We start from the raw sequence: 115343 nt of genomic DNA on the forward strand, positions 1-115343 counted from the left end.
ATTGCGGGTCGGCTTCGTCACCGAGCAGATCGCGCTGCCACAGTGCGTAGTCGGCGAACTGCACGGCGGGCGGTGCCCAGCCGGGCGCGGTGTCGGCGAGGCGAGCGGTGTAGGCCCGCATCAGGTCGGCGACGAAGGGCGCGATGGAGGAACCGTCTGCCGCGATGTGGTGCAGGACGGCGGCGAGCACGAATTCGGTGTCGGACACCTCGAACAGGCGCATACGCACCGGGATCTCGGCGGTGACATCGAAGGTGGTCTCGGCCAGTTCGCGAATCGCGGCGGGAAGTGCGGATTCGCTGGTCACCACCGGCGCGAGCGTCGGCATCGCCTCGGCGGCGCCCATGATCGACTGCACGGGCGTGCCGTCGACGTCCGGGTACACGGTGCGCAGCGATTCGTGGCGGGCGACCACGTCGGCCATCGCGGCCCGCAGCGCGTCGACGTCGAGCGCACCGCTCAGGCGCAGCGCGAACGGGATGTTGTAGGCCACCGAGGCGCGGTCGAACCGGTTGAGGAACCACATGCGCTGCTGGGCCGGGGACAGCGGAAGGAGTTCGGGGCGGGCCCGGCCGACGAGCGCGGGCCGGTCGACCTGGGACTGGGCGTCGACCGCGGCGGCCAACTCGGTGACGCGCGGTGCCTCGAACAGGGTCCGCACACCGACGCGCCGGTCAAGGGCCGCGCCGATGCGAGCGACGGCCTTGGCTGCCAGCAGCGAGCTGCCGCCGAGTGCGAAGAAGTCGTCGTCGGCACCGATCGGCTGCTCGTCGGTACGGCCGAGGACCTCGGTGTAGACGTCGGCGATGATCTGCTCGGTGATCGTGACGGGCCGGCGATAGGACGTGGTCTCGAAGACGGGTGCGGGCAGGGCGGCGCGGTCGAGCTTGCCGTTGACCGTCAGCGGGATGCGGTCGACCAGCACGACGGCTGCCGGGAGCATGTGCTCGGGCAGGGTGTGCGCCAATTCCTTGCGCAGGGCGGCGGTATCGAGCTCGGCGGACTCCGCGACCAGATACGCCACGATCCGCGGCTCGTCGACGAGATCGGTACGGACCAGCACCGCGACCTCGCGCGGGGAGACCGAACTGCGCAGCAGCGCAGCCTCGACCTCGCCGAGCTCTACGCGGAAGCCACGGAGATTGACCTGTTGGTCGGCGCGACCCAGGTATTCGAGATCGACGCGAGTAGCGCGAGCCTCGAGCGATCCCTGATCGAGCGCAGGCAGACCCGGGAGTTCCGCGTCGGCGCGGGCCGAGGCGGGCAGCTCGGCGACGTCGTCGGATACCACTGTCCAGCGAGCGAGGTCGCCCGAACGGTAGGCGAGAGATCCCGCAGGGCCGTAGGGATCGGCGACGAAGCGGCTCGCGGTCAGGTCGGGGCGGCTCAGGTATCCGCGCGCCAATTGTGGTCCGGAGACGTAGATCTCGCCTGGAACGCCGAGCGGGACGGGGCGCAGACGCGAATCCAGCACGCGCAGTGTGAGTCCCGCGATTGCGCCACCGATCACGCTGGCGGAGCCGGTGTTCGGCGTGATCTCGCGGTAGGAGGAATGGACGGTGGTCTCGGTGATGCCGTACATGTTCACCATGCGCGGCGAATCCGGGTAGCGGGCAAACCAGCCGGCGAGGCGTTGAGGTTCGAGCGCCTCGCCACCGAAGATCACTGTGCGCAAGGCGTATTCGGTAGGCGTGGGCGCGGCCAGGTCCGCGGCGATGAGCTGGTAGAACGCGGACGGCGTCTGGTTGAGGACGGTGACGCGTTCGGTGCGGAGCAGTTCGCGGAACTGATCGGGCGAGCGGGAGGTGAAATAGTCGACCAGGACGATCGACCCGCCGTGGAGCAGCGCGCCCCACAGTTCCCACACCGAGAAGTCGAAGGCGTAGGAGTGGAACATCGTCCACACATCCGACGGGCCGAAATCGAACCGGTTCGCGGTGTTGTCCAGCAGGGCACCGACATTCGCGTGCGGGACGACAACACCCTTGGGACGCCCGGTCGAGCCGGAGGTGTAGATCACGTAGGCGGTATTCGAGGCAACCAGCGGCGACCGCCGGTCCGCGTCGGTCATGGATTCGGCGGCGAAATCGGACAGGTTGCCGGCGGCCGGGGCGATGACCGGGCCACCGAACCAGTCACGTGGCAGGCCCGTGTCGCCGTTCGTGACGGCGCAGTGGGGACGGGCGTCGTCCAGGATGTACTCGATGCGGTCGGCGGGGTAGTTCGGGTCGATCGGCAGGTAGCCGCCGCCCGCCTTCAGCACGGCGAGTAGCGCGACAGGCAGTTCCACCGAACGCGGCAGTGCCACCGCGACCAGCGATTCCGGTCCGACGCCCGCGGCGACGAGACGCCGGGCGAGCCGGTTGGACCAGGCGTCGAGCTCGCCGTAGGTGAGGGTGGCGTCACCCGCCTTCACGGCGATGGCGTTCGGGTCGCGGCCGGCGACGCGGGCGAACCGGTCCACGATGGTATCGGCGGCAGCCACCGAAGCTCCGGTGGCGGACCAATCGTGCAGCGTGCGCTGCTGTTCCTCGGCACTGAGTAGCTGGATGTCACCCACCACGACGGTCGGGTCGGCGACGACAGCTGCGAGTACCTGGGTGAAGCGCCGGGCCAGCACCGCGACACTGCCCGCATCGAACAGCTCGGTGGCGTAGGCGATTTCGATGGACAACCCGTTCGCGCGCCCGTCGATATCGTCGGACTCCCCGATGGTGAACTGCAGATCGAACTTCGCGACCGCGGCGTCGAAATCGACGGGTTCGACGCGCAGCCCCGCGGCCTCCAATGCGGGAACGGTGAAGTTCTGCAGCACCAGTGCCACCTGGAACAGGGGGTGGCGATTGCGGGCTCGCGCCGGAGCCACGGCATCGACGACCTGCTCGAACGGGATGTCGGCGTGCGAGAGGGCATCGAGGTCGCCCGCGCGGACGGCGTCGAGGGTGGTTTCGAATTCGGCGCGCGGGTCGATCTGGGTCCGCAGGACCAGGGTGTTGACGAACATGCCGATCAGGCCGTCGAGGGCGGCCTCCCCGCGACCCGCGACCGGGGTGCCGATGGCGATGTCACTGCCGCCGGACAGGCGGGCCAGCAGCACGGCGAGTGCGGCGTGCACGGTGCTGAACAGGGTGGCCTCGTGTTTGCGGGCCAGTTCGCGCAGTTCACTGTGCAGATCGGAGTCGATTTGGAAGCGATGGACGGCGCCACGGTAGGTGGACTCGGCGGGGCGGAGACGGTCGGTCGGCAGGTCGAGCTGCTCGGGGAGGCCGGCGAGGCCGTGGCGCCAGAAGTCGAGTTGGGTGTGCGCGCGAGACGTGGGATCGAGTGCGTCGCCGAGGTTTTCGTGCTGCCAGAGGGTGTAGTCGGCGTACTGGATCGGCAGCGGGGACCAGCGGGGACCGGTGCCGTCGCGGCGGGCGGCGTAGGCGGTCATCAGGTCGGCCGCGAGCGGGCCGAGGGAGAAGCCGTCGGCGGCGATGTGGTGCAGCACGAGGACCAGCACATGATCGGCGTCAACCGTGAACAGGGTTGCGCGAAACGGGATTTCGGTGGTGAGGTCGAAGCGGACCGCGGCGCAGGCCAACAGGCGCGTCGGCAGCTCGGCTTCCGCGATAGCTTCGGCCCGAAGTGGGATGTCGATCGAGTCGGCGATCAGCTGGATCGGGGTCGCCCACGCGGCATTCGCCGACCCGGCGGTCGAATTCCGGCCCGCTGTATCGCGGCGCTCGGAATCATCTGCGCCCGCTGCGACTTCGGGGTAACTCGTGCGCAGAGTTTCGTGCCTGGCGATCACGTCGGCGATCGCCGCTTTCAGGGCATTGACGTCGAGGTCGCCGGTCAGGCGCAGCGCGATGGGGATGTTGTCGACAGCGTCGCCGATACCGTCGACGTCGGCGAGGTAGCGGTTGAGGAACCACATGCGCCGCTGAGCGGCGGACAGCGGAATACGCTGTGGCCGTTCCCGAGTGGTGAGTTCGAGGCGGCCACCGGTGCCGCGCAGGGCGGTGCATCGGTCAGCCAGCTCGGCCACCGTCGGCGCGTCGAACAGCAGCCGAACCGGGATCTGGGTGTCGAGGGCGGCACCGAGGCGGGCGGCGACCTGGGTGGCGTTGAGGGAGTTGCCGCCGAGGGCGAAGAAGTCGTCGTCGAGACCGACTTCGCGATCGGCGGGGAATCCGAGCACCGCGGCGAAGGTGGCCGCGATGACGCGCGCCACTTCGGTGGACGGCGCGCGGAAGACCGCCGCCTCGAAACGCGGTGCGGGGAGCGACTTTCGGTCGAGCTTGCCGGAGGCGTTGAGCGGGAACTCGTCGAGGACGACAAAGGCCGCGGGGACCATGTAGGTGGGCAGGGAACGCAAGAGCGTGGACTTCACCGCCGAGACATCGACATGCTGTGCCGCGACGAGATACGCGACCAGGATGTCGTCGCGCACGATGACGGCGGCCTGGGTGATCTCGGGCAGCGCGGACAGTGCGGCCTCGATCTCGCCGAGTTCGATCCGCAAACCACGAAGCTTCACCTGGAAGTCGGTACGGCCCGAGTACTCCAGTTCACCACCCCGCGTCCAGGTGACGAGGTCGCCGGTGCGGTACATCCGCTCGCCCGTAGCGAAGGGGTCGGCGACGAAGCGGTCCGCGGTCAGATCGACGCGACCCGCGTAGCCGCGCGCGAGTTGCGCTCCCGCCAGATACAGCTCGCCGGGGACGCCGACGGGGACCGGGCGGAGCCGGCTGTCGAGGACATACACCCGGGTGTTGTGCACTGGTGCGCCGATGGGCACCGTGACGGTGTCGGCGTCGCTCACCTCGTGGAAGGTCACGTCGACCGCGGCCTCGGTGGGCCCGTACAGGTTGTGCACAGCCGTACCGGTGAGCCGGCGCAGCAGTTGCGCGGGCGCGGGCGGCAATGCCTCGCCCGAGGCGAACACCATGCGCAGCGATGCGCACTCGCCGCGCGAATCAGCGTCGTCGAGGGCGGCGACGAAGACCGCGAGCATCGACGGGACGAAGTGGGCGACGGTGATCTGCTCGGTGTCGATCAGCTGGGCCAGGTAGGCGGGGTCGCGGTGGCCGTCGGGGCGGGCCAGGACGAGGCGGGCACCGATCTGCAAGGGCCAGAAGAACTCCCAGACCGAGACGTCGAAGGTCGCGGGGGTCTTCTGCAAGACGACATCGCCGGGGGTGAGGCGGTAGGCGTCCTGCATCCACACCAGCCGGTTGACGATGGCGCCATGGGTGATCACGACACCCTTGGGCCGGCCGGTGGAGCCGGAGGTGAAGATCAGATAGGCGGCGTTGCCGGGGGTCAAGGTGGCGAGGCGGTCGGCATCGGTGATCGGCTCGGGCGAGTAATCCGCGGTGTCGAGTTGCTCGAGGTCGAGAATCACGCGACGGTGCGTGCTGTCGGCGGCCACGGCGGTGACGTCGAGGTCGTCGATCGCGCGGGTCAGCACGCAGACCGGGTCGGCGGCGGCGAGAACCTGGGCGATGCGCTCGGCCGGGTGGTCCGGGTCGAGCGGCACGTAGGCACCACCCGCGGCGAGGATCGCGTATATGGCGACGACCAGGTCGGTCGAGCGCCGCATGCCGAGAGCCACCGTGCGGTCGGGACCGACACCGATCGAGATCAGCAGGCGAGCGAGCCGATTCACCTCGGCGGCGAACTCGGAATACGACAGCGTCACACCGTGACTCGATGCCGGGTGGTCCTCGGACGACTCGCCGTCGAAAGTCACCGCGATCGCGTCCGGGGTCCGCGTGGCCTGCGCGCTGAACAGCGAAGCCAGCGTCATGCGCTCGTCGACCGGGTACGCCGTGGCGTTCCAGGTGTCGAGCAGGCGGGTGCGCTCCGCGGTGTCGAGGAGGTCGATGTCGCCGATCACGACGTTGGGATCGGCGGTCACCGTATCCAGCAGCCGCAGCAAGCGCGTGCCGAAATCTGTGATGGTCTGCGCGTCGAACAGGTCGGTTGCGTATTCGAAGCGGGCGAGCAGGCCGTCCCCGGTCTCACGCACGGTGAGGTGTAGGTCGAATTTGGCTGTCCGGGTGTCGATCTCGATCTCGGAAGCGGTCAAACCCGCGAGTTCGAGTTCGGTTCGGGAGGTGTTCTGGAAGTCGAGCATCACCTGGAACAGCGGGTGCCGCGCGGTCGAGCGCTCGGGGTTGAGCGCTTCGACGAGGCGGTCGAAGGTGACGTCGGCATTGGCGAGGGCGCGCAGGTCACGGTCGCGGACCGTGCCGAGGAGTTCGGCGAAGGTGGCGTCGGGGCGGATCCGGGTGCGCAGCACAAGCGTGTTGACGAACATGCCGACGAGGTCGTCGAGCGCCTGGTCGCCGCGGCCTGCGACCGGAGTTCCGATCGAGATGTCGTGCTGGCCGGACAGTTCGGCGAGGGTGATGGCGAATGCGGTGTGCAGCACCATGAACAGCGAGGCACTGGCATCCGCACCGATTGCGCGCAGCCGTTCGGTGATCGCGTCGGGAACTGTGAACGCTTGGCGCGCACCATGTCCCGAGGCGACGGCGGGACGGGGGCGATCACTCGGCAGGGCCAGCAGGTCGGGAAGGTCCGCCAGTTCCGCGGTCCAGAAGTCGACCTGCTGGGACACGCTGGAATCGGCGTCGTCCTCGGCGCCGAGTGCCGCGCGCTGCCAGAGGGCGAAGTCGGCGTACTGCACCGGCAGCGGGGTCCACTCGGGTGCGGTGCCTGCCAGGTGGGCAGCGTAGGCGACCATCACGTCGCGGGTCAGCGGGGCGACCGACCAGCCGTCGGCGGCGATGTGATGCAGCACGAGGACAAGGACGTGCTCGTCGGTGGCGGTGTGCAGCAGGTGCAGGCGGACCGGGGGCTCCCGGTCGACCGCGAACGGGACGGCGGCCACTGCGCGGATCCGGTTGTCGAGGTCGACCGGGGCGATCGCGTGTGGTTCGAGGGTGATCGTCAACTGGTCGGCGGCGAGTACCTGCTGGAACGGGATACCGTCGACAGCGGGATAGCGGGTGCGCAGGGCCTCGTGCCTGGCGAACACCGAGGCCACGGCCGCGTTCATGGCGGCGTAGTCGATGGCGCCGGTCAGGCGGATGGCGGCGGCGATATTGTCGGCGACCGATTCGGCGTCGAACTGGTTCAGGAACCACATGCGCTGCTGCGCGTAGGACAACGGAATCTGGTGCGGGCGTTCACCTGCCACCAGTGGCGGCCTCGGCGCGACCGCTTGCGCCGACCCGAGCAGGGCTGCGAGCGCGGTGACGGTCGGTGCTTCGAACAGCGCCTTCAGCGACACCGTGCGACCGAGCGCGGCCCCGAGCCGCGACACCACCTGGGTGGCGACGAGCGAGTTGCCACCCAGTGCGAAGAAGTCGTCGTCGGCCCCGATCTGCTCGATCCCGAGAATCTCACCGAACACCCGAGCCACCGCGGACTCGATGCCGTCGGCCGGCGCGCGGAAAGACCGCGCGGCGAACACCGGATCCGGCAGCGCTTTCCGGTCCAGCTTGCCGTTCGGGGTGAGCGGCAGCTCGTCGAGCACCACGAATGCGGACGGAACCATGTGCGCGGCGAGGGCGCCGCGCAGGGCGGCGGCGATCAGCTCGACGTCCAGGTCGGCTCGCACGCCTTCGGCCGTGTCCCGCTGCGCATCCGCAGTGGTGGCCCCGCGCCCAGCGGCGGACTCCCGCGGAACGAGGTACGCGACCAGTTGGTCGCCGCGGTGGGCGTCGGGGCGGACCAGGACGACGGCCTGGCGCACCGGCGAGTGAGCGAGCAGCGCGGACTCGACTTCGCCGAGTTCGATGCGAAAACCCCGGAGTTTGACCTGGTCATCGTTGCGACCCAAGTATTCGAGGGTACCTTCGGTGCTCCAGCGGACCAGGTCGCCGGTGCGGTACATGCGCTCGGACGGTGACCACGGGCAGGCGACGAAACGGGCTGCGGTGAGTGCCGCGCGGGAGCGGTACCCGCGGGCCACCTGGGCGCCCGCGACATATAGTTCGCCAGCCACCCCGGTGGGGACCGGACGCAATCGAGAGTCGAGTACCCACTGGGTGATTCCGCGCAGTGGCGTACCGAGGGTCAGCGGCGAATCGGCGGTGAGAGGGGCGCTGATGTTGGTGGCGATCGTGGTCTCGGAGGGACCGTAGGCGTTCACGAACGCGCGCGGAACGGGGCCGGTGGTCCAGCGGGAGATGAGGTCGGGCGGGCAGGCTTCGCCGCCGACCATCACCATGCGCAGGGTGTCGAGCGGGGCGGGGTCGAGCACAGCCAGACCGGACGGGGTCAGCAAGGTGTGCGTGACGCGCTGCTCCGAAAGCAGTTGGGCCAGTTCGGCTCCCACGTGGCGTCCCGGTGGGGCGATCACCAGGGTCGCGGCGGAGTTCACGGCGAGCAGGAACTCCATCACCGAGATGTCGAACGACGGGGAGCCGACCTGGAGGACGCGGGCGTCGGCGGTGCCGAACATGCGGGCGGTCTCCTCGGCGGCGAATCCGGCGATCCCCGCCTGGGTGACCAGCACGCCCTTGGGCAGGCCGGTGGAGCCGGAGGTATAGATGACGTAGGCGAGGTGCTTGGCGCGCAGCGGGCGGACCCGGTCGAGGTCGGTGACGGGATCGCCGGAACGCCACGCGCATTCGGCCATCAGCTTCAGCTCGTCGAGGACCAGCCAGTCGATCGGGCCGGGGAGCGCGGCCTGCGACTCGGACACCGTAAGACCGAGTCGCGCACCGGAATCGGTCACCATATGGGTGATCCGATCTCGCGGGTAGCTCGGGTCGACGGGCAGCCAGGCGGCACCGGACTTGGCCACCGCCCACTCCGCGAGGACCGACTCGATGGAGCGCGGGATACCGACGGCGATCACGTCATCGGGGCCGACGCCGCTGTCGATGAGGACCCTGGCCAGCCGCGACGACGCGCGGTCGAGTTCGCGGTAGGTGAGGACGCGGTCGCCGTCGGTGACGGCCTCGCGCTCCGGATCGACCGCGACGGCGTCCGCGAGGAGGTCGGGCAGCAGACCGGTGGCGGTGACCGGGACGCCGCGCATATTGGTGAGGTGGGAGTGTTCGGCGGCCGACAGCAGCGGCAGGTCACCGACCGCGGTGCCGGGTGCGGCGACCGCGGCGGCGAGCAGCCGCACGAAACGCGCACCGAACGTGCGCATCTCGGACTCGTCGAACAGGTCGGTGGCATAGCGGGTGACGCCGTCGATACCCGCCGGTTCGCCTGCGGCACTGCGCCGTTCGGCGAGGGTGAGCTGTAGGTCGAATTTGGTGATGTCGAGTTCGATCTCGCCCACCGTCACCGGCGAACCCGCCAGTTCGAAGGTGGTGTCGAGGACGGCCTGGAAGTTGAGCGCCACCTGGAACAGCGGGTGCCGGGACTGCGAGCGAGCCGGGTTCACGACGTCGACCAGGCGATCGAAGGGGATGGTGGCATGCGCGAAGGCGGCCAGGTCGGTTTCTCTTGTCTGCTCGAGGGCCGCGGTGAAGCTCGCGGCGGGGTCGACCTCGCTGCGCAGGACGAGGGTATTGACGAACATGCCGATCAGGTCGTCGATGGCGCGGTCGCCGCGGCCCGCCACACCGGTGCCGATGGCGATATCGGTGGTGCCGGACAGGCGCGCGAGCAGCACGGCCAGCGCGGTGTGCACAACCATGAACAGCGACGCCCCGGCCCGCTGCGCCAGGTCGGCGAGCTGACGGTGCAGGTCGGCATCGATGGTGAAAGCGGTGCGGGCACCGCGCATGCTGGGTTCGATCGGACGCTGCCGAGCCGAGGGCAGCGCGAGCTGGTCGGGCAGAGCGGCGAGAGTCCGCTGCCAGAAGGTGATTTCACGCGAAGCCAGCGACTGCGGATCCGCTTCGGCACCGAGGAGTTCGCGCTGCCACAGGGCGTAGTCGGCGTACTGGACACTCAGCGGCGACCAATCGGGTTCGACGCCATCGGTGGCGGCGCGGTAGGCCGTGAGCACGTCGCGCACCAGCACCTGGAGCGAAACACCGTCTGCCGCGATGTGATGCAGCACGACGGCGAGTACGCACTCCCCCGCCGACTCCGCGTCGACGAGGAGGATGCGTGCACGGAAGGGTGCCTCGCGCTCGAGATCGAAGCCCGCGCGGGCGAATCGGGTGAGTTCGGCGTCGAGGTCGGCGGCCGACACCGCGACGGGGTCGCCGATTCGGACCCGTCCGGCATCGCGGATGACCTGCTCGGCGACTTCGCCACCAGGGGCGTCGACAGCGGGGAACACGGTGCGCAGGGCTTCGTGGCGGTCGACTACCGCGTGGAGGGCGGCGACCAGGGCGGGCAGGTCAGCGGTGCCGCGCATGCGGATGACGAACGGCATGTTGTAGCCGGGGGCCGAGGGGTCGAAGCGGTTGAGGAACCAGATGCGTTGTTGCGCAGGGGAAAGCGGGATCAGGGCGGGGCGGGAACCTGCGGTGAGCACGGGGAGCCGATCCGAGACCCCGGTGGCGGCACGGTCGGTGATGGCGGCGGCGAGGCGGGCGACGGTGGCCGCGCCGAACAGGTCGCGCACGCCGAGGCGGCAGCCCAGGTCGGCGCCGAGGCGGGCCGCGACCTGGGTGGCGACCAGGCTGTTGCCGCCGAGGGCGAAGAAGTCGTCGTCACGGCCGACCCGATCGAGGCCGAGGACCTCGCCGAAGACCCTGGCTACCGTCTGCTCCACCGGACCGACCGGCTCGGCGTAGGTGACGACGGTGCGGGCGGGAGCGGGCAGTGCCTTGCGATCCAGTTTGCCCGAGGCGTTCACCGGCAGGGCGTCGAGCAGCACGAAGGCGGCAGGCACCATGTAGGCGGGCAGCGCGCGCAGCGCGGTCTCGCGCAGCTCATCGATCGCGACCGCGCCCGTCTCGGCTTCCACCACATAGGCGACCAGCTGCTCGCCCGCGCCCGCGTCGTCGCGGACCACGACCACCGCGCGGGCCGCCGAGTCGACGCTCTCCAGCACCGCCTCGATCTCGCCGAGCTCGATCCGCAGACCACGCACCTTCACCTGAAAGTCGGTGCGCCCCAGGTATTCCAATTCACCATTGGTGGTCCAGCGAACCAGGTCGCCGGTGCGGTACATCCGCTCGCCGGGCGCGGGGACCGCACTGCCCGGCGCGGAATCTGTCGCGGCCGGACCCGGCGCGGCGACGAAACGTCCGGCGGTGAGTTCGGCACGACCCACATAACCCCGGGCGAGCTGTACCCCCGACAGATACAGCTCACCCGGAGCCCCGACCGGTACTGGCCGCAGCCGCGAGTCGAGAACATGGAGCCGGGTGTTGAACACCGGCGCGCCGATCGGCACCGTGACCCGGTCGCCGTCGTCGACCTCGTGGAAGGTGACATCGACAGCGGCTTCGGTCGGGCCGTAGAGATTGTGCAGCCGTGCCCCCGTCAGCAGCCGCAGCCGCTGGGCAGGCGCGGCAGGCAGCGCCTCGCCCGAGGCGAAGACCAGCCGCAGCGAGGTGCGCTCGGCGATGTCCTGTTGGGCGAGAAAGACTTCGAGCATCGACGGCACGAAATGCGCGACAGTGACGCCATATTCGACGATCACCCGCCGCAGGTATGCGGGGTCGCGGTGGCCGTCCGGCTCAGCGAGCAGCAGGGTGGCACCGATCTGCAAGGGCCAGAAGAACTCCCAGACCGAGACGTCGAAGGTCACCGGGGTCTTCTGGAGTACCACGTCGACACCGTGCAGCCGGTAGGTCTGCTGCATCCACACCAGGCGGTTCACGATCGCGGCGTGCCCTACCGCGACGCCCTTGGGCAGACCGGTGGAGCCGGAGGTGAAGATGACGTAGGCGGGGTGCCCGGGGCGCAGCGGCGCGGTGCGGTCGGCGTCGGTCAGCGGGGCGGCGTCGTAGTCGCTCAGGTCGAGGGTGTCCACGGCAAGCACCGGTAGGCCGTCCACCGGCATACCGTCGCGGGTGGTGGTGAGCACGGCGGCCGGAGCGGCGGTGGCGAGGATGTGCGCGATGCGATCGGCCGGGTGATCGGGGTCGATCGGCACATAGGCCGCGCCCGCCGTCAGCACCGCGTACATCGCGACGACGAGCTCGGGCGAACGCCGAATGCTCAGTGCCACCAGCGATTCCGGGCCGATGCCATCCGCCCGCAGGCGCCGGGCCAGCCGATTCACGCGCTGGGCCAGCTCGCGATATGTCAGGTCATCGGCATCCGCGGCGCCGGCATCCCGACTCGCATCCGTGCGCGAAGACGTCGCCATACGGACGGCCACGTCGTCGGGTGTACGCGCGACCTGGGCTTCGAACATCGCCGGCAGCGTCGCCACCGGCACCGAACGTTCGGCCAGCGCGGCGTTCACATCGAACCGGGTGGAATTCCAGATCCGCGTGCTGACCTGCAGTTCCAGCTCGGTCGCCACCTCGATCGCGCTCAGCGCGGTGTCCAGATCGGCGGCGGCGAGGCGCTCGAGGAAGCCGAGGAAGCGGGCGTGGTGCCTGGCCAGGGTGTCGGCGCCGTAGAGGTGCGGGTTGGCCTCGAAGTCGACGTGCACACGGTCGCGGTCGCCGTAGTAGACGTTGAGGCTCAGGTCCTCGATCGGGCCGGTGGACAGCACCCGGTAGCGACCGGTGGTGGTGCCGAGGGTGAGGTCACTGCGGAAGAGCATGAAGTTGGCGAGCGGACCGAACAGCGCGCGCCGGGCGGGGCGGCCGTCGTCCTCGGCGTCGCGGCGGATGTCCTCGGCGCGGTAGCGCTGATGACGCAGCGCGCCGGCGACCTCGACCCGGGCCGCGCGCAGCAGCTCACCCCAGGTGGCGGCCGAACCCGCCGCGCCCGTGGGCAGGCGCAGCGGCACGATATTGGACAGCATGCCCGCCGAACGACGCATGACCGCGGTGGTGCGGGCGGTGACGGGCAGGCTCAGCACCGCGTCGGGGCGGTCGGTGAGGCGGCCGAGGTAGGCGGCGAAGGCGGCGAGCAGCACTGCGGAGATCGTCGAATCATCGCTGGCGGCAATGGTTTCCAGGCGGTCGACCAGCTTTTCCGACAGTCGTCCGCCGGTCACCAGGTTGATCGCCGAACGCGGCGCGGTGCGGGCGTCGAGCGCGGTGGGGCTGTCGAGGCCCGCGATCCGCTGCGCCCAGTGCTCGCGATCGCCGACGAAACGAGTGCTCTCGCGATACCGCTGTTCGCCCTCGACCAGCGCGGACAGCTCGCCCGGCACCACCTCGCGCGGCGCGGTACCGAGTAGCCGCGCGGTGTAGAGCTCGGAAATGCGCTGGGAAAGGGTGAACGCGCCGTACCCGTCGAGCACGATGTGATGGCCGCGCAGGTACCAGAACCAGCGCGCTTCGCCGACGCGCAGCACGGCACCCGCCACCAGCCGATCGGTGAGCAGGTCGATGGGGGCGCCGAACTCCGCGCGCATCCATTCCTGCGCGGCGGCGACAGGATCGTCGTGGTGGCGCAGATCGATCAGCGGCAGTTCCCGCTCGACCGGAACGCCATGGTCGACGTATTGGTGCGGAACACCGTCGGACTCGCCGATACGCACCAGCGGCGAACCGTAAGCGTGCGCCGCCTCGGCCGTAACCTGCTGCAGCACAGCGGGATCCAGTTCACCGTCGATATCGACGTACTGGGCGATGGTGATCGGGACGTCGGGGTCGAGCAGCTGCGCGTACCAGACACCCAGCTGAGCCGGGGTCAGCGGAAACGGCAGACCTTCGACCTGCGCTTCCTGCGGTCGCGCGCTGAACCCACCCAACTCCGTACCGTGCACCAGAGCCTCCTCGTATCGCGAAAGAACAGCAGATCGAACCGTTTTCGGGCAGCACGAATACACCTCGTGAACCGAAGATTCGATGTGAACGCGGTGGGCGTGCGGCCACACTCGCGCAAGATCCCCGACAGATCATGTGGACGAGATCGGCGACCGTGGGGGTCGCCGAGCGACGGACGACGCGTCCGTCGCGGGTGCCTAGCTGTTGATCATTCCTCCAACGGCTGTGTCAGTTACATCACATGGGTACCTGTCCATGCAGTGCCGACAGTAGGCGCAAAATTAATAAAAAGAACCTTTTTCCGCTAAAAAAGTCGGTCGATCGTCCAGTCTGTACCGGCGAGTAGGCATGACCGTGACACGGGTGCGTACTCCAACACTTCGGTCATCCGAATGTGAGCCATCACACCTTCAGACCGGGACACTATGAGCCGAAACGTTGCATCTGCGTTGCATCGGCGCCGATCCGCCGGTCGAGCACCCGGATCTTGGCTTCTATCTGCGCATACAGCGGCGAATCACGATCGACCGTGGCCCGGTACGCGGCCCACGCGGCGGCATCGTCACGCCCCTCCGGGCAGGACGTCCATCGGCGCAGCACGGCGGCATCGGGGGCGGCGAGCACGGCGGTCCGCAAGCGAACCCGGAGCTCGTCGCGGATATCGCAGATGCCGGGAGCGGACGACCGCGGCAGCACCGGACCGGCGTACAAGCGCAATGCGGATGCGGTATCACCGGAGTCGAGCGCGGCCCGGAGCTCCTCCACATCGGTTGCGACATGCACGCGTAGACGGTATGGACGCGAACCGACGACCGAGGCCCCGATCACCGACCGCAGCCGCGACATCGCGGCGCGGATCGTGCCGTTGTCGAGATCGGTGTCGTCGAGCAGCAGCGCGAGATGATCGGCGCCAAGACCCTCGGGATGTTCGGTGAGCAAGAGCAGAATCTCGGCATGCCGTTGCGAGAGCGACACCCGCTCCCCCGCGATGCTCAACTGAGGTTGACCCAGACCCAAGACATCGAGGCCGAGCGTGGCCGGTTCGCCACCGTCGCGGTTCGCCGGAGCCGGTGCGGCGATGCCGTGGCTCGCGCGCATCGCCCGCAGCACGAGGTCCATTTCGGCGGCGGTCGCGGCGGCTTTGACCAAAGCGAGGATTTCCGGCTTGGCCACCCGCATCCCGCCGGCAATCATCAAAACGCCGATCAGACGGCCGTCCGGCTCGTGCACGGGGGCCGCGGCGCCGGTGATCTGGTGCATGCGATGCAGGAAATGTTCGGGTCCGTGAATCCAGGTGGCGCGGCCGGTGCGCACGACGAGGCCGACGGCATTGGTGCCGATCCGGCGCTCGCTGAGATCGTCGCCCTCGCGCAGGCCGATCTCGGCGGCGGCGGCGAGCTGTTCGGGGTGACCGGCCACCGTGAGCACCCGGCCGAATTGGTCGGCCACGGTCACGATCAAGCCGGCCTGCGCCGCGTCCTGGACCAGCAGTTTGTCGATCAGCGGCATGAGCGCGGCGAGGGGATGGGCATCCCGATAACGCTCCAGATCGGCACCGCGCAGCCCGCGACCGTCGATGACGTCCGTCGGGTCGACTCCGCCGCGCACACTGCGCAGCCATGATTCGAGGACGAGCGGACGTAGTAGGCCGGCCAGCTGGGTCAGCTGTTCACCACCGGCACTGAGATATCCATGGGCCTGTGCGGCATAGGCTTCCAGAGCTCCGAGCTGTGCGCCCGACTCCGGTGCCTGCCGTGGGGGCCTCCCACCTGCAAGATTGCTGACCATTTGCCTTTCTTTCCCGCTACAAACTGTACCGGGCAGTTATCGGGCAAAACGGCATAAGTCGGGGTTTGTCCCGCAGGTCACATCATGGTATTTATCGACACTTCGTCACACGACCATATGGTCCGCTATTGCCGCGGCGAGCATCACAGTGGTGGCCTGTGGGCCACGGCGCAACGGGACCGGAACGATCGACAGATCGGCGACTGTCAGGGCTTCGATGCCATGCACGCGGCCGTTTTCGTCGACCACCGCTCGCTCGTCGTGGGCTGGGCCCATGCGGCAGGTACCGGAAAGATGTTGGGAGGTGCCGAGGTTGGCGTGTAGCCAGCGGTCGTCGACGGGGCCGATTCGTCGACCGTAGAGGTCCGCGGTGAGTGCTACTCCGGCGCGCAGACGGGCTCGGTCCTTTTCGCTCCGCAGGTAGCGCTGGTCGATGCGCGCCGGGACGGTGGGATCTGTCGAGACCAATGTCAGCTCGCCGGCCGACTCGGGCCGCATCAGGGCGACCCCGACTCGGCGAAGACCCGGCGTGAACATCGGGGTGTACGGCCGGACTTCCAGGTCGTCGATTTCGAGGACATATTCGAGCGGGACGGCGGGCTCGCCGGGATCGCCTGCGGGGAATTCGACGCCGATCTCGGGGTGATCGGTGCACCAGGCGCCGACCGGAGCGGGCACCACGATCGGCACACCGAGCGAGCGCAGCAGCGGTTCGGGACCGATTCCGGACCGGATCAGCAGTGCGGCCGACTCGATCGCGCCCGCGCACAACACCACCTCATCGGCGTACGCCGTCCCGCGTTCTCGGCCGCGCGCCCACTCCACCCCGATCGCCCGAGTACCTCGCAGCAGCAGCCGGGTCACCATCGTGTCGCCGGTGACGGTCAGATCGGTTCTGTGGAGTGCGGGAAGAAGATGGGTGATCGCGGGCCCCGCGCGGCGATCTCGCGATATCGCCAACGGCACGCGCCCGAATCCGGCATCGGTATCGCCGGTGGGGGTGTTGAGGTCAGGGATTGCGGCGAATCCCGCCGCCGTGCACCGCTGCGCGAATTCGGCACTGAACCCGGTGGGATCACTGGTTCGGGAGATCGGGATCGGTCCGCCGACGCCGTGGCCGGGCTCCTTGCCGAAATCCTCGTCGTCTTCGAGGTCGCAGAAGACGGGCACAACCGCGTCGAACGACCAGCGCGGACCTGCCACCGCACGCCATGCGGCGAAGTCCGCGGCGGGTGGGCGGACGAAGTAGCTGCCGTTGATCGCACCGGAACCACCGATCAGCCTGCCGCGCACCAGGTTTGCCTGGTACCGCCAGATCAGCCGCGACTCGGGACCGACCGGGAGATGGCTCGGGTCGAGCAGTTCGACAGGCAACTCGCCCATCGTCGGGAAGGCCGGCCCGGCTTCGAACACGCGCACCGAACGCCCCGGGTCCGCGCTGAGCCGGGCGGCGAGCACGCAGCCCGCCGACCCGGCTCCGACGATGAGAGTGCTCGTCACGCAGTTGTATTCAGCGAGGTGGCACGCTCGGCTTGAGCGCCTCGAAACTGCGCGCCCGGATGACGCCGAGCCACAGGCCCGTGCCGTAGGCGACGTCGTCGAGTCGCTTGTAGGCCACGTAGCGCACGGGGTCGAGGCCGCCGGAGTCGCGGTGGGTGAACCAGTCGGCGAGGCCGTCGGCCAGTGCCATCGTGATGGCGATCCTGCGGATGCGGCTCGAGGCGATCACCGCTAGGAGCGTCACCGGCCAATAGTCGCGGCACATCGCCGAAGCCAGTCGCCACATGCCGGCGAAGTAGCCGCGGGCCAGGTAGACCGCGGCGATCCTGGTCGGATTGTCGAGTTCGGTGAAGACCCGGCGCAGGCGAACCAGCGCGGTGGCGAGGGTGACGAGGCCACCGAGTAGACCCCATCTGGACAGGGTCGCGAACAGCAGACTGGCCAGCACGGTCCAGGTCGGTACCGACAGCGGCGAGACCAAGCCCGAGTGTCGTTTTCCGAGCGGTGCGGCGCCGGTGCCGTAGAACAGCTTTCGCCCGAACCAGGCGCGGAAGGCCACTCGATGATCGTGGGCGACGTGCGCGGCGGGCTCGTAGCGCAACCGCCAGCCGGCGCGCTCGAGCCGCCAGCACAGGTCGACATCCTCGGCCACCTGCATGGATTCGTCGAATCCGCCCTCGCCGAGCAGCGCCACGCGCCTGGCCAGCAGCGCCGCGCTCGGCACATACGACACGATGCCGCGCGCGTGCACCGCCGACTCGCGGCGGCCGAGGTCGAGCGAGGAGCGGGTGTGTTCGTAGCGGGCGAGCGCGTTGGATTCGGAGTCGAGGGCGACGATGCGCGGCGCGACCAGCGCGACCTGCGGATCACTGAAGTGCCCGAGCATGACCTCGAGCCACCCGCTGCGGGGCACCACGTCGGAGTCGAGGAACGCGACGAAGCCCGTTGTCGCCGCCTGTAATCCGGCATTGCGGGCAGCCGCGGGACCGAGCGGACTCTCGTGCCGGATCACCGATACCTGACCACGACCGGATCGGGGCGGGATGCGGACCGGATCGTCGGAACCGTCGTCGACGACGATCACATTGTGCCCGCGCAGCACCGCCAGCAGACGTAAGAGTCCGTCGGCGTTGTTGTACAGCGGGATGACGACGGTGACGTCGTCGAGGGACGGTTCGAGCCGCGGGCGCGGGTTGGCCACGCCGGAATCGAGCAGTCGGCGCGCGACGATCGCGGACTTGGTGTCGGTCACCTCCAGGTATCCGTCGCCGATCAACTCGGCGGCCTCCGGGGCCAAGCGCAGCATCCGTGCGGGCGATCCTCCGATCAGGATCCGACCCCCGGAAAATGCGCGTACCCGTGGATCGATCCGTACCCCGAAGCCGTCGGGCAGACGATCATGGCGCATTCCTCGCATGCTATTCGCAGTTGGCCCCGCAGACATCATCACCCCACAAAAAAGGACCAAAGTCTGTCCGAAATACCGCTGTGACCGGTTGCCGGACGCGTCAACAAGATCGGCAGCGCACTTCCGGCAACCGGGATCGGTTTATCCGAGCGGACTCTCGTTGCACGCCTTGGCCGGTGGGCGCTTCACCGTCAACGGCAACGACACCCTGGCCCGGCTGCGCACCGGACGCGAGTGGTCGACGGCGGGGCGCGGAATGGTGCGCCCCGGTGCCGTCAGCGCCGCTTCGCCGTAGCCCTGCACGCACTCCGGATCAGGCCCGTTGGCGGGCAGGCCGGTGAAGAACTTGGCCGCCATGCAGCCGCCACGACAGGAGTCGTAGTGCGAGCACTTGGTGCACGCGCCACCGTCGACCGGTTCGCGCAGCTCGGCGAAGAGCGCCGAGTCGGTCCAGACCGCCTCGAAACCACCGTCGGCGACGATGTTTCCGGCCTTGAAGCGGTCGTGGATGGCGAAGGGGCAGGCGTAGACGTCGCCGACCGGGTCGACCAGGCAGACCACCCGACCCGCACCGCACATGTTCAAACCCGGTAGGGCCGAGCCGAATGCGGACAGGTGGAAGAACGAGTCACCGGTCAGGACGCCCTCGCCGTTGGCCACGAGCCAGTCGTAGAGCTCGCGCTGCTGTTCGGGCAGCGGGTGCAGTTCGTCCCACACGTCCGCGCCACGGCCCGAGGGACGAAGGCGGGTGAGTCGCAAGGTGGCGCCGTACTTGTCGGCGATGGCCTTGAACTCGTCGAGCTGGGAGATGTTGTGGCGGGTGGCCACGACCGAGAGCTTCGCGTCCTTGAATCCCGCCGCGGACAGGTTCGACAAGGCCTTGATCGCGGTGTCGTAGGAGCCGGGGCCGCGCACGGCATCGTTGACCGCGGCGTCGGCGCCGTCGAGGGAGATCTGCACGTCGACGTAGTCGCTGGCCGCCAAGCGCGCGGCGACCTCTTCATTGATGCGAACGCCGTTGGTGGAGAACTTGACCCCCACATTGTGCGCGGTGGCGTAGTCGACCAGTTCCCAGAAGTCCGGGCGCACAGTCGGCTCGCCGCCGCCGATATTGACGTAGAAGATCTGCATGCGCTCGAACTCGTCGATCAGCGCCTTGCACTGCTCAGTGCTCAGTTCGTTCGGGTCGCGGCGGCCCGACGAGGACAAGCAGTGCACGCACGACAGGTTGCAGGCGTAGGTGAGTTCCCAGGTGAGGCAGATCGGTGCGGCCAGGCCGGATTCGAAACGGTCGATCAGCCTGCCGCCCTGGGTCGCGTCACCGGCGGCCAAGGCTTGCGGAGCCGTGGTGACCGGGCCGGGCGATGCCACGATCATGTCGGTGTCGGCCAGCTGCGCGAGCGCCGCGACGTGCGCGTCGGAGGCGTCGATGCCCTTGGCACGCAGTGCGTCGCGCACGGAGGAGTGCGCGGGCAGCGACCGGACCACGTCGACGAGGTCGCGGCTCTTGAGGAACGAGAGCTTGCGGGTCCCGAAGTGGTACAGCAGCGCGCCGAAGGACTCCGGGCGCAACGAGACCCGTGGGTGCAGCGTCCAACGGGTGTCGAGATCCAGCATGGTCAGTACACGCCGCACATGCCGTCGATGCTGACCTCTTCGATCAGCGTCTCGGTGACCAGGTTCTCGTCGGATTCGACGGTCGCAGGCGTGGTGTTCTCAGGCATGACTACCTCCATTGTGTTGCCGGTCACCTCGAACCTTAACGTCAGTGACTGCCATAAAGGGCGGAATCGGAAAATCTTTCTCTGTGCACACCCCACCCCCATCGGCTGCGAACCCCTCTAGACTTCCGGAGGCAGGGATGGGAAATGGGCTGATGGCCCGGCGGCAGCAGAGGTGAGGCAGAGGCTTGCGTAACCATGGTGGGGCGGGCGCTAGTTCGACACTGTCCGAGGCAGAGATCGTCGACGCGGCACTCAAGGTGGTGCGCGAGGACGGAGTCGAGAAACTTTCGATGCGGCGGCTCTCGCGCGAGCTCGGGGTGTCACCGATGGCGCCGTACTACTACGTGGCAGACAAGCGTGAACTGCTCGATCTCGTCGCCAGTGCCGCGCTGGTCGGGGTGCGTAAGCCGCCGCGCGAGTCCGGTCCGTGGCAGGAGCGCCTGCGCGATCTGATCGATCAGATAGACGATAAACTGCGCACGCATCCCGGCCTGGGCGACATCCTGCTCGAGCAGATGCTCGGTAAGCAGCTCGACCTGATCGACGCCGTGATGGAGATCCTGTTCGACGCGGGCTTCAACGACCGCAACGTGCTGGCCGCCTACGCGACCATCCACACCTACCTGTTCGGCCGCAGCAGAGTGAACCCGCGCGATCGTTCCGCGCCGGCGGACGTACTGCTGCCCGAGGCGGTGGCCCGAGCCACGAAGTACATGTCCGACCTGCGCGGGAAGTACTCCTACGACTTCGGGATGGAGGTTCTGGTCGCCGGACTCGAGGCGCAGCTTGCCCTGCAGGCGCGTCCCGGCCTAGCATGAAACTGAAACACGTTCTAGTTTTGGCTAGTTCTGCTCGAGAGGAAGACATGACCACAGTCGAGGTTCCGCACGGCTCGCGCTCGGTGGTGCTGCGAGTAGCCGCGGTGATCGCCGAAACGGCCGATACCAACTCCGTGGTCTTCGAGGTGCCCGCCGAACTCCGCGAGCGCTTCGCCTACTCCCCCGGCCAGTTCCTGACGCTGCGCATCCCGAGCGAGCAGACCGGCTCGGTCGCCCGCTGCTACTCGCTCGCCAGCTCGCCGTTCACCGACGATCTGCCGAAGGTGACCGTCAAGCGCACCGTGGACGGGTACGGCTCGAACTGGCTGTGCGACAACATCGCCGCTGGTGACGAGGTCGAGGTGCTGCCGCCGTCGGGTGTGTTCACGCCGAAGAACCTCGACGAGGACATGCTGCTGTTCGGCGCGGGTAGCGGGATCACCCCGGTGATGTCGATTCTGAAGTCGGCGCTGTCGCAGGGCTCGGGCAAGGTCGTGCTGGTCTACGCCAACCGCGACGCGAACTCGGTGATCTTCGCCGACGAACTCCGCGATCTCGTCGGCAAGCATCCCCAGCGGCTCACCGTCATCCACTGGCTCGAACCGCTGCTCGGCCTGCCGACCGCCGACATGCTGGCCACGCTGGTCCGGCCCTACACCGCCTACGAGGCGTTCATGTGCGGGCCGAAGCCGTTCATGGACCTGGTGCACGACGCGCTGGCCGCGCTCGAGGTGCCGCGCAACCGCACCCACGCCGAGGTGTTCAACTCCCTGGCCGGTGATCCGTTCGCCGATCACGCGCCGGTCGAGGTGTCCGAGGCCGAAGCGGCCGACGCCGCGACGGTCGAGGTGGAGCTCGACGGGCAGGTGCACGAGATGTCGTGGCCACGCAAGCAGACGCTGGTCGACATCATGCTCGACAAGGGCCTCGACGTGCCCTACTCCTGCCAGGAGGGCGAGTGCGGGTCGTGTGCCTGCACGGTGCTGGAAGGCAAAGTGGAGATGGCCAATGCGGAGATCCTGGATCCCGAGGACATCGAGAACGGGTACATCCTCGGCTGCCAGGCACGGCCGGTGACCGACCACCTGCGGATTCAGTTCTAGCGCATGGCGCGGTAGGCGGCGCGTTGTTCGGGGTCGAGATGCTCGGTCGCGTAACTCAAAGCGGTGCGGCCCAATTCGGGTGCGTTGGCATTGAGGAAATCGGTGAGCGCGGCCGGGTCGACGCGCTTGCCGACCTCGCGCAGCATCCAGCCGAGCGCCTTCTGGATGAGATCTCGGCGGTCTTCTTTGAGAATTTCGCCGAGCTCGAGGGTGGTGCTCGGGTCGCCCGCCTTGATGAAGGCGAAGGTGGAGAGCAGGGCTACTCTGCGCTCCCAGAGTGAATCCTGTTGGGCCAGTTCGAAAAGCAGGGCACGGTCCCGGTCGAGGAGCCATGGGCCGATGATGTTCTCGGCGGAGGCGTCGACCAGGTCCCAGTTGTTGACCCGGCCGCGTCGGACAGCCGCCAGGTAGAGGTCGACCATCTCCTTGCGGGCCGTGTCGTCGAGTGTGCGCGGTTTCGATGCCGCGGCGAAGCGGGCGTTGAGGATGAACAGGGCGGCCAGGCGTTCCTCGTGGAGGGGGCTGTCGAGGAGTTCGTCGATCTGCGAAAGCGGCAGCGTGGGGAACTGTTTCGCGACTTTCCTGGTGGCGGGGACGCGGATGCCGAGGAAGATGTCGCCCTCGCCGTATTCGCCGGGACCGGTCTTGAAGAAGCGTTGCAGGTGATGCGCGTCAGTGGGGTTCGCCAGGTCGGCGAGGGCCTTGCGCACCTGTGCAGCGGTGGGGATCTCGGACACACGCACCTCCGGGTCGGCGGATTCCCTCCGCATTCAACACTGCCGCGGTGACAGGTAGGCGCAGGCTTTCGCCGCGGCGCCGTCGCGATCGGATCGGACGGCTACGCGCCGATCAAGCCGGACGTGCGCCGAGGAGTCGGCCCGACTCGAATGTCGCTGCGCCGGAGGGTAATTCGCCCGGCCGCCCGCTCGTGTGGACAGCGACGGTGCCGGTCCCGGTGGTGGGTCGGCCGAGTTCGTCCATCTTGCGGACGGTCTGAGCGGCGACGGCTTGGGCGCTGTCGAAAAGGCGCACACCGTCGGGCAGGGCGGCGACGATGGCATCGACGACCAGCGGGTAGTGGGTGCAGCCCAGCACCACGCCCTCGACGTCCGCCGGGGTGCGCGCGGCCGAATCGGCGATCGACTCGCGGATCGCCGCGATGTCACCGCGGTCGATCGCATCTGCCAGCCCATGGCAGGCGACCCCGACGATCTTCGCGTCACCGCCGAACCGGGCGATCAGATCGGCCTGGTAGCGGCTGGCGGTCGTCGCCGCCGTGGCCCACACCGCCACCGAATTACATTGTGCGGCAGCAGGTTTGATCGCGGGAACGGTGCCGATCACCGGCACCGAATCCCCCACCTCGGCCCGCACATGGTCCAACGCGGTGACACTGGCGGTATTGCACGGCAACACGATCACCTCGGCCCCCGCCTCGATCGCCTGCCGCGCCGCACCGACAACCCGCTCGACCACCCACTGCTCGGGCTTGGGCCCCCACGGCGCACCATCGGGGTCCAGCAGCAGCAACAGGTCGACATCGGGCCGCAGCTTGCGCAACCACGAAGCCGTAGGCAACAGGCCGAGGCCGGAATCGATGAGTGCGACGATCACAGCATCCACCGTATTACACGCCCGCAGCGCGACCACCATTAGCGCACACGGTCAGATGATCACCAGGCCATGCGGGATTTTCGCGCCTGGGCGATGCCTCCGTGCAGGCCTGGTGATCCAGCGGTTCGTCAGCTGGTGACGGTGAGGAGATCGGCGACAGGGGTGGGGGTGGCCAGCTTGGCGCGGAGCTTCATCACCTGGCCGGTCAGGCCCGCACCGAGGACGGCGGTGAGGATGCCGTCGCGGGAGTAGTAGGCGAGGAACTTGCGGCCGTCGTCGGTGACCACGGTGACGTCGTCGTCGGGTGAGGGGGTGCCGAGGGCCTGGATCTTGATGTCGTACTGGTCGCTCCAGAAGTACGGGACGCGCGCCATAGTGGGGGGTGCGCCGCCGAGGAGGGCGGTGACCAGGAGTTTCGCCTGCTCGCCCGCGCTGGTCCAGTGTTCTACGCGCTTGCGGACGCCGGTGTCGTGCTGCCAGGCGGCGACGTCGCCGACGGCCCAGACGTGGTCGGCGTTCGTCCGGCCCACCTCGTCGGCGAGCACGCCGCCGCCCGCGGATCGGTCGGCCAGTTCGATGCCGGAGTCGGCCAGCCAATCGGTGACGGGAACCGAGCCGACGCCGACGACGACCAGGTCGGCGTCGATTTCGGTGCCGTCGGTGCAGACCGCGCCGCGCACCCGGCCGGAATCGTCGGCGCGCAGGGTGTCGACGCCGACGCCGCAGCGCACGTCGACGCCTTCATCGCGGTGCATGCGCGCCACCAGGCGCCCGATCTGCTCGCCGAGGACCGAGGCGAGCGGGGTCGGCTGCGGTTCGATGAGGGTCACCTCGACCCCGGCGGCACGGAAGCTGGCGGCGAGTTCACAGCCGATGAAGCCGGCGCCGACGACCAGGGCGCGATTCGCACCGTCGAGTTCGGCGCGCAGGGATTCGGCATCCTCGTGCGCACGCAGCACGTGCACGCCCGACACGGCGGGCAGGCCGGGCAGCCTGCGCGGGCGCAGGCCGGTCGCGATGATCAGCTGGTCGTAGGCGAGCGTGCCGCCGTCGGCCAGGGCGATGGTGCGCGCGGCGGTGTCGACGCCGGTCACCGCGGTCCCGAGGCGCAGCTCGATGTTCTTGTCCGCGAAGAACTCCGGCGGCCGAAGGGTCGTGTCGTCGGTCTCACCGCGCACGAACTGCTTCGACAGCGGCGGACGGTCGTAGGGCGGGCGCGTCTCGTCGCCGAGCAGCACCACCTCGCCCTCGTATCCGGCCCGACGCAGTTCCTCGGCCGTGCGCAGGCCTGCCAGACCCGCTCCGACGATCACGATGGGCGCGCTCATGTTGTGTCCTCTCGGTCTGCCCGGTCACCGACCGCGCAGGCCATGTTCTGCTGTGTCGCGGACCACTACGGCCCCCAGATGTTTGTACCAGTGCGCCGGGTCACCTGTGACACCCACGTCGCAACACAACCGTGCCGGTTCCGGTATCGACCGGGCGGTCAATCAGGAGTAGACCGAGGTCAGAGGTATTTTTCGGCTCAACGAGGAGGCATTTCCCCATGTTCACCAACAGTCGCGCACAGGATTTTCTAGCCGTCGTGCTCGGCGCATTCACCGCACTGTCGCCCCTGTGGCTCGACACCAGCGACAACGCCCGCTGGACTCTCATCGTGCTCGGCGCGCTCATCGCCGCGACCGGTCTGATCCAGATGGCAAGGGACGACCTGATCGTCGCGGACTACGCGATGGGCGTATTCGGCGTGCTGCTGTTCATCTCGCCGTGGGTCATGGACTTCACCGCGTTCAGCGGCGCATCCTGGACCGCATGGGTGGTCGGAGTGGTGACGGCGGTGGTGGCGGTCGCCGCACTGCCCGCGATGAACCAGCGCCTGCACAACATGGCTCCGCATCACTGATGCCGGGCCGACGCGTCGGGCGCCGCAACGCGAAACGCGATGGCGACGCCCGGCAACTCATCCTGGATGCCGCCGAAACCCTGTTCGCCGCACAGGGATTCGACGCAACACCGACCGCGGCCGTCGCCGCGGCCGCCGAGGTACCGAAAGGACTTGTCTTCTACTACTTCCCCACCAAGAACGCGATCCTGTCCGCGCTCATGCGCGAACGCGTCCCGCAACACCCGCTCGACGACCTCACCGCCGTGGTCACCCCCGGCGATCCGGCCGCCAGCCTGATCAACCTCGACACCGCGATCAACCTGCGCGACCATCATTCCTCGGTCCTGCGGGTGATCATGTGGCGCGAGGCCGACACCCACCCCGACGTGCGCCGCACCCTGCGCACCCTGCGTGACCAGCTGCTCGACATCACCGCCCGCGTCCTACAGGCCAGCACCCCGGTCCCCGTCCGCCCCGGCACACTCCACGCCTGCGCCGCCGCCTGGGTCTCCGCCATGTTCGCGATCGCCAGCACCGACCGCCTGCACGCCCTCGACGGACTACCCGTTCCCACCGCGGACGAACTGCTGAACGTCGCCCAGGTCGTCGCAGCGGGGATGACACAGCTCGGCTGAGCGCGTCGCCGCGAACACAAATGTGCCGACATCGAAATGGAATTGGATTCGAATCATGAGGGCAGTTGACGAGATACACGCGGGCGAAGACTTTTACCGGCGAACCCACAACCAAATGCCAGGGGCTACGAGCCGATACGTACGGGCGAACCCACTACCCGACGGACGATCCAGCTACCAGTTCCTGGCCGACCAGGTTCCCGACGCTCGGCAAGTACTCGACCTCGGCTGTGGAGACGGCTCGCTGCTGGCAGTCCTGGCCCGTAGTGGTGCGACCGGCCTTGCCGGCATCGACCTGGCCGACGGAGAGCTCGTCACCGCGAGGAACCGGCCGGAGTTGGCTGGTGCGGATTTGCGACAAGGACGCGCCCAAGAGCTTCCGTTCGAGGACAACGCATTCGACACTGTGGTTTCCCACATGGCATTGATGCTGATGGCAGATGTCGAACAGGTACTAGCCGAGGCCGCGCGCGTGTTGAAACCGGAAGGTCAGCTCGCGATCTCTGTCGGGCTGCGCCCTGCACCCGGAAGCGGACGCGCATTGTTCCTGAAGCTGGCGCGACCGGTGCTCTTCGCCGCAGTGCAGCAGCAGGAGTCGATGCCCGCTCTTGGCGACCGCCGCACACGCACTCGCGAGGGATTGAATGAGCTGGTCGAAGCCGCTGGGTTCCAGGCCGTCAGCTGGACCGAGGTCAGCCCCGGCACCAACGCGACGCCGGCTCAAATGTGGCAGTCTGCCGTTGACTCCTATTACGAAGTCACTTTCGTCGACACTCGGCAACTCCAGAATCTTCGGGAAGAATTCCTCAGACAGGCTTCGCAGCTGGCTGAGGAAGGACCACTCCCCTACGGTGCCCGCATGGCGATCGCCACGACTCAGCTCGGATGACCCCGACCTCCGTGAGCAAACCTGCGCCTTCTTAGGTCGACCCCGGCCATTACGTCCTGATCGGCCGGGGCTGACTCGGTCACAAGCGAATTCGGCTCTCCCTCAGACAGCCTCGACGAGATCGGCAATGTCAGGGTGAGCCGCGGCCAAACCCTTGTCGAACGTGATCAGCCGCCCCTGGTTCGAGCGTGCGAGCGCCGCGAGGTACGCGTCGGTCACTTGACGATGTCCGATCACGCCCCCCATTTCGACCCGAGCAAAGGAGATCGAATCCGGCCAGAACTCATGCCGCTTGTGCCCCGAAAGGCCGTCGAGCGCTTTCAACGCGGCACCGGAGGTCAGCCCTTCACGCAGAAGTAGCCGTACGAGGCTGCCTTGGGTGATCGGGCAGGTCGCGAAGTTGACCGACGAACCAGCGAACCACGCCTCTGCCGCATCATGATGCGAATGATCAGTCACCACAAGAGCGATCAGCACATTGGCATCGAGCAGTGCAGTCACTCGTCCTCCAGCGAACGAACGTCCTCCGAGGTGACGACCTTTCCCAGCGTGATCGCCGGGAGCCCGGTCAGCTCGCTCTCGGAAACCGCGGCCTGACCACCCTGACCCCCTTGATTGAGGCCGCGGCGAACGAGCAGGGCAACGGTTTGATTGAAGCTGCGGCGTGAGTCACGCGCAATGGCCATCGCCTGAGCATGCAGGTCGTCGGGAAGGTCGATTGTGGTGCGCATACCAGCGAGAATACCATCATTGCATCATGATGCATATGTCCACCATGGCCATCTGCAGCGGAACGCGGCTGAGTGCGGACTCGGTCCGTCAGCTTCGGATGTCCGCCGGGGGTCGTCGGTGCGATGCGGGCTCGGTTGGCACCGCATTCGATTTGTCCGCGGCGAGCGCCTCGCTGCGGAGCACGCGGATGGCCACGGCGCCGAGGACGCCGTGCAGGATGGCCGCGGTGACGGCGACGACGTGCAATCCGCTGACGAAGGCGCTGCGGGCGTCGTCGAGTACGGCGGAGGCGAGACCTGGCAGGTTCAGGGTTTCGCCGAGGGTGGGGGCGAGGTCGGGGCCGTCGATGCGGAAGAGGGCGGCGGCCAGCGAGCCGAACAGGGCGATGCCGAGTGCGTTGCCGAGTTCGTTGCCGGTTTCGGCGAGTGCGGCGGCGGAGCCCGCGCGTTCGGCGGGGACCGCGGCGACGGCGATGTCGGCGACCACGCTGAACGAGATGCCGTAGCCGATGCCCGCGACCGCGGTCGCCGCGATGTACCAGCCGATTCCGTCACCGGTGCCGGTCGGCAACAGCAGCAGCAGTCCTGCGGCGATCGTGAAGTGGGCGGTGATCAGGGCAGCCGCGCGGCCGATACGGGCGACGACGGCCGGGGTGACGACGGCGGCCACCGTGAGAACGAGCGCGCCGGGGACCGCCAGTAGCGCGGCGTCGGCGATGGACAGGCCGAGGACCGATTGCAGGTAGGTCGCCGCCAGGTACGCGGTTGCCGACCAGGCGGCCAGTGGCAGGAACCCGGTGATGATCGCGATGGTGAAGACCGGGTTGCGGAACAAGGTGAAGTCGATGAGCGGGTTGTCGATGCGCGCCTGCCTGCGGCCGAACACCGAGAGCAGCGCCACACCGGCCAGTCCGAGAACCAGCGTTGCGAACGAAACACCCTCGGCGGCAACATGCTTCACGGCATACATGGTCAGCAGCAGTCCGGCAGCCGAGGTGAGCACGCTGGCGATATCGACGCCGGCACCGCCGCTCGCGCGCACCTCACCGAGCAGGATCGGCGCCAGCACCAGGAACACCAGCACCACGGGCACGTTGATCAGCAGTACCGACCCCCACCAGAAATGGCTCAACAGCTGACCGGCGACGATCGGGCCGATCGCGAAACCCGCGGCGAACGTGGCGGCGAAGATACCGATGGCCTGGGCGCGCCTGCGTGGGTCGGTGAACAGGGTGCCGAGCACAGCGAGCGCCGACGGCAACAGCGTCGCACCGGCCACGCCCATCAGGACACGGAAGGCGATCAGCAGCTCGGGGCTCGTGGCGAAGGCGGCACCCACCGAGCCGAGGCCGAACATCGCCGCGCCGATCATCAACAGGCGTTTGCGGCCGTAGCGGTCGCCGATGGTGCCGAACGCGATCAGCAAGGAGCCGACCGCGAAGCCGTAGCTGTCCAGGATCCAGAGGGATTGGTCGGCCGAGGGTGCGAGCGCGCCGGTGATGGCGGGCATCGCCAAGAACAGCACCGAGCCGTCCATCGCGACGAGCAGGACGGGGCCGAGTACCACCAGCAGGCCGAGCCAGGACCGCAGCTCGGAATTGATTCGATTCATGTCACCCACCCTGCGATCGGGCGCGGACGACAACCAGACCCCTGACGTGGGTACACCCGGCAGGAGTAGGCACGACTCCTGCCCGGTGCCTACGATGGGAACGATGGAGTTGGAAAGCCTCGGAACGTTCCTCAAGTCCCGCCGCGACCGAACCACCCCGGAACGGATCGGCCTACGCACCTTCGGTGTCACCCGGCGCGTGCCCGGCCTCCGGCGTGAGGAACTCGCTCAGCTCGCCGGGGTCAGCGCCGGGTACTACACCCGCCTCGAACAGGACCAGGCGGGAACCGTCTCCGCGCAGGTCATCGACGCTCTCGCCCGGGTGCTCCAACTCGACCCCGCCGAAACGACCCACCTGCACAACCTCGCGGGCCAACCATCCGTCCCCCGCCTGATCAGAGACGAACCGGAGCAACCCCACGCTCGGGTCCTCACGCTGCTCACCTCACTCGGTGACACCATGCCCGCCGTGGTCCTCGGTCGCCGTGGCGATGTACTCGCCTGGAACCGTGCCGGGCACGCGCTCGTCGGCGAGCACCTCGACTTCACCGCACCCGACGACCCCGAGCGGCGCCCGTCGATTCCGCGGCTGTTCTTCCTCGATCCGCACGCCAGGGATCTGTACCGGAACTGGGACGAGCTCGCCCGTATCCACGTCGGCTACCTGCGGCTGACCGCCGGTCGGTACCCCACCGATGCGCGTCTGGCCGAACTGATCGGCGAACTCGCCATGCGCAGTTCTACGTTCGCCACGCTATGGGCCGCGGCGGAGGTCGCCGACTGCACTGTCGGACCGATGGATCTGCGCCATCCGACGGTGGGCCGCGTCGATGTCGATTATCAGGTGTGGTTGCAGCCCGACAGCCCTGATCACCGGCTCGAGGTCTACACCGCGCGCGACGCGAGTTCGGCTGACGCGCTGCGGCTACTGACCGCCGGAACTCGACCGACTCCGGCGATGGTCGACATCGACGCGTCGGACGAAACCCACGCATAGCCAGACGAACCGGTGACGCCGCACTGTGCGACGCCACCGGTTTCGATCAACTGCCCGCGATGATCGACTCCGCCGCACTCGGTGGGACCGGGGCGTAGGAGTCGAACACCATCGAGTAGTTCGCTCGGCCACGGGTTTTCGAGCGCAGGTCCCCGATGTAGCCGAACATCTCCTGGAGCGGGGTCAGTGCGCGGATGACGTGGGCGCCGCCGCGTTCGGTGAGGTCGGTGACTCGGCCGCGCCGGGCGTTGAGGTCACCGATGATCTCGCCGACGTACTCCTCGTGGGTGAGGACCTCTACGGCCATCATCGGTTCGAGGAGTACTGGCTTCGCCTTCGCGACCGCGGCTCGCACCGCCGCCGCACCGGCCAGGCGGAAGGCCAGGTCGGACGAATCCTGAACGTGGGCGGCGCCGTCGAGCAGCGTCACTTTCACGTTCACCAGGGGGAAGCCCGCGAGCGGGCCGATGCGGAGTGCGTCTTGTGCGCCCGCGTCGACCGCGGGGATGTACTCCCGCGGTATCCGCCCGCCGGTGACCCGGCTGTCGAATTCGTAGATCGCGCCGTCGTCGGCCACGTGTGGTTCCAGCGCGATCGCCACCTCGGCGAACTGTCCGCGTCCGCCCACTTGCTTGCGGTGGGTGTATTCGAACAGTTCGACTGCGGTGGTGATGGTTTCACGATAGGCCACGCGTGGTGCGCCGATCTCGGCATCCACCCCGAACTGCCGTTTCATCCGGTCGACCAAGACCTCCAGATGCAGTTCGCCCATGCCACCGATGACCGTTTGACCGGTTTCGATGTCCGCGCGCACGGTGAACGTCGGGTCCTCCTCGGCCAGACGGGCCAGCGCGGTGCCCAGCTTGTCCTGATCCGCGCGGGTTCGCGGTTCGATCGATACCGCGAGCACGGGGTCGGGGAAGGTCATCGGCTCGAGCACGATGGGAGCACCGCGACTTTGAACGCCAGGGCCGCGAAGGGCTCGGCGATCTCGGGCGCACGGTGAATCGGTTCGCTCTCGGGCGAGAATCCCTGTACAGCAACGACATCAAGTGGCGAAGGCAGATAGTCGACGATGGCGTACAGCAGCGGCTGCACGCCGATGTTCGCCAGCGCCGAACCACACAGGACCGGGTAGGCCTTTGCGTCGATCGTCATCCGCCGGATGGCGGCCTCGAGGACCTCGACCGTGATCGGGAGCCCGGCGAGGTAGCGCTCCTGCACTTCCTCGTCGCCTTCCGCGACTGCCGCCTCCAACACCTCGCGATGTTGTAATGCCGTGGTGCGCAGATCTTCTGGAATCTCGCCTTCCTTGGCATCGAATACCGCGACCGCACCGTCGAGCACCCGCAGCGTGCGCTCCACTTCGGCGGTGAAGTCGACGTGGCCGGGGGCGTCGATATTGCGTATTCGGGCGAGATCGATTCTGGTCATGGGAATCCCCCAGGCTGGTTTTTGTCGATGAATCGACGCTCGCCAGTGGGGCGTTCCTGGAACGGCACGGCGTCGGATCACGCGGCGCCGCACCGGCGCCCTCATGACCCGATGCGAACTAGAACCGCGACTGCGGAAGTGCTGTAACCATGCGACAAGTTCTACGCGCCCGATCGCGCGCTGTCGACGGAATTTCCGCCACCCGGGCATAAACGCGTGACCCCCACGGTTCGTCACAACGAACAGCCCCGCCAGCCACTAGGAGCCGATCGATGCCCGAAACCCCACTCGACCTGCACGCTCTCATCGCCGATTCCCGCATCGGCATCCTCGCCACGATCAAATCCGACGGCAGGCCCCAACTCTCCCCCGTCACCCCGTACTACGACCGCGCCGCGGGCATCATCTACGTCTCCATGACCGAAGGCCGCGCCAAGACGGTCAACCTTCGACGCGACCCGCGCGCCGCGCTGGAGGTCACCAGCGCGGACGGATGGTCATGGGCCACCGCGGAGGGCACCGCCACGTTGACCGGACCCGGAACCGACCCGAACGGCCCGGAAGTCGAGGCGTTGGTCGGCTATTACCGAGCGGCCGCGGGCGAGCACCCCGACTGGAACGAGTACCGCGAGGTGATGGTCTCGGATCGGCGCGTGCTCATGGCCTTGGCCGTCGAACACGTCTACGGTGCCAAGATCCGCTGAGTCAGGTTGTCTCCGAGAGGAATTCGGTGACATCTGGAGCGAACCGGGCATGTTTGATCGCGCCCAGATGGTCTGTCGCGGGGTAGATGATCAGGCGGGAATCGGGGATGCCGTCGGCGGTGTAGCGGAAGGACGACTGGTCGTAGAACTCGTCGCGTTCGCCGGCGACGACCAAGGTCCGGGCTTTGATCTCGGCGAGGCGATCGGTGAGGTCGAAGGCGTCTTCGGCATGGACGAAAGCGAGGGTGTCGGCGGGGTTCTTCGGGCGGAGCAGCGGGTCCGCCAGCCAGGCCGCCGCGCCGACGAGGCGGGCTTTCAGCGGAGATTCGATGCCCTGAGTCGCCAGGTGGTGCAGGGAGCGTTTGCCCGCGGCGGCGGCCTGCGCGTAGTTCATTTGCGACACGCGCGCGGACTGGTCGAGACGGTAGGCGGAGGAAGCGACCACCAGTCGCCGCACTACCGCGGGATGGTCGGCGGCGAGTTGCAGGGCAACCGAGCCACCCGACGAAATGCCGAGAACGTCTACGGGAGCACCGAATTCGTTGTGCAGGGCTTGCGCGTGCTCGCGCGCGATGTCGGCCATCGAGGTACCGGCCGCCATCCCCGGCGCGCGATTGACCGCATACACCCGGAAGTTCCTGGCCAACGGCGCCATCGTCTTGATCTCGCTCGACCGCAGCCAGCCACGCGGATTGGCGTGATCGGGCATGAACCACCGCAGGAACACCAGCGGCCGCCCCGCCCCGAACGCGAGATAGGGCATCCCGTGCTCGAACACCCCTTCGCTGACATCCAATTCCCGTTCGAGCGCTGCCCTACCCACGAAGTCTCCGATCCTCTCGAATGCCTTGGCACCCAACGCTACCGACAATCACCGACAACCGCGATGACCTGCGAGGTCATCACTCGTAGGTGGCCGGCGATCGCCCGGACTCTCAGCCCGCTGCCAAAGATCGTCGGTAGCTTGGGCAACAGCACGTTCGTTCTTCATCAGGCAGGAGAAGCCGTTGATTCAGGAATCGTTGTTGCGTCGGGGATTGCGGGGGATGAACGCCGGGGTGGTGGCGTTGACCGAGGCCCCGGTCATCGGGAAGGTGCTGGGTAAGTCGTTCGCGCAGATCAGCTATGTGGGTCGGCGTTCCGGGCGGACGTTCACGACGCCGGTGAACTATCGGCGTTCCGGCGAGGAGTACGTCATCGGTGCCGCGATGCCCGACAAGAAGAAGTGGTGGCGCAACTTTCTCGGCGAGGGTGGCCCGGTCACCCTGCGCATCGATGGCGTCGACCACGTCGGCCATGCGGTCGCCCATCGGGACCAGCGGGGCCGGGTCGCCGTCCGGGTGAAGCTCGACGCGGCCGACTGACCCCCGGTAAACGCCGAACGGCGCCGCTCCCAGGGGAGCGACGCCGTTCAGGTTGTGCAGTGGGTCTTACAGACTCACTTGATGATCTTCGTGACGCGACCGGCACCGACGGTGCGGCCACCCTCGCGGATCGCGAAGCGCAGGCCTTCGTCCATGGCGACCGGCTGGATCAGCTTGACCAGCATCTCGGTGTTGTCGCCGGGCATGACCATCTCGGTGCCCTCGGGGAGGGTAACGACGCCGGTCACGTCCGTGGTACGGAAGTAGAACTGCGGGCGGTAGTTGTTGAAGAACGGGGTGTGGCGGCCGCCCTCGTCCTTCGACAGGATGTACGCCTGGCCCTCGAACTCCGTGTGGGGAGTCGTGGTGCCCGGCTTGACGACAACCTGGCCACGCTCGACATCTTCGCGCTTGATGCCACGAACCAGCAGGCCGACGTTGTCGCCCGCCTGGCCCTGGTCGAGCAGCTTGCGGAACATCTCGATACCGGTGACGGTGGTCTTGGTCGACTTCTCCTTGATGCCGACGATTTCCACCTCCTCGTTCACGTTGACGATGCCGCGCTCGACACGACCGGTGACGACGGTGCCACGACCGGTGATCGTGAAGACGTCCTCAACGGGCATCAGGAACGGGAGCTCGGTCTCGCGGACCGGGTCCGGGATCGAGTCGTCGACGGCCTGCATGAGCTCGACGATGGCCTCGGCCCACTTCTCGTCGCCCTCGAGGGCCTTCAGACCGGAGACGCGCACGACCGGCGCGTCCTCGTCGAATTCCTGCGAGGCCAGCAGTTCGCGGACCTCCATCTCGACGAGCTCGAGGATTTCCTCATCGTCGACCATGTCCGACTTGTTCAGCGCGACCAGGATGTAGGGCACGCCGACCTGACGGGCGAGCAGCACGTGCTCGCGAGTCTGCGGCATCGGACCATCGGTGGCCGCGACGACCAGGATGGCGCCGTCCATCTGCGCCGCACCGGTGATCATGTTCTTGATGTAGTCCGCGTGGCCCGGGGCGTCGACGTGCGCGTAGTGGCGCTTATCGGTCTGGTACTCGACGTGGGAGATGTTGATCGTGATACCACGAGCCTTCTCCTCCGGCGCCTTGTCGATCTGATCGAACGCGAACGCGTCGTTCAGATCCGGGAACTTGTCAGCCAGCACCTTGGTGATCGCTGCAGTCAGCGTGGTCTTGCCGTGGTCGACGTGACCGATGGTGCCGATGTTGACGTGCGGCTTCGTCCGCTCGAACTTCGCCTTCGCCACTTTTGGGTCCTCCTGGACTTGTTGGTGCGTGCATTTGCAGCAGTGCGTGTGTCATCCCCACTGGGGGTGGGGACCGGGGGTATTACATGACGCCCGACACTCGGGGTCCAGTGTGCCACTGGACCCCAAGGGGTTTATTCGCCGGTCGCCTTGGCGATGATCTCCTTGGACACATTGGCCGGAACCTCTGCGTACTGGGCGAACACCATGGAGTAGTTCGCGCGACCCTGGGTCTTCGACCGCAGGTCACCGATGTAACCGAACATCTCCGAGAGCGGAACCAGCGCCTTGACGACACGGGCACCACTGCGTTCCTCCATGGCCTGAATCTGGCCACGGCGGGAGTTGAGGTCGCCGATCACGTCGCCCATGTATTCCTCGGGCGTGATGACCTCGACCGCCATGAGCGGCTCGAGGATCACCGGACCGGCCTTACGGGCCGCTTCCTTGAGGGCCTGCGAACCCGCGATCTTGAACGCCATTTCCGAGGAGTCGACGTCGTGGTACGCGCCGTCGAGCAGGCTGACCTTCAGGTTCACCAGCGGGTAGCCGGCGAGCACGCCGTACTGCATGGCATCCTGGGCGCCCGCGTCGACCGACGGGATGTACTCACGGGGCACGCGACCGCCGGAGACCTTGTTCTCGAACTCGTAGGTCGCGCCGTCCTCGCCGATGAACGGCTCGAGGGCGATGATGACCTTCGCGAACTGGCCGGAGCCACCCGTCTGCTTCTTGTGGGTGAACTCGTGCTTTTCGACCTTCTTGGTGATGGTCTCGCGGTAGGCCACCTGCGGCTTGCCGACGTTCGCCTCGACCTTGAACTCGCGACGCATACGGTCGACGAGGATGTCGAGGTGGAGCTCGCCCATGCCGCCGATGACGGTCTGGCCGGTCTCCTGGTCGAGCTTGACCGAGAACGTCGGGTCTTCGCGCGCCAGCTTCTGGATCGCGGTGCCGAGCTTTTCCTGGTCGGACTTGGTCTTGGGCTCGATCGAGACCTCGATGACCGGATCCGGGAAGGTCATCGACTCGAGCACGACCTGGTTCTGCGCGTCGGACAGGGTGTCACCGGTGGTGGTGTCCTTCAGGCCGATGACCGCGTAGATGTGGCCGGCCGAAGCCGTCGCGACCGGCATCTCCTTGTTGGAGTGCATCTGGAACAGCTTGCCAAGACGCTCCTTCTTGCCCTTGGTCGAGTTCACGACCTGGGCGCCGGAGGCAACCTGACCCGAGTACACGCGCACGTAGGTGAGCTCACCGAAGAACGGGTGCACCGCGATCTTGAACGCCAGGGCCGCGAAGGGCTCGTCGACGTTGGGCTTGCGGGTGACCAGCTCTTCTTCCTTGTTGGGCACGTGGCCGGTGGTGGCCTCGACGTCCAGCGGGGAAGGGAGGTAATCGATGACCGCGTCGAGCATGGGCTGAACGCCCTTGTTCTTGAACGCGGAACCACACAGCACCGGGTACAGCTCGGAGTTGACCGTCATCTTGCGGATGGCGCCCTTGATCTCCTCGATGGTGAGATCCTCGCCACCGAAGAACTTCTCGAGCAGTGCCTCGTCGGACTCGGCGACGGTCTCGAGCAGTTCCTGACGGTACTGCTCGGCCTTCTCCTTGAGGTCGGCCGGGATCTCGACGACTTCGTACTCTTCGCCGAGCTTGGTCTCGCCCTTCCAGACCTTGGCATTGTTCTCGACCAGGTCGACGATGCCCTCGAAGTCGTTCTCAGCGCCGATGGGCAGCTGGATCACGAGCGGACGAGCGCCGAGACGGTCCTTGATGGTCTGCACGGTGAAGTAGAAATCCGCACCGAGCTTGTCCATCTTGTTCACGAAGCAGATACGCGGCACGTCGTACTTGTCGGCCTGACGCCACACCTGCTCGGACTGGGGCTCGACACCCTCTTTGCCGTCGAACACCGCGACCGCACCATCGAGCACGCGGAGCGAACGCTCCACCTCGACGGTGAAGTCGACGTGCCCGGGGGTGTCGATGATGTTGATCTGGTTGTCTTTCCAGAAGCAAGTGGTAGCCGCGGAGGTGATGGTGATACCACGCTCCTGCTCCTGCTCCATCCAGTCCATCGTGGCCGCGCCGTCGTGAACTTCACCGATCTTGTACGTGATACCGGTGTAGAACAGGATGCGTTCGGTTGTGGTGGTCTTGCCCGCATCGATGTGGGCCATGATGCCGATGTTGCGGACCTTGTTCAGGTCGGTGAGCACGTCCTGTGCCACGAAATTCTCCCTTTTAAGTGACGGGCCGGACTATCACCAGCGGTAGTGCGCGAAGGCCCGGTTCGACTCGGCCATCTTGTGGGTGTCTTCGCGACGCTTCACAGCGGCACCGAGGCCGTTGCTGGCGTCGAGGAGCTCGTTGGCGAGACGCTCGACCATGGTCTTCTCGCGACGGGCGCGGGAGTAGCTGACCAGCCAGCGCAGCGCGAGGGTGTTGGCGCGGCCCGGACGGACCTCGACCGGCACCTGGTAGGTGGCGCCACCGACACGACGGGGCTTCACCTCGAGGGCGGGCTTGACGTTGTCCAGCGCGCGCTTGAGGGTGACGACCGGATCGGTGCCGGTCTTCTCACGCGCCTGCTCGAGTGCGCCGTAGACGATGCGCTCGGCGGTGGACTTCTTGCCGTCCATCAGGATCTTGTTGACCAGCTGAGTGACCAGCGGGGACCCGTAGACCGGGTCGTTGATCAGCGGACGCTTGGGTGCGGGGCCCTTGCGTGGCATATCAGCTCTTCTCCTTCTTGGCGCCGTAGCGGCTGCGCGCCTGCTTGCGGTTCTTCACGCCCTGGGTGTCGAGCGATCCACGGATGATCTTGTAACGGACACCGGGGAGGTCCTTCACACGACCGCCGCGAACGAGCACCATGGAGTGCTCCTGCAGGTTGTGGCCTTCACCGGGGATGTACGCCGTGACCTCGATCGCGCTGGTCAGGCGAACACGCGCGACCTTACGGAGCGCGGAGTTCGGCTTCTTGGGGGTGGTGGTGTACACGCGAGTGCACACGCCACGACGCTGCGGGCTCCCCTTCAGGGCCGCAGTCTTGGTCTTGGTGACCTTGTCGCGGCGACCCTTGCGGACCAGCTGGTTGATGGTTGGCATAGACCGGCTTTCCTTATTGGTTATTGCGCTTGGTGTGTAGTGTCAACTGCAGTTCATCGAGCTTTCACCCGCACGTCAGACCACGTTTCCGTTAACCCGTGGTCGGGCGTGTCGCTGAGGCGCTCAGTGCCCTTTTCAAGGCACGCTGGAACGTATCGGCCGCTTTCGCTGGCCTACGTTCACACACGAACTTGCCCGTAGCAATCCGGGCACAGGGATCTACGATACCCGCGTGCCCGATTCGGGGTCAAAGCGGGGGGCCGCGTCAAGCCTTCTACCGGGCGAGATCCAGAGTCAGCTCGACCAATTTCTGGGCACCCGCGCACGGATCGGGGTGCGCCGAGCCGGGCTTGTAGTTGATCCACCAACCGACCACGCCGACATCGGCGGCCGGGGCGGTGACGCCACAGGAGTCGTTGTCGCCCGGCCTGCGCACCTGCAGCGCCCTGCGGCCCTGCACGGTGATGTCGCCGGAGAGGTAGCCCAACTTGTCGTTGGTGGTCTTCTCGTTGTTCAGCGTACCCATCTCGTACCAGTTGAGGCTGGCCATGGCTGTCCCACCAGGAGCGTCCTCGATGTCCCACATGCAGACGGCGCCGCTGAACGAGGCGTTCACCTGCTGGGCGTTGCCGATGATCTCACCGATCTTGTCGGCGGCCACCACCTCGCACTCGCGCAGCAGCTTGTCGAAGTCGGTGTTGATCGTCTCGCCGCCGCCACCCTGCCCGAGCGGCTGGGCGCTGCCCTCGATCTTCTGGCCGCAGCCCGCCAGCGCGAGGGTGAGCATCAGCGCGGCGGTGACCTTGCCCGCCCTCACTGCAGGCGTCCCACGGTGAGCTCGGCCAGTTTCCTGGTCTTGTCGCACGGATTGCCCGCGGTGGCGAACAGGCCGGTGGACATCGACCATTCGAAGAAGTCGTCGTCGAGTTGCACGGCGAGGTCGCAGACGGTGCCCTGCGGGTCGAGGGCCATGAAGCCGGAGCGTCCCGCGACGTCGATGGTCTCCGGTTCGCGGCCGACGCTGGACACCCACGCCTTCTCACGTTCGATCGGACTGCCCCGGTACGAGGCGAAAGTAACACTGGGCGAGGACAATCCGGCCGACTGCCAGTTGCAGCCGGTCGCGTTCTTGAAGACCCGCGCGATCTGGCCGAGGCCGGCGAGGTCGCGCACTTCGTCGTCGGTGACATGGCCGCACTCGCCGACGAACGGGCCGAGTGAGGCGACCTTGGGTGGAGGTCGGTTGGGCCCTGTCGGCGTATCGGAGTCGCCCCCCGATCCGCACGACGTCAGCATGACGACCAAGGTCATGCCGGTAATGATCGCCGAGGGGATCCGCATGCCATGAACTCTAATGGTTCACCGCACCGCCTCACAGGTTGCCGCGAGCCTCCTGTTCGCGCTCGATGGCCTGAAAAAGGGCCTTGAAGTTGCCTTTTCCGAAACCGAGTGAGCCGTGTCGCTCGATGAGTTCGAAGAAGACGGTGGGGCGGTCGACGAGGGGGCGGGTGAAGATCTGCAGGAGGTAGCCGTCCTCGTCGCGGTCGACCAGGATGCCGCGGCGCTGCAGTTCGTCGACCGGCACGCGCACGGCGCCGATGCGCGCGCGCAATTCGGGGTCCTCGTAATAGGTGTCGGGAGTGGCGAGGAATTCGACGCCCTCGGCGCGCAGGGCGTCGACCGTGGCGAGGATGTCGCCGGTGGCGAGCGCGATGTGCTGGACGCCGGGGCCGCGGTAGAACTCGAGGTACTCGTCGATCTGAGAACGCTTGCGGCCGTGTGCTGGTTCGTTGAGCGGGAACTTCACCCGGTGGTTGCCGTTGGCGACGACCTTGCTCATCAGCGCGGAGTACTCGGTGGCGATGTCGTCGCCGACGAATTCGGCCATGTTCGTGAACCCCATGACGCCGCGGTAGAAGTCGACCCAGCGGTCCATCATGCCCAGCTCGACATTGCCGACCACGTGGTCGATGGCCTGGAACACGCGCTTGCCCGGCTCGCGGGTGGACGTGCGCGCGATATAGCCGGGCAGATAGGGGCCGGCGTAGCCGGAGCGGTCGACGAGGGTGTGCCTGGTGTCGCCGTAGGTGGCCAGCGCCGCGGAGCGGACGGTGCCGAATTCGTCGGTCTCGTCATGGGGTTCGACGAGGATCGTGGCGCCGTGTTCGCGGGCCCAGGCGATGCAGCGGTCCACGTCGGGGACCTCGAGGGCGATGTCGACGATGCCGTCGCCGTGGCGGTCGTGATGGTCGACGAGCGGGCTGTCGGGGTCGACCGCGCCGGTGATCACGAACCGCGCTCCCCCGCTGCGCAGCACGAACGCCTTGTGGTCGCGATTGCCGGTCTCGGGGCCCGAGTACGCCTCGAGTCGCATCCCGAATGCCGATTGCAGGAAGTGGGCGCTCTGGGTCGCGTTGCCGACGACCCACACGAGGGCGTCCCACCCGATCACGGGAAACGGATCGACACTGTCGTCGTGCTCGATCAGCCCGACGAGCTGCTGCTCAATGGTCATGACCTAGGAAATCGCGGCACACGGCAGGTGGGCAACTACTCCATCGCCGCCTGGACAGGCTGGCTCGAGAAGCCACCGAAACCGGCGAGATGGTGGACAATTTGAATAGCAACCGGACACGGAGGTCAGCGCATGCGCACGCCCGCGAAATTGGACGAACTCGACCTGGCGATCCTCACCGCGATGCACGAGTTCCAGAAGGCCGGAATTCTCGAGCTGTCGCGGCGGACGAAGGTCGCGCGGGCGACGGTGCAGGCGCGGATCAACCGGATGGAGGAATCCGGGGTGATCGCCTCCTACAATCCGCAGATCGATGTCACCGCAGCGGGTTTCGATGTGCAGGCGTTCGTGACGTTGGAGATCGCGCAGGGGGCGCTGGACACGGTGAGTGCTGAACTGGCGGCGATTCCGGGGGTGCTCGAGGCGTATGCGACGACAGGGTCCGGCGACGTGCTGTGCCGGATCGGGGCCGATTCACACGCGGGGCTGCAGGCGGTGTTGTTGAGCATCGATCGGACGGGATCGGTGGTGCGGTCGCACAGCGTGGTGGTGTTGTCGACGGTGGTCGCGCATCGGACGATGCCGCTGCTGCACACGTTGACCCCGGCGGGAACCGCGAAGGCGCCCGCGTACCGAGACCACCGCTGAGCCGCCGGGAGCAACGTTTCCGGCGGTGCGGCGTGCTCAGTGCCGGGCGAGACGCGTGAGCAGCCCTTGTACGTGAGCTTCCGCGGCGGCGCGGGCGGACTCGGGGTGGCCGGATTCGAGGGCTTCGACGATGCGGCGGTGTTCGCGCAGGGCGACGCGGCGGTTGCGGGCCGAGCACCACAGGTCGCCGCGGTAGAGGTGAGCTTGGGCTTCCAGGCGGGCCAGTTCGTCGACGACGCACGCGTTGCCGGACGCGTCGCGGATGAAGGTGTGGAATTCCAGATCGAGCTGGGCGTCGCGGGTGGCGTCGATCGGTTCGTCCAGGTGGGTCTCCTGGGCGGTGATGATGCCGGTGAGCTTGTCGAGGTCGGCCTCGGTGAGGCGGGTGGCGGCCGCGGCGGCGGCGAGACCGTCGAGCGCGGCGCGCACCGCGAGGACATCGCGGATGCGGTCGTCGTCGACGGCGGCCACCTTCGCCCCGGCGTGCGGTGCGCTCACGGCGAGACCCTCGTAGATCAGCTGCTGCACCGCTTCGCGGACGGGGCTGCGGCTGACCCCGAGCTTGGTCGCCAGCGCGGGCACGCTGAGCGATTGGCCCGGGGTCAGCTCGCCGGCGAGCACCATCTGCCTGATCTGCCGATGGACAGACTGGCCGAGCAGCGAAGAAGTGCTATCCATGCGCTGATTATCCCTGGGGCTGGTAGTTCGCCTGCACCCGCTGAGTCAGGAAGTCCGCGGCGGTGACGGGCGGGTATTTCCCGGCGGGTCCCTGGATGACGGCGTCGCGGTCGGCCTGAGCGAAGTAGGCGATGCTGTAGCGCTCGCCCTGGTACTCGCCCTCGCCGGGGCTGCGGACGCGATGGAAGTTCGACGGCAGCAGGTCATCGCTCCAGCGGGTGAGCATGTCCCCGATATTGCAGGTGATCAGGCTCGACGACGGTGTGATGGAAGTCCACTCCTGTTCCGCCATCTCCTTGCCGGGGCATACCTGCAGCCCGCCCTGCCCGTCTCGCTGGAAAAGCAGTGTGAGGCAGTCGAAGTCGGTGTGGGCGCCGGCCCGCCAGCGTCCGGGGACGCCGCGCAGTTCTTCGGGGACGGCGAAGTAGTGCAGCAGGCGCAGGGCGCTCTGGTAGCTCTCGGAGCCGGGATCGTGTGCGGCGGTGAAGTGTTCACGGTCGAAACCGAGGCGGTCGGCGAAGCAGGACAGCACCCGCATCGCCACTTCCCAGGCGCTGTGCTCGAAATCGAGCACGCGAGAACGGAATCCGGCCAGTTCGTGCTCGGTGGGCCACAGCTTGTCCATATGCGGCCGGGTGACCTGGTAGGACTCCTTCTGATCCGGTACGCCGATCGATGGGCGCACCTGACTCAGGCTCTCCCAGCCCGCGTTGTTCTTCTTGACCAGGGGGTACTGCCCCTTGATCTCCTCGGGAAGGGCGAAGAAATCGGCTGTGGTGCTGAACATTTCGTCGATCCGGTGCTGCGGGATGCCGTGGCCGGAGAGCTGGAAGAAACCGATCTCGGTGGCGGCGGCCCACAGTTCCTCGGTGATCTCGGCGCGCCGGTTCTCGAAGTCGGTGAGGTCGATGACGCGGATCTCGCGGTCGGTGGTTTCCTTGCCGAGCCCGCCCATCTGCTTCTCGCGCGAGACCTCGGACATGTCGTAACTGGTGGTCATGGTGGATGTCTCCTTAGCCGGTGACGGAAATGGCGGGGTCGAGGAATTCCTTGGTGACCAGGTCCTTGGCGGCCAGGCCGGTCGGCACGTCCGCGCCGCCGGTCCGCAGGATGGGTCCGAATTCGTCGATGATGCGCTGGACGCGGGCCTCGTCGAAACTGCCGAGGACGCCGTCGGTGTCGTTGCCGATCAGACCGCCGTCGATCAGGGCCTTGGAGCCGAATTCGGCCAGTTCGGCGCTGTAGGGGCTGAGCTTGGGGTTCTGTTCGACCACATCGACGACGACATCGTTGACCTGGCTGGGATCGGCCTTGAACGACGCGGTGGCCTGCTGGATCATCGGCACCAGCTTCCGCAGGCACGGGCCCAGCTCGGCGAGCTTGTCGGCGCGCACGTTGACGGTGCGGGCGTAACCCTCGTAGCCGACGTCCTTGAGCAGCTGGTAGCCGACCGGCTTGTTCCACGCCCGCACTTCGTGCTCGTAGGTGAAGGGTTCGGCATTGACGAAACCCTGCTGGGCGAAGGACGGATCGGTCACGAAGCGCGAAGGCGAGTTGTCGTAGGACGCGTCGACCTGCTCCTTCTTCACCAGCCCACGCGCGACCAGCCAGTCCGGGTACAGCTGACCCTTGGAGACCACCACCGGTTTGCCGGACTTGCCGATATCGGCGATGCCCTGCCAATCGGGGTTGGTCGCCGGATCCCACATCAGCATCTGCGGGCTGTTGCGCAGCAGCGTGGTGACGGCGACGATCGGCTGCTGACCAGCGGCGGCGATGGCGTGCTCGGAGTGCGCGAGACCGAGCGTGATGCTCTGGTCGACATACATCTGCGACGGCACCGTCTGGAAGCCGATGGCCGGGCCACCGGCGCGGATCTCCAGCTTCACGCCGGTGTCCTTGCCGTCGGCCACGAGCGGGCCGGTGATCTTGTTGTTGTCGGCGTCGACCTGGTAGCCAGGGCCGAGCAGACCGAAGATCGGGCCGGAGTCGGTTTCCGGTGCCCACTGGAGCTGGACGACCACGGTGGCGGGGCAGGCGCCTGCGAGCTGCTGCTCGGCTGGGGCCGGTTCGAGCGCGACCGCGGGGGCGTCGGAGGTGTCGTCGGAACAGGCGGACGCGGTGCCGGCCAGCAGCACAGCCAATGCGGCGATGCCGAAGCGACAGAAAGGCGCTGTCTTCATGAGTAGTCCTTCGAAAAAGATTGTGCGCTGTAGTCAGTTGGCGGAGTTGTGCCAGCGGCCGACGCTGACCTTCTGAATGACCGTGAACACCGTGAACACGAGCACGCCGAACAGGGCGGCCAGCAGCAGTGCGCCGATCAGGTCCTCGGATTGCAGGCGGGCGCGGTAGGTGTCGAGCAGGGTGCCGATGCCGGGTTTGCCCTGCGCGAAGAACATGTCGCCGATGATCGCGCCGGTCACGGAAAGTCCTGCGGCGGTGCGCAATCCGGTCAGCGTCGACGGCAGTGCGGCGGGCAGTTGCAGCGACCAGAGGCGGCGCAGCCTGCTCGCGCGGCCGAGGGTGAACAGCTCTTGGAGATTGCCGTCCACGGATTTGATCCCGAACAGTGTCATCGCGATGATCGGATGGATCGCGATCAGCACGCACACGGTGGTGCGGGCGGCGAAGCCGTAACCCAACCACAAGCCGATCAGCGGGACCACCGCGAGTACCGGGATCGCCTGCAGGACAACCGCATACGGGTACACCACGTTCTCGATCGGCTTGGCCTGGCTCATCAGCACCGCGATCGCCACCCCGAGCACCGCCGAGATCAGCAGGCCGGTGATCGCGACCCTGGCGGTAACGGCCAGCGCCTCCAGCATCACCTCGAGCTTCTTCGGATCGGCCAGCGACTCACTGAACACCACGTGCGGCGGCGGCAGCAGGAAGCGACGACCTTCGCTGAGAATCAACATCGACACCGCGTACCAGGCAGCCAGCGCCAGCGTGATCGAGACAATCGGCGCTACCAGCGAACCGCCGAATTTGCGCAGGTGCGCGGTGGGCAGCTGCATCTTCGTGGCGGCGGGGATTCGGGCCGCGACACTCACCATCAGGCAGCCTCTTTCAACGAGCGCGAGATGCGCGAAACGAGTTCGGTGAAGGCGGGTTCGAAACGGAGTTCGCGGTCCCGCGGATAGGGCAGGTCGACGTCGATCACCTCGTGGATGCGGCCGGGCCGGGCCGACATCACCACCACGCGCGAGGCGAGGAACACGGCCTCGGAGACCGAGTGGGTGATGAACAGGGCGGTGAAGGCGTTGTCGCGGTACAGGCGCAGCAACTCTTCCTGCATGTTCAGCCTGGTCATCTCGTCGAGCGCGCCGAACGGCTCGTCGAGCAGCATCAGGCGCGGTTCCAGCGACAGCGCCCTGGCCAGCGAAACGCGCATGCGCATACCGCCGGAGAGCTGACTTGGCAGTTTGTTCGCGAAGTCGGTCAGGCCGACGGCTTCGATCGCGCGCTCGACCCGTTCGCGGCGCGTCTTGCGGTCGACACCGGCCAGCTCGGCCGAGAGTTCGACATTGCGGCGCACCTTGCGCCACGGCAGCAGCGTGGCTTCCTGAAAGATGAACCCGATCGAATTCGTCCGCACCGCAACGGCTCCCGACGTCACCGGCTCGAGGCCGGCGGCCAGGCGCAGCAGCGTGGACTTGCCGCAGCCGGAAGGGCCGACCACCGCGACGAATTCGCCTTCGCGGATGTCGAGGTCGACGTCGGTCAGGGCGAGTGTGCCGTCTTCGCCGCCGAAGCGCTTGCTCACGTCGGCGAAGGAGACCTCCATGCCGGACAGCAGCGTCCTCGCGTCGGCGTCGTTCACCGTGTCGTAGAGCGTCACCGTGATCACCTTCTCCTGCGGTATATCGGTGTTGCGTGCAACCATTGGGCATATTCAGTATTGGCTAGCTTGATTACATGCAATGTGCCATTCGTTTCCGGCGTATTAACAGTCATCGCATGCGAATCAGGCGCTGCGCGAGATCGTGCTGATCGACGCGCGTGCTGAGGCCGTCGCGGATCACGGCCTCGCCGTCGACCCACACGGTGTCGATCACCCGCGGTGACGCGGCAGTCAGCAGCGTGGCGCCGGGGTCGAGGACCGGCAGGCAGGCGAAGTCGCGGTCGAAGCGCACGAGGGTGAGGTCGGCGCGGTCACCGATGGCGATGCCGGTGCGCGCCGGGCGTCCGAGGACCCGGCCCGCGGCGCCGGTCGCCATCCACAGCATCTGTTCGAAGCCGAGCAGGTCGGCCTTCTTGTGGGCCGCGCGCTGCAGGTACGCGCCGATGCGCAGGGCCTGCAGCATGTCCTGGGTGTCGTTGCTCGCAGCGCCGTCGACACCGAGGGTGACGTCGATGCCCGCGGCGAGCATCTCCGGAATCGGGGCGACACCGCTGCCCAGGCGCATGTTGGACACCGGGTTGTAGGACACGGCGACGCCGCGCTCGGCGAAGACCTTGCGGCCGTGGTCGTCGAGGTTGACGCAGTGCACGGCCAGGGTGCGGTCCCAGAGGAAACCGCTCGCGTCGAGGTAGTCGACGGCGCGGGCACCTGCATGCAATCGGCACATGTCGTCGTCGGTGGTGGTCTCGAGGACATGTATCGACACTGTCTTGTCGGTGGCCTGTGCGTACTCGCGGGCGGCCGCCATGCCGTCGGGGGTGAGACAGCGGGGGTTGGGGACGGCGAGCGCGGTGCTGATGCGGGTGCCGAGCAGTTGCTTGTCGAGTGCGTCGACGTGGGCGAACGCCTCGTCGAGTGGTTGCATGAGGCGCGGGTCGAGTCCCCATTTGCGGGTGATGTCGGCGCGGTCGGCGATGCCGCGCCCGAGGACAACGCGGATGCCGAGCTCGTGTAGCGCGCGGATCATCGCCTGGTGGACCGCGTCGGACGGGCTCGGCCACATGTGTTCGACGACCGTGGTGACGCCGCTGCGCAGCAGTTCAAGGCCGCCGGCCAGCGCTGACAGATAGGTCTGTTCCGGGGTGGCGGCGACAGTCCGTTCGCCGACGCAGCGCAGCCATTCCAGCAGCGGCAGACCCTCGCCGATCCCGCGCAGGACCGCCTGCTGCAGGTGGGTGTGGGTGTTGACGAAACCGGGAAGCAGGTGGCCACCACCACCGTCGAAGCGGGGCAGGTCCGCGTGTTCGGGTCCGGCCTCGAGGGCAACGATCTCGCCGTCCACGATCACTACCGCACCGGGCGCCCAGCCCTGCTCGGTGTAGACGGTGGCATTGGTAATAACTACGGACGCAACAGATTCCATGCGCGCACCTCTTCTGCGGATGCGGCTGGTTCGCCCGCCGGATTCAGCGGAGCACGTCGCCCGTTGCAGCCATGAACGTCGTGGGGACGACCCTAGGAAGCGGTTGTTGCCTCGACGTTAAAGCGATGTCACGGGCGAAGGTCTGCGCCGGGCTCGAGGATCTCGATGACGGGGTCGGATTCGGGTTCCAGGAAGGCGAGCAAGGCGGCCGCCTCCGCGTGCACCTGCGCCGCTTCGGTTTTCGTCCACGGGCGGGCCGGGCTGATCCGCAGTCGCGCGGTGCCGGACTTGGCGAAGACCTTGTACACCCCGGCCGCGAAACCATCGATCAGGATCGGCGAGACATTGGTGGCGAAGGCGCGCAGTGTCGGCGGATTGTCGTCGCCGGTGATCCGGGCGCGGTCCTGGTGGGACAGCAGGGCGTTGTCGTACCAGCCGAGCAGCCGGACGGGCGCGGGCAGATCCGGGTCGGCGAGTTCCAGGTCAGCGGCGTCGTAGAGGGTGCGACCGCGCACGTCGGTATAGGTGCGGACGCGGTCACCCAGTGCGGTGACGGCCTTCTTCATCGCGGGAAGGCGCGACCACGTCTGCATGTCCATCGTGCTCGCCGGGCCGAAGGCACGCAGGTACCGCAGAATCAGCTCCGCCACCGGGTAGCCGGGATCCAGCGGCGCGCCGAGCCAGGGCTGCACGCGCGACCACACCGGCCGGCTGTTGTCGCCCCATCGGCCGCGCGGCGGGGTCTGCAGCACGGGAAGTTGGTAGAGCCAGGTCTGCGCGACCGCACCGGCGTCGCGGTCGGGATAGCGGCGGGCGGCCTCGGCGCGCAGATCCGCCGCCGACATCGGCTCGTCACCTAGCGCCGCCTCGCCGTGGGCGCGCACCTCGTCGGGGTCGAGGCCGACCATCGCGCCGTAGTTGAAACCCTTTCGGAACGGGGTCTTCTCGAGTTCGGGCTGAATGTGCGGCGCGATCCGCAAGGCGTCCAGCGGCGTGACGAGATGAATCGTGCCGCGCATCAAAGTGATCCGCACCAGCGAACGGTCGTCGAGACCCTGCGACACTGTCGCCGGATCGAAATCGGCTATCCGACTCCACAATCCGATGAACGGCGGCGGCACGTCCTGGGCCTGCAGACCGACGAGGTGATCGCACATTTGCGGCGCCGTCATGGTCGACCGCTCGAGCAGGTGCTGACGCGCGAGCAAAGTCCGGTTCAACACCCGATTCGACACCAGCACTGCGACTCCTTCGGCTCCTCGGCCGACGATACCGGCCCGCTACGACACACCGGTCCGCGCAGTCGACGGGCTCCGGCCGAACATCCCGCCCTGGCCGTTCGATCCGCCGCCGATCATGCGGACTACGCCGGTTTTATCGCAGCTGGACGACGACCTTGCCCGCGGCGGTGCGCTCATCCAGTGCCGCAACCGCTTCCGCGGTGCGGTCGAGTGGGTAGAGGACCGGGTCGGGTGCGGTGATCGCGCCGGAGGCGAGCAGGGGTTCGATCTCGGCCCATTGTTCGGCGAGGTAGGTGGGGTGGGTCATCACCCATTCGCCCCAGGCCGCGCCGACGACCTCGACGTTCTTGAGCAGCAGGCGGTTCACCTTCACCGTCGGGATCTCGCCCGCGGTGAACCCGACGACGAGCAGCCGGCCGCCGCCGGCCAGCGACCGGATGCTGTCGGTGAAGCGGTCACCGCCGACCGGGTCGAGGACGATGTCGACGCCGCGACCCTCGGTCAGTTCTTTCACCGCGGCGAGCCAGCCCTCGGTGAGCACCACATCGGTGGCGCCGTTGGCCTTGGCCACCTGGGCTTTCGCGTCGGTGCTGACCACCGCGATCACCCGGCCCGCGCCGAGTGCCTTGGCCATGCGCAGGGTGGAGGTGCCGACACCACCGGCCGCGCCGTGGACCAGCACGGTCTCGCCCTCGGCCAGCCTGCCGCGCTTGGTCAGGCAGAAGTGGACGGTGAGGTCGTTGAACAGCACACCGGCGCCCGCCTCGAGCGAGACGTTGTCAGGGAGGGGGAACACAGCGTGTTCCGGCGACACCGCCACCTCGGCGACACCGTTGCCCAGCATGGTCAGCGCGGCGACCCGGTCACCGGGGCGCAGCGACGAACCCGCCGGCGCCTCGCGCACGACGCCGGCTACTTCACCGCCGACGACGAAGGGCAGGCCCGGCTTCATCTGGTAGAGGCCGCGCGTCATCAGCACATCGGGGAAGGCGATGCCCGCGGCGTGCACGTCGATCAGGACGCCGCCCGGGTAGGGCACCGGCTCTGGCAGATCGACGATCTCGATCGCCGAGGGTCCGTCCAACTTGCCGACCTGGGCTGCGCGCATCTTCGACACCTCTCTTGATGACATTCACCCGCGAACATAACCCGGCCGCGGGATCAGCGATAGGCGAACTCGGTGACCGGCTCGTCGGCGAGCACCGAACCGTCCCTCGTGATCGTGAGCGCGGACGCGTCGAGTTGGTACCGGGTGCCGTCTTTCAGGTTGGTCACGGTGTACGCGCCGCCGCCGGTGGGCACCGGATCGTCGATTTCGATTCCGGCGCCGTCGCTGGCGCGCACACCCTTGTAGTAGTAGCGCTGATCGCCGGTGTGGCAGATGACGACTCGCGATCGAGTGGTGCGGGCGATCGACATCGCGGCATCGTTGTCGTTGCAGCGTGGACCCGCCGTCAGGAAGCCCTGGCTCGGCGCCGGAAACGCTGGACTGCAACGGCGGGACGGTGGTCGGGGCCGGGGAGGCGTACGTCTGGCTCTGGGTGTCGATCACGGACGGTTCGACGACGCCGGACGGGGGCGGTGCCGGGACGGCCCCCTCGCGACTGTCGTCGACACTCATCATGATCCACACCCCGATGCCGACCGCCGCCAGCACGATCAGTGAACCGAGCGCGCCGACCAGAACCGGTGTCGCCGAATTACGTTGCTGGGGTACCGGTATCGGTGCGGACGGATGGGTGTACCCACTCCCCGGACCGACTACCCGCTGCGACGCGCGCAAGGCCGTGACCTCGTACTCCGCGGCCCGCCCGGGTTGCGGTCCGGTGACGCGACGGGTCGGCTCCGGACCTGTCCCGCGACGCGTCGAATACCGTTCGGCGGCTTGTGAACCCGCGACCTGCGGCGTCGGGCCGAACGGTCTGGCTTCGGTCGGCTGACGCGCCGGCTGGGACGCCAACCCCCGCGTTTGCGGGGGCGACTTCGGCCCGGCGGACAGGGCGCCCGAGGCTCGGGTTGCCGGCGAATGCGAGTCGGGCGACAGCGCAGCGACGTTTCGAGTGGGCGGCGAATGCGAGTCCCGCGACAGCGCAGCCGAATTCCGGGTCGCGGGTGCGTGCGAGTCGGGCGACAGCGCTGCGGAATCCCTAGTCGGCGGCGAATGCGTGTCCCGGGACAACGCCGCGGAATCCCGAGTGGGCGGCGCGTACGAGTCAGGCGACAGCGCTGCCGAGTCGCTGGTCGCGGGCGCGTCGCGCGGGAGAGCGGCGGAATCTCGAGTCGGCGGTGGGTCGGAGGGGACGACAGCCGAGCCGCGGGTTGTCGGCGGGGAAGGAGCATCCTCGGGTGCGGGCGGCGGTGTCTGGGGGCCGGTGATCTCGACGCGGGCGCCTGCCACCGTGGCGGGAGTGGAGCGTTCGGCTTGGATCAGCGCGGCCTTCGCGGCACGGGCCAGGTCGACGGGGGTGCCGTAACGCTGTTCGGGGCGCTTGGCCATGCCTCGCTCGATCACCGCGTCGAAGGTGGCCAGCGTGGAGTCGGCGGCGCTGGGGCGCGGCGCGGGCGCCATCTGGTGTGACCCGATCGCGCCCGCGAGGCTGTTCACCGGGAACGGCACCCGGCCGACCAGGCATTCGTAGAGCACACAGGTGAGCGCGTAGGTGTCCACCGACGGCGACATCGGCACGCTCTCGAACCGCTCCGGCGCCATGTACGCCATCGAGCCGACCGCACTGCCCGCGCTGGTGAGCTGCGGGTCGGTGGCGGTATGGGCGATGCCGAAGTCGACCAGGTAGGCGAACAGGTTGCCGGTGAGCAGGATGTTGCCCGGTTTCACGTCGCGATGGACCAGGCCGACCTCGTGCGCCGCGTCGAGCGCGAACGCGATCTGCTCGACCACCTGCACCGCCTCGACGGGCGTGAGCCTGCCGTGCTGCTGGAGCCGCTCGCGGAGATCGACGCCCTTGACCAGCCGCATGTCGATATAGAGAACGCCGTCGACCTCGCCCCAGTCGTGCACCGGGATGACATGCGGTTCCTGCACGCTGGCCATCGCCTGCGATTCGCGGCGGAAGCGCTGCACGAAGGTGGGGTCGCCGGCGAGTTCGCGATTGAGCATCTTGAGGGCGACAACACGATTCTTGGAGGTGTCGTATGCCTCGTAGACCTCCCCCATACCGCCGACTCCGAGAAGTCTGCGAATTTCATAGCGCCCGAACATCGAGCCCGCCATTGCTCCGCCGGCCATTAGTGCAGGCTACCTGGGCACGGACGTCTCTGTCATGTAAGACAACCGCGCTGGTACCGCCGTGGTGACCGGCACCTGGTACCGCTAGTCCCGACTCGGCGCGAGGGTGTGATCTGCGACCCGTAAAGTCGTGTACAGAACTACGCAAGAAGTCGCGGCGCACCTGGTGGGCCGTGCAAGGAGCACACGTGTCACTCGATCAGCCACTGGCCCCGCTTCCGCAGGAGGGCACGGGTTTCGCCACGGCGTGGCCCGTCCGGGCCGGCGACGTGGATCCTTATCAACGGCTGCGCCTGGATGCCGTGGCGCGCTACCTCTCCGATATCGCCTGGGACGAACTGAACCAGACGGCGCTGCACCTCACCGATCCCACCTGGATCGTGCGCCGCACCGTCATCGACGTGATCCGGCCGGTCGTATGGCCCGACAACGTGCATCTCGAGCGCTGGTGTTCGTCGATGTCCACCCGCTGGACGAACATGCGCACGCGGATCACCAGCGAACGCGGCGGGTTGATCGAGACCGAGGGATTCTGGATCAACCTCAGCGAATCGAGCAATCTCCCCGCTCGGATCAGCGACGACGGCCTCGCCTACCTGGCCCGATCCACCGACGAGCACCGCCTGCGGTGGCGGCCGTACCTCACCGATCCGGCGCCGCGCGAGTCCGATACCGACCTGCCGTTCCCGGTGCGCGCGACCGATATCGACCAGTACAACCACGTCAACAACGCCTGCTACTGGCAGGCCGTCGAACAGTTCCTCGTCGACTACCCGAAACTGGTCGCGGGCCCGCACCGCGCCGTGATCGAGTATGTGGCGCCGGTGCTGGCCCGCGAGCACATCACCGTGCGCGCCCGCCACGAACCGGGCGACAACACCGGACAGATGGTGTTGCGACTGTGGTTCGTGGTCGGCGGCGTCACGACGACCGTCGTCCGAATCATGCCGCTACCGCAATAGTCTTGGCGGCCGGCGCCGCCAATTCTCGACCGCCTACCCCGGCGCCTGGGTGGCGCCGGGGCCCAGCGGCTAGCCCTTGGCTGCTTTGAGCAGGTCGGCGCGGGTGGTGAACTTGACCCGTGGCCTGCCTGCTGCCTTGCCCGCGGACTTCTCGGCCTGGTCGATGGTCTTCCAGGCCTTGCGGTCGACCAGGTCGGGCTGACGCTCGGCGAGCAGGGCGCGCAGGGCGGCCCGGTCGCCGGTCGGCGCGGTGAGTTTGCCCGCGATGAAGTCGGCGATCACCGCTTCGACGGTTTCCTCGGCGTCGACGCGGTTGGAGCCGATCACGCCGCGCGGGCCGCGCTTGATCCAGCCGGAGACGTAGACGCCGGGGACCGGCTGGGTCGCGTCGATGACCCGGCCGTGCTCGCTCGGCACCGTGCCGCGCCGCTCGTCGAAGGGCAGGCCGGCGACGGGCACGCCGCGGTAACCGATCGAACGCAACACCAATCCGGTCTCGATGGTCTCGGTGCGGTCGGTGGCGGTGGCCACCAATTGCCCGTTCTCCTCGGTCAATTCGTTGTGCGCGAACTCGAGCGCGGTCACCGCGTCGGTGCCGTGCACGGCGGTCGGCGTGGCGAGGTAGCGGAAGACGATCCGCTTGTTCGACAAGTCCGGCTTCGCCGTCGAGTACTCCTTCGCCAGTTCGTACTTCAGGCGCAGCGAGGGTTCGATGTTCGGATCGTCGAGGATCGCGCGACTGTGCGGGTCGAGCTCGATATCGGCGGGGTCGATGATCACGTCGACATTGTTGCGATGCGTGAGCGACAGGAACTCCGGCGAGCTGTACGCGGCTTGCAGCGGACCGCGCCTGCCGAGCACGACGACCTCGCGAATATTGCTGCGGCGCAGGGCATCCAGCGCGTGGTCGGCGATGTCGGTCTTGGCCAGCTCGTCCGGATCGCCGGTGAGCACGCGCGCCACATCGAGGGCGACGTTGCCGTTGCCGACGATCACCGCGCGCTCGCCGGACAGGTCGAACTCGCGCTCGGCGAAGTCGGGGTGGCCGTTGTACCAGGCCACGAACTCGGTGGCCGAGTGACTGCCGGGCAGGTCCTCGCCGGGGATGTCGAGCGAGCGGTCACTCGAAGCGCCGACGGCGTAGATCACCGCGTGGTGGTGATCGAGGAGCTCCTGGTGATCGATGTGCTCGCCTACCTCGACGTTGAGGTAGTACTGCAGCGTGTCGCGACGGAACGCCGACTCGAACATCTCGGCCACGCCCTTGGTACCCGCGTGATCGGGAGCGACGCCCGCGCGCACCAGACCCCACGGGGTCGGCAGCCGGTCGAACATCTCGACCTCGACATCGCTGCGCCGCAGCAGTTCGTCGGCGGCGTAACAGGCCGCGGGGCCCGCGCCGACGATCGCGACGCGCAGCGTGCCCAAGCTCTTGGGCGGACGGGTGGGCGTGCTCAGCGGGTCGAAATTCGACTCGAGCGGGTGACGCTGGAAGTAGGCGGCGTTGATCTCGCGGTACCTGGACAGCGAGGCCAGCAGGTCATCCTCGGAGAAGATCGCGTCCACCGGGCACGCGTCGACGCAGGCACCGCAGTCGATGCAGGTGTCGGGGTCGATGTACAGCATCTCCGCCGTGGCGAACTCCGGTTGATCCGGAGTCGGGCGGATGCAGTCGACCGGGCATTCGGTGACGCAGCTGGCGTCGTTGCAACAACGCTGCGTGATGACGTAGGCCATAGGTGCAGATCCTCGAAATGTGTGGTCGGTGGCTCGAGGCGCCCCCGCGACGGCTCGCGGCGGGGTGTGCCGTGAACGCATCGATGGTGACGCAGCTTTCAGTGTGCCTCGAGTGTGACTGCCACCTCACCCCTGCCCGGGATTACGGTGGTCTGATGGTGGCGACCCTGATCTTGATGCGGCACGGAAAATCGGCCTACCCCGACAATGTCGACGACCACGCGCGCCCGCTCGCACCGCGTGGCGAACGCGAAGCGGCGCTGGCAGGCGACTGGCTGCGGGCCACCCAGCCGCCGATCGACGCGGTGCGCTGCTCGACCGCCGAACGGACGAGGCAGACGCTGGCGCGCACCGGCATCACGGCGCCGGTCGAGTACACCGATGACATCTACGACGCGAACCCGCACACCCTCCTGGAGCTGATCGGACTCACCGACGACTCCATCTCGACGCTGCTGCTCGTCGGCCATGTGCCCGGAATCCCCTGGACCGCATGGGAACTGGCGAGCAATCGCGAATCCGATCAGGCGACCGAACTCAGCCGCAAGTTCCCCACCTCGGCGCTGGCAGTGCTCGAATTCGACCGGCCGTGGGCACAGCTCGGCCCCGGTACCGGCGAACTCACGTCGTTCCACGTGCCTCGCTGAGGTGCCGGGTTCACTTCAGCAACTTGCCTCCGACGACGATGCCCACCCCGAGTAACACCAGGAGCAGCAACGCGACGAAGCCGTTCGTCAACGCCCAGACCACGCCGAGCACGAGTACCACCGGCGCCACCGCGATCGCGGTGATCACCGGGCTCTCCTTGACCGTTTCCCAAGCCGAGCGGGCCCTGACGCGGTCGATGTCCTTACCAGCCATGTGATCCACACTACGTTTCTGTCGGACAACCGTGTCATGCTCGAGCACATGGATTGGAAAATCGAACTCGTTGCCATCCCGGTCACCGATGTCGACCGGGCCAAGGATTTCTACACCAGCATCGGCTTCAACGCCGATCACGACCACACGCCGAGCCCGGATATCCGATTCGTGCAGCTCACCCCGCCAGGTTCGGGGTGTTCGATCTGCATCGGCCGCGGGCTCACCAGCGCCGCACCGGGCAGCGTCGAGGGGATGCAGATGGTCGTGGCCAGCGCCGACAAGGCCTATGAACAGCTGATCGCCGCCGGCGTGCAAGCCACCCCTGTCGAGGACATGGGCTGGGGCCGGTTCACGTTCTTCGCCGATCCAGACGGCAACAAGTGGGCCATCCAGGAGCTGCCGAACTACAGCTGACGTCGCTCGCTCGGGGAAAATCGACGCTTGCTTGGAGTGCACTCCAGGTGAATAGCGTCGAGGAAGTTCCACGGGAAGGGACGAGCACGATGGATCAGGACACCGCCCTGCGCGCCGACAGCGGAGATCGGGAGCACGAGCGCCCGAAGTACTCGATCGGCCAGGCAGCCGAGCGATCAGGGCTCAGCCGCGACACGTTGCGCTGGTACGAGCGGATCGGGCTGATGGGGTACATCGGTCGCGATCACACCGGCAACCGCCGGTTCAGCGACCGCGACCTCGAGTGGCTGGCGCTGATCGGGCGGCTGCGGCTCACCGGCATGCCGGTGGCCGACATGATCCGCTACGCCGAACTGGTGCGGGCCGGTGAGCAGACCTATCCGCAGCGGCTGGAGATGTTCCGCCAGACCAGATCCGACGTGCTCGACAAGATCGCGGAGCTGCAACAGACCGTGGCCGTTCTCGACTACAAGATCGCCATCTACGAAGGCCGATCCGATGTGGGCCGACCCGCCACGATCACCGTGCCCACGAGCGAAGGAAGCGACATATGAGCACCACCGCGACACTGCCGACCACCACCCTCGGCGCCGACGGCCCGCTGATCGGCGCCCAGGGGCTCGGCTGCATGGGTATCAGCGAGTTCTACGGCGATACCGATGCGGCCGAATCGCAAGCCACCCTCGATCACGCACTCGAACTCGGCGTCACCCTGTTCGACACCGCCGACGTGTACGGCTCCGGCCACAACGAGGAATTCCTGGCCGATTTCGTCCGCGCCAACCGCGAAAACCTGCTGATCGCCACCAAATTCGGCATGGTGCGTAAGGCCGACGACCCGCGCTTCCGCGGTTTCGACAACTCCCCCGCCTACATCCGCGCCTCCGTCGATGCCAGCCTGCGCAGGCTCGGCGTCGACGCGATCGACCTGTACTACATGCACCGGCGCGATCCGGCCGTGCCGATCGAGGAGACCGTCGCCGCGATGGCCGAACTCGTCGCGGCGGGCAAGGTACGGGCGCTCGGCCTGTCCGAGGTGACCGGGGACGAACTGCGCGCCGCGCACGCGGTGCACCCGATCGCGGCGCTGCAGTCGGAGTGGTCGCTGTTCTCCCGCGATGTGGAACGCACCGCGGTGCCCGCCGCGGCCGAACTCGGTGTGACGTTCGTGCCGTATTCGCCGCTGGGGCGTGGTTTTCTCACCGGCGCATTCGCCTCGGCGAAAGAGCTGAGCGACAAGGACTTCCGTCGATTCCAGCCGCGCTTCACCGGCGACAACGCCCAGCACAACGCCGAATTGCTGACACCGTTGGCCACGATCGCCGCGGCACACGGCATCACCCAGGCGCAGGTCGCGCTCGCGTGGGTGCACGCGAGGGCGAGTGTGCACAACTTGTCCGTGGTGCCGATCCCCGGTACCCGCAAGCGGACCAGACTGGCCGAGAACGTCGCCGCGGCGTCGGTGCGGCTGTCGGCCGATGAACTCGCGACGCTGGAACCGATCGCGGGGCAGGTGGCGGGCAGCCGGTACGCGGATATGACGTTCACCTCGGCCGGGCGCGAGTAGCGGCGGCGGGGCGGCGATGGTCGCGGTCGACGATCGCCGCCGAGCCGCGCGGTCCACGCGGAATAGCAGCAGGTGACGAACAGTTCTTTTCGACGAATACCGGTCGGTGCTCGTCCGGGCCGCACCGTTCACGTACTGATCCGCCGTGCACCGGTACCGGTGCGAAAGGAGCACACGCAGATGACCGAGACCACCGAGGCGCAACGCCGCGTCGTGCACAACGTCGAGAAGAACCGCTACGACGTGTTCCTCGACGACGAGCTCGCCGGTTTCGCCGAGTACATCGAGCGCGGCAACGACACCGATTTCATCCACACCGAGATCGACGACGCGTTCGCGGGCAAGGGCCTGGGCGGGGTGCTCGCCCGTCGGGCCATCGAGGACGTGATCGCGCGCGGACGCACCATCACCGCGCACTGCCCGTTCATCCGCGGCTGGCTGGACAAGCATCCCGAGTACGACGCGCACGTGGTGGGCAAGGGCATCGCTGGTGAGTGACCTGGAGGCGCATCCCGGCGAGGCTGTGTGCGAGCCGTCGCCGAGCCCCGGGCCGGTCGCCGAGCTGTACCCGGCCAGGGAGGTGCCGCTCGGGGGTGTGCGCGGCGTATACGTGGAACGCACACTGCCGCAACGGGATCTACCGACCGTCGGCGCGTGGTGTTTCCTCGACCGGTTCGGTTCGGCCACCGCGACCGAGGCGGGCGCCTCCCCCGACATCCTGCCGCACCCGCACATCGGCCTGCAGACGGTGACCTGGCCGCTCGACGGGCGCATCCGGCATCGCGATTCGGTGGGCTCCGACGTCGAGATCGAACCGGGGCAGCTGAATCTGATGACCTCCGGTCGCGGCATCGCGCACTCGGAGTTCGGCGTGCCCGGCGCCGAGGCGGGCCACGGCCTCCAGCTGTGGATCGCGTTGCCCGGCACCGCGACGGGCATCGAGCCGCATTTCGAGCAGCATCGCGAACTGCCGGTCTACTCGGCGGCAGGGCTGCGTGCCACCGTGCTGATCGGCGCGCTGGGTGATGTCACCTCACCGGCGAAGGCCTACACGCCGATCGTCGGGGCCGATATCGTGCTCGATCCCGGTGCCGAGGTACGGCTGCCGGTGGAGCGCGGGTTCGAGCACGCGGTGCTGGTGATCGCGGGCACGGTGACGGTCGACGGCACCGAACTCACCCCGGGACCGCTGCTGTACCTGGGCACCGACCGCGCCGAGCTGCGCCTGACCAGTTCCGGCGGTGCGCATTTCGCGCTGGTCGGCGGCGAACCCTTCGTCGAGGAGCTGGTGATGTGGTGGAACTTCGTCGCCCGCAGTCACGACGAGATCGTCGAGGCACGCGGGGCGTGGGAAGCTCGCGACACCAGCCGCTTTCCCACGGTCGTCGGCCACACCCCCGAGGAGCGGATCCCCGCTCCGCCACTACCGCCGTTGCGCCTGAAGCCGCGCAAACGAGCCACCGGCTGCCCACACCACTGACTCGGAGGCCGAATCGCCTTCGCACCCGGGAATCAGCGCTACCTCGATGCGGCCTCCCCCGGCGCGCATCGAGGTAGCGCGGCTCAGCGCCCCTTGGCCAGCAGGGCGTCCAGCGCGCGGTAGCTGTCGTTGAGGCCGCCCTCCATACCCGAGGCGAGCATGCCAGCACACTCCTCGGCCGTGTGGAAGACACTGTCGGTGACGACCCTGGTCCGGCCGTCGCCGAGGTCGACGAAGGTCGTGTCGTCGATGGAGATATGGGCGGGCATGCCGTCCCACTCGAAGGACTGCACGATGCGCTGCTTCGGGGTGATCTCGCGGAAGCGGCCTTCGAAACCGTAGGACTCGTCGCCCTCGTGTTCGACGAAACGCCAGTGCCCGCCCTTGCGGAACTCCCAGCGCTCGATGTCGACCGTGTGGCCGCGGCCCCACCAGCGCGAAAGCTGCTCGATGCGGCTGAAGGCGTCCCACACCCGATCCAGCGGCGCGTCGAAATCGCGTTCGATGTGGACTTCGCGGTCCGAGGTGGAGGTGATGACCGCGTCGTTGGTGGTTGTGCTCATTGGTCTGGCTCCGTTCGTTGCAGGAATTCACCGAGACGGTCCATCCGGGCCTCGAGCATCTGCCGATAACCCTGCATCCAGGCCACCTCACGATCGAAGACGTGCTCACAGATCCGGCAGTACCGCACCCGCCCACGCTTCTCGGTGACCACCATGCCCGCGTCCTCGAGCAGCCCGATGTGCTTCTTGATGCCGGTCAACGTCATCTCGAACCGCTCGGCCAACTCGCTGATACTCGCGGGCCCACGCCCGAGTTGCTCGAGGATGCCCCGCCGGGTGGGGTCCGCGAGCGCCCCGAACGAGGCGTCTAGGAAGTCATACTGAACCATCTAGTTCAGTATTGCGTGGCGACGCCATCCGGTCAAGCCCCTTTCGCCGAACGCTGGACGGAGCGCAGAATTGCCTACTACGCTTTGTCGTAGGACCTGGCGGGACTCATCGAGGGGGAACTCATGGACAAGACCACGTGCTGCATCGTCGGCGGTGGCCCCGCGGGCACGATGGCAGGCCTGCTGCTGGCCAGAGCCGGTGTCGAGGTCACCGTGCTGGAAAAACATGCCGACTTCCTCCGGGATTTTCGCGGCGACACCGTGCATCCGTCGACGGTCCGGCTGATCGACGAACTGGGTCTCGGCACCGAGTTCGCCAGGTTGCCGCGTTCCGAGCTGAACCGGATGTGCATGTACGCAGGCGACCGCATGGTGGTCGCCGCCGATCTCACGCGAATTCCCGGCAAGTACCGGCATATCGCCATGGTGCCGCAGTGGGACTTCCTCGACCTGTTGGTGCGTGCCGCGGCCGAGGAGCCGACCTTCACCTTGCGCATGCGCTCGACCGCGACCGGGTTGATCGACGAGGGCGGACGAGTGGCCGGAGTGCGTTATCGCGATGCCGACGGCAACGCACACGCGCTGCGCGCCGATCTCGTGATCGCCTGCGACGGACGCGATTCCGTGGCGCGCGAGGCCGCGGGCCTGCGTCAGCGGATGGAGGACGTGCCGATGGACATGTGGTTCTTCCGCATCCCGAAAGCGGTGGACGACATCGACGGCGGTGCGGTGCAGGCGCGCTTCACCAACGGCAACTCCGCGGTGGCCATCGACCGCGGCGACTACTACCAGACCGGTTACATCATCGAAAAGGGCTGCGACGCAGCGCTTCGCGATGCCAACGACGTGCGATGGCTGCGTGATCGCGTCACCGAACTCTTCGGCTGGCCCGCCGGGGCGACGGCGGCGATCCGGACCTGGGACGACGTCAAGCTGCTCGAGGTGACGGTGGGCATGCTCGACCGGTGGTACGTGCCCGGCCTGCTGTGCATCGGCGATGCCGCGCACACGATGTCACCGGTCGGCGGCGTCGGCGTCAACCTCGCGGTACAGGACGCCGTGGCGGCCGCGCGCATCCTGGCGCAGCCACTGCTCGACGGCACCGTGCGGATCGCCGATCTGGAAAAGGTGCAGCGCAGACGGATGCTGCCCGCGAGCTTCACCCAGCGATCCCAGCGCGGCGAACACGACATGCTCATCGCGCCCGCACTGCGGGGAACCCTGCACACCGCACCGCTGTCGCTGCGCGTCGTCGATGCCGTGCCCGCGCTCGCCGGAATCACCGCCTATCTCGGCGGGATCGGTCTGCGCCCCGAGCGCGCACCGGAGTTCGCGCGACGTCCACCGGCCGCTGCGGAAACGTCGGACACGAGGCGCTGAGCTGTTCGGCTCGATCGGCTGTGGACTTTCCGAACGAGGCCGCAACGGCTAGGTTTGCCGCGACGAACGGGACGAAAAGGGCCCGGGTGGAGCAGCAGGAGGCTTGCGGGATGAGGATCGGCACTGGGGTCGGGGCGGCGCTGCTCGCGATGGGGGTCATCGTGGCGGCGGCCGGGAACGGGTACGCCGAGCCCGCCGCGGTTGTCGCCGAGCAGCCGGTTTCGGCGCCGTCGCTGCGCGGGGTCGACAAGGGTGTGAACTACCAGGTGAGCGCGACCGATGATCGGCGCGCGGTGGTCACCAGCATCGACGCGGGGCGGTTCCAGCTCGTCCACGACGCGAAAGTCGTTGCGGTGACCGATGAATCGGGTGCGATTCTCGCGGCGCTGCCGATGGTTGTGCGCGTCGGTGAGCACGCGGTGCCGCTCACGCCGTCGATCGACGAGAAGGGCACCAGCCTGACCCTCACCCCGATCGGCGAAGCCACCGCACCCGTGCGCGATATCAGCGCCCAGGAACGCTTCTTCGCCGAAACCCAGCGCCTGCAACCGCAGATCATCGAAGGCGCCGCCATCGGGGCTGCTATCGGTTTCGTGCTCGGCTTCCCGCTCGGCCTCTTCATCCTGGACTTCATCACCGTCCCGGTCGCCACCGTGGCGGGTGCGGCGATCGGCGCTCTCGCCGGATACGCGATGGCGGGTGGTCAGCCCGCGATCGATACCGCGCTGGCCTATGTCACCGGGGCGCCCTGATCACTGTGCGGGTACGGCACCGGGCGAGCGGTACGCGGACGAACAGATGGCCATGCCGGACAGCGAACGCTGATCGCGTCGCCGCGGGCGCAAGCAGCCGGCTCGCGAACTCTCGACGGTGGATTGTCGCCGGTCTCGGCTACCGTTGAGGCAGCATGTCCGCACGGGTGGGTGGTGATGAGAGTGGTGTTCGACCCGCTGGCCGATATCGAACGCGCCCTGGCCGAACAGGCCGGGTGGACGTGGTTCGACGACTACCTGCTGTACACGTGCGGGGTGGCCGATCTCCTCGCGCGCGGTGAGGTGGCGCTGATCCCGCACACCGCGACCCGGGTGCGGATCGAGCCCGGTGAGGTCGGCCTGGCCGAGGGGTCGGTCAACTGGTACACGTGGCGGGCGACCGGCGACGGCAACTCGACTCGTCACCGGGGCCCCGGCGCAGGCCCGGCCCCGATCGTCGCGGCCGCGCAGTTGGGCAACGCCGTCGTGAACCGGACCCGGCGCACACAGGCGGCGGCCGCCGCGCAACCCCGCTGGGTGGCGGAACGGGCAGGGTCGGTGATGATCTCGGATCGCCGACTGCATCTCACCAACCCTGATCGGTCGTTCTCGCTGTACTGGTCCGCACTCGAATCCATCGACCTCACCTCGCCGGATCGCGTCGGCTGCCGATTCCCCGACCGGGACGGCAAACTCCAGCAGATACAGATCCAGACTCCGTGGGCAGCACTGCTTTTCGTCACCGCCGCGCTGCGACATTTCCCGCATCACCCGCTGCTGAAGACCGGGACTTGGCTGCCTGCGGGGTTCGAGGACAAGTGCCATCTGGCGGGGAAGAAGTGCCCGAAGGTCCGGTAGACGCGCTGGTCGGTACGGCCGTCTCGAGCTAGCCGATGCGCGTGAACAACCGTCCAGCCAGGTCGACTCCGCTCACCGCGCCGTTCTCGTCACGGCTGAAGTACCCACGCTGGCCGACGAAAGCTCCTGAGGTGACGATGTATTCGTCACCCGCGCCCGGCAGCAGGCCGAAGTCGAACGGCGCGTGGTCGGGCGGGAGCGCCGGGTCGGCCGCGCGCAACTCCGGCTTGATCCTGACCTCGAGGACCAGACTCGAAGGGGTCGCGGTGATGTCGAAGGTCATCGCGTCGATCTCGTAGCGGCCGAGCAGTTCCGCGGCGGCCGTGGCGTCGAAAGGCAGCGGTGCCGGGTCGACATCGTCGATGCCGAGGTAGTGCGCGAGAACCCAGCGGACGATCCGCTGGTTGCACGCGATGCCATCGGGACCGGCGTTGGCCATCACGACCACCGCGAAGTCGCGTTCGGGGACGAGAAGCAGTTCGGCGAACTGCCCGAAGCCCGAACCGCCGTGGCCGATGGTTCGGACACCGTCGATGTCGCGGACGAACCAGCACAGGCCGATCGCGTCGCCGAGTGAACTGGCCCGCAACTGCACGGTCGGCTCCTGCATGTGGGTGAGCATGTCGGCCGGCAGCACGTCGTTCGTCCCCAGATGGACACGCATCCATCGCAACTGGTCGACCACGGTTGTGGCGAGGCCGCCGCCGGGATTGTTGGCGCGGTTGCCCTTCCACGGCCGCACGACGCTCACTTCGTGGTCGGCGCCGAGTTCGTGGCCGATCGCGAAGCGGCGGGTGACGACGTCGGAGAGCTGAAAGACGCTGTTGTTCATGCCGACTGGCGCGAGCACCAGATCATGGACCGCGCTCTCGAAACTCTGTCCGGTGACAGTTTCGATGACCCGGCCGAGGAGGTTGAACCCGGCCTGGCTGTAGGAGGACCGTTCGCCGGGCTTGCCGATCGTCGGGAGATCGCCCAGTTGGCGGGCGAACTCGGCGAGCGCGTCGTCACCCTCACCGCTGTCGACGAGGAGGTTCCAGTCCAGGCCCGCGGTGTGGTTGAGCAGGTTTGCGACCGTGATGTCGGTCGAGGCGGTGAACTCCGGAACATACTGCTGCACAGGCGCGTTCAGGTCGACCCTGCCGTCGGCTACCAGCCGCATCAGCGCGGTCGCGGTCACCGGTTTGGTGATCGAGCCAGCGGCGAACAGGGTGTCGGGGGTGATGGGAAGCGGGTTCTCGACGCCGGTGACGCCGTGCGTCGCGAAGATCTCGTGACCGTCGACGAAGACGCCGACGGCTACGCCGGGGATACCGAATTCGGTGGCAGTGGCGGCGATGAACTGGGCGAGAGCGGACATGGTCTTCTCCTTGCTTGCTGTTTCAGGAAAGGGCGAGGGCGGCGAGGCCGAGGATGGTGCCGCCGAAAACGGTGATGTTGCGCAGCGTCTGCAGGGTCCAAGTCCAGGCCGGGAAGCCGGATTCGGCGGCCGCGAGCAGTGCGGGAACGTCGATGCGGGTCAGTTCGGGATCGCCCTTGCGGCGGAACGCGGTGCGCACCGAGCTCACGGCAGTGTGATTGCTGTAGACGATGACGGTGTTGCCGAGCAGAACCAAGGTCAACACCACCCAGTTCAGTGGCTGGGCGACGGCCAGGTCAGCGAGGTTGACTCCGGCGAGCGCGATCATGATCGCGGCGATGCTGATCGGCGCGGCACTCTCATGGCCGCTGGCGTCGAACCGCATGCCGTTCTCGGTGAGCGCGGTGGTGCGCACGCCCTGCCGGGCCAGCTCGGACTCGGCGGCGGCCATGGCGGCCGCGCCGTAGCGATGACGCACGATCGGCATGCTCACGAATGCGGCGGCGATGACTAGATCGATGGCGGCGAGGAGGACGTTCATGCTGGTCAATCCCTTCTTGAACTATGTAAAAGTACAATAGCCCGCGACTTGAACTAAGTGCAAGGAGTTTCTTGAACTTTGTGAAAGTGCCAGGTGAGCCCCTATGGTTGGGGCATGCCGCGTGAGACATTGACCCGCGAACAGATCGTCGCCACCACGATCGAACTCCTGGACGAAGAGGGCCTGGACGGGCTGAACATGCGCAGCCTCGGCAAGCGGCTCGACTCCGCGCCGACCGCGATGTACTGGCATGTGAAGAACAAGGACAACCTGATTCGCCTGGCCGCCGACGAGACATGGGGCGAAATCGCCCTGCCCGATCCCGGCTCGCTCGACTGGCGCGCGGCCGCCGAACAGCTGGCTCGCGGGTTGTACACAACCATCACCAGGCATCCCTGGCTGGCGCAGGCCCAGTCGAGCTACCTGCTCTACGGGCCGAACAAAGCTCGCCACGATGAGGTCGCGCTGACGGTGTACGAGCACGCCGGGTTCGCCGACGACGCGGCCGACCAAGCGATGGGGGCGGTGTTCACGCTGATCCTCGGCAACGCCGCCGGCGCCGCGGCCGACGTGTCACTGCGGCGGCGGCTCGGGCGCGGAGATCGCGATCCGGCGGTCGAATTACAGGCCGCGCTCGACGAGGCAGGCGAGATCGCCCTGCCGCACCCGCGGCTGCGGGCACGGCTCGAGCGGGCCGATACGGAAACCCTCACGGCCGTGGGGGATTTCGAGTTCGGACTCGCGGCGCTGCTCGACGGGCTCGCGCAACGGCTGCCGAGCTAGCGCGCGGACCTCGCTTCGGCGCGAATCACGGTGCAGTGGGCTACTTCTGGCGCGCGCGATAGGCGGCGACGGCGTTGCGATTTCCACAGGCCGTGCTGCAATAGCGACGGGACCGGTTGCGCGACAGGTCGAGCACGAGTCCCTCACAATCCGCGTCCGCACAGATCGATAGGCGACTCAGGTCGTCGGCGCGGATCAGATCGATCATGGCCATCGCGGTCTCGACGGCGATGCGAACAGGCAGCGGCGCCTGCGCTGGGACAGCGTGCACGTGGTAGTCGACCTCGCCGTGGCGGACGAGTTGCGGGACCGCGCGATACTCGGCCAGGGTCTCGTTCACCAGGGCGACCGCGGCGTCCCGGTCGCTGGTGAGGATGCGGCGCAACGGCGCGCGCAGGGCCCGGACGGCGGCCAGTTCAGCCGCGTCACCGGCGTGCACGCCCGTGTAGACGTGCCGTTCGAAGAACTCGGCGAGCTGGGCCGTCTCGGTCAGGGTGTCGGGGTCTTCGGCGGAGTTGACCAGCTCTACCGCCGCCAGCAGTGCCGCCTCGGTGTCATGAGCAAAAACCACGTTGACATATTACCTCAACGAATTTACCGTCATTAGTCATGGAGACTTTGACTCATGACGGCGCGGCCCGGATCCGAACCGGACTGTTCTTCGCCCTCGCCTCCGCCACCTCGTTCGGAATGTCGGGCCCGCTCGCCCGCGGGCTGATGGACGCGGGATGGAGTGCGGCCGCGGTGGTCGCCGCGCGCGTGCTGCTCGCCGGAGTCGTCCTGCTGCCCTTGGCGATTCACCAACTGAAGGGCAACTGGCAGCTGGTGCGCGCCAACGCGAGCCTCATCGCCGTCTACGGTTTGATCGCCGTGGCGGGCACCCAGCTCGCATACTTCAACGCGGTCGCGCGCATGGAGGTGGGCACCGCGTTGCTCATCGAGTTCGCCGCCCCGATCGCGATCGTCGGCTGGTTGTGGGCGCGTCATCGTCAACGGCCCGGCGCGGCGACCATCGCGGGGGCCGCCCTCGGCATCACCGGCCTGATATTGGTCCTCGACGTGTTGTCCGGGGTGTCGACCGATCCGGTCGGCATCGTGTGGGCGCTGGGCTCGATGGTCGGCGCCGCCGCGTACTTCCTGCTGTCGGCCGAGGGCGGCGACCTGCCCGGCACCGTGCTCGCCGCAGGCGGCCTCCTGATCGGCGGCCTGACCCTGCTCCTCGCGGGCGCCGTCGGCATCGTCCCCCTGCACGCCGCCACAAACCCGGCCGTCTTCGCCGACTTCACCACCCCCTGGTGGATCCCCATCCTTCTCATCGGCATCGTCACCGCCGCCATCGCCTACGTCACCGGCATCGCCGCCACCCGCCGCCTCGGCTCCCGCCTAGCCTCCTTCGTAGCCCTCACCGAAGTCCTGGCCGCCCTGATCTTCGCTTGGATCCTCCTCGCCGAGGCCCCCCGCCCCATCCAATTGCTCGGCGGCGCACTGATCCTCATCGGCGTAGTCACCGTCCGCCTCGGCGAACCCTCCACCGCCGCCCTCGGCGACCCCGAGACACCGGCAGACACCCTCGACGACGCGCCCGCGCTGACGCCAGAACCCTGATCCGTGGGCGCGACAACACTCATTCCGCCACACTGTCCAGGTGCTGGAGAAGCGAGCGGACACACCGCACTGTCCGGAATGCAGTGGCCCGATGACCCGGATCGCCTATGGCAAACCTAGCCCGCCGATGCGCGAACGCGCCGAGCGTGGCGAGATCATCCTGGGCGGATGCTGTGTCAACGACTCGCTACGGTGGGGCTGCATTCCATGCATGGCCCGAAAAGCAGACGAGCAGCACCGTGCTGACATGGAAAAGCTGATCAGCCGCTACCAGGATCGGCATGTCACCCGTAGCCAAGAACCAGACTCAACGCGTTGACTCGGTCATCGGTCGACTCGGCACCCCTGCGCGGCTTGTTCGACGCCCGCTATCTGCTGGGTGGGATGTGGGCGACGAGTGGTTCCGCCAAGCGGGCGAGGTCCTTACACACCGCGGCCGGCTTGCGGTCGACGGTGTCCCACAGTTCGATGCTGACGCGACCGGTCGGGATGCCGTTCTTCGTGCCGAAAGGTGTGTCGAACCCGAGCTCGCAGTAGCCGTCGTCGACGTCGGTACCAGCGCCACCGAAAGCCTTGGTGACCATGAGCGCAGGCCGATCTCGGATCTTGATCGGTCGCGGCGTCGGGTACCAGCCGTAGTGGCTGTAGTACACCTCATGAAATGGTTCGGCGCCCGCCAAGATCTCGACTGTGTACCCGTCGCCCCGCCATCGACATCCGCCGCCGGTACCGTTCTCCTTCTTCGAAGCGTCCAATCCGGCTGCGACGATGGCAGATTCAGGGATAGCGCAAGGGTTCCACACGGGCACGGGCACCGTTGTCGTGGTCGTACCGGGGGGAGCAGTCGGAGTAGACGGTGGTTCGCTCGTCGCGATGGGCAGACTTTCGGGCAGCTCACGGGCAAGCTCGGCGAGGACCGCCTGGGCACCTGAGCTCAGATCGTCACGCATGGTCGGTGACCTCCAGACCGGAGGCGTCGCGCCGCCACTCCAATCCATTCCGGACGTGACGACCTCGAGCCTGACGTTACCCACTGCCGCGGTCGCCCAGCTCCGCATCGCTCCGGCTTGATCCTGGTCCCGGATCATCGCGTCGTCGCCGATTCCGTCGAGTCGGCGCGGTGTGCTGAAGTGCTCACGCTCAACGGCATTCGACGCCATCGGCGTCCTCGTGACGTGAATCTGCGGCGGCGAAACCGGAGCGCGACTCAGCTCGATAGTCACGGTGCGCAGCAGCGGTCCAGCAGCGGGCATGACATCACCGGCGGGGACCGGGTCGGCATCGAAGCTCGCCGTACAGATCAGCTCGTTCGCGCGGTGCGGCATTTCGGTGTCTGCGGCCTGCAATCGTGTTTCCGGGTCGTCCAGATACCCAGCGAACCGACCCAGCGCCTCCCGGGCCGCCACATCCACCGCCTCGCACGACGAAGGCAACGCCGAATACGACCGAACCTCGGGGACAGCGCTTCCCGTCGTACCACCGTCCCCGATCGAGCACCCCGCTGTGAACACCAAGGCGCACAACACCATTAGGTACGGACGCGAAGGCATGAGCACCCGCAACAACTACCACACCGCGGCCGACCTCGGGAAACACTGTCCCGCGGGCTTACGCCCGGATCCTCGGCCGGCACGTCGACAGAGTTGCCTCGTGCCGTACACGGCTGGGTTCACCAGCGGTAGTCGAGGAATTTGCCGTCCAGGGTGATGACGACGCGGTCGCCGTCGGGGTGGGGGCGGCGGGCGATGTCGATGTTGAAGTTGATGGCGCTCATGATGCCGTCGCCGAATTCCTCGTGAATGAGTTCTTTGAGGGCGGGGCCGTAGACCGAGACCGCTTCGACGAGGCGGTAGATGGTGGGGTCGGACAGTTGTGCCGGGTCGGCGCCGCGGGAGGGTTGCAGGCGCAGGCTTTCGGCGACGGTGTCGTCTAGGTCGAGCAGGGTGCAGACGGCGGCGGCTTGTTCTGCGGTCATCGGGTGCTGGCCGAGCAGGGCCGCTGTCGTCCAGACCAGGGGTGCGCCGAGAGATTCCGCGATACCCGCCCACGTCAGATCCTTGCGGATACGGGCGGCGACGATGAGGTCGGCGGCGGCGGATTTGCTCAGGATCGGTTGCATGCGGGCTCCTAGGGTCGGGGTCGCCGCTAGCCTGCCATTCGGGGGCACTCGCCGCCATAGTGGAATACCACTATTTACGTGGGAGCAACATCCGGTGATCGCGAGGCAACCTCGACAGCGAAAACTCCTGCGCTAGAGGCACTACGAAGGGGTTTCCATGTCCTATCTCAAACCGGCGGACTTCGTCGAGAAGATGATCGACGCGGGCGAAGCCAAAGCGTTCATGTCCACCCGCGACACCGTGATCCGCGCCTACATGGCGGGCGCGATCCTCGCCCTCGCCGCCGCCTTCGCGGTGACGATCACCGTGAACACCGGCGAGCCACTGCTCGGAGCCGTGCTCTTCCCCGTCGGGTTCTGCATGCTCTACCTACTCGGATTCGACTTGCTCACCGGCGTTTTCACGCTGGTTCCCCTGGCTTTGATCGACAAGCGGCGCGGCGTCACCGTGCGCTCGATGCTGCGCAACTGGGGACTGGTGTTCGTCGGCAACTTCGCCGGCGCGTTCACCGTCGCGGTGATGATGGCGATCATCCTGACCATGGGCTTCTCCGTCGACCCCAGCGTCGTCGGCGAAAAGCTCGGCGAGATCGGCGAATCCAGGACCCTCGGCTACGCCGAACACGGCGCCGCGGGCATGCTCACCCTGTTCATCCGCGCCGTGCTGTGCAACTGGATGGTCTCCACCGGCGTGGTCGCCGCGATGATGTCGACCTCGGTGTCGGGCAAGGTGATCGCGATGTGGATGCCCATCATGCTGTTCTTCTACATGGGCTTCGAACACTCCATCGTCAACATGTTCCTGTTCCCCTCGGGCCTGCTCCTCGGCGGCGACTTCTCCCTGGCCGACTACCTCATCTGGAACGAAATCCCCACCGTCATCGGCAATCTCGTCGGCGGCCTCACCTTCGTAGGCCTAACCCTCTACGCCACCCACGCCCGCACCGCCCCATCCCGCCGGCAGCCCGAACCCACAGAATCCGTTGTGGCGGACTGAAGAATTCAGCTGGCTACCGGTCGCGGTACTCCGCTTCGGCGATCGTCAGCTCCGTGCCCGGCATCGTGATCGTCACAAGTCCGGTGTCGGGGTTCCAGGTAGCGGCGACATCGCCTGCCGGGTAGGGGATGTCGTAGAACAGCCCACGATTGGGCGCGATCCCGACGTGGATCTGATACTCGGTGGCCAACAGCCCCGGCGTGGTGCGGTGGTACACACAGTACGACCTGTTGCCGTGCTCCGGGCCGCAGCTGAGTTCGACCTGGTCGGACATTGCATATGCGGCGAATCGGTAGGCGGTGAACGCCGACGCGAGCACACCGGCCACCGCGAGCACGACGACGACAACCTGAGACTTCACACCGCGACCGTACACAGAAAACGGCCCCCGCTCTCGGAAGAGCGGGGGCCGAAATCTGTTGCCTACCTGCGGACTAGCGGTAGTCGCTGAACCCGTAGTCGTCCAGCGGGTGGTGGTCACGGCGGCGGTCATGAGTCCCGAGACCGGTAACCACGCAAGCGGTTCTACGATGCGGGCGAGGCCGCTAGTCTGGATGACCCCCTATGCAGCAACAACCCAGGCGGTGAAGGTGCACGATCCGATGGCGGATGTCGAACGGGCGTTGGCCGCGCAGGTCGGCTGGAATTGGGTCGACGACCACCTGCTGTACGCCTGCAAGATGCTGTCGCGGCTGCGGGCGGGCGGCATTGCGGCGCTCGATCCGTACCCGACGTCGATCGTGATGGAGGAGCAGGAGACCTGCTTCGGTGAAGGCCAGGGCCTGTGGGCGGTGTTTCGTAGCCCTGAGCTGCCGCCGCCACCGCCCACAATTGCCCCAGCGGTGATCGCGGCCGTCTCGCCGTCAACTCCAGTCTTTGTCGCACCACGCGGCAGCTCGCGCCGCGATATCCAGCGAGCACGCACGGCAGCCAATGCCGCAGCCTTCAACGCAAGACAACGAAGCGAGCGTATGGCGGTTCAGATGGTTCAGGCGGCGGCCGATGCTGCACGCGTGGCAAACGCAGCAGCTGCGGCGGCTCGCGAACAGGCCACATCGCACTACCTCGAATTGGCGACACCGTGGGCGGCGCCGGCGTTCCTTATCGCCAGCCAGGCGAGATTCCCCCATCACCCGCAACTGATCAGCGGTTCTTGGTTACCTCACGGCTTCGAGGAACGCTGTCACATCGCGGGTAAAGCCTGCCAGCGAGTCCGCTGACCAGGACACGACGAACGCCCCGTTCCACAAGGGAACGGGGCGTTCGGGTTACTGCTTAGCGGTAGTCGCTGAAGCCGTAGTCGTCCAGCGGCACTGCTGCGCCGGTGGAGGAGCCGAAGCTGTCCGGGGAGTAGTAGGTGTCGTCGTAGGACGGCACCGCGTACGCCGCGGCACGGGCTTCTTCGGTCGGCTGCACCTGGATGTTGCGGTAACGGTTGATACCGGTACCGGCCGGGATGAGCTTACCGATGATCACGTTCTCCTTCAGGCCGATCAGCTTGTCGGAGCGGCAGTTGATGGCCGCGTCCGTCAGCACTCGGGTGGTCTCCTGGAAGGAGGCCGCCGACAGCCACGAATCGGTGGCCAGCGACGCCTTGGTGATACCCATCAGCACGGGACGGCCCGAAGCCGGCTCGCGACCTTCGGCCACCACACGACGGTTCGAGTTCTCGAACTCGGCACGCTCGGTGAGCGAACCGGGCAGGAACTCGGTCGCACCCGAGTCGATGATCGTCACACGACGCAGCATCTGGCGAACAATCACCTCGATGTGCTTGTCGTGGATCGACACACCCTGCGAGCGGTAGACCTCCTGGACCTCGTGGACCAAGTGGACCTGCACCTGACGGGGACCCATCACGCGCAGCACCTCGTGCGGATCGGCAGCGCCCTCGAGCAGCTGCTGACCCACCTCCACGTGGTCACCGTCGGCCAGCAGACGCTCGGAGCCGTCGTCGTGCTTGAACACCCGCAGACGCTGACGCTTCGAGAGCTTGTCGTAGACGACTTCCTCGGACCCGTCATCAGGGATGATCGTGATCTTGTAGAAGCGGTCGTCGTCCTCGAGACGCACCCGGCCCGAGACCTCCGCGATCGGCGCCTTGCCCTTGGGGACACGGGCCTCGAAGAGCTCCTGAACACGCGGCAGACCACCGGTGATGTCGTCGCCCGCGACGCCACCCTGGTGGAAGGTACGCATGGTCAGCTGGGTACCGGGCTCACCGATGGACTGGGCGGCGACGATGCCGACGGCCTCGCCGATATCGACCAGCTTGCCGGTGGCCATCGAACGGCCGTAGCAGGTGGCGCAGACGCCGGTGCCGGTGGTGCAGGTCAGCACGGAGCGGACCTTCACCTCGGTGATACCGGCCTCGAGCAGCGCCTCCAGCGCGGGGTCGCCGAGGTCGGCGCCCTTCGCCACGATGACGTTGCCCTTGGCATCGACCGCGTCGGACGCCAGGGTCCGGGCGAAGGTCGAGGTCTCGACGTGCGCGTCACGGATGATCGTGCCGTCGGCCAGCTTCTCCGCGATCGGCACCAGGATGCCGCGCTCGGTGCCACAGTCCTCTTCGCGGACGATGACGTCCTGCGACACGTCGACCAGACGACGGGTCAGGTAACCCGAGTCGGCGGTACGAAGCGCCGTATCGGCCAGACCCTTACGAGCACCGTGGGTGTTGATGAAGTACTCGAGCACGGTCAGGCCCTCACGGAACGAGGACTTGATCGGGCGCGGGATGAACTCACCCTTCGGGTTCGTCACCAGGCCCTTCATACCCGCGAGGGTACGGGTCTGGGTGAAGTTACCCGTGGCGCCGGAGTCGACGATCGTGATGATCGGGTTGTCCGGCGGGTAGTGGGTCCGCAGCGCGGCGCCCACTTCCTCGGTGGCTTCCTGCCAGATCTTGACCAGCGCGTTGTTGCGCTCGGCGTGATCGAGCGCACCACGCTGGTACTTCTTCTCGATCAGGTCCGCCATCGACTCGTAGCGTTCCATGATCTCGGGCTTCTCCGGCGGAACGAGCACGTCCGACATGGAGACGGTGACACCCGAACGCGTGGCCCAGTAGAAGCCGGCGTCCTTGAGCTTGTCGACGGTCTGCGCGACGACGATCATCGGGTAGCGCTCGGCCAGATCGTTGATGATCGTGGCCTGACGCTTCTTCGGCATCGGCTCGTTGATGAACGCGTAGTCCGCCGGAAGCAGATCGTTGAAGATCACGCGACCCAGCGTGGTCTCGGCCAGCCACGCGTCGCCGCGCTTCCAGCCGTCCGGGAACTGCGCGCTCTCGATGTCACGCGGCGGGCGCTGCTCGGTCAGTCGCACCTTGATGGTGGACCGCACGGTCAGCTCGCCACGATCGACGGCCATCTGCGCCTCGGCGGGCGAGGAGTACACGCCGTATTCCGGCACGTCCTTGGCCGACGCCTTGTACGTGCCGGCACCGTTCTCGTCGAGACGGGTCAGGTAGAACAGGCCCGTCACCATGTCCAGACGCGGCATCGCCAGCGGGCGACCCGACGCCGGGGACAGGATGTTGTTCGACGACAGCATCAGGATGCGCGCCTCGGCCTGCGCCTCCGCGGACAGCGGAAGGTGCACGGCCATCTGGTCACCGTCGAAGTCGGCGTTGAACGCTTCACAGACGAGCGGGTGCAGCTGGATGGCCTTGCCTTCGACCAGCTGGGGCTCGAAGGCCTGGATGCCGAGGCGGTGCAGGGTGGGCGCGCGGTTCAGCATCACCGGGTGTTCGGCGATGACCTCTTCGAGGACATCCCACACCTGGGCACGCTGACGCTCGACCATCCGCTTGGCGGACTTGATGTTCTGCGCGTGGTTGAGATCGACCAGACGCTTCATCACGAACGGCTTGAACAGCTCGAGCGCCATCAGCTTGGGCAGACCACACTGGTGCAGCTTCAGCTGAGGACCGACGACGATGACCGAACGGCCCGAGTAGTCGACGCGCTTGCCGAGCAGGTTCTGACGGAAACGACCCTGCTTGCCCTTGAGCAGATCGCTCAGCGACTTCAGCGGGCGGTTACCCGGTCCGGTGACCGGACGGCCACGACGGCCGTTGTCGAACAGTGCGTCGACCGACTCCTGCAGCATCCGCTTCTCGTTGTTGACGATGATCTCGGGCGCACCCAGATCGATCAGTCGCTTGAGGCGGTTGTTGCGGTTGATCACGCGGCGGTACAGGTCGTTCAGGTCGGAGGTGGCGAAACGGCCACCGTCGAGCTGAACCATCGGACGCAGCTCCGGCGGGATCACCGGAACAGCGTCGAGCACCATGCCCATCGGCGAGTTGCCGTTGGTCTGGAAGGCCGCGACGACCTTCAGACGCTTGAGCGCACGCAGCTTCTTCTGGCCCTTGCCGCTGCGAATGGTCTCGCGCAGCTTCTCGGCCTCGGCGTTGATGTCGAAGTTCTCCATCAGCTTCTGGATGGACTCCGCACCCATGGCGCCGGTGAAGTACTCGCCGTAACGGTCGACGAGCTCGCGGTAGAGCACCTCGTCGACGATGAGCTGCTGAACCGACAGCTTGGTGAAGGTGGTCCAGATCTCGTCGAGACGGTCCAGCTCACGCTGCGAGCGGTCGCGCAGCTGACGCATTTCGCGCTCGCCGCCGTCCTTGACCTTGCGGCGCACGTCGGACTTGGCGCCTTCGGCTTCCAGCTCGGCCAGATCGGCTTCGAGCTTCTGCGCGCGGGCCTCGAGGTCGGCGTCGCGCTGATCGGCGACAGCCTTCTTCTCGACCTCCATCTCGGCTTCGAGCGTGGAGAGCTCGTTGTGACGCAGCTCCTCGTCGACACCGACGATGACGTAGGCGGCGAAGTAGATGATCTTCTCGAGATCCTTCGGCGCCAGGTCGAGCAGATAACCCAAGCGCGACGGAACGCCCTTGAAGTACCAGATGTGAGTAACGGGAGCGGCCAGCTCGATGTGGCCCATCCGCTCACGACGCACCTTGGCGCGAGTCACCTCGACGCCACAGCGCTCACAGATGATGCCCTTGAAGCGGACACGCTTGTACTTGCCGCAGTAGCACTCCCAGTCCCGGGTGGGACCGAAGATCTTCTCGCAGAAGAGCCCGTCCTTCTCCGGCTTGAGCGTGCGGTAGTTGATGGTCTCCGGCTTCTTCACCTCGCCGTAGGACCACTGGCGGATGTCGTCGGCGGAGGCAAGGCCGATCCGGAGTTCATCGAAGAAGTTGACGTCTAGCACGTAACTTCCTTTCCCCTATTCGGGTCGAATTCGAGCAAAAGTTCACTAGTTTGGTCGAGCGCGGGGCGCGGGGCGGCTGCCCTTTTCCAAGGGACAGCCGCACCGCGCGTACCACCTAGTTCGCCAGATCGTCGATGGTTGCGGCTTCGTTCCTGGACAGGTTGATGCCCAGGTTCGCGGCCGCGCGCTCCAGATCCTCGTCTTCGCCGCCGCCCATCTCGATCGCGGCGCCGTCCGAAGACAGCACCTCGACGTTGAGGCACAGTGACTGGAGTTCCTTGAGGAGCACCTTGAACGACTCCGGAATGCCCGGCTCCGGAATGTTCTCGCCCTTGACGATGGCCTCGTAGACCTTCACGCGGCCGACCACGTCGTCGGACTTGATGGTCAGGAGTTCCTGCAGCGTGTACGCCGCGCCGTAGGCCTGCATGGCCCAGCACTCCATCTCACCGAAACGCTGACCACCGAACTGCGCCTTACCACCCAGCGGCTGCTGCGTGATCATCGAGTACGGACCGGTCGAACGGGCGTGGATCTTGTCGTCGACCAGGTGGTGCAGCTTCAGGATGTACATGTAACCGACCGCGACCGGGTACGGGAACGGCTCACCCGAACGACCGTCGAACAGCGTCGACTTGCCGTCGGCGTTGACCATCCGCTCACCGTCACGGTTGGGCAGGGTCGAGCCGAGCAGACCGGTCAGCTCGTCATCCTTGGCACCGTCGAAGACGGGCGTGGCGATGTTCGAGTCGGCCGGCGCCGCCAGCATCTCCTCGGGCAGCGTCGCCGCCCACTCGGGGCGGGTGCCATCCGCGGCCACGTCGATATTCCAGCCGGCCTTACCGATCCACCCGAGATGGGTTTCCAGGATCTGGCCGATGTTCATACGACGGGGCACACCGTGGGTGTTCAGGATGATGTCGACCGGCGTGCCGTCGGGCATGAACGGCATGTCCTCGATGGGGAGGATCTTGCCGATGACGCCCTTGTTGCCGTGGCGACCGGCGAGCTTGTCGCCGTCCTGGATCTTGCGCTTCTGCGCCACGTAGACGCGGACCAGCTCGTTCACACCGGGAGGCAGATCGTCGTCGTCCTCGCGCGAGAACACGCGAATGCCGATGACCTTGCCGGACTCACCGTGGGGCACCTTCAGCGAGGTGTCGCGAACTTCGCGAGCCTTCTCACCGAAGATGGCACGCAGCAGACGCTCTTCCGGGGTGAGCTCGGTCTCGCCCTTTGGCGTGACCTTGCCGACCAGGATGTCGCCGTCGCGAACCTCGGCACCGATGCGGATGATGCCGCGCTCGTCGAGGTCGGCGAGGACCTCATCGGAGACGTTCGGGATATCCCGGGTGATCTCCTCGGCACCGAGCTTGGTGTCGCGAGCATCGATCTCGTGCTCTTCGATGTGGATCGAGGTGAGAACGTCCTCTTCCACGAGGCGCTGCGACAGGATGATCGCGTCCTCGTAGTTGTGGCCTTCCCACGGCATGATCGCGACGAGCAAGTTCTTGCCCAGCGCCATCTCACCGTTCTCGGTGCAGGGGCCGTCCGCGAGGACCTGCCCCTTCTCCACCCGATCGCCCTCGTCCACGATCGGACGCTGGTTCGAGCAGGTGCCCTGGTTCGACCGGTTGAACTTGCGCATCCGGTAGGACTTGCGGCTGCCGTCGTCGGCCATCACGGTGACGTAATCGGCCGAGACCTCTTCGACGACACCGGGCTTCTCGTTGACAACGACGTCGCCCGCGTCGACGGCTGCGCGCAGCTCCATGCCGGTACCCACGATCGGGGACTCGGAACGGATCAGCGGCACGGCCTGACGCTGCATGTTCGCACCCATGAGGGCACGGTTGGCATCGTCGTGCTCGAGGAACGGGATCATGGCCGTCGCGACCGACACCATCTGGCGCGGCGAGATGTCCATGAAGTCGACCTGCGCCGGCGTCACGAACTCGACCTCTTCGCCCGCACGGCGGACGAGGACCTTCTCCTCGAGGAAGCGACCCTCGGCGTCGACCGGGGAATTGGCCTGCGCGCGAACGTAGCGGTCTTCCTCGTCGGCGGTCAGGTACTTGACCTCGTCGGTGACCTTGCCGTCGACAACCTTCTGGTACGGCGTCTCGATGAAGCCGAACGGGTTGACCCGCGCGTACACCGACAGCGAACCGATCAGGCCGATGTTCGGGCCTTCCGGGGTCTCGATCGGGCACATGCGGCCGTAGTGCGACGGGTGGACGTCACGAACTTCCAGACCGGCACGCTCACGGGACAGACCACCCGGGCCGAGCGCCGACAGGCGGCGCTTGTGGGTCAGGCCCGACAGCGGGTTGTTCTGGTCCATGAACTGCGACAGCTGCGAAGTTCCGAAGAACTCCTTGATCGCGGCGACAACCGGACGGATGTTGATCAGGGTCTGCGGCGTGATCGCCTCGACGTCCTGAGTCGTCATCCGCTCGCGAACCACGCGCTCCATACGAGACAGACCGACGCGGATCTGGTTCTGGATGAGCTCGCCGACGGTGCGCAGACGACGGTTACCGAAGTGGTCGATGTCGTCGATCTCGACGGGGACCTCTTCACCGCCGGGGGCGGTCATCGTGCGGTCACCGGCGTGCAGACGCACCAGGTACTCGATGGTGTCGACGATGTCTTCCTTGGTGAGAACCGAGGAGGTCACCGGCTCGTGCACGTGGATGCCGAGCTTCTTGTTGATCTTGTAACGACCGACGCGGGCCAGGTCGTAGCGCTTCTCCTTGAAGAACAGGTTCTCCAGCAGAGTCTGCGCGGACTCCTTGGTCGGCGGCTCGCCCGGACGCAGCTTGCGGTAGATATCGAGCAGCGCCTCGTCCTGGCCGGGCGTGCTGTCCTTCTCCAGGGTGGACATCATGATCTCGGAGAAGCCGAAACGCTCGACGATCTCCTCGGTCGTCCAACCCAGCGCCTTCAGCAGCACGGTGACCGGCTGACGGCGCTTGCGGTCGATACGGACACCGACGGTGTCGCGCTTGTCGACGTCGAACTCCAGCCACGCGCCGCGCGACGGAATCACGCGCACGCTGTGCAGGTCCTTCTCGGTGGTCTTGTCGATGTTGTGATCGAAGTAGACGCCCGGGGAACGGACCAGCTGCGAGACGACGACACGCTCGGTGCCGTTGATGATGAAGGTGCCCTTGTCGGTCATCATGGGGAAATCGCCCATGAACACCGTCTGGCTCTTGATCTCGCCGGTGTTGTTGTTGATGAACTCCGCGGTGACGAACAACGGCGCCGCGTAGGTCATGTCCTTCTCTTTGCACTCGTCGATGGAGGCCTTGACCTCTTCGAAGCGCGGATCAGAGAACGACAGGGACATGGAACCGGAGAAGTCCTCGATCGGCGAGAGCTCTTCGAGCACCTCCTCGAGGCCGCCTGCGAGACCGACGTCGCCGCGAGCGGCTGCCTTCTCACGCCAGTCGGGTGTACCGACCAGCCAGGCGAACGAGTCCGTTTGTAGGTCGAGAAGTCCGGGCACCTCGAGGGGCTCACGGATCTTCGCGAACGAAACCCTCAACGGGGCTCCGGGGATACCAGCCTTGGTCTGGGTGGAGACTGCCAAGATGCGTCCTTCCAGCACCTCACGCGCGTCGCGTGGTGGTCCGCGACCGTCGCTTGTCTGCTACGAATTCCGCTGGTTACAGCCCGAACGAAACCAGAACAAGCAGCAGCGGAAGTAACACCGGAAGGGTGGAACTTTCGAGTGCGAATCAAGGTGTGGACAGGAGGCAGCCAGCGCAACGTCCAAACTTACACCCCTAGACAAGGGAGTGTCAACATACCATCCGTGTGACCGCTCGCACGGGATAACGCGCCGAAGCCCTGGACGCTGGCCGCGTCAGATCCTTCACCGCTCTGCGCCCTGCCGCCGACTCCCCCGAGCCGACTGCCCACCTGGCGCTGAGCCCTCTATTCAACTGGCGCTGAGCCCCTGTTCAGCTGACGCTGACGCCTACTTTCGCTGGCGCAGGGCCCTTTTCTCACTGGCGCTGATGCCCCTTAACAGCTGACGCTGCTGTGAATAGGGTGACGGTTCGCGGGCCCCTCGTCAAGTGCCGCGGGTAGGTCGGTTCGCGATGCGAGATCGCCTGGCGCGCTGGGGATCCCCCACCCGGCGCCGCGGTCATTTTACTCGCGACACGCCGTGCGCGCCAGCTGGCAGACGGCCGGTCAGCGACTGTTTTCCGCCCTGTCACGCAGATGAGCCCCGGCCGTAGGCCGGGGCTCATCTGAGGCGTAAAAGTCGCTCAGCCGTTGATCTGGCCGTGCGGAACCGTCTTGAACGTTTCGGTGGGCTGATCGCTGCCGGCGTAGTTCGCCATCACCTGAGTGTCGTCGGAGGAATCCAGCGATTCGCGGATCGCCACCTGCGCCGCGTGCGGCAGCGTGTGGATGATCTCGCGCACGCGCGCCTGACGGCGGAACACGGCCTGGCGGGCCGGCATGCCGGGCTCGGCCTTCATCTGCGGGATGATGCCGTCGATCTCCTCGGCGCCACCGTGGTGGTGACCGGCGTCGACGAGGGCCTGCTCGCGCGCCATCTGCGCCTCGTCCTTCTCCTCCGACATACCGATCGGGCCGATCATGCGGCCGTTGAGGAACTGCTTGACCACCGGCTCCTCGCTGGTGAGCAGCACCTCACGGGGGCCGAACATCACCAGCTGACGGCGGAAGAGCATGCCGATGTTGTCCGGCACGGTGCGGGCCAGGTTGATGTTGTGCGTCACGATCAGGATCGTGGCGTCGATCTGCGCGTTGATATTGAGCAGCAGCTGCGCCAGGTACGAGGTACGCACCGGGTCCAGGCCCGAGTCGGGCTCGTCGACGAGGATGATCTGCGGGTCGAGGACCAGCGCGCGGGCCAGCCCGGCGCGCTTGCGCATACCGCCGGAGATCTCGCCGGGCAGCTTGCCCTCGGCGCCGAGCAGACCGGTCAGCTCGAGCTTCTCCATGACCACGCGGCGGATCTCGGATTCCGTCTTCTTCGTGTGCTCACGAAGCGGGAAAGCGATGTTGTCGTACAAATTCATCGAGCCGAACAGCGCACCGTCCTGGAAAAGGACGCCGAACAGTTTGCGGATCTCGTAGAGCTCCTTGTTGGAGCAGGTCATGATGTCGGTGCCATCGATGAAGATGGACCCGCGCTCGGGCCGCAGCAGACCGATGAGCGACTTCAGGAACACCGACTTACCCGTACCCGAAGGGCCGAGCAACGCACTGACCTCACCCGAAGGGAGCGTGATCGACACGTCCTGCCAAATTCGCTGTGAACCGAAGGATTTAGTTACACCCTCGGTCCTGACCTCGACGCCCACTGCTACCTCCATTGATCCCTGCGAGCACCCCACCCGCGTTCCCGCGCGCTCACATCACGGCGGTGCGCTACGACTCTGTGGGTCCGGTCACTGTAACCCATCAGTGAGACGGGGCACACCCCTACATGACTGAAGAGTAACCTGCGACGGTTCCCACGACCCGGATCACTTTCGCATGTCCGGGACAAATAGCAAACGGGCGGCCCATAAAGGACCGCCCGTTCACAACAGCACAGGGTTGCCGAATTACTTGACGGAAACCTTGGCGCCGGCCTCTTCGAGCTTCGCCTTGGCGGCCTCGGCGGCATCCTTGGCGACCTTCTCCAGGATCGGCTTCGGGGCGCCCTCGACCAGGTCCTTGGCTTCCTTCAGGCCCAGGCCCGAGACGATCTCACGGACCACCTTGATGACCTGGATCTTCTTGTCGCCGGCACCCTCGAGGATGACGTCGAACTCGTCCTGCTCTTCAGCGGCGTCAGCCGGAGCAGCGGCGCCACCGGCAGCGGCGATCGCGACGGGGGCAGCAGCGGTGACCTCGAACTTGTCCTCGAACGCCTTGACGAAGGAGGACAGCTCCAGGAGGGTCATCTCCGAGAAAACGTCGAGCAGCTCTTCAGTGGACAGCTTGGCCATGATTGTTCCTTTCGGTGGTGAATGTCTTTGCGCGCGGGCGTAATACCCGAGCAGGGGGTATTACTCGGCAGCGCCTTCGGCGGCCTGCTTCTTCTCCTGCAGCGCGGCGGCCAGACGGGCCACCTGACCTGCGGGAGCGTTGAACAGACCGGCCGCCTTGGACAGGTTGCCCTTCATCGCGCCTGCCAGCTTGGCCAGCAGGACCTCGCGGGTCTCCAGGTCGGCGATCTTCTCGACCTCGGACACGGACAGCGCAGCGCCGTCCATGTAGCCGCCCTTGATGACGAGTGCCTTGTTGTCCTTGGCGAAGGTCTTGAGGGCCTTCGCGGCCAGGACGGGCTCACCCGAAATGAAGGTGATGGCGGTCGGTCCGACGAACAAGTCGTCCAGGCCCTCGACGCCCGCTTCCGCGGCCGCGATCTTGACCAGGGTGTTCTTGGCGACGGAGTACGTGGCGTCGGCGCCGAGCGCACGACGCAGCTCGGTGAGCTTGCCGACCGACAGGCCACGGTATTCCGTGACAACAGTGGCCGTGGAGTTCTTGAACTGCTCCGCGATCTCCGCGACAGCGGTGACCTTTTCAGGTTTCGCCATACTTCGCCTCCTCTCTGATGTCGGTTTCGTTGGTGCACTACCGAATCAGGGGCCGGCGACAAAACGAACGCCCCGGACGCAAGGCGTACCGGGGCGCAAAATAACTTCGGCCTCAGCTCTCCCTGCGTGGGTCGCCGGCAATGTCGCCGGACCTTCGATCGACACCGTGAAATTCGGCATCAACGACCAACGGTCTTCGGTAGAACGAATGGGTGTGGTCCTCGCCGGATGTATGCACATCCCGCATGACCGTTGCTTACTGTACCTGCACCTACCCCCATCTGCCAAAACGGGTACCTCACGGACCAATTCGGGCGAATTCGATGTGACCCAAGCCACTTCGGCACGGCGATGTGTCAGCGATCCCAGCCAAAAGGTGTTACGTGCAGTGACAGTAATCTGGTTGACTCCGATGCTATGGCAACCTCCATAGTCGCTCCATCAATGCTGCTGGACCGGCGTTCGCAGCGGTTTCTCGCGCTCGCCGTCATCTGTCTGGCCGAATTGCTGGTGGTGCTCGACAACACCATCGTCAATGTCGCCCTTCCCTCGATCGGCGTCCAACTACAGACCGGGGTCTCCGGGCTGCAGTGGGTCGTCGACGCCTACACCCTCACCTTCGCCGGCCTGCTACTGGCGGCGGGCAATCTCGGTGACCGCTACGGCCGCCGCCGGATCATGACCGTCGGCCTCGTCGGTATCGCGGCGATGTCGGTCGGCGGCGCGCTCGCCGAGTCGATGACGCAGGTCATCGTCGCCAGGGCCGCGATGGGCGTTTTCGCCGCCGCGGTCTTCCCCGCCACCCTCGCCCTGATCATCAATATCTTCACCGACCGGCGCGAACGCGCGCTGGCCATCGCCGCGTGGACCGCGATGGCCGGGTTCGCGATCGCCATCGGCCCGATCTCGGGCGGCTGGCTGCTCGAACATTTCAGCTGGCACTCGGTGTTCTGGATCAACGTGCCGGTGGCGCTGATCGCGCTGATCGCGACGCTGATCTGGGTGCCCGAATCGCGCGCCGACAAGATCGGCAAACTCGATCTCGTCGGTATCGCGCTCTCGATCGCCGGGATCACGCTGGTGGTGTGGTCGATCATCGAAGCGCCGCACAATGGCTGGCTCTCGCTCACCACCCTGTGCACCGCGGCGCTCGGCACCGTGCTGCTCGCCGGCTTCGTGACGTGGGAATTGCGCACTGCCGCACCGATTCTCGATATGCGGTTGTTCCGCAACCGCCGATTCTCGTTGCCCGCGCTGGCAATCGCCATCGGCTACTTCTCGATGTTCGGTTTCCTTTTCCTGATCACCCAGTATTTCCAGGGCGTGCGCGAATACACCCCGCTCGAATTCGGTATCGCCTCACTGCCGTTCGCCGTCTCGGTCGCGATCGGCGCACCGGTCGCGACGCTGCTGGCGCAACGGGTCGGCACCACCGCGGTGCTGGTGCTGGGCCTGCTGCTCATCGGCGCCGGCCTCTATCTGGGCGGGCAGGTCACCGTCGACAGCACCTACGTGATCGGCGTGCTGCCCTCGATGGTGTTGATGGCGCTGGGACTCGGCATCGTGCAGGGACCGGCCACCGAGTCGATCATGTCCTCGCTCCCGCTGAACGAGGCGGGCGCCGGATCGGCCGTCAACGACACGACCCGCGAGATCGGCGGGACCCTCGGCGTCGCGGTACTCGGCTCGATCGTGGCCTCGTACTACACCAGCCGGATCGGCGCGCGCATCGACGCGATCCCGATGGGCATCATGAACGACAACGAGAAGAGCCTGGTCAAGGCCAGTCCGCTCAGCGTGCTGGAACTGCGTAAGCGCGAGCTCACGCCGTTCTTCGAAACCCAGCGCGAGAATCTGATCATCGCCATGAAGTCCGCGACGCTGCAGGGCGCACACGCCGCCTCACTGGTCGCCACCGGCGCGGTGCTGGTGTGCGCGGTGATCGTGGCCGTCTTCCTGCCGTGGAAGCCGCAGAACGGCGAATCCGTGCTGCTCGGCTGGCGCGACAAGGCACCCGAACCGCAGAACGACTGACCGGCAAACGCCAGAGGGTGGGAACGCAGTGCGTTCCCACCCTCGTGGTTGCTCTAGGAGCTAGCTGTCAGCCGAAGCTCACGCATCCTCGTCGAGGAGGTTGCGGGTGCGGTTCGGGTCCACCGGGATGCCCGGTCCGGTGTTCGTCGAAACCGTGATCTTCTTGACGTAGCGACCCTTGGCGGTCGACGGCTTCACACGCAGGATCTCGTCCAGCGCGGCGCCGTAGTTCTCCACCAGCTTGGCATCGTCGAAGGACGCCTTGCCGATGACGAAGTGCAGGTTGGCCTGCTTGTCGACGCGGAAGTTGATCTTGCCGCCCTTGATCTCGTTGACGGCCTTGGTCACATCGTTGGTGACGGTGCCCGTCTTCGGGTTCGGCATCAGACCACGCGGGCCGAGGACACGCGCGATGCGGCCGACCTTGGCCATCTGATCCGGGGTGGCGATCGCGGCGTCGAAGTCGAGCCAGCCGCCCTGGATCCGCTCGATCAGGTCCTCGGCGCCCACGGCGTCGGCGCCGGCGGCCTCGGCCTCGGAAGCCTTCTCGCCCGCGGCGAACACGATGACGCGGGCAGTCTTACCGGTGCCGTGCGGCAGGTTGACGGTGCCACGGACCATCTGGTCGGCCTTGCGGGGATCCACGCCGAGACGGACGGCGACCTCGACGGTCGCGTCGGTCTTGGTGGTCGCGGTCTCCTTCGCCAGGCGCGCGGCGGCCAGCGGGGAGTACAGGTTGTCGCGATCGACCTTCTCAGCAGCGGCGAGGTACGCCTTGCTTCGTTTTGCCATGATTCTCTGTCCTTAAAGTTCTGGGTTCAGATGTGGTTTCGTCGGGCCTGGCCGGCCCTCCCACATGAGAGCGAGATTCGCTCAGCCTGCAGTGCCTGATCGAAGGCTTCGCTACGCCTGCGTGGTTACGCTGCGCTGCCGCCTCCGGCGCTGACGCTCAGCCTTCGACGGTGATACCCATCGAACGCGCGGTACCGGCGATGATCTTCGCGGCCTGATCGATGTCAGTGGCGTTGAGATCCTCGGCCTTGGTCTTGGCGATCTCGCGGACCTGGTCCATCGTGACCTTGGCGACCTTGGTCTTGTGCGGCTCAGCGGAGCCCTTCTGCACACCGGCGGCCTTGAGCAGCAGCCGAGCGGCAGGCGGGGTCTTCAGCTTGAAGTCGAACGTCCGGTCCTCGTACACCGAGATCTCGACCGGAATGACGTTGCCACGCTGCGACTCGGTCGCGGCGTTGTACGCCTTGCAGAACTCCATGATGTTGACGCCGTGCTGACCGAGCGCGGGGCCGACCGGCGGTGCCGGGTTGGCTGCGCCGGCCTGGATCTGCAGCTTGATGATCCCGGCGAGCTTCTTCTTCTTGGGGGGCATCTTTCTTCCTTGGCTTTCTGGGGTTCGGTTCCTTACGGTTGCCGTAAGCCTCGTATCCGCGCACGACCGGTCCCCGACAAGTACTGCGGGGAAGTCAGAACACGAACCATCACACTCTACCGAACCGGTCTCGCACCTCGACAATCGGGTGGCGACCAGCACAAACACCAACGGCACCGCCGATGAGCGGTGCCGTTGACGCGGGTGTGGAAATCTTTAGATCTTGGAGACCTGGGTGAAGTTCAGCTCGACCGGGGTCTCGCGACCGAAGATCGACACGAGCACCTTGAGCTTCTGCTGCTCGGCGTTGACCTCGGAGATCGACGCGGGCAGCGTGGCGAACGGGCCGTCCATGACGGTGACCGACTCGCCGACCTCGAAGTCGACCTCGATGGTGGGCTTGCCCGAAGCCGAGCTACCGGCATCCGAACCACTGGCAGCGGCCGCGGCGGCCTTCTTCTGCGCCTGCGCACCGGCCGGGACCAGGAACTTCACGACCTCGTTGATGGTCAGCGGGGTCGGCTTGGCGCCGGGGCCACCGCCGGTCATGCCGACGAAACCGGTGACACCCGGGGTGTTGCGGACCGCGCCCCACGACTCGTTGTTCAGTTCCATCCGGACCAGGATGTAGCCCGGCAACACCTTGCGGTTGACGTTCTTCTTCTGGCCGTTCTTGATCTCGGTGACCTCTTCGGTCGGTACCTCGACCTGGAAGATGTAGTCCTCGAGACCGAGGTTCTGCACACGGGTCTCCAGGTTGGTCTTGACCTTGTTCTCGTAACCGGCGTACGAGTGCACGACGTACCAGTCGCCGGGCACGCGGCGCAGCTTGGTCTTCATCGACTCGATCGGGTCGGCCTCGGGGTCTTCCTCGGTGGCGACTTCGTCGATCACGGCTTCGTCGACGACAGCCTCTTCGGCTGCGGCTTCGTCATCGGCCACGTCGGCATCGGCGAGCTCGGCGGCCTCGACCTCGTCGGTGGCGGTTTCCGCCACGACCGTGTCGTCAACCGGGAACTCGTCGTTGGTGTCGTTCTCCGGGGTGCTCACTGAGGCACTCGCTTCCTGTGTCGTCACGTACATCGTCTGGGCCGGGTCGGTCGCGCGGAGGCACGCTCCGCCGTTCCTGCCCGCAATCGGCTACCGGCGTGGGTGTCGGCGATCAGCCGAACAGCCAGTCGACACCCTTGACGAACGCTATGTCGATCCCGGCGATGAACGCGACCATGAAGACCACGAACACCAGAACGACGGCCGTATAGGTGACCATCTGCTTCCGGTTGGGCCAGATCACCTTGCGCAGTTCCCCGATGACCTCTCGCAGGAACTTCAGCAGCCGCTTGAACGGGTTGCCCGCCTTGCCGGCAGTCTTGTCTGCCTTGCGCGAGGACGATGGCCGATCGAGCGTGGCCACCGATCCGTTGTCTGCCGGCGCATCCGACGCGCGCACCCGACGAGCAGACCGCTTGCCACTCGGTCGAGTGGCAGCGGCGGTGTCCTCGCCGTCTTCGCGAGTGTCCCGCTCGTCGCTCACGTCGATCCTCTCTCGTCGCTGGCATTCAGGGCAGGGGCGACAGGACTTGAACCTGCAACCTGCGGTTTTGGAGACCGCTGCTCTGCCAATTGAGCTACGCCCCTTCGGTTGGACCAGCCTGAGCTGTAGTGCCCAACCACATTCGATATTCGGTTGTCTCCAGTGTCACACAACACGCGCGCCGCTTCCATGAGGGTTAACCCCTCGGGAAGATCAGCGCGCAGCATCTCGTGACCCCAGAGTCCCGACTATACGTCACCGCGCGCGGTTATCGCCAATCCACCGACACTCGACCAGGTCAGGACAACTGAACGGTTGCCGTGGCGCGCCCGAAGATCTTTTTGCCCGCCGACTTCGCGATGATGGCGACCACCGCGGTCCGCGCCTCCGGGTCGACCGATTTCACCTTTCCGGTGAATTCGAGCTCGGCCGGAGCGTCGGCACCGACGTAGACCGGGCTCGTGAAGCGGACGTTGTATTCCTGCACCGCGCCGGGATCGCCCAGCCACGAGGTGACGAAACCGCCGCCGAGTCCCATCGTGAGCATGCCGTGCGCGACCACGTTGTCCAGGCCGACCAGCTTCACGACCTCGTCGCTCCAGTGGATCGGGTTCGCGTCGCCGGAGACACCCGCGTAGTTGACCAGGTCGCCGCGGGTGAGTCGCACCACGCGCGAAGGCAGCTCGTCGCCGACCGAGACGCTGTCGAAGGACAGGGCGTGCGCGCTGAGCGTCGGAGCGGGTTGTCTGGTGATCGGGTCCGGTGTGATCCCGACCGCGAGCTCGGACGGCGCGTGGTGGGCGGGCTCTTCCTCGCCGAGGCCGTGCATGAGCACGTTGCGCACCGCGTCCGACATCCGTGGATCGATGTCACCGCCGCTGCGGCCGATCAGGGTGGTGTAGGTGGTGAGCACCAATTCGTCGTCCTGGGCGGTGACGATGTTCTTGGTCACGATGATGTCGCCGCCGAAGGCCTGGCGGAAAGAATGCAGATACACATCACAGGTCAACTGGTCGCCGACCCGGATCGGGCGGTGGAATTCCAGGATCTGGTCGGTCTGCATGATCTGACTCAGGTCGTACCCGGTCACGATCTGTTCGAACAGTTTGCGCTGGGCGAGGATTCCGACCAGGGAAATGAAGGTGAGCGGAGCGACCAGGCCCTGGTGGCCGTACTCGCGGGCGATGTCTTCTTCCCAGTGCACCGGGTGGTAATCCTGCACCGCACGGGCGTATTCACGCACCTTCTCGCGGCCGACCTCGTAGTAGTCGTCGACGCGGTAGTGGTGGCCGACCATCGACGCCGCGTGGGCGGCGGGATCGAAGGATTCGGCGGCTGCGGCAGGGACCGCTTCGTGAGTTCCGGTGTTCACTGTCACAACGTGGACCTTACTCACTTGTCAGACGGCATCGCCGTCGACCGGTGTAAAACGTGACACGTCCGGGTACTGTATCGGGCCCGAACTTCGCATGAACTTCCCGGAAAAGCACAAAGGCCGGACTCTCGTCCGGCCTTCGGCAAATGCTGGTGAAAACTAGCGCGACTCGCGGTGCGCCCGGTGAGTTCCGCAGTTCGGGCAGAACTTCTTCAGCTCGAGGCGATCCGGGTCGTTACGCCGGTTCTTCTTGGTGATGTAGTTGCGGTGCTTGCACTCGTCGCAGGCCAAGGTGATCTTTGGCCGGACATCGGTGGACTTCGCGGCCACGATTTGCCTTCTTTCCGGTCTGGGCTGAGTTGAAATTGGTAGCGATGGCCGGACTTGAACCGGCGACACAACGATTATGAGTCGTTTGCTCTACCAACTGAGCTACACCGCCACGGCGGACTAATATCCCGATGATGCCGCGGTAAGCCGCTCACCACCGGCAATCCGGCGAGCCCCCTAACGGAATCGAACCGTTGACCTTTTCCTTACCATGGAAACGCTCTACCGACTGAGCTAAGGGGGCATGACAACGTGGCACAGAGTCTGTATCGGCAAGCCGATCAGCGTGACCCCGTGCTCCGGCGTCCTGAACGAGATTACACACTCCTCGCCCAGAGCACCAAATCGGCAGCTCAAGGGCCGTTTTCAGGGGGTTTCAATCCCCTGGATCCGCCAGGCTCACGTCAAGGCTACCCGCGATGCGCGTCGGCACAGCCCACAAACCAAGGAACCCCCGCCGATCTTCATGATCGACGGGGGTTCGATGTGGCAGATGTAGGATTCGAACCTACGTAGGCATAAGCCGACGGATTTACAGTCCGCTCCCATTGGCCGCTCGGGCAATCTGCCGTATGCGCCGTTTCCGGTGCGCTGAGCAGCTTACAACGTACCCACCCGGACTATCAAAACGCCTGCACAGACCCCCTGCGAGCACCGGTTGACCCCCTATGCGGGTACAACTGTCTCGATGGCCGGGTACAACCGGCCCCGGGGTTCGCCGGACCTTCACAGGACAGGAGCGCAGTGTGGCTGATTCGTCATTCGACGTCGTGAGCAAGGTCGATCGTCAGGAGGTCGACAACGCTCTGCATCAGGCCGAGAAGGAGCTGAACTCGCGCTACGACTTCAAGGGCACCGATGCGTCGATCGCGTGGTCGGGCGAGGAAGCCATCGTGCTGACCGCCAATGCCGAGGAGCGGGTACAGGCCGCGCTCGACGTCTTCAAGGAGAAGCTGATCCGGCGCGATATCTCGCTGAAGGCATTCGATGCCGGCGAGGCGCAGCCGTCGGGGAAGGTGTTCAAGATTACCGGCACGCTGGTGCAGGGCATCGACACCGAGAAGGCGAAGAAGATCTCCAAGAAGATCCGCGACGAGGGCCCCAAGGGCGTGAAGGCGCAGATCCAGGGTGAGGAGCTGCGGGTCAGCAGCAAGAAGCGTGATGATCTGCAGGAAGTGATCTCGCTGCTCAAGGGCGAGGATTTCGGCATCGCCCTGCAGTTCGTGAACTACCGCTAGGCGGTCGTCGGGCGGCACTCAGTGCTGATGGGTGTCGCCCCTGGCCAGGTCTTCGAGGCGCTTGATGCGTTCGTCCATCGGGGGGTGGGTGGAGTACCACCGGGCGACGCGATCGCCGGCACGGAACGGGTTGGCGATCATCAGGTGCGATTCGCTGGTGATCTTGGGATCGGGCGGGAGCGGAGCCACCTGGACGCCGCGTTCGATCTTGCGCAGGGCCGAGGCCAAGGCCAGTGGATCGCCGGTGAGTTCGGCGCCGGATCGGTCGGCTTGGAACTCCCGTGATCGCGAGACCGCCATCTTGATCAGACCTGCGGCAATCGGACCGAGCAGTGAGACCAGCAGCACACCGATGATGTTCGGGCCGTTTCCGTCGCGGTTGCCGAACGAGCTCGCGAAGAACGCCATATTCGCCAGGCCGGTGATGACCGAGGCCATCGCGCCCGCCACCGACGAGATCAGGATGTCGCGGTTGTAGACGTGAGACAGCTCGTGGCCGAGCACCGCGCGCAGCTCACGTTCATCGAGCAGTTGCAGGATGCCGCTGGTACAGCAGACCGCCGCGTGTCGGGGATTGCGGCCGGTCGCGAACGCGTTGGGGGCGCTGGTCGGACTGATGTAGAGCCGCGGCATCGGCTGGCGCGCCATCGTCGCGAGCTCGCGCACGATCCGGTACATGACCGGCGCCTCCAGTTCGCTCACCGGTTGCGCGTGCATCGACTTCAACGCCAGTTTGTCGCTGTTGAAGTAGGCGTAGGCGTTCATGCCGACGGCCAGCACAATCGAGATGAGCAGGATCGTCGGGCTGCGGAACATGGCCCCGATGGCGACGATCAACGCCGACATCCCGACCATCAAACCGAACGTTTTGATCCCATTGGGCATGCAGGAGAAACGCGAATCTCGCCCTGAAAGTTCCTCCTCAGCCGACCCGCTCGATGGTGTAGCGGACCAGGCGGGTGAGGGCGTCGTTGGCAGGACCCGCGGGCAGGGCCGCGAGTTCGGTGTCGGCGAGATCGGCGTATTCGGCGAGCTTTTCCTTGGCCAGTGCCATGCCGGGTGAGCGGCGCAGCAGCTCGAGTGCTTCGTCGACCTCGGCGTCGGTTTGCAGTGGGTGAGCCAGCAGGGTGCGCAGGCGGTCGCCGTCGGCGCCGGTCTCGCGCAGCGCGTAGAGCACCGGCAGGGTGTGCACGCCTTCGCGCAGGTCGGTGCCAGGGGTCTTGCCCGACTGCTCGGCGGAGGACGAGATATCGATGATGTCGTCGGAGATCTGGAAGGCGGTGCCGACCGCGTCACCGAGCCGGGCCAGTCGCTCGACATGCTCGGGGCCCGCGCCGGAGAAGGTGCCGCCGAAGCGGCCCGCGGCGGCGATGAGCGAGCCGGTCTTCTCCCACACCACGCGCAGGTAGTGCTCGACGGGATCCTGGGTCTGCTTGGCGCCCATGGTTTCCCGCATCTGGCCGGTGACCAGCTCGGCGAAGGTCTCGGCGATGATGCGGACCGCGTCGGGGCCGAGGGTGGAGGTCAGGCGCGAGGCATGAGCGAACAGATAGTCGCCCGCCAGGATCGCGATGTTGTTACCCCACCGCGAGTTGACGCTCTCCGCGCCGCGACGCTGGGTCGCCTCGTCCATGACGTCGTCGTGGTAGAGGGTCGCGAGGTGCACGAGTTCGACGACCGTGCCCGCGGTGACCAGCGCCGGGTCGGTGGGATTCGGTCCGAGCTGGCCGGTGAGCACGGTGAACAGCGGCCGGAACCGCTTGCCGCCCGCCCTGGCCAGGTGCAGCGCCGCCTCCTGGAGGAATTCCTCGCCGTCGGAGAGTTCGTCGACGAGCAGTTTCTCGACCGCGGCCAGTCCGTCGCGCACGGTGACGGCGAGTTCGGGATCGACGAGATCTACCCCGGCAACCACGGTGCTTTCGTCGCTCACAGCCGATGTGCTCATTATCTTCTCCCAGCGATGCGTCCGACCCCGACGGGTAGCAACCTAGCGTGTCCCGGCACTATGGCCGATGAACCCCGTCACACAGTGACTATTCCCGGTGTACCCGACACTCTCGCACAGCGGCCGACAGTGCCAGTATTGAGCCATGGGTTCACCGGATCTCACCCCTGCCGACCGTGCTCCGCTGCCTGCCGCCGTCGAGGTACTGGTGGTGGGGGCAGGGCCCGCCGGTTCCGCGTCGGCGGCGTGGGCCGCGCGCGCCGGACGCGATGTGCTGCTGCTCGATTCGGCGGTTTTCCCGCGCGACAAGACCTGCGGCGACGGGCTGACGCCGCGCGCCACCGCCGAGCTGGAGCATCTGGGTCTGGGCGAGTGGTTGCGCGCGCACACGGTGAACCACGGCCTGCGGATGGCGGGTTTCGGCAGGGAATCGCTGCTGCCGTGGCCGGGCGGGTCGTTCCCTACCTACGGAAGTGCCGTTCCACGAACCGAACTCGACGACAAGCTGCGCGAGACCGCGATCAAGTCCGGTGCGCGGATGGTCGACGGCGCGAAGGTCACCGAGGTGCTGCGCGAGGGCGAGCGGGTCACCGGGGTGACGGTGCGCATCGGCGAGCACACCCACACGGTGCGCTGCCGGGTGTTGGTGGTGGCCGACGGCGTGCGCTCCCCCATCGGAAAGCAGTTGGGCCGCACCTGGCATCGCCGCTACGCCTACGGTACGGCGGCGCGCGCCTACATCAAGTCCGGCCGTAGCGACGACCAGTGGATTTCCTCGCACCTGGAACTGCGCAACGCCGCCGACGAGCTCGTCCCCGGTTACGGCTGGATCTTCCCGCTCGGCAACGGTGAGGTGAACATCGGCGTCGGCTCGCTGGCCACCGAGGCGCGGCCCTCGCACGTCGCGCTCAAGCCGCTGCTCGAGCACTACACCCGGCTGCGCCGCGAGGAATGGGAACTCGAGGGCGAACTGCGCGCGGTGGCCTCGGCGCTGCTGCCGATGGGCGGCGCGGTCTCGAACGTGGCGGGCCCGAACTGGGTGCTGGTCGGGGACGCCGCGGGCTGCGTGAACCCGTTGAACGGCGAAGGCATCGACTACGGGCTGGAAGGCGGGCACATGCTCGCGGACCTGCTCGACGAGCCCGATCTGACCCGGGTGTGGCCGCAACTGCTGCGCGACCACTACGGCCGCACCTTCTCGGTGGCGCGCAGGCTCGCGGGCCTGGCCACCCAGCCGAGGATGGTCCCGCTCGGTGGGCCGCCGGTGATGCGCTCGAAGTATCTGCAGCGCACGGCGGTTCGCGTCATGGGCAATCTGGTGACCGACGAGGACCTCGACCTCACGGCCCGCGCCTGGCGCGCGGCGGGACGAGCTTCGCTGCGCGCGGACGAACTCCCGCCCTTCTCCTCCGTCTCCCCGTGACTGCAGCCAGGTCGCGTCGGCGGACAGCGTGAAGCGATGAGCGCGACAGGTCGTCGTCCGGTGCTGGCACTGCTGCCGCATCTGCGTAAGGCCCGTGACCTGGTCGATCGGCAGTATGCCGACCCGCTCGACCTCGACGCACTCGCCCGTGCCGCGGGTGTTTCCAAGTACCACTTCCTGCGCGCGTTCGCCGCGGTGTACGGGCGCACGCCGGCTGTGTATCTGGCCGAGCGCCGGATCGAGCGGGCGCAGGATCTGTTGCGGTCGACCAATCTGACCGTCACCGAGGTGTGCATGCTGGTCGGGTATTCGAGCCTCGGCTCGTTCAGCGCCAAGTTCCGGCAGCTCGTCGGGGTGACACCAAGCGAGTATCAGGCGAAATTCGCCGACGGGGCGCCGCATATTCCGGGCTGCTACGTCTTTATGCACGGGCTGTCCGACCGTGTCCGCCACGACACCGCAATTTCGGAGAAGCCGGATGGCACCGGGCGGCCATAGCCTGCAACCATGACACCGATTACGAACGTTTCCCTGGTCACCGTGTACGTCACCGATCAGGATGCCGCCAAGCAGTGGTACATCGACAAGCTCGGATTCGTCGAGACCGCGGACGTGAGCATGGGCGACAACGGGTTCCGGTGGGTCAGCATCGCCCACCCCGATCACCGCGAGCTCGAGGTCACCCTGATGATTCCGGGGCCGCCGCTCACCGACGACCTCGCCGACGCGATCCGGCGGGCGCTGGCCGACGGCACCCACGGCGCCCTCGGGCTGCGCACCGCCGACTGCCAGAAGACCTACGAGGAACTCACCGCGAAGGGGGTCGAGTTCATCCAGCCGCCGTCCGAACGTCCTTACGGCACCGAGGCGATCATTCGCGACAACTCGGGCAACTGGCTGGTGCTGGTCGAGAACCGCGGCTGACGCGCGGGTGCCGCTCCGTGAAGCGGCACCCGTCGCTGCCGGCTCAGAGCTTGGCGAACCAGTTCTCGATGAACTTGCGTTCGCTGTTGAGGACGCGCTGGTGCAACTGTTCGGCCAGCGGCTCGATGGCGCCGCCGACCAGCGGAACCTTCACCTTGACCGTGCCGACGACCTCGATCTCGCTGCCCTCGGCGGTGGGGCGCAGTTCATAGGTGCCCGACATCTCGGTGGTGATACCGCTGGTGTTGCCGGTGAAGCTGCCCTTGGCGATCTCGCCTGCCAGTGGCTGCCAGTTGTCGGTGCGGACCAGGACCAGATCGCTCTTGAGCACCTTGCGGACGAGCGCGGGAACCTTGTCCTTACCTGGGGTTTCGGTCATCTGGATGGTAATCGAGCCGGGGCCGTCGGGATGGGAGAGTTCGATGGTCGCGGTCTCGGCGCCGGCGAAACGCGCCTGCCAGACCGCGTCATCGACAAGTGCCCGGTGAAGCTCTTCGACCGGGACGGTGTAGGGCACGGTGAAGCTGAATTTGCGGGACATGACGGGAATGGTAGGCGGATTCGTCGCCCCGGGCTGCGGCAGGCTGATCGGCCGAGAACCCGCGGCACCCGCCGCCGAAAATACAGCCGGTACTGTGTGGCGGGTGTCGGAAACCAGCCTGTCGGAGCGGCGGAGCAAGCGCCTGCGGCGGGTTCGGGCGTGGGTGGTCGGGGCGGCGACCGTGGTCAGTGTGCTGATGGTGTTGCTGGTACTCGCGGCCTGGCGCAACGATTTCGAGATCGAGCGGCATCGTGGCGTCACCTCCGGCGAGGTTCTTTCCGCGGGTCGTTTGCGCTCGGCGGTGATCTACGTGACGCCCGACAGCGTGACCCACAATCCGAAGGTCGGCATCCTGTATCCGACGAATCTGACCGCTGGTCAGCGGATCAACGTGGAGTACAGCACACGTGATCCCGACCTGGTCCGGGTGGCGGGGCGCGACGCCCGGGTGGCGATCGTCCCGGCGGCCTCGGTGATCGTCGTGGCCTGGGCGCTGGCCCTGCCGGTGCTGTGGATCGTGCGCCGCAAGCAGCGCGAGCTGTAACTTCGTTTGCTGTTCGTCCCGGCTTCACGTCGGTGTGGGTGTGGCGCGCGGTGTGGCGGTCACCCTGAGAGTGTGCGCGTAGCCATCGTCTCGGAGTCTTTCCTGCCGAACATGAACGGCGTCGTCAACTCCGTGCTGCGGGTGTTGGACCACCTGGACCAGCACGGTCACGACGCGATGATCGTGGCGCCCGATTCTCTGCGCGGCGCCCCACCCGCACCGCGTTTCCACGGCCGCTTCCCGGTGCACCGAGTGCCCGCGATGATGGTGCCGAAGGTGAGTTCGCTGCCCGTGGGTCTGCCGCAACCGGGGATAACCGCCGCCATCGCCGCTTTCGATCCCGATGTGGTGCATCTGGCTTCGCCGTTCCTGCTCGGTGCGGGTGGGCTCGCCGCGGCGACGCGATTGGATCTGCCGACGGTCGCGGTGTATCAGACCGATGTGGCCGGGTTCGCCAAGAGCTATGGGCTCGGGTTGGCCGCACGGGCCGCTTGGGCGTGGACGCGCCGGATCCACGAGGGCGCTACCCGCACGCTGGCACCGTCGTCGGCAGCCGCGCACGACCTGGCCGAACACGGGATTCCCCGGGTGCACCGTTGGGGGCGCGGCGTGGACATCGCCCGGTTCAACCCGGCCGCGCGCAGTGCCGAGTTGCGGGCGAGCTGGCTGGGGTCCAGCGACCGGCTCGTCGTCGGGTTCGTGGGCAGGCTCGCACCGGAAAAGCACGTGGAGCGCCTGGCCGCGCTGGCCGGCGACCCGTCGATCCAGCTCGTCGTGGTGGGCGACGGGCCGGAACGGGCCCGGCTGCGCAGGCTGATGCCGGACGCGGTGTTCACGGGCGAGCTGGGTGGCAGCGAGCTGGCGACGCACTACGCCAGCCTGGACGTGATGGTGCACCCCGGCGAGCACGAGACCTTCTGTCAGGGCGTGCAGGAAGCGCTGTCCTCGGGTGTGCCGGTGATCGGACCCGACGCGGGAGGGCCACGGGATCTGATCTCGCATTGCCGCAACGGGTATCTGCTGCCGGTCGACCGGTTCGCGGAGTTGCTGCCGAGCGCGGTGTCGGCCCTGCGTGACGCGGGGCAGCGCGGCTTGTTCGCGACGGCGGCACGCAAGTCGGTACTGCACCGCACCTGGCCCGCGATCTGCACCGAGCTGATGGGCCACTATGCCGACGTCACCGGGATGCGCGAGCGATTGCCGCGCACGGCCTGAGTGGCGAATCCCACCCGCGCTATCGCGGCGAAAGAACTCTAAGCTCGGTTCGTGGCGACAACAGAGCAGCGAGAACCGATTCGGGCTTCGCTGGACAAGCAACCCCACGAGGTCGCGTCGATGTTCGACGGTGTGGCGAAGCGCTACGACCTCACCAATACGGTCATCTCCGGTGGCCAGGATCGGTACTGGCGGTGGGCGACGCGACGTGCTCTCGGGCTGCGTCCCGGCGAACGGGTCCTCGACCTCGCCGCGGGTACCGGCGTCTCGACCGTGGAACTCGGCAAGTCCGGTGCCTGGTGCGTCGCGGCCGACTTCTCGCAGGGCATGCTGGCGGCAGGCCGGTTCCGGCAGGTGCCGATGGTGGCGGGCGATGCGATGGCGCTGCCGTTCGCCGACGATTCGTTCGACGCGGTGACCATCTCGTTCGGGCTGCGCAATGTCGCCGATATCGATGTGGCACTGCGCGAGATGCTGCGGGTGACCAAGCCCGGCGGCCGGGTGGTGGTCTGTGAGTTCTCCACGCCGGTGTTCGGGCCGTTCCGCACCGTGTACATGGAGTACCTGATGAAGGCGCTGCCGCGAGTAGCGCAAGCGGTGAGCTCGAACCCGGACGCGTACGTGTACCTGGCCGAGTCGATCCGTGCCTGGCCGAACCAGCGCAGGCTCGCCCGCCGGATCGCGGACGCCGGCTGGGACTCGGTGCAGTGGCGTGACCTCACCGGTGGTGTGGTGGCTCTGCACCGCGGCTACAAATTGGGCTGAAACACCGCTGCCGGCCGGCGTGAGTCCGGTCACCCCGGCCCGACCGCGAATGCGTGCCCGCAGCCCTGAATGCGCCCTGATCAGGGGCGATATTCGGGCCGTACCCTCACCGTCGAAATTTTGACGTGTGAGGTCGATTGTCACCTGGACATAACGTTCGGTAAATCGAGCGCAACGACCAATGCGGATGATCGAGTCATGACAGGGGAAGCGGACGGCCGCGGCACGGACACTGTGCGTACACAGTGCTCGTACTGTGGCGTCGGCTGCGGCATAAACGTCCAGACAAAGACTGATCAGTCTGGTGCGCGGGTGATCGCGAAGGTCAGCGGCGACAAGCTGCATCCGGCGAACGCGGGCAGGCTGTGCACCAAGGGCGCCACCCACGCGGAGATGATGGCCGCACCCGGCCGGATGGACACCGCCTACCGGCGCCCCGAACGCGGTCAGGTCCCGGTTCCGCTGCCGGTCGACGAGGCCGTGCACGAGACCGCCAGCCGCCTGCGCGCGATCCTCGACGAGCACGGCCCCGACGCGATCGCCGTCTACGTCTCCGGGCAGATGTCGCTGGAAGCCCAGTACCTGGCCACCAAACTGGCCAAGGGCTACCTGCGGACCAAACACATCGAAGCCAACTCGCGCCTGTGCATGGCCAGCGCGGGCACCGGCTACAAACAGTCGCTCGGCGCGGACGGCCCGCCCGGCTCCTATGACGACTTCGAACACGCCGACCTGTTCCTGGTCAGCGGCGCGAACATGGCCGACTGTCACCCGATCCTGTACCTGCGCATGGCCGAGCGGCTCAAGGCAGGCGCCAAGCTGATCGTGGTCGACCCACGCCGCACCGATACCGCCGCCCGCGCCGACCTGTTCCTGCAGATCGCACCGGGAACCGACCTCGCCCTGCTCAACGGGCTGCTGCACCTGCTGGTAGCCGACGGTGCGATCGACACCGGGTTCATCGCCGAGCACACCGAGGGCTGGGACGCGATGCCCGAGTTCCTCGCCGACTATCCGCCGGCCCGCGTCGCCGAACTGACCGGCCTGGCCGAGACCGATATCCGCACCGCGGCCACGATGATCGCCGAGGCGGGCGAGTGGATGTCGCTGTGGACGATGGGACTCAATCAGTCGACGCACGGGACCTGGAACACCAACGCCCTGGTGAACCTGCACCTGGCGACCGGCACCATCTGCCGACCGGGCAGTGGGCCCTTCTCGCTCACCGGCCAGCCCAACGCCATGGGCGGTCGCGAAATGGGCTACATGGGCCCCGGCCTGCCCGGGCAGCGCAGCCTGCTCTCCCCCGCCGACCGCACCTTCGTCGAAACGGCCTGGGACCTGCCCGAGGGCACCCTGCGCACCGAGGCGGGGCCGGGCACCATCGACATGTTCCGCGGACTGGCCGACGGCGAGATCAAGGCCGCGTGGATCATCTGCACCAATCCCGTTGCCACGGTTGCCAATCGCAAGACCGTGATCGCCGGCCTCGAGGCGGCCGAGTTCGTCGTCGTGCAGGACGCCTACGCCGAGACCGCGACCAATGCGTACGCCGATCTGTTGCTGCCCGCCGCGCTGTGGGCCGAAACCGATGCGGTGATGGTGAATTCGGAGCGAAACGTCACCCTGCTCCAACAGTCGGTCGACCCGATCGGCGACGCGCGGCCGGACTGGCTGCTGGTCGCCCAGGTTGCCACCGCCATGGGCTTCTCCGGCTTCGAATTCGGCTCCAGTGCTGAGGTTTTCGCCGAGTTGCGGCAGTTCACCAATCCGGCCACCGGCTACGACCTGAGCGGCATGAGCTACGAGCGCCTGGCGGACGGCCCGATGCAGTGGCCGTGCAACGACGCCGACACACCCCGCAACCCGATCCGCTACCTCAACGACGGCACGCACCAGCCGCTGCACGTGGCAGCCGACGGCACGACGCCGCGCCTCGCGTTCGCCACGCCGAGCAGGCGCGCGATGTTCTTCCCCCGACCGCATCTGCCCGCCGCCGAACTGCCCGACGACGACTACCCGTTCCTGCTCAATACCGGTCGGCTGCAACATCAGTGGCACACGATGACGAAGACGGGCAAGGTCGCCAAGCTGACGAAGCTGACCGGCGAGCCGTTCGTCGAAGTGCATCCCACCGATGCCGAACGGCTCGATCTGAAGCCGGGCGATCAGCTCGAGATCGCGTCGCGCCGTGGCCGTGCTGTGTTGCCGGTGCGGATCAGCGACCGGGTGCGACCTGGTGATTGTTTTGCTCCTTTCCACTGGAATGACGAACAGGGCGAATATCTGACGATCAACGCGGTTACCAATGACGCGGTGGATCCGGCCTCGTTGCAGCCGGAATTCAAGGCCTGCGCGGTGGCGCTGCGCCGGGTCGGCCCGGCGGCTGTCGCCGAGCAAGCGCCCTCGCAACCCGCACAGCTGCCCGCGCAACCGGCCGCGCACCCGCTGGCCGGGATACTCGGCCTCGACGCCGGCACCTCACCTACGCTCAGCGAAACCGAGCGCATCTATCTCGGCGGCTACCTCGCCGCATTACAGACCCTGCCGGTGACCGGGCAGCCCGTGCTGCCGGTGAGCGCACCGCTGTCGACACAGTCGCGACTGTGGGTCGACGGCCTGCTGGCAGGCATGTACTCCCGCAATGTCGGCGCCGGCGCCGAATCCACCGACATCCCCGCCCCCCAGCCCGTCACCGTGCTGTGGGCCTCCCAGACCGGCAACGCCGAGGAACTGGCCGCCACCATCGCGGCCCGGCTCGCGGAAGCAGGCCTCACACCCTCGTTGCTCGATATGGATTCGTGCGAGCTGACCTCGATCGCCGGTGACGTACTCATCGTGACCAGCACCTTCGGTGACGGCGGGCCGCCGGACAACGGTGCCGACTTCTGGACCAGGCTCGAAGACAGCATCATTCGCCTCAACGGTGTTCGCTACGCGGTGTTCGCGCTCGGTGACTCCTCCTACGACGACTTCTGCGGCCACGGCCGCAAGCTCGACACCCTGTTCGCCGAACGTGGTGCGAAGCGGCTGCTACCACGAGTGGACAGCGAACCCGATTTCGCCGACACCGCCGATCAGTGGCTCGATGATGTCCTCGCCGCGATCACCAGCGGATCCCCCGCCGGCAGCACCACCCCGGGTGGTGCACAAGGTCGCGATGGCTCGCCGGGCGGCGCTGCGCTGGGCCGCATGACGTCGCCGGACGGTGCTCGACACGGTCGCGACGGTGTGCCGACGGGCGCTTCGAGCAGCTTCTTCCCCGATGGTGTCGATAGTGTTGCCCCGCACACGAATTCGGAGCACCCGATGCCATCGCCCGTCGGCCGCGGCGGTGCCACCGTGCTCGACCGGCAACTCGCACCGGCCACTTCCCGAGCGAAACGCGCCACCGCCGCGCCGTTCACCCGCCAGTCCCCGGTCCGCGCCACCCTGATGCGCAACGAGATTCTCAGCGCACCCGGCTCACCGAAAGAGGTGCGGCGCTTCGGTTTCGACCTCCACGATCTCGATGCCGGCTACGAAGTGGGCGATTCGCTGGGCGTGCTGCCCGCCAATTGCCCCGACCTGGTCGCCGAATGGCTCGCCTGCACGGGCCTCGACGGCAGGCGGATGATCGAAGTCGACGACCGCGAACTCACGCTCACCGATGCACTGCGCACGCACTACGACATCACCAAGGTGAGTCAGGATCTGCTCGGCTTCATCGGCGAGCGCAACCCGCACCCGCAGCTGGCCAAGCTGCTGCGCCGCGACAACCGTAATGAACTCGCCTCCTACCTGTGGGACCGCCAGGCCGTCGATGTGCTGCGCGACTTCCCGGTGCGCACCGATCTCGTCGACTGGCTAGGTGCACTGAAAAAGCTGCAGCCACGCCAATATTCGATCTCCTCGAGCCCGTTGACCACCCCGGACGAGGTGCAGTTGACCGTCGGCGTCGTCCGCTACGGCGACCCGGTGGGTACCTCGTCGCGTCGAGGTGGCGTGTGTTCGACGTTCCTGGCCGACCGTGGCACCACCGAAGTGCCGATCTTTCTGCAGCGGGCACCGCATTTCCGTCCGCCGCTTGACCCGAATGCCCCGATGATCATGGTGGGACCGGGCACGGGTATCGCTCCTTTCCGCGGGTTCCTGCACGAGCGGCGGGCCATCGGCGCGACCGGCCGCAACTGGTTGTTCTTCGGCGACCAGCACGCCGCCCAGAACTTCTACTACCGCGCCGAGCTCGAGGACATGTTCCGTTCCGGCTTCCTCACCCGCCTCGACCTGGCCTTCTCCCGCGATCAGCGCGAGCGGGTCTATGTCCAGCACCGGATGATCGAGCACGGCGCCGAGCTGTGGTCGTGGCTGCGCGACGGCGGTCACTTCTACGTCTGCGGTGACGCCGCCCGGATGGCGAAGGATGTCGACGACACCCTGCTACGCATCGCCCAGATCCACGGAAAGCTGGACGAGGCAGGCGCGCTGGCCTTCAAGAAGCAACTCGTTGCCGAGAAGCGATACGTGCGCGACGTGTACTGAGACCGAGCCTGATCAGGCCGCGCGGATCGCCGGCGGGTTGAGCCGGGCGAAGTCGGCCAGCCGGTGATACGGGTAGTAGGGGTACGGCGGCGTGGTCACGCTCGCGGCGTCGAGGGCGGCCAGATGCTCGGGCTCGAGCTGCCAACCGACAGCACCGAGATTCTGGCGTAACTGCTCCTCGTTGCGCGCACCGATCAACACGGTGGCCACCGTGGGCCGGGTGAGCAGCCAGTTCAGGGAGATCTGCGGGACGCTGCGTCCTGTTTCGGCAGCGATCCGATCCAGCACATCGACAATGTCGTAGAGGCGTTCGTCGTCGACGGGCGGGCCTGCCTGCGCGGTCTCGTGCAGTCGGCTGCCTTCCGGAAGCGGCTGTCCGCGACGGACTTTGCCGGTGAGCCTGCCCCAGCCGAGCGGGCTCCAGATGATGGACCCGACACCCTGGTCGGCACCGAGCGGCATCAGTTCCCATTCGTAGTCGCGACCGACCAGCGAGTAGTAGACCTGATGCGCCACCGGCTTTTCCAGGCCGAGCGCCTCGGCGGTGGCGAGCGTTTTCATCAGCTCCCAGCCGGCGAAGTTGGAGACGCCGAGGTAGCGGATCTTGCCAGCCCGCACGAGATCATTCAGGGCCGTGAGGGTTTCGCCCAAGGGAGTGCCCGCATCGAAGGCGTGCAACTGGAACAGGTCGAGGTAGTCGGTGCCGAGGCGGCGCAGTGAGGCGTCGACGGCGCGGATCAGCCTCGCGCGGCCCGATCCCGCTTCCTGCGCGCCGGGGCCGGTGGGCAGGGCCGATTTGGTCGACAGCAGTACCTGGTCGCGCCTGCCCTTGATCGCCGCGCCGAGCACTTCCTCCGACGCACCGTCGGAGTAGACATCGGCCGTATCGAACAGGGTGACACCGGCCTCCAGGCTGATGTCGATCAAGCGCCTGGCCTGCGCGGCATCGGTATCGCCCCACGCGCTGAACAGCGCGCCGCGGCCGCCGAAAGTGCCTGCGCCGAAGCCGAGTGCCGGAACGAGAAGACCAGATGCGCCGAGCCGCCGGTATTCCATGAGAGCTCCTAAAGGGTCTATAGTTTCGTTAACACGACCGACAGTACACCCGATCCGCGCTAAATGAAACAGGAGTTCCGTTATGGATCACGATATCGCCTGGCCTGGATCTGTTCGCCCTGGTGGGCGCACTGCCAGGGTGCGCGAATCCGTACTCGAAGTGGCAGGCGATCTGCTGGCCGACCGCGGCTTCGCGCATCTGGACCTGACCGAGGTCGCCACCGGCGCCGGGGTCGGCAAGACCACCGTCTACCGCCGTTGGCGCACGCCCGCCGGCTTGGTCGCCGATCTGCTCGTCGACATGGCCGAGCAGTCGCTGCCCCGCGCCGATACCGGCTCGCTACTCGACGACCTGACGGCCAACGCCAGACTGGTCGCGAAGACCCTTGCCGACGGCCGCCAGAGCAACCTCTTCCGCGCCGTCATCGCCGCCGCCACCTGCGACGATGCCACAGCCGCCGCGCTGCATACGTTCTACGACACCCGGCTCAACGAGTGGGCGCCGTGCGTCGAGGAGGCCGTCATCCGCGGCGAGGCACCGGTCGGCACCGACCCACGCGCCGTTCTCTCCGCCGTCTCCGCGCCGCTCTACTACCGATTACTGGCCAGCGGCGATCCCATCGACGACGACATCGCCGACCGATCGGCCAGAGCCGCCGCCATCGCCACCGCCGCGGGGACATTCGTCATCGCCGCCGACGGCCACGGCGACTGAACGCGAGGCGAGACTGCCGCGCGGGATGCTACGCGACGGTGGCCGAACGCCAGGCCGGGTCGCGGCCGGTGAGGGCGAGCAGGCGGTCGAGCGCGGGTGCGTCGGCCGGGACCTCGACGACCGGACCGAACAGGCCGGGCGTGCCGGCCGGATCGGTTTCGCGCAGGAATTCGTGCAGGATCACCAGGTCCGCCGGTACCACGGTCAACTGCTGACCGGTCGCGGCAGCGAGATCCCACGCGTGAATGACGATCTCGTCGAGCGCGACGATCGCCATGACAGCGGCAGGCAGTTCGACGCCACCGGCCTCGGTGTCGCCGTCCCACGCCTCGGCCACGCGCCACACCGACGTCAGCGTCTCGAGCTGCGCGGCGATGCGGGTGCGCCAGTCGTCGGGAAGTGGGCTGTCGGAACCGCTGGGCGGCGGGGTCGAGTGACCGACCGACTCCTTGGTCGCGGCCTGCCGGAAAGCCTCGGTCAGCCCGACCACATGGGCGAGCAGATCACGCACCGTGGACTCGGCACACGGCGTCGGGTCGGCGAGCTGATCGTCGGAGATGCCGTCGACGACCGCGGCAAGCGACCGGGCGGCGGGGTCGAAATCGAACTGCGGTTCCATGAGCGCTCCTCATCGGTGACTGCGCGGCTGCACTCATGAAGACGACCCCATCGCCGGAAAGTCATCGGTGCGGGTTGCCGCGCGCACCGGATCGGCGCACGCTGGACAGCGCAGGACCCGATCAGCGCACATCACGTCCGAGGCTCACACGATCGAGCAGGCCGACGAACGAGGAGCACCGATGATCGACTACGAACCCACTCGCCCATTGGACGAGGTCCCCGAGGCCGATCGCGTCGAGCAGGAGCAGTCCGCCTTCCGCGACGACGACCCCGACGATCCGGCCTACATCGACGCTGCCGACTACACCGACGAGATGGCCGCGCGAGTCACCCGCGATGCCGACTCCGCGAATCCGGCCGACGTCATCGAACAAACCATCCCCGTGCCCTTCGACGAGGGTGCCGACGAATTCACCGTCGCCGAGGAGGGGTAGCAGGCCCGAGCGAAGGCGGAGGTACGCCTAACCGGCGATCTTCGCCCGCAGGCCCGCGTGGAGTTCACGCAGGCTGGAACGCTCGGTCGCGACCTCGAGCACCCGCAGCCCGTGCGCGTCGCCGGTCAGTTCCACGGCCAGTTCGGCGGGGTCGACCTGGCGGTGCGGGATGCGGTAGGCAGCGCACAGCGCGGCCAGATCCATGCCGTGCGGTGTGCCGAACACCCGCTCGAACACGCCCGCGTACTGCGGATCGCCCTGTTCGAGCAGCTCGAAGATGCCACCGCCGTCGTCATTGGCGACGACGATCGTGAGGTTGTCCGGACGCGGTTCGCCGCGCCCGATCAACAGCCCGGCCGCATCGTGCAGAAAGGTCAGGTCGCCCATCAGCGCCACGGTGCGGCCCGGATGCGCGAGGGCGGCACCGACCGCACCGGACACCGTGCCATCGATACCGGCCACACCACGGTTGGACAGCACCCGGATACCCGGCCGCGGATTCGAGACCAGCGCGGCATCGCGCACCGGATTCGACGCGCCGAGCAGCAGTTGATCGCCTTCGCGCAGCGCGTCCATCACCACAGCCGCCACATGCAGGCCGGTCGCCTTGGGATGCACGGCCAGCTCGGCGCGCACCACCGATTCGGCCTGCTGATTCAGTTCCGAGCACCGCGCCAGCCACGCGGGATCAGGCGCGCCGGTGGTCACCGCCCGAGTGCCGGTGCCGACGACATTGCCGGAGACGTCGGGCCAGCGCGGACCGGTGGTGAGCGCGAAGACGGTGACATCCGGATCGGCGAGCACGCGCGAGACCTGCCGGTGCAGGGTCGGACGGCCGGTGATGATCGCCTGGGTCGGCTTCAGCAGCGACAGCGTCAGCGGGTGCAGGGCGGGTCCGTGCATCGGCGCGGTCGGCTCGGCCACCGTTGGCAGCGCGGCGAGTTCGGGCAGCAGGCGCGCGCCGTGGCCGGAGATGACGACGGTATCGGGCGTCAGATCGATGTCGAGGGGAACGTCGAGAGTGGCGTATTGGGTTGCCGTCCATGGCCGTTCACCTTCGCGACCGACAGGCAGCGGATCGTCGGAAAGCTCGGGGACCAGCGGCTCACGCAGTGGAATGTCGAATTGCACGGGACCGGCGTTGCCGGAACGGGTTCCGCGCGCGGCGGCGAGCACGCGGCATACCGACGAACGCCACACACTGTTCTGCCGCGGATAGGCCGCCTCCCCCGCCTCGGCTTCGGCCAGCCCGAGGCTGATCGTGGCACGCACCTGCGAACCGAACAGTCCGAGTTGTTCCACCGTCTGGTTGGCGCCGGTACCGAGCATCTCGTAAGGCCGGTTCGCGCTGACGACGATCAGCGGCACCCGCGCGTAATTGGCCTCCAGCACCGCCGGACCCAGGTTCGCCACCGCGGTGCCGGAGGTCATCACGACCGGAACCGGTCGCCCCGACGACACCGCGAGGCCGATCGCGAGGAACCCCGCGGTGCGCTCGTCGACACGCATGTGCAGCCGGAGTTCCCCTGCCGCGTCGGCCGCCTGCAGCGCGAAGGCCAGTGGCGCGTTGCGCGATCCGGGGCACAGCACCACCTCGCGGACGCCGCCGCGGACGAGCTCGTCGACGACCACTCGTGCCTGCGCAGTAGACGGATTCACAATCACAGCCTGTCAGACCGGCGCGCGCCCGTCTGCCCCCGGCCCGCGTTGCCTGCGTCACCGAGTGGGGCAGCACACTCCAACAACCATTGCGCGCACGGCCGAACGCAGCGAACGGCAATAGTCGATATAACTACATCGCCGATATTCATCGAATCGCAAAGAGAACAACTGGAGAAAGAAATCCGGCGGCGAGCCATTGGCCCGCCGCCGAAATTTCTGCCAACCCGGTAAATGGCTGGTCGAACGAATATTCAGCTCACTCCGCGGGCGCGGTGAGATCGGTGATGCCCGTGATGGATTCGATGATGTTGAGCACGGCCGAGGTCGCGCTGTCGACCGCGGCGCTGCCCGACTCGAGCACGCCCGAACCGGCGGACGAGCCGGTCAGGACGTCGGCCGAGCCCGAGGAGGCGTCGGCGGAACCGGTGTCGGCGCTCGCGACGGCGGGACCGAAGAACATGACGGCGGCGGCAGCGGCAGCACCGGTGGCGGCGAGGGTCTTGCGAGAGATCATGTGAGCAAACTTCCTTTCGACCTGTGCAATGCAGTCATTCGAAGCAATTCACGTTCCGAATCGCTTGATTGGCAACGTAACCGATAAGGCAGGGTACTTGTCAATCGCGAATGCGCCCGGCGCGCATTTGTCGAATTCGTGGAAACCCGCAATTATCCTGGCGTTCACCGGGGCGGTAATATTTGTCACACAGGCCATCCCGGAATTTACCGCCGACCGGGAATCGGTGTGTCCGCCGCCACCACATACCCAGTTGACGTGAGCGTCGTCACCCGCGGACGCGAAAGGCCGGTGCGGTTCGGTTGACCCGAACTGCACCGGCCTCTCTGCAACGATCGCGGCGAGGGCTACCTCGCCATACTGCTCAGCCCGCGTGCTTCTGCACCAGATCGCCCACGCGCGGCAGTGCCTCGATGACGTGCTTCTTGGCCGAACCACGCATCGACGAGTACACCTTCTTCAGCGCGGGCCGGGTGGACGACTCGGCGCGAGCGTCGGTGACGGCCAGCAGCGATTCGGCGACCTCGTCGGACTTCGCCGCCAGCAGATCGGCGAAGGTGCCGGTGCCGGTGGTGGTGAATTCGGCCCAGTACGGCTGGAGCTGATCGAGCAGTTTCGGCGCCAGCGACGCGAGGCCGTCGGGAACGATGGTCGGGCTGATCTTCTTGACAGCCGCGTAGCCACCCTTCACGGCCAGGCCGGACGCACCACCTTTGTCCGAGACCTCGGCGTCGAGCACCTCGACGGCGTCAGCAAGGAAAGCCGGACGCTTGGCGTCGTCGAGCAGGGATTCAGACAGTGCTGCAACCACTTTCAGGTTCCTCCGGATCGGTTCGATGTACGAGCAGGCGCAACTATACGCATCGGGTGCTCAGAGTATGCGGCGACCGCTCGAGCTGCGGTGTTACGACCATGTACCGCGCTGTCGGACCATAGGGCAATAATCGTGTTCGTGACTTTCGATCCGAAGCTGTGGCAGACCGTCCCCGGGTTCGAGGACCTGACCGATATCACCTATCACCGGCACCTCGAGCAGGGCACGGTGCGGGTGGCGTTCGACCGGCCGGAGGTGCGCAACGCGTTCCGCCCGCACACCGTCGACGAGCTCTACCGCGCGCTCGATCACGCGCGGATGACTCCCGACGTTGGCGCGGTGCTGCTCACCGGCAACGGCCCGAGTGAGAAAGACGGTGGCTGGGCGTTCTGCTCCGGTGGCGACCAGCGCATCCGCGGGCGTAACGGCTACCAGTACGCCGATGGCGAGACCGCCGACACGGTCGACGCGGCACGCGCGGGCCGGCTGCACATCCTGGAAGTACAGCGGCTGATCCGCTTCATGCCCAAGGTGGTGATCGCGCTGGTCAACGGTTGGGCGGCCGGTGGCGGGCACAGCCTGCACGTGGTCTGCGATCTGACGCTCGCCTCGCGCGAGCACGCGAAGTTCAAGCAGACCGATGCCGACGTCGGCTCGTTCGACGGTGGTTACGGCAGCGCGTATCTGGCGAAGATGGTCGGCCAGAAATTCGCTCGCGAGATCTTCTTCCTCGGCAGGCCCTACACGGCCGAGGAGATGCATCAGATGGGTGCGGTGAACAAGGTCGTCGACCATGACGAGCTGGAGAACGTCGCGCTCGAGTGGACCGCCGATATCAACGGCAAATCGCCGCAGGCGCAGCGCATGCTGAAGTACGCGTTCAACCTGCTCGACGATGGTCTGGTCGGTCAGCAGCTGTTCGCGGGCGAGGCGACCCGCCTGGCGTACATGACCGACGAGGCGGTCGAGGGCCGAGACTCGTTCCTGGAGAAGCGCAAGCCCGATTGGACGCCTTACCCCTGGTACTTCTGAGAACGGACACCCCATGGAGATTCTCAACAGCCGGATCATCGTGCGTCCCAGCGATTATGGGCGCACGCTGGCGTTCTACCGCGACGGCCTCGGCTTGGCGATCGCGCGGGAGTACCCGGGCGGCACGGTGTTCTACGCCGGTCAGTCGCTGCTCGAGGTCGCGGCGCACGGTGGCAGCGGGCAGTCCGGCAGCTTCGACGGCGCGATCTGGTTGCAGGTGCGCGATGTCGAGGATGCCGCGGCGGAGTTGGCGCTGAAGGGGATTGCGATCGAACGCCCACCGGTGCTCGAACCGTGGGGTCTGTGGGAGATGTGGGTGCGCGACCCGGACGGGGTCGCGATCGTGCTGGTACAGGTTCCTGCCGAACATCCGATCCGGCGGGATCCGCGCTGGTCGGCGGAGTGAGAGGGCAGCGAAGGCGGTCGAGCCGAGTTGCCGATGACGGCTCGGCCGAGCACGATAGCTGCGAGCAAGCGCCCGACCGACGTCGTCCGGACCGCAGCGCGTGTGGTGTCCATCTACTGAATCGCAGTCGCTATGTCTGGCTTTCCCGACCCGTTTCCCGGCAAACCGACCCGTTGGCCGGGTCTTGTCGCTCGCATGACACGATCGAAGCCGTGAGGGCGCGCGGCAAGCTGTTTCCGGAGGTGTGGGGTGAGTAAGACCCTGCGGACGCTGCAGATGCCTACCGGTTCCGGGGTCAGCGAAGTGATGCCCCACCTGCGGCAAGCCCTCGATGGCAGTGGTCCGGCGTGGCTGCCGATCCCGACCACCGATCGCCGGGAGGCGCGCAGACTCTCCGATGCGCTCAAGCCGGGCGATCCGATCGATGACGATGTCGCGCTGGTCGTGACGACCTCGGGCACGACCGGTATCCCGAAGGGGGCGTTGCTCGGCGCCGAAGCGCTGCGGGCCAGCGGCAATGCCACCCACGATCGGCTCGGCGGGCCCGGCAGCTGGCTGCTCGCCCTGCCGACCCATCACATCGCGGGGATCCAGGTGTTGCTGCGCAGCATCCTGGCCGGGACCGAGCCGACCGTGCTCGATGTGTCGGGTGGGTTCCTGCCCGAGGCGCTGGCCGGTGCCGTTGGGGCGATGCGCGGGCCGCGCCGCTATACCGCGCTGGTGCCGACACAGCTGATCAAGTCGCTGGATTCACCGGTGGCGTCCAAGGCGCTGGCCGAACTCGACGGTGTGCTCGTCGGCGGTGCCGCCACGCCCGTGCCGGTCCTGGAGCGGGCGCAGGACGCGGGTATCACCGTGGTGCGCACGTACGGGATGAGTGAGACCTGCGGTGGGTGCGTCTACGACGGCGTGCCGCTCGACGGCACCGAGGTGCGGATCGAGGACGGTCGCGTCATCCTCGGCGGGGCGATGATCGCGCGCGGTTACCGCAATCTGCCCGATCATCCGGCCTTCGCCGAGCCCGGCTGGTTCCGGACCGAGGACGCGGGTTCGTTCGAAGACGGTGTGCTCTCGATTTCGGGGCGGCTCGACGAGGCGATCATGACCGGCGGATTGCTGGTGATTCCGCAGGTGGTGGAGGCTGTGCTGGCCAATCATCCCGGTATCCGCGAGTGCATCGTGCTCGGTCTGCCCGATGAGCGGCTGGGTCAGCGGGTCGCGGTCGCGATCGTGCCCGCACCCGGTGCGGCGCCGACGCTGGACGAGTTGCGTGCGCATGTGGTGGCCGAGCTCGACTCGATCGCCGCACCGCGTGAACTGGCCGTCCTGTCCGAGATCCCACTCCGCGGCCCCGGCAAACCCGACCGCACGGCCTTGCGCAAACTCCTTCTGGCCGAATAGCCACGCAAGAGGTCGCCGACAGCGCCGTGCAAGGGGCGTGCAAGTCGGAGTGGGCACGGTGGTGCTCATGACTTACACACCCACTTCATCCCTCGCCGTCGAGGCGGACGGGCTGGTCAAGGTGTTCGGCAAGCAGCGCGCGGTCGACGGGGTGAGCCTGGCGGTGCCGCGCGGTGCCGTGTACGGCGTACTCGGACCGAACGGCGCCGGCAAGACCACGACCATCAAGATGCTGGCGACCCTGCTCCGCCCCGACGGCGGTAGCGCCCGGATCTTCGGCCGCGACGTGGTGGCCGAACCGAACGCGGTGCGCTCACTCATCGGTGTCACCGGCCAGTACGCCTCGGTCGACGAGATGCTCAGCGCCACCGAGAACCTGATCATCTTCGGCAGGCTGCTCGGCCTGAGCAGGCCCGATGCCCGTCGCAAGGCCGTCGAACTGCTCGAGGAGTTCGACCTCACCGAGGCCGCGAACAAACCGCTGAAGAACTTCTCCGGCGGCATGCGCAGGCGCCTCGACCTCGCCGCCAGCCTCATCTCCACTCCGCCGCTGCTGTTCCTCGACGAGCCCACCACCGGCCTCGATCCGCGCACCCGCGCCCAGATGTGGGACACCATCCGCAGGCTGGTCCGCGAGGGCGCGACGGTGCTGCTCACCACCCAGTACCTCGACGAGGCCGACCAGCTGGCCGACCGGATCGCGGTGATCGACCGCGGCAAGGTGATCGCCGACGGCACCGCCGACCAGCTCAAAGCGTCCATCGGCGGATCCTCGGTGCACCTGACCCTGGTCGACCCCGAACAACTCGACGAGGCCCGCCGCATCGTCGGCGACTTCCTCGGCGTGAGCGCGCAGATCAGCCCCGAAGCGGGCAGGCTCACGGCGCCGCTGCCCGACCCGAATCTCACCGCCGACCTGCTGATCCGGTTGCGCGACTGGGAGGTCGGGGTCGAGGAGATCACCGTCAGCAAGCCGACGCTGGACGAAGTCTTTCTCACCATCACCGGCCACCCGGCCGACGAATCCGACGACACCGAACGGAGCGCGGCATGACCGCTGTACTCACCGCTCCCGCGACAACCGGCGATCTGCCCCAGGCCAGCGACCGAATCAGCCTGCGCGACACGATCTCCACCTCGTTCACGATGGCCTATCGCGGCTTGCTCAAGATCAAACACAACCCCGAACAACTCTTCGACGTGACGGTGCAGCCGATTCTGTTCACCGCACTGTTCACCTACATCTTCGGCGGCGCGATCTCGGGCAGCGTGTCCGGTTATCTGCCGGTGCTGATCCCGGGCATCCTCGTGCAAACCGTGGTGCTGACCTCCGTCGTCACCGGCACGCAGTTGCGTGAGGACATGGACAAGGGCGTCTTCGACCGCTTCAAATCCCTACCCATCGCGCGGGTTTCGGCGCTGGCGGGCGCGCTGCTGGCGGATATGGTCCGCTACGGCATCGCCTCGACGCTGACCGTGCTGGTCGGGCTGGCGCTGGGCTACCGGCCCGGCGGCGGGCTGGTCGGCGTGGTCGCGGCCTGCCTGGTGGTCGTGGTGTGCTCGTTCGCGGTGAGCTGGATCTGGGCGCTGGTCGGCGTCACCGGCAAGAGCGCCGCGTCGGTGCAGGGTATCTCGATGATGGTGATGTTCCCGCTGACGTTCATGTCCGGCGCGTTCGCTCCGGTGAGCACCATGCCCGGCTGGATGCAGGGGCTCAACCACGTCAACCCGGTGTACTACATGGTCAACACCTGCCGAGAACTGATGAACAGCAACAGTTACGGCGCCGACCTCGTCTGGTCGCTGGTCGGTTCGCTCGTGGTGATCGCGATATTCGCGCCACTGGCGGTGCGGGCCTACATGCGCCGCGCCTGAAATCCCGCAACGGCATCCGATCCACCGGGTCGGGTGCCGTTGTCGTGTCAGCGCAGTCCGGCGATGATCTCGATGATGCGCATCGCGGCGTCGAGACGACGCGTACCCGCCGCGCGCCGCAGCGCGGCATCCATCGCGGCATCGCCCACCACGCTCCGATGCAGGGCGAGGTGGGCGGCCAGTTCCATCGATGGACCGTCCTGCCTGGCCACCGATGTTCTGGCGAGGGTGAGTAGTTCGAGGCCGTCGGCGCGCTGGTCCTCGGTGGTGAGCAGGTAGGAACCGAGCGCGCACGCGACCGCCCCGATCTGCGGCAGATCTATGTACTGCGCGAGCCGCTGATCGGCGGTCTCGGTCATCTGGGCCACCATGTCGGCGGCAACGGACGCGCGGCCGTGCAGCACGTGGGCGCTGACGGTGGCCGCCGCCACCATCAACGAACCGGGACCGGGCGTCGGTTCGAAATCGGGCCAGCCGAGTAGTTCCAGCGCGCGGCGGTAATGACGGAGCCCGGCGTCGATATCGCCCTCGGCGAGTTCGAGTTCGGCGAGGGCGGTGGCAGCGTTGGCCAGCCGGTGGTTACGGCGAACCGTCGGGTCGTCGACCGGGCTGACACCGGAAACGTCGGGCCGCACCACGAAGTCGAGTTCGGCACGCGCCTGCTCGAGCCGGCCGCCGCCGACCAGAGCGGCGGCCAGGTAGCAACGGCTCTCCATGATCTCGTCGTGCACGCGGAGCTTGCCCATCAGCTCCAGCGCGCGGCGGTAGTACGTCACCGCGTCGTCATAGCGCGCGGACTGGCCGGACAGCTGGGCCAGGTGCTGGCATACCGTCGCCATCCCCCACACCTCCGCCGGATCCATGTCGTCGAGTGTGCGGAAGGAGTCACGCGTCGAGCCCGCGACGTTGCCGCCGTTCTCCCAGAAGTTGGCGCGTGCCACCAGCGCGGCGATCCGCACTTGCGGATGGTGTGAACGCGCGCCCCGCGCGAACAGCCTGCCCAACCGGAACGGCTTGGGCGCCACGGTGATCACCGCAGCGAGGAAGGACAGGCCCGGATCGAGATCGGGGTGCGTCAGCAGCCGTCGCGCACGTGTGCGCACGATCGCTGTCGCGCGGACACCACCGTCCTTGAGGAACAGCATGTGCAGACAGGTCAGCAGATGCGCGATCATCTGCAGGTCGGCTGCCTCGGCCGAGGCAGGCGGCGGCGCGAGGGCGACCATTCGCATTGCCCACCCGGTGAATTCCAGGTGCGCGCCACGCATCACCCACACCATCGCGACCACCGGAAACACCGAGTACGCGGTGTGCGCGTCGGCCTGCTCGACGGCGGTACGCAGCACGGCGACCAGGTTGTCCAGGTCGGCACTGACCGCGAGCACCGACGCCACCTGGTCGCCGCCGCGGTAGCCGCGAAACGACTCCAGCGCGAATTCACGCGCCCAGCAGAACATCCGGTCGAGCACGAGCGCGGATTCGGCGCCGTCGGTCACCGCGTCGACGGCGGCGATCTGTTCGGCGCCGAACTCGCGGACCGTTTCGAGCATGCGATAGCGGATGCCCGCGCCGTCGGGGTCATCGAGGACGGTGAGCAGGGACTGGCCGACCAGCCCGTCGACCGCGGCGGCCACATCGGGGCCCGCGGCGACGATCTCGGCCGCGGACAGGGTGAAACCGGCCGGGAAACGGCTCAGCCTGCGCAGCGTCACCTGCTGATCGGGATCGAGGAGGTTCCAGCTCCAGGCGATCACCGCGTGCAGGGTGCGATGCCGGTGTGGCGCGGATCGATCACCGGTGCGCAACAGGGCGAAACGATGTTCGAGTCTGGTCTCGATCTCGGCGACGCCCATCGTGCGTACCCGAGCCGCGGCGAGCTCGATCGCCAGCGGGAGACCGTCGAGGGTGCGACACAGCCTGGCCACGGTATCGGGGTCGAGACGCACATCGGGGCGCACGGCCCGTGCGCGAGCCGAGAAAAGCTCTGTCGCGGGCGAACCGGCCGCGTCGATCGCCAAAGGCGCGAGGGGATAGACGGATTCGGCGGTGATCGCCAGCGGTGCGCGGCTGGTGGTGAGCACGGTCAGCTGAGCGCAACTGCCGACGAGATCGGCGACCACCTCGGCCGCGGCATCGATCACGTGCTCGCAATTGTCCAGAATCAGCACCATCGGCCGCGCCGCGAGCGCTTCACGCAGGCGGGTGCTCGCGTCGATCTGCCTGCCTGCTCGGAGGGCGCCCGGTTCGCGCACCTCGCCGACGCCCATCACCTGCCCGATCGCGACCTCGATACCAGTGCGCGATTGTGCCCCCGCCTCCGATTCGGCCTGCACAGAGGCCAATTCGACGAGCACCACCGGCGCCGAGCTGGCCAGCCGTTCACCCACCGCGTTGGCGACCCTGGTCTTGCCCGTACCGCCGGGACCGAGGACCGTAGTCACTCGCGAGCGCAGAACCAGGTCGGTGATCGCGTCGAGATCTGCTGCGCGACCGAGCAATTCATTGGGTGCGGCACGCAGGCCCACTGCGGTTCGTGGGTGTGGCGTCGACCGGTCGGCCGTGCCGCCGTTCGCCGCTTCGACAGGCAAAGCGTTCGGCCGTTCCCGGTCGCCCACGGCGGCTGGCGCGCCGGTCCGCTGAGACCCACCGTCGCTGGTCGAACTCGCTGATGAGTCGACCGGATCTGCCGTGGCTCCACCGGGATGAGGCAAGGCGCCGGCCGGGTGGTGCCCGTCGGTGGGCCGGGATCCAGCGCCATTCGCCGGCGTCGAGACGCTCGGGTCGGCCTCAGGTTTGTGCTGTGGCGCGCGGGTTCCGGGGAACTCGATCGGTTCGCCACGCAGCACCGCGGTGTTGAGGGCGAGAAGGGTGGGGCCCGGCTCGGCGCCGAGTTCTTCGATCAGGCGCCGGCGGTACGTGGCGAAGACTTCCAGCGCCTCGTTGGTTCGGCCCGCGGTGGCGAGCAGGCGGATCAGGGT

At 67.1% G+C, this 115343-nt stretch carries 99 protein-coding genes, 4 tRNA genes and 1 pseudogene (2 of these 104 running past the window's edge); 40 read left to right on the top strand and 64 right to left on the bottom strand.

All coding sequences use genetic code 11. The features are described from left to right. The 6 genes from ACWZHB_RS24695 to mftA form a co-directional block, all read right to left on the bottom strand. Positions 1-13756, bottom strand: the 5' portion of a protein-coding gene (locus tag ACWZHB_RS24695; RefSeq protein WP_427904193.1) for a non-ribosomal peptide synthase/polyketide synthase. 4388 nt of this gene lie to the left of the window's left edge; the window shows 13756 of its 18144 coding nt (coding positions 1-13756); the start codon lies at positions 13754-13756; the stop codon falls past the left edge of the window. A gap of 424 nt (positions 13757-14180) precedes the next feature. Continuing rightward, the gene (locus tag ACWZHB_RS24700) at positions 14181-15545 is read right to left on the bottom strand and encodes a GAF domain-containing protein (protein ID WP_427904194.1); all 1365 of its coding nucleotides are present in this window, start codon (positions 15543-15545) and stop codon (positions 14181-14183) included. 105 nt (positions 15546-15650) lie between these two features. Beyond that, entirely contained in the window at positions 15651-17045 is a 1395-nt protein-coding gene (mftG, locus tag ACWZHB_RS24705) for a mycofactocin dehydrogenase MftG (protein ID WP_427904195.1), read from the bottom strand. 10 nt (positions 17046-17055) lie between these two features. Beyond that, positions 17056-18453, bottom strand: a complete 1398-nt coding sequence (gene mftF / locus ACWZHB_RS24710; protein WP_427904196.1) for a mycofactocin biosynthesis glycosyltransferase MftF — start codon at positions 18451-18453, stop codon at positions 17056-17058. Positions 18454-18594: 141 nt separating this feature from the next. Beyond that, positions 18595-20070, bottom strand: a complete 1476-nt coding sequence (gene mftC, locus ACWZHB_RS24715; RefSeq protein WP_427909285.1) for a mycofactocin radical SAM maturase — start codon at positions 20068-20070, stop codon at positions 18595-18597. A 2-nt stretch (positions 20071-20072) separates the two neighbouring features. Further along, entirely contained in the window at positions 20073-20177 is a 105-nt protein-coding gene (gene mftA / locus ACWZHB_RS24720; RefSeq protein ID WP_427904197.1) for a mycofactocin precursor MftA, read from the bottom strand. Positions 20178-20362: 185 nt separating this feature from the next. On the opposite strand from mftA, the gene mftR2 reads away from it, so the two are divergent. After that, positions 20363-20995 carry a mycofactocin system transcriptional regulator MftR2 gene (gene mftR2, locus ACWZHB_RS24725; protein ID WP_427904198.1) on the top strand — a complete coding sequence of 211 codons (633 nt, stop codon included), beginning with the start codon at positions 20363-20365 and terminating at the stop codon, positions 20993-20995. 47 nt (positions 20996-21042) lie between these two features. Beyond that, positions 21043-22098, top strand: coding sequence for a 2Fe-2S iron-sulfur cluster-binding protein (locus tag ACWZHB_RS24730; protein ID WP_427904199.1), 1056 nt, complete (start codon positions 21043-21045; stop codon positions 22096-22098). On the opposite strand, the gene ACWZHB_RS24735 is transcribed toward ACWZHB_RS24730, so the two are convergent. The 3 genes from ACWZHB_RS24735 to ACWZHB_RS24745 form a co-directional block, all read right to left on the bottom strand. Beyond that, positions 22095-22868, bottom strand: a complete 774-nt coding sequence (locus ACWZHB_RS24735) for a DNA alkylation repair protein (protein ID WP_427904200.1) — start codon at positions 22866-22868, stop codon at positions 22095-22097. The two genes, ACWZHB_RS24730 and ACWZHB_RS24735, sit on opposite strands and share 4 nt — an antisense overlap. 79 nt (positions 22869-22947) lie before the next feature. Further along, entirely contained in the window at positions 22948-23712 is a 765-nt protein-coding gene (locus tag ACWZHB_RS24740; protein ID WP_427904201.1) for a glutamate racemase, read from the bottom strand. A 128-nt stretch (positions 23713-23840) separates the two neighbouring features. After that, positions 23841-25040 (bottom strand): NAD(P)/FAD-dependent oxidoreductase, encoded by a 1200-nt coding sequence (locus tag ACWZHB_RS24745; protein ID WP_427904202.1) that lies wholly within the window; start codon positions 25038-25040, stop codon positions 23841-23843. 218 nt (positions 25041-25258) lie between these two features. Here ACWZHB_RS24745 and ACWZHB_RS24750 point away from each other — a divergent pair, with 218 nt between their 5' ends. The 3 genes from ACWZHB_RS24750 to ACWZHB_RS24760 are packed head-to-tail and all read left to right on the top strand — an operon-like array spanning position 25259 to position 27121. Beyond that, positions 25259-25615: an SPW repeat domain-containing protein gene (locus tag ACWZHB_RS24750; protein WP_427904203.1), complete on the top strand. Its 357-nt coding sequence runs from the start codon at positions 25259-25261 to the stop codon at positions 25613-25615. Beyond that, the gene (locus ACWZHB_RS24755) at positions 25615-26232 is read left to right on the top strand and encodes a TetR/AcrR family transcriptional regulator (protein ID WP_427904204.1); all 618 of its coding nucleotides are present in this window, start codon (positions 25615-25617) and stop codon (positions 26230-26232) included. The genes ACWZHB_RS24750 and ACWZHB_RS24755 overlap by 1 nt, the downstream gene beginning before the upstream one ends. Positions 26233-26287: 55 nt before the next feature. Further along, complete coding sequence (locus tag ACWZHB_RS24760) at positions 26288-27121, top strand: class I SAM-dependent methyltransferase (protein WP_427904205.1); 834 nt, start codon at positions 26288-26290, stop codon at positions 27119-27121. Positions 27122-27223: 102 nt separating this feature from the next. Here ACWZHB_RS24760 and ACWZHB_RS24765 read toward each other — a convergent pair whose 3' ends face one another. The 3 genes from ACWZHB_RS24765 to ACWZHB_RS24775 form a co-directional block, all read right to left on the bottom strand. Next, a complete protein-coding gene (locus ACWZHB_RS24765; RefSeq protein WP_427904206.1) occupies positions 27224-27622 on the bottom strand; it encodes a TA system VapC family ribonuclease toxin in 399 nt (132 codons plus the stop codon). After that, complete coding sequence (locus tag ACWZHB_RS24770) at positions 27619-27852, bottom strand: antitoxin (RefSeq protein WP_427904207.1); 234 nt, start codon at positions 27850-27852, stop codon at positions 27619-27621. The genes ACWZHB_RS24765 and ACWZHB_RS24770 overlap by 4 nt, the downstream gene beginning before the upstream one ends. An 88-nt stretch (positions 27853-27940) precedes the next feature. Then, a complete protein-coding gene (locus ACWZHB_RS24775; protein WP_427904208.1) occupies positions 27941-29464 on the bottom strand; it encodes an MFS transporter in 1524 nt (507 codons plus the stop codon). A 103-nt stretch (positions 29465-29567) separates the two neighbouring features. Between ACWZHB_RS24775 and ACWZHB_RS24780 the strand changes: the two genes are divergently transcribed. Further along, positions 29568-30461 (top strand): helix-turn-helix transcriptional regulator, encoded by an 894-nt coding sequence (locus ACWZHB_RS24780; RefSeq protein WP_427904209.1) that lies wholly within the window; start codon positions 29568-29570, stop codon positions 30459-30461. A gap of 46 nt (positions 30462-30507) precedes the next feature. On the opposite strand, the pseudogene ACWZHB_RS24785 reads toward ACWZHB_RS24780, so the two are convergent. Continuing rightward, a pseudogene (locus ACWZHB_RS24785) lies at positions 30508-31874 on the bottom strand (elongation factor G); the annotation flags it as partial. Positions 31875-32167: 293 nt separating this feature from the next. On the opposite strand from ACWZHB_RS24785, the gene ACWZHB_RS24790 reads away from it, so the two are divergent. Continuing rightward, positions 32168-32599 (top strand): PPOX class F420-dependent oxidoreductase, encoded by a 432-nt coding sequence (locus tag ACWZHB_RS24790; protein WP_427904210.1) that lies wholly within the window; start codon positions 32168-32170, stop codon positions 32597-32599. Between the two features lies 1 nt (position 32600). On the opposite strand, the gene ACWZHB_RS24795 is transcribed toward ACWZHB_RS24790, so the two are convergent. Then, positions 32601-33422: an alpha/beta fold hydrolase gene (locus ACWZHB_RS24795; RefSeq protein WP_427904211.1), complete on the bottom strand. Its 822-nt coding sequence runs from the start codon at positions 33420-33422 to the stop codon at positions 32601-32603. Positions 33423-33606: 184 nt separating this feature from the next. Here ACWZHB_RS24795 and ACWZHB_RS24800 point away from each other — a divergent pair, with 184 nt between their 5' ends. Next, positions 33607-33963: a nitroreductase/quinone reductase family protein gene (locus ACWZHB_RS24800; RefSeq protein ID WP_427904212.1), complete on the top strand. Its 357-nt coding sequence runs from the start codon at positions 33607-33609 to the stop codon at positions 33961-33963. Between the two features lie 74 nt (positions 33964-34037). Here the strand turns inward: ACWZHB_RS24800 and tuf are convergent, their stop codons facing one another. The 7 genes from tuf to hppD all read right to left on the bottom strand — a co-directional run bounded on the left by tuf (position 34038) and on the right by hppD (position 40860). Further along, positions 34038-35228 carry an elongation factor Tu gene (gene tuf / locus ACWZHB_RS24805; protein ID WP_358109020.1) on the bottom strand — a complete coding sequence of 397 codons (1191 nt, stop codon included), beginning with the start codon at positions 35226-35228 and terminating at the stop codon, positions 34038-34040. Between the two features lie 134 nt (positions 35229-35362). Beyond that, positions 35363-37465 carry an elongation factor G gene (fusA, locus tag ACWZHB_RS24810; protein WP_427904213.1) on the bottom strand — a complete coding sequence of 701 codons (2103 nt, stop codon included), beginning with the start codon at positions 37463-37465 and terminating at the stop codon, positions 35363-35365. A 33-nt stretch (positions 37466-37498) separates the two neighbouring features. Then, positions 37499-37969 (bottom strand): 30S ribosomal protein S7, encoded by a 471-nt coding sequence (gene rpsG / locus ACWZHB_RS24815; protein ID WP_056814216.1) that lies wholly within the window; start codon positions 37967-37969, stop codon positions 37499-37501. Between the two features lies 1 nt (position 37970). Next, positions 37971-38345, bottom strand: coding sequence for a 30S ribosomal protein S12 (gene rpsL / locus ACWZHB_RS24820; protein ID WP_056814220.1), 375 nt, complete (start codon positions 38343-38345; stop codon positions 37971-37973). A gap of 274 nt (positions 38346-38619) precedes the next feature. Then, a complete protein-coding gene (locus ACWZHB_RS24825) occupies positions 38620-39162 on the bottom strand; it encodes a DUF3558 domain-containing protein (RefSeq protein ID WP_427904214.1) in 543 nt (180 codons plus the stop codon). Continuing rightward, positions 39159-39686 carry a DUF3558 domain-containing protein gene (locus ACWZHB_RS24830; protein ID WP_427904215.1) on the bottom strand — a complete coding sequence of 176 codons (528 nt, stop codon included), beginning with the start codon at positions 39684-39686 and terminating at the stop codon, positions 39159-39161. Before ACWZHB_RS24830 ends, ACWZHB_RS24825 begins: the two co-directional genes overlap by 4 nt. A gap of 31 nt (positions 39687-39717) precedes the next feature. Next, complete coding sequence (gene hppD / locus ACWZHB_RS24835; RefSeq protein WP_427904216.1) at positions 39718-40860, bottom strand: 4-hydroxyphenylpyruvate dioxygenase; 1143 nt, start codon at positions 40858-40860, stop codon at positions 39718-39720. A gap of 132 nt (positions 40861-40992) precedes the next feature. On the opposite strand from hppD, the gene ACWZHB_RS24840 reads away from it, so the two are divergent. Next, positions 40993-41508, top strand: a complete 516-nt coding sequence (locus tag ACWZHB_RS24840) for an Lrp/AsnC family transcriptional regulator (RefSeq protein ID WP_427904217.1) — start codon at positions 40993-40995, stop codon at positions 41506-41508. A 36-nt stretch (positions 41509-41544) separates the two neighbouring features. Here ACWZHB_RS24840 and ACWZHB_RS24845 read toward each other — a convergent pair whose 3' ends face one another. From ACWZHB_RS24845 to ACWZHB_RS24885, 9 genes are all read right to left on the bottom strand, one after another. Further along, entirely contained in the window at positions 41545-42186 is a 642-nt protein-coding gene (locus tag ACWZHB_RS24845) for a GntR family transcriptional regulator (protein WP_427904218.1), read from the bottom strand. Positions 42187-42193: 7 nt separating this feature from the next. Then, complete coding sequence (locus ACWZHB_RS24850; RefSeq protein WP_427904219.1) at positions 42194-43186, bottom strand: isopenicillin N synthase family dioxygenase; 993 nt, start codon at positions 43184-43186, stop codon at positions 42194-42196. 13 nt (positions 43187-43199) lie between these two features. Continuing rightward, positions 43200-44369 (bottom strand): substrate-binding domain-containing protein, encoded by a 1170-nt coding sequence (locus tag ACWZHB_RS24855; protein ID WP_427904220.1) that lies wholly within the window; start codon positions 44367-44369, stop codon positions 43200-43202. Positions 44370-44402: 33 nt separating this feature from the next. Continuing rightward, a complete protein-coding gene (locus ACWZHB_RS24860; RefSeq protein ID WP_427904221.1) occupies positions 44403-45245 on the bottom strand; it encodes an ABC transporter permease in 843 nt (280 codons plus the stop codon). Next, positions 45245-46030 carry an ABC transporter ATP-binding protein gene (locus ACWZHB_RS24865; RefSeq protein WP_427909286.1) on the bottom strand — a complete coding sequence of 262 codons (786 nt, stop codon included), beginning with the start codon at positions 46028-46030 and terminating at the stop codon, positions 45245-45247. The genes ACWZHB_RS24860 and ACWZHB_RS24865 overlap by 1 nt, the downstream gene beginning before the upstream one ends. A 112-nt stretch (positions 46031-46142) precedes the next feature. Further along, positions 46143-47456, bottom strand: coding sequence for an amidohydrolase family protein (locus ACWZHB_RS24870; protein ID WP_427904222.1), 1314 nt, complete (start codon positions 47454-47456; stop codon positions 46143-46145). 128 nt (positions 47457-47584) lie between these two features. Next, on the bottom strand, positions 47585-48697 hold the full coding sequence (locus ACWZHB_RS24875; RefSeq protein ID WP_427904223.1) for a winged helix DNA-binding domain-containing protein: 1113 nt from the start codon (positions 48695-48697) through the stop codon (positions 47585-47587). 133 nt (positions 48698-48830) lie between these two features. After that, positions 48831-49805: an NADPH:quinone oxidoreductase family protein gene (locus tag ACWZHB_RS24880; protein ID WP_427904224.1), complete on the bottom strand. Its 975-nt coding sequence runs from the start codon at positions 49803-49805 to the stop codon at positions 48831-48833. A gap of 24 nt (positions 49806-49829) precedes the next feature. Beyond that, the gene (locus ACWZHB_RS24885) at positions 49830-51944 is read right to left on the bottom strand and encodes a serine/threonine-protein kinase (protein ID WP_427904225.1); all 2115 of its coding nucleotides are present in this window, start codon (positions 51942-51944) and stop codon (positions 49830-49832) included. A gap of 188 nt (positions 51945-52132) precedes the next feature. Here ACWZHB_RS24885 and ACWZHB_RS24890 point away from each other — a divergent pair, with 188 nt between their 5' ends. Next, positions 52133-52906, top strand: coding sequence for an acyl-[acyl-carrier-protein] thioesterase (locus tag ACWZHB_RS24890; protein WP_427904226.1), 774 nt, complete (start codon positions 52133-52135; stop codon positions 52904-52906). 69 nt (positions 52907-52975) lie between these two features. Here ACWZHB_RS24890 and ACWZHB_RS24895 read toward each other — a convergent pair whose 3' ends face one another. After that, complete coding sequence (locus ACWZHB_RS24895) at positions 52976-54643, bottom strand: FAD-dependent oxidoreductase (RefSeq protein ID WP_427904227.1); 1668 nt, start codon at positions 54641-54643, stop codon at positions 52976-52978. A 155-nt stretch (positions 54644-54798) separates the two neighbouring features. Here ACWZHB_RS24895 and ACWZHB_RS24900 point away from each other — a divergent pair, with 155 nt between their 5' ends. Then, positions 54799-55290 (top strand): SixA phosphatase family protein, encoded by a 492-nt coding sequence (locus ACWZHB_RS24900; protein WP_427904228.1) that lies wholly within the window; start codon positions 54799-54801, stop codon positions 55288-55290. Between the two features lie 10 nt (positions 55291-55300). Here ACWZHB_RS24900 and ACWZHB_RS24905 read toward each other — a convergent pair whose 3' ends face one another. After that, the gene (locus tag ACWZHB_RS24905; RefSeq protein WP_427904229.1) at positions 55301-55504 is read right to left on the bottom strand and encodes a hypothetical protein; all 204 of its coding nucleotides are present in this window, start codon (positions 55502-55504) and stop codon (positions 55301-55303) included. A gap of 48 nt (positions 55505-55552) precedes the next feature. On the opposite strand from ACWZHB_RS24905, the gene ACWZHB_RS24910 reads away from it, so the two are divergent. The 5 genes from ACWZHB_RS24910 (at position 55553) to ACWZHB_RS24930 (ending at position 58968) form a co-directional block, all read left to right on the top strand. Then, positions 55553-55921 (top strand): VOC family protein, encoded by a 369-nt coding sequence (locus tag ACWZHB_RS24910; RefSeq protein WP_427904230.1) that lies wholly within the window; start codon positions 55553-55555, stop codon positions 55919-55921. An 89-nt stretch (positions 55922-56010) separates the two neighbouring features. Beyond that, the gene (locus tag ACWZHB_RS24915) at positions 56011-56475 is read left to right on the top strand and encodes a MerR family transcriptional regulator (RefSeq protein WP_427904231.1); all 465 of its coding nucleotides are present in this window, start codon (positions 56011-56013) and stop codon (positions 56473-56475) included. Continuing rightward, on the top strand, positions 56472-57488 hold the full coding sequence (locus ACWZHB_RS24920; protein WP_427904232.1) for an aldo/keto reductase: 1017 nt from the start codon (positions 56472-56474) through the stop codon (positions 57486-57488). The genes ACWZHB_RS24915 and ACWZHB_RS24920 overlap by 4 nt, the downstream gene beginning before the upstream one ends. Before the next feature lie 180 nt (positions 57489-57668). Beyond that, the gene (locus tag ACWZHB_RS24925; RefSeq protein WP_427904233.1) at positions 57669-57986 is read left to right on the top strand and encodes a GNAT family N-acetyltransferase; all 318 of its coding nucleotides are present in this window, start codon (positions 57669-57671) and stop codon (positions 57984-57986) included. Next, positions 57979-58968, top strand: coding sequence for a pirin family protein (locus tag ACWZHB_RS24930; RefSeq protein ID WP_427904234.1), 990 nt, complete (start codon positions 57979-57981; stop codon positions 58966-58968). Before ACWZHB_RS24925 ends, ACWZHB_RS24930 begins: the two co-directional genes overlap by 8 nt. A gap of 83 nt (positions 58969-59051) precedes the next feature. Here the strand turns inward: ACWZHB_RS24930 and ACWZHB_RS24935 are convergent, their stop codons facing one another. Both ACWZHB_RS24935 and ACWZHB_RS24940 read right to left on the bottom strand, forming a co-directional pair. Beyond that, complete coding sequence (locus ACWZHB_RS24935; protein ID WP_427904235.1) at positions 59052-59531, bottom strand: SRPBCC family protein; 480 nt, start codon at positions 59529-59531, stop codon at positions 59052-59054. Continuing rightward, positions 59528-59860 carry an ArsR/SmtB family transcription factor gene (locus tag ACWZHB_RS24940; protein ID WP_427904236.1) on the bottom strand — a complete coding sequence of 111 codons (333 nt, stop codon included), beginning with the start codon at positions 59858-59860 and terminating at the stop codon, positions 59528-59530. The genes ACWZHB_RS24935 and ACWZHB_RS24940 overlap by 4 nt, the downstream gene beginning before the upstream one ends. Positions 59861-59983: 123 nt before the next feature. On the opposite strand from ACWZHB_RS24940, the gene ACWZHB_RS24945 reads away from it, so the two are divergent. From ACWZHB_RS24945 to ACWZHB_RS24955, 3 genes are all read left to right on the top strand, one after another. Next, a complete protein-coding gene (locus ACWZHB_RS24945; protein WP_427904237.1) occupies positions 59984-61240 on the top strand; it encodes an FAD-dependent oxidoreductase in 1257 nt (418 codons plus the stop codon). Positions 61241-61350: 110 nt separating this feature from the next. Further along, complete coding sequence (locus ACWZHB_RS24950; RefSeq protein ID WP_427904238.1) at positions 61351-61992, top strand: hypothetical protein; 642 nt, start codon at positions 61351-61353, stop codon at positions 61990-61992. 177 nt (positions 61993-62169) lie between these two features. Further along, positions 62170-62850 carry a hypothetical protein gene (locus ACWZHB_RS24955; RefSeq protein WP_427904239.1) on the top strand — a complete coding sequence of 227 codons (681 nt, stop codon included), beginning with the start codon at positions 62170-62172 and terminating at the stop codon, positions 62848-62850. Between the two features lie 28 nt (positions 62851-62878). Here ACWZHB_RS24955 and ACWZHB_RS24960 read toward each other — a convergent pair whose 3' ends face one another. After that, the gene (locus ACWZHB_RS24960) at positions 62879-64210 is read right to left on the bottom strand and encodes a serine hydrolase domain-containing protein (RefSeq protein ID WP_427904240.1); all 1332 of its coding nucleotides are present in this window, start codon (positions 64208-64210) and stop codon (positions 62879-62881) included. A 22-nt stretch (positions 64211-64232) separates the two neighbouring features. Continuing rightward, positions 64233-64751, bottom strand: a complete 519-nt coding sequence (locus ACWZHB_RS24965) for a hypothetical protein (RefSeq protein ID WP_427904241.1) — start codon at positions 64749-64751, stop codon at positions 64233-64235. Positions 64752-64865: 114 nt separating this feature from the next. On the opposite strand from ACWZHB_RS24965, the gene ACWZHB_RS24970 reads away from it, so the two are divergent. Continuing rightward, positions 64866-65534: a TetR/AcrR family transcriptional regulator C-terminal domain-containing protein gene (locus ACWZHB_RS24970; protein ID WP_427904242.1), complete on the top strand. Its 669-nt coding sequence runs from the start codon at positions 64866-64868 to the stop codon at positions 65532-65534. Positions 65535-65574: 40 nt separating this feature from the next. Here the strand turns inward: ACWZHB_RS24970 and ACWZHB_RS24975 are convergent, their stop codons facing one another. Further along, a complete protein-coding gene (locus ACWZHB_RS24975) occupies positions 65575-66105 on the bottom strand; it encodes a CGNR zinc finger domain-containing protein (RefSeq protein ID WP_427904243.1) in 531 nt (176 codons plus the stop codon). Between the two features lie 38 nt (positions 66106-66143). On the opposite strand from ACWZHB_RS24975, the gene ACWZHB_RS24980 reads away from it, so the two are divergent. Both ACWZHB_RS24980 and ACWZHB_RS24985 read left to right on the top strand, forming a co-directional pair. Beyond that, on the top strand, positions 66144-67139 hold the full coding sequence (locus ACWZHB_RS24980) for an EamA family transporter (protein ID WP_427904244.1): 996 nt from the start codon (positions 66144-66146) through the stop codon (positions 67137-67139). 91 nt (positions 67140-67230) lie between these two features. Continuing rightward, positions 67231-67458, top strand: a complete 228-nt coding sequence (locus ACWZHB_RS24985) for a hypothetical protein (RefSeq protein ID WP_427904245.1) — start codon at positions 67231-67233, stop codon at positions 67456-67458. A 49-nt stretch (positions 67459-67507) separates the two neighbouring features. Here ACWZHB_RS24985 and ACWZHB_RS24990 read toward each other — a convergent pair whose 3' ends face one another. Next, on the bottom strand, positions 67508-68545 hold the full coding sequence (locus tag ACWZHB_RS24990; protein ID WP_427904246.1) for a DUF3558 family protein: 1038 nt from the start codon (positions 68543-68545) through the stop codon (positions 67508-67510). A gap of 263 nt (positions 68546-68808) precedes the next feature. Beyond that, positions 68809-69258 (bottom strand): cyanase, encoded by a 450-nt coding sequence (gene cynS, locus ACWZHB_RS24995; protein ID WP_427904247.1) that lies wholly within the window; start codon positions 69256-69258, stop codon positions 68809-68811. Between the two features lie 157 nt (positions 69259-69415). Between cynS and ACWZHB_RS25000 the strand changes: the two genes are divergently transcribed. Continuing rightward, positions 69416-70255 carry a formate/nitrite transporter family protein gene (locus ACWZHB_RS25000; protein WP_427904248.1) on the top strand — a complete coding sequence of 280 codons (840 nt, stop codon included), beginning with the start codon at positions 69416-69418 and terminating at the stop codon, positions 70253-70255. 13 nt (positions 70256-70268) lie between these two features. Here ACWZHB_RS25000 and ACWZHB_RS25005 read toward each other — a convergent pair whose 3' ends face one another. Further along, complete coding sequence (locus ACWZHB_RS25005) at positions 70269-70616, bottom strand: hypothetical protein (protein WP_427904249.1); 348 nt, start codon at positions 70614-70616, stop codon at positions 70269-70271. A gap of 193 nt (positions 70617-70809) precedes the next feature. Here ACWZHB_RS25005 and ACWZHB_RS25010 point away from each other — a divergent pair, with 193 nt between their 5' ends. Beyond that, entirely contained in the window at positions 70810-71475 is a 666-nt protein-coding gene (locus tag ACWZHB_RS25010; protein WP_427904250.1) for a hypothetical protein, read from the top strand. A gap of 55 nt (positions 71476-71530) precedes the next feature. Here the strand turns inward: ACWZHB_RS25010 and ACWZHB_RS25015 are convergent, their stop codons facing one another. The 5 genes from ACWZHB_RS25015 to rplJ form a co-directional block, all read right to left on the bottom strand. Continuing rightward, a complete protein-coding gene (locus ACWZHB_RS25015; RefSeq protein ID WP_427904251.1) occupies positions 71531-75484 on the bottom strand; it encodes a DNA-directed RNA polymerase subunit beta' in 3954 nt (1317 codons plus the stop codon). Positions 75485-75599: 115 nt separating this feature from the next. Then, positions 75600-79100 carry a DNA-directed RNA polymerase subunit beta gene (gene rpoB / locus ACWZHB_RS25020; RefSeq protein ID WP_358060948.1) on the bottom strand — a complete coding sequence of 1167 codons (3501 nt, stop codon included), beginning with the start codon at positions 79098-79100 and terminating at the stop codon, positions 75600-75602. Between the two features lie 667 nt (positions 79101-79767). Next, a complete protein-coding gene (locus tag ACWZHB_RS25025) occupies positions 79768-80847 on the bottom strand; it encodes an ABC transporter ATP-binding protein (RefSeq protein ID WP_427904252.1) in 1080 nt (359 codons plus the stop codon). Positions 80848-81081: 234 nt separating this feature from the next. Then, complete coding sequence (rplL, locus tag ACWZHB_RS25030) at positions 81082-81468, bottom strand: 50S ribosomal protein L7/L12 (RefSeq protein ID WP_427904253.1); 387 nt, start codon at positions 81466-81468, stop codon at positions 81082-81084. 60 nt (positions 81469-81528) lie between these two features. Further along, on the bottom strand, positions 81529-82062 hold the full coding sequence (gene rplJ, locus ACWZHB_RS25035; protein WP_266293657.1) for a 50S ribosomal protein L10: 534 nt from the start codon (positions 82060-82062) through the stop codon (positions 81529-81531). 417 nt (positions 82063-82479) lie between these two features. On the opposite strand from rplJ, the gene ACWZHB_RS25040 reads away from it, so the two are divergent. Then, positions 82480-84096, top strand: a complete 1617-nt coding sequence (locus ACWZHB_RS25040; protein ID WP_427904254.1) for an MFS transporter — start codon at positions 82480-82482, stop codon at positions 84094-84096. 78 nt (positions 84097-84174) lie between these two features. On the opposite strand, the gene rplA is transcribed toward ACWZHB_RS25040, so the two are convergent. The 10 genes from rplA to ACWZHB_RS25090 all read right to left on the bottom strand — a co-directional run bounded on the left by rplA (position 84175) and on the right by ACWZHB_RS25090 (position 89289). Further along, a complete protein-coding gene (gene rplA / locus ACWZHB_RS25045; RefSeq protein ID WP_301903705.1) occupies positions 84175-84888 on the bottom strand; it encodes a 50S ribosomal protein L1 in 714 nt (237 codons plus the stop codon). A 157-nt stretch (positions 84889-85045) separates the two neighbouring features. After that, complete coding sequence (gene rplK, locus ACWZHB_RS25050) at positions 85046-85480, bottom strand: 50S ribosomal protein L11 (protein WP_063004011.1); 435 nt, start codon at positions 85478-85480, stop codon at positions 85046-85048. 216 nt (positions 85481-85696) lie between these two features. Beyond that, the gene (nusG, locus tag ACWZHB_RS25055; protein ID WP_427904255.1) at positions 85697-86530 is read right to left on the bottom strand and encodes a transcription termination/antitermination protein NusG; all 834 of its coding nucleotides are present in this window, start codon (positions 86528-86530) and stop codon (positions 85697-85699) included. A 112-nt stretch (positions 86531-86642) separates the two neighbouring features. Further along, positions 86643-87014: a preprotein translocase subunit SecE gene (gene secE / locus ACWZHB_RS25060; RefSeq protein WP_427904256.1), complete on the bottom strand. Its 372-nt coding sequence runs from the start codon at positions 87012-87014 to the stop codon at positions 86643-86645. Between the two features lie 31 nt (positions 87015-87045). Then, positions 87046-87118: transfer RNA gene (locus tag ACWZHB_RS25065), tRNA-Trp, on the bottom strand. Between the two features lie 194 nt (positions 87119-87312). After that, positions 87313-88386 carry a fused (3R)-hydroxyacyl-ACP dehydratase subunits HadA/HadB gene (locus ACWZHB_RS25070; protein WP_427909287.1) on the bottom strand — a complete coding sequence of 358 codons (1074 nt, stop codon included), beginning with the start codon at positions 88384-88386 and terminating at the stop codon, positions 87313-87315. 162 nt (positions 88387-88548) lie between these two features. After that, complete coding sequence (gene rpmG / locus ACWZHB_RS25075) at positions 88549-88719, bottom strand: 50S ribosomal protein L33 (RefSeq protein ID WP_056814348.1); 171 nt, start codon at positions 88717-88719, stop codon at positions 88549-88551. Positions 88720-88755: 36 nt separating this feature from the next. After that, positions 88756-88831 (bottom strand) — tRNA-Met (locus ACWZHB_RS25080). A gap of 59 nt (positions 88832-88890) precedes the next feature. Continuing rightward, a tRNA-Thr gene (locus ACWZHB_RS25085) sits at positions 88891-88963 on the bottom strand. 243 nt (positions 88964-89206) lie between these two features. Continuing rightward, a tRNA-Tyr gene (locus tag ACWZHB_RS25090) sits at positions 89207-89289 on the bottom strand. Positions 89290-89465: 176 nt separating this feature from the next. Between ACWZHB_RS25090 and ACWZHB_RS25095 the strand changes: the two genes are divergently transcribed. Next, complete coding sequence (locus tag ACWZHB_RS25095) at positions 89466-89957, top strand: YajQ family cyclic di-GMP-binding protein (protein WP_056814350.1); 492 nt, start codon at positions 89466-89468, stop codon at positions 89955-89957. An 18-nt stretch (positions 89958-89975) separates the two neighbouring features. Here ACWZHB_RS25095 and htpX read toward each other — a convergent pair whose 3' ends face one another. Both htpX and ACWZHB_RS25105 read right to left on the bottom strand, forming a co-directional pair. Further along, positions 89976-90842: a zinc metalloprotease HtpX gene (gene htpX, locus ACWZHB_RS25100; protein ID WP_427904257.1), complete on the bottom strand. Its 867-nt coding sequence runs from the start codon at positions 90840-90842 to the stop codon at positions 89976-89978. A 37-nt stretch (positions 90843-90879) separates the two neighbouring features. Then, the gene (locus tag ACWZHB_RS25105) at positions 90880-91902 is read right to left on the bottom strand and encodes a polyprenyl synthetase family protein (RefSeq protein WP_427904258.1); all 1023 of its coding nucleotides are present in this window, start codon (positions 91900-91902) and stop codon (positions 90880-90882) included. Between the two features lie 145 nt (positions 91903-92047). Between ACWZHB_RS25105 and ACWZHB_RS25110 the strand changes: the two genes are divergently transcribed. From ACWZHB_RS25110 to ACWZHB_RS25120, 3 genes are read left to right on the top strand one after another with little or no spacing between them, the layout of a single operon-like run. Next, a complete protein-coding gene (locus ACWZHB_RS25110) occupies positions 92048-93325 on the top strand; it encodes a geranylgeranyl reductase family protein (protein ID WP_427904259.1) in 1278 nt (425 codons plus the stop codon). Between the two features lie 36 nt (positions 93326-93361). After that, entirely contained in the window at positions 93362-93823 is a 462-nt protein-coding gene (locus tag ACWZHB_RS25115) for a helix-turn-helix transcriptional regulator (protein WP_427904260.1), read from the top strand. A 9-nt stretch (positions 93824-93832) separates the two neighbouring features. After that, complete coding sequence (locus ACWZHB_RS25120; RefSeq protein WP_427904261.1) at positions 93833-94249, top strand: VOC family protein; 417 nt, start codon at positions 93833-93835, stop codon at positions 94247-94249. Positions 94250-94292: 43 nt separating this feature from the next. Here ACWZHB_RS25120 and ACWZHB_RS25125 read toward each other — a convergent pair whose 3' ends face one another. Further along, positions 94293-94790, bottom strand: a complete 498-nt coding sequence (locus tag ACWZHB_RS25125; RefSeq protein ID WP_427904262.1) for a DUF2505 domain-containing protein — start codon at positions 94788-94790, stop codon at positions 94293-94295. Positions 94791-94893: 103 nt separating this feature from the next. On the opposite strand from ACWZHB_RS25125, the gene ACWZHB_RS25130 reads away from it, so the two are divergent. From ACWZHB_RS25130 to ACWZHB_RS25145, 4 genes are all read left to right on the top strand, one after another. Continuing rightward, positions 94894-95334 carry a DUF3592 domain-containing protein gene (locus ACWZHB_RS25130; protein WP_427909288.1) on the top strand — a complete coding sequence of 147 codons (441 nt, stop codon included), beginning with the start codon at positions 94894-94896 and terminating at the stop codon, positions 95332-95334. A 72-nt stretch (positions 95335-95406) separates the two neighbouring features. Continuing rightward, the gene (locus ACWZHB_RS25135; protein WP_427904263.1) at positions 95407-96549 is read left to right on the top strand and encodes a glycosyltransferase family 4 protein; all 1143 of its coding nucleotides are present in this window, start codon (positions 95407-95409) and stop codon (positions 96547-96549) included. A gap of 51 nt (positions 96550-96600) precedes the next feature. Continuing rightward, on the top strand, positions 96601-97314 hold the full coding sequence (locus ACWZHB_RS25140) for a demethylmenaquinone methyltransferase (protein WP_266293685.1): 714 nt from the start codon (positions 96601-96603) through the stop codon (positions 97312-97314). A gap of 198 nt (positions 97315-97512) precedes the next feature. Beyond that, positions 97513-101835, top strand: coding sequence for a molybdopterin-dependent oxidoreductase (locus tag ACWZHB_RS25145; protein WP_427904264.1), 4323 nt, complete (start codon positions 97513-97515; stop codon positions 101833-101835). A gap of 12 nt (positions 101836-101847) precedes the next feature. Here ACWZHB_RS25145 and ACWZHB_RS25150 read toward each other — a convergent pair whose 3' ends face one another. Then, complete coding sequence (locus ACWZHB_RS25150; RefSeq protein ID WP_427904265.1) at positions 101848-102891, bottom strand: aldo/keto reductase; 1044 nt, start codon at positions 102889-102891, stop codon at positions 101848-101850. Positions 102892-102973: 82 nt separating this feature from the next. Between ACWZHB_RS25150 and ACWZHB_RS25155 the strand changes: the two genes are divergently transcribed. Beyond that, on the top strand, positions 102974-103606 hold the full coding sequence (locus ACWZHB_RS25155) for a TetR/AcrR family transcriptional regulator (protein WP_427904266.1): 633 nt from the start codon (positions 102974-102976) through the stop codon (positions 103604-103606). A 28-nt stretch (positions 103607-103634) separates the two neighbouring features. Here ACWZHB_RS25155 and ACWZHB_RS25160 read toward each other — a convergent pair whose 3' ends face one another. Continuing rightward, positions 103635-104225 carry a TIGR03086 family metal-binding protein gene (locus tag ACWZHB_RS25160; RefSeq protein WP_427904267.1) on the bottom strand — a complete coding sequence of 197 codons (591 nt, stop codon included), beginning with the start codon at positions 104223-104225 and terminating at the stop codon, positions 103635-103637. Positions 104226-104406: 181 nt separating this feature from the next. Between ACWZHB_RS25160 and ACWZHB_RS25165 the strand changes: the two genes are divergently transcribed. After that, positions 104407-104661 carry a hypothetical protein gene (locus ACWZHB_RS25165; protein ID WP_427904268.1) on the top strand — a complete coding sequence of 85 codons (255 nt, stop codon included), beginning with the start codon at positions 104407-104409 and terminating at the stop codon, positions 104659-104661. A 27-nt stretch (positions 104662-104688) separates the two neighbouring features. Here ACWZHB_RS25165 and menD read toward each other — a convergent pair whose 3' ends face one another. The 3 genes from menD to ACWZHB_RS25180 form a co-directional block, all read right to left on the bottom strand. After that, positions 104689-106320: a 2-succinyl-5-enolpyruvyl-6-hydroxy-3-cyclohexene-1-carboxylic-acid synthase gene (gene menD, locus ACWZHB_RS25170; protein WP_427904269.1), complete on the bottom strand. Its 1632-nt coding sequence runs from the start codon at positions 106318-106320 to the stop codon at positions 104689-104691. Between the two features lie 259 nt (positions 106321-106579). After that, the gene (locus tag ACWZHB_RS25175) at positions 106580-106837 is read right to left on the bottom strand and encodes a hypothetical protein (RefSeq protein ID WP_427904270.1); all 258 of its coding nucleotides are present in this window, start codon (positions 106835-106837) and stop codon (positions 106580-106582) included. A gap of 364 nt (positions 106838-107201) precedes the next feature. After that, positions 107202-107648 (bottom strand): DUF6918 family protein, encoded by a 447-nt coding sequence (locus tag ACWZHB_RS25180; protein WP_427904271.1) that lies wholly within the window; start codon positions 107646-107648, stop codon positions 107202-107204. Positions 107649-107789: 141 nt separating this feature from the next. On the opposite strand from ACWZHB_RS25180, the gene ACWZHB_RS25185 reads away from it, so the two are divergent. From ACWZHB_RS25185 to ACWZHB_RS25205, 5 genes are all read left to right on the top strand, one after another. Next, on the top strand, positions 107790-108683 hold the full coding sequence (locus tag ACWZHB_RS25185; RefSeq protein WP_427904272.1) for a 1,4-dihydroxy-2-naphthoyl-CoA synthase: 894 nt from the start codon (positions 107790-107792) through the stop codon (positions 108681-108683). A gap of 13 nt (positions 108684-108696) precedes the next feature. Next, positions 108697-109089: a VOC family protein gene (locus tag ACWZHB_RS25190; RefSeq protein ID WP_427904273.1), complete on the top strand. Its 393-nt coding sequence runs from the start codon at positions 108697-108699 to the stop codon at positions 109087-109089. A 276-nt stretch (positions 109090-109365) separates the two neighbouring features. Beyond that, on the top strand, positions 109366-110490 hold the full coding sequence (gene menE / locus ACWZHB_RS25195; protein ID WP_427909289.1) for an o-succinylbenzoate--CoA ligase: 1125 nt from the start codon (positions 109366-109368) through the stop codon (positions 110488-110490). Between the two features lie 67 nt (positions 110491-110557). Next, positions 110558-111544: an ATP-binding cassette domain-containing protein gene (locus tag ACWZHB_RS25200; RefSeq protein ID WP_427904274.1), complete on the top strand. Its 987-nt coding sequence runs from the start codon at positions 110558-110560 to the stop codon at positions 111542-111544. Next, a complete protein-coding gene (locus tag ACWZHB_RS25205) occupies positions 111541-112365 on the top strand; it encodes an ABC transporter permease (protein ID WP_427904275.1) in 825 nt (274 codons plus the stop codon). Before ACWZHB_RS25200 ends, ACWZHB_RS25205 begins: the two co-directional genes overlap by 4 nt. A gap of 47 nt (positions 112366-112412) precedes the next feature. Here the strand turns inward: ACWZHB_RS25205 and ACWZHB_RS25210 are convergent, their stop codons facing one another. After that, positions 112413-115343, bottom strand: partial view of an AfsR/SARP family transcriptional regulator gene (locus ACWZHB_RS25210; RefSeq protein ID WP_427904276.1) — the 3' portion only. The gene runs 633 nt beyond the window's last position; 2931 of the gene's 3564 nt are visible here — the last part of the coding sequence; its start codon lies off the right edge, out of view; the stop codon is at positions 112413-112415.

The organism is Nocardia sp. FBN12, assembly GCF_054031145.1.

What these genes read in the sequence shown, in the direction of transcription:
- rplK (WP_063004011.1), bottom strand. Translation starts at nt 85,480, where the DNA reads ATGCCCCCCAAGAAGAAGAAGCTCGCCGGGATCATCAAGCTGCAGATC.
- ACWZHB_RS24735 (WP_427904200.1), bottom strand. Translation starts at nt 22,868, where the DNA reads ATGCGGAGGGAATCCGCCGACCCGGAGGTGCGTGTGTCCGAGATCCCC.
- ACWZHB_RS24830 (WP_427904215.1), bottom strand. Translation starts at nt 39,686, where the DNA reads ATGCGGATCCCCTCGGCGATCATTACCGGCATGACCTTGGTCGTCATG.
- ACWZHB_RS25115 (WP_427904260.1), top strand. Translation starts at nt 93,362, where the DNA reads ATGAGCGCGACAGGTCGTCGTCCGGTGCTGGCACTGCTGCCGCATCTG.
- ACWZHB_RS24920 (WP_427904232.1), top strand. Translation starts at nt 56,472, where the DNA reads ATGAGCACCACCGCGACACTGCCGACCACCACCCTCGGCGCCGACGGC.
- ACWZHB_RS25105 (WP_427904258.1), bottom strand. Translation starts at nt 91,902, where the DNA reads ATGAGCACATCGGCTGTGAGCGACGAAAGCACCGTGGTTGCCGGGGTA.
- hppD (WP_427904216.1), bottom strand. Translation starts at nt 40,860, where the DNA reads ATGACCATTGAGCAGCAGCTCGTCGGGCTGATCGAGCACGACGACAGT.
- ACWZHB_RS24855 (WP_427904220.1), bottom strand. Translation starts at nt 44,369, where the DNA reads ATGAAGACAGCGCCTTTCTGTCGCTTCGGCATCGCCGCATTGGCTGTG.
- ACWZHB_RS25110 (WP_427904259.1), top strand. Translation starts at nt 92,048, where the DNA reads ATGGGTTCACCGGATCTCACCCCTGCCGACCGTGCTCCGCTGCCTGCC.
- ACWZHB_RS24895 (WP_427904227.1), bottom strand. Translation starts at nt 54,643, where the DNA reads ATGGCCTACGTCATCACGCAGCGTTGTTGCAACGACGCCAGCTGCGTC.
- ACWZHB_RS24945 (WP_427904237.1), top strand. Translation starts at nt 59,984, where the DNA reads ATGGACAAGACCACGTGCTGCATCGTCGGCGGTGGCCCCGCGGGCACG.
- ACWZHB_RS24900 (WP_427904228.1), top strand. Translation starts at nt 54,799, where the DNA reads ATGGTGGCGACCCTGATCTTGATGCGGCACGGAAAATCGGCCTACCCC.
- ACWZHB_RS24860 (WP_427904221.1), bottom strand. Translation starts at nt 45,245, where the DNA reads ATGGTGAGTGTCGCGGCCCGAATCCCCGCCGCCACGAAGATGCAGCTG.
- ACWZHB_RS25120 (WP_427904261.1), top strand. Translation starts at nt 93,833, where the DNA reads ATGACACCGATTACGAACGTTTCCCTGGTCACCGTGTACGTCACCGAT.
- ACWZHB_RS24950 (WP_427904238.1), top strand. Translation starts at nt 61,351, where the DNA reads ATGAGGATCGGCACTGGGGTCGGGGCGGCGCTGCTCGCGATGGGGGTC.
- ACWZHB_RS24910 (WP_427904230.1), top strand. Translation starts at nt 55,553, where the DNA reads ATGGATTGGAAAATCGAACTCGTTGCCATCCCGGTCACCGATGTCGAC.
- ACWZHB_RS25145 (WP_427904264.1), top strand. Translation starts at nt 97,513, where the DNA reads ATGACAGGGGAAGCGGACGGCCGCGGCACGGACACTGTGCGTACACAG.
- ACWZHB_RS25150 (WP_427904265.1), bottom strand. Translation starts at nt 102,891, where the DNA reads ATGGAATACCGGCGGCTCGGCGCATCTGGTCTTCTCGTTCCGGCACTC.
- ACWZHB_RS24790 (WP_427904210.1), top strand. Translation starts at nt 32,168, where the DNA reads ATGCCCGAAACCCCACTCGACCTGCACGCTCTCATCGCCGATTCCCGC.
- ACWZHB_RS24775 (WP_427904208.1), bottom strand. Translation starts at nt 29,464, where the DNA reads ATGAATCGAATCAATTCCGAGCTGCGGTCCTGGCTCGGCCTGCTGGTG.
- ACWZHB_RS24935 (WP_427904235.1), bottom strand. Translation starts at nt 59,531, where the DNA reads ATGAGCACAACCACCAACGACGCGGTCATCACCTCCACCTCGGACCGC.
- ACWZHB_RS24870 (WP_427904222.1), bottom strand. Translation starts at nt 47,456, where the DNA reads ATGGAATCTGTTGCGTCCGTAGTTATTACCAATGCCACCGTCTACACC.
- rplA (WP_301903705.1), bottom strand. Translation starts at nt 84,888, where the DNA reads ATGGCAAAACGAAGCAAGGCGTACCTCGCCGCTGCTGAGAAGGTCGAT.
- ACWZHB_RS24915 (WP_427904231.1), top strand. Translation starts at nt 56,011, where the DNA reads ATGGATCAGGACACCGCCCTGCGCGCCGACAGCGGAGATCGGGAGCAC.
- ACWZHB_RS24755 (WP_427904204.1), top strand. Translation starts at nt 25,615, where the DNA reads ATGCCGGGCCGACGCGTCGGGCGCCGCAACGCGAAACGCGATGGCGAC.
- cynS (WP_427904247.1), bottom strand. Translation starts at nt 69,258, where the DNA reads ATGCAACCGATCCTGAGCAAATCCGCCGCCGCCGACCTCATCGTCGCC.
- ACWZHB_RS24925 (WP_427904233.1), top strand. Translation starts at nt 57,669, where the DNA reads ATGACCGAGACCACCGAGGCGCAACGCCGCGTCGTGCACAACGTCGAG.
- ACWZHB_RS24880 (WP_427904224.1), bottom strand. Translation starts at nt 49,805, where the DNA reads ATGCGCGCAGCCCAGGTCGGCAAGTTGGACGGACCCTCGGCGATCGAG.
- rplJ (WP_266293657.1), bottom strand. Translation starts at nt 82,062, where the DNA reads ATGGCGAAACCTGAAAAGGTCACCGCTGTCGCGGAGATCGCGGAGCAG.
- ACWZHB_RS25160 (WP_427904267.1), bottom strand. Translation starts at nt 104,225, where the DNA reads ATGGAACCGCAGTTCGATTTCGACCCCGCCGCCCGGTCGCTTGCCGCG.
- rplL (WP_427904253.1), bottom strand. Translation starts at nt 81,468, where the DNA reads ATGGCCAAGCTGTCCACTGAAGAGCTGCTCGACGTTTTCTCGGAGATG.
- ACWZHB_RS24770 (WP_427904207.1), bottom strand. Translation starts at nt 27,852, where the DNA reads ATGCGCACCACAATCGACCTTCCCGACGACCTGCATGCTCAGGCGATG.
- ACWZHB_RS24750 (WP_427904203.1), top strand. Translation starts at nt 25,259, where the DNA reads ATGTTCACCAACAGTCGCGCACAGGATTTTCTAGCCGTCGTGCTCGGC.
- ACWZHB_RS24940 (WP_427904236.1), bottom strand. Translation starts at nt 59,860, where the DNA reads ATGGTTCAGTATGACTTCCTAGACGCCTCGTTCGGGGCGCTCGCGGAC.
- ACWZHB_RS24850 (WP_427904219.1), bottom strand. Translation starts at nt 43,186, where the DNA reads ATGACCACCAGTTACGACATGTCCGAGGTCTCGCGCGAGAAGCAGATG.
- ACWZHB_RS24955 (WP_427904239.1), top strand. Translation starts at nt 62,170, where the DNA reads ATGAGAGTGGTGTTCGACCCGCTGGCCGATATCGAACGCGCCCTGGCC.
- ACWZHB_RS25165 (WP_427904268.1), top strand. Translation starts at nt 104,407, where the DNA reads ATGATCGACTACGAACCCACTCGCCCATTGGACGAGGTCCCCGAGGCC.
- ACWZHB_RS25205 (WP_427904275.1), top strand. Translation starts at nt 111,541, where the DNA reads ATGACCGCTGTACTCACCGCTCCCGCGACAACCGGCGATCTGCCCCAG.
- mftF (WP_427904196.1), bottom strand. Translation starts at nt 18,453, where the DNA reads ATGCGCCATGATCGTCTGCCCGACGGCTTCGGGGTACGGATCGATCCA.
- ACWZHB_RS25010 (WP_427904250.1), top strand. Translation starts at nt 70,810, where the DNA reads ATGACCCCCTATGCAGCAACAACCCAGGCGGTGAAGGTGCACGATCCG.
- ACWZHB_RS24730 (WP_427904199.1), top strand. Translation starts at nt 21,043, where the DNA reads ATGACCACAGTCGAGGTTCCGCACGGCTCGCGCTCGGTGGTGCTGCGA.
- ACWZHB_RS24840 (WP_427904217.1), top strand. Translation starts at nt 40,993, where the DNA reads ATGCGCACGCCCGCGAAATTGGACGAACTCGACCTGGCGATCCTCACC.
- ACWZHB_RS25125 (WP_427904262.1), bottom strand. Translation starts at nt 94,790, where the DNA reads ATGTCCCGCAAATTCAGCTTCACCGTGCCCTACACCGTCCCGGTCGAA.
- ACWZHB_RS25025 (WP_427904252.1), bottom strand. Translation starts at nt 80,847, where the DNA reads ATGGAGGTAGCAGTGGGCGTCGAGGTCAGGACCGAGGGTGTAACTAAA.
- ACWZHB_RS24970 (WP_427904242.1), top strand. Translation starts at nt 64,866, where the DNA reads ATGCCGCGTGAGACATTGACCCGCGAACAGATCGTCGCCACCACGATC.
- menE (WP_427909289.1), top strand. Translation starts at nt 109,366, where the DNA reads ATGCCTACCGGTTCCGGGGTCAGCGAAGTGATGCCCCACCTGCGGCAA.
- htpX (WP_427904257.1), bottom strand. Translation starts at nt 90,842, where the DNA reads ATGCCCAATGGGATCAAAACGTTCGGTTTGATGGTCGGGATGTCGGCG.
- ACWZHB_RS24845 (WP_427904218.1), bottom strand. Translation starts at nt 42,186, where the DNA reads ATGGATAGCACTTCTTCGCTGCTCGGCCAGTCTGTCCATCGGCAGATC.
- ACWZHB_RS24760 (WP_427904205.1), top strand. Translation starts at nt 26,288, where the DNA reads ATGAGGGCAGTTGACGAGATACACGCGGGCGAAGACTTTTACCGGCGA.
- ACWZHB_RS25200 (WP_427904274.1), top strand. Translation starts at nt 110,558, where the DNA reads ATGACTTACACACCCACTTCATCCCTCGCCGTCGAGGCGGACGGGCTG.
- ACWZHB_RS25155 (WP_427904266.1), top strand. Translation starts at nt 102,974, where the DNA reads ATGGATCACGATATCGCCTGGCCTGGATCTGTTCGCCCTGGTGGGCGC.
- ACWZHB_RS25000 (WP_427904248.1), top strand. Translation starts at nt 69,416, where the DNA reads ATGTCCTATCTCAAACCGGCGGACTTCGTCGAGAAGATGATCGACGCG.
- ACWZHB_RS24965 (WP_427904241.1), bottom strand. Translation starts at nt 64,751, where the DNA reads ATGAACGTCCTCCTCGCCGCCATCGATCTAGTCATCGCCGCCGCATTC.
- ACWZHB_RS25175 (WP_427904270.1), bottom strand. Translation starts at nt 106,837, where the DNA reads ATGATCTCTCGCAAGACCCTCGCCGCCACCGGTGCTGCCGCTGCCGCC.
- rpsL (WP_056814220.1), bottom strand. Translation starts at nt 38,345, where the DNA reads ATGCCAACCATCAACCAGCTGGTCCGCAAGGGTCGCCGCGACAAGGTC.
- rpsG (WP_056814216.1), bottom strand. Translation starts at nt 37,969, where the DNA reads ATGCCACGCAAGGGCCCCGCACCCAAGCGTCCGCTGATCAACGACCCG.
- ACWZHB_RS24780 (WP_427904209.1), top strand. Translation starts at nt 29,568, where the DNA reads ATGGAGTTGGAAAGCCTCGGAACGTTCCTCAAGTCCCGCCGCGACCGA.
- ACWZHB_RS25040 (WP_427904254.1), top strand. Translation starts at nt 82,480, where the DNA reads ATGGCAACCTCCATAGTCGCTCCATCAATGCTGCTGGACCGGCGTTCG.
- mftC (WP_427909285.1), bottom strand. Translation starts at nt 20,070, where the DNA reads ATGCTGGATCTCGACACCCGTTGGACGCTGCACCCACGGGTCTCGTTG.
- ACWZHB_RS24905 (WP_427904229.1), bottom strand. Translation starts at nt 55,504, where the DNA reads ATGGCTGGTAAGGACATCGACCGCGTCAGGGCCCGCTCGGCTTGGGAA.
- ACWZHB_RS24985 (WP_427904245.1), top strand. Translation starts at nt 67,231, where the DNA reads ATGACCCGGATCGCCTATGGCAAACCTAGCCCGCCGATGCGCGAACGC.
- ACWZHB_RS24980 (WP_427904244.1), top strand. Translation starts at nt 66,144, where the DNA reads ATGGAGACTTTGACTCATGACGGCGCGGCCCGGATCCGAACCGGACTG.
- ACWZHB_RS25190 (WP_427904273.1), top strand. Translation starts at nt 108,697, where the DNA reads ATGGAGATTCTCAACAGCCGGATCATCGTGCGTCCCAGCGATTATGGG.
- ACWZHB_RS24745 (WP_427904202.1), bottom strand. Translation starts at nt 25,040, where the DNA reads ATGAGCGCGCCCATCGTGATCGTCGGAGCGGGTCTGGCAGGCCTGCGC.
- ACWZHB_RS24885 (WP_427904225.1), bottom strand. Translation starts at nt 51,944, where the DNA reads ATGGCCGGCGGAGCAATGGCGGGCTCGATGTTCGGGCGCTATGAAATT.
- ACWZHB_RS24700 (WP_427904194.1), bottom strand. Translation starts at nt 15,545, where the DNA reads ATGGTCAGCAATCTTGCAGGTGGGAGGCCCCCACGGCAGGCACCGGAG.
- ACWZHB_RS24960 (WP_427904240.1), bottom strand. Translation starts at nt 64,210, where the DNA reads ATGTCCGCTCTCGCCCAGTTCATCGCCGCCACTGCCACCGAATTCGGT.
- mftA (WP_427904197.1), bottom strand. Translation starts at nt 20,177, where the DNA reads ATGCCTGAGAACACCACGCCTGCGACCGTCGAATCCGACGAGAACCTG.